This window comes from Phenylobacterium sp. RIFCSPHIGHO2_01_FULL_69_31 (assembly GCF_001824475.1).
GTDB lineage: Bacteria > Pseudomonadota > Alphaproteobacteria > Caulobacterales > Caulobacteraceae > Phenylobacterium.
On sequence record NZ_MHXN01000003.1, the window covers coordinates 294,834 to 380,199 of the forward strand.

At 69.4% G+C, this 85,366-nt stretch carries 64 protein-coding genes, 1 pseudogene and 1 riboswitch; of the genes and pseudogenes, 19 read left to right on the forward strand and 46 right to left on the reverse strand.

Annotation, left to right across the window (positions count from 1 at the left end):
* Window positions 1–278 (forward strand): annotated as a pseudogene (locus A2790_RS01610) (hypothetical protein); the annotation flags it as partial.
* 21 nt (window positions 279–299) lie between these two features.
* On the opposite strand, the gene A2790_RS01615 reads toward A2790_RS01610, so the two are convergent.
* The 6 genes from A2790_RS01615 to A2790_RS01640 all read right to left on the reverse strand — a co-directional run bounded on the left by A2790_RS01615 (window position 300) and on the right by A2790_RS01640 (window position 8,358).
* Window positions 300–2,684, reverse strand: coding sequence for a glycoside hydrolase family 3 N-terminal domain-containing protein (locus tag A2790_RS01615; RefSeq protein ID WP_293386961.1), 2,385 nt, complete (start codon window positions 2,682–2,684; stop codon window positions 300–302).
* A gap of 1 nt (window position 2,685) precedes the next feature.
* Window positions 2,686–4,329, reverse strand: coding sequence for a glycoside hydrolase family 43 protein (locus A2790_RS01620; RefSeq protein WP_293386962.1), 1,644 nt, complete (start codon window positions 4,327–4,329; stop codon window positions 2,686–2,688).
* Between the two features lie 140 nt (window positions 4,330–4,469).
* Entirely contained in the window at window positions 4,470–5,324 is an 855-nt protein-coding gene (locus A2790_RS01625) for an aldose 1-epimerase (protein WP_293386963.1), read from the reverse strand.
* Window positions 5,325–5,336: 12 nt separating this feature from the next.
* Entirely contained in the window at window positions 5,337–6,335 is a 999-nt protein-coding gene (locus tag A2790_RS01630; protein WP_293386964.1) for a glutathione S-transferase, read from the reverse strand.
* Between the two features lie 72 nt (window positions 6,336–6,407).
* A complete protein-coding gene (locus tag A2790_RS01635) occupies window positions 6,408–7,082 on the reverse strand; it encodes a TetR/AcrR family transcriptional regulator (RefSeq protein ID WP_293386965.1) in 675 nt (224 codons plus the stop codon).
* Between the two features lie 91 nt (window positions 7,083–7,173).
* Entirely contained in the window at window positions 7,174–8,358 is a 1,185-nt protein-coding gene (locus A2790_RS01640) for an endonuclease/exonuclease/phosphatase family protein (protein ID WP_293386966.1), read from the reverse strand.
* Between the two features lie 396 nt (window positions 8,359–8,754).
* On the opposite strand from A2790_RS01640, the gene A2790_RS01645 reads away from it, so the two are divergent.
* Entirely contained in the window at window positions 8,755–11,229 is a 2,475-nt protein-coding gene (locus A2790_RS01645) for a TonB-dependent receptor (protein WP_293386967.1), read from the forward strand.
* Between the two features lie 28 nt (window positions 11,230–11,257).
* Window positions 11,258–14,428: an amidohydrolase family protein gene (locus A2790_RS01650; RefSeq protein WP_293386968.1), complete on the forward strand. Its 3,171-nt coding sequence runs from the start codon at window positions 11,258–11,260 to the stop codon at window positions 14,426–14,428.
* Window positions 14,429–14,435: 7 nt separating this feature from the next.
* Here A2790_RS01650 and A2790_RS01655 read toward each other — a convergent pair whose 3' ends face one another.
* The 5 genes from A2790_RS01655 to A2790_RS01675 all read right to left on the reverse strand — a co-directional run bounded on the left by A2790_RS01655 (window position 14,436) and on the right by A2790_RS01675 (window position 21,404).
* On the reverse strand, window positions 14,436–14,927 hold the full coding sequence (locus A2790_RS01655; protein ID WP_293386969.1) for a hypothetical protein: 492 nt from the start codon (window positions 14,925–14,927) through the stop codon (window positions 14,436–14,438).
* A 31-nt stretch (window positions 14,928–14,958) separates the two neighbouring features.
* On the reverse strand, window positions 14,959–17,037 hold the full coding sequence (locus tag A2790_RS01660; protein ID WP_293386970.1) for a penicillin acylase family protein: 2,079 nt from the start codon (window positions 17,035–17,037) through the stop codon (window positions 14,959–14,961).
* Entirely contained in the window at window positions 17,025–19,808 is a 2,784-nt protein-coding gene (locus tag A2790_RS01665) for a TonB-dependent receptor (protein WP_293386971.1), read from the reverse strand. The genes A2790_RS01660 and A2790_RS01665 overlap by 13 nt, the downstream gene beginning before the upstream one ends.
* Window positions 19,809–19,891: 83 nt before the next feature.
* Complete coding sequence (locus A2790_RS01670) at window positions 19,892–20,884, reverse strand: FecR domain-containing protein (RefSeq protein WP_293386972.1); 993 nt, start codon at window positions 20,882–20,884, stop codon at window positions 19,892–19,894.
* Window positions 20,814–21,404 carry a sigma-70 family RNA polymerase sigma factor gene (locus tag A2790_RS01675; RefSeq protein WP_293386973.1) on the reverse strand — a complete coding sequence of 197 codons (591 nt, stop codon included), beginning with the start codon at window positions 21,402–21,404 and terminating at the stop codon, window positions 20,814–20,816. Before A2790_RS01675 ends, A2790_RS01670 begins: the two co-directional genes overlap by 71 nt.
* Before the next feature lie 193 nt (window positions 21,405–21,597).
* Between A2790_RS01675 and A2790_RS01680 the strand changes: the two genes are divergently transcribed.
* On the forward strand, window positions 21,598–22,884 hold the full coding sequence (locus A2790_RS01680) for an MFS transporter (protein ID WP_293386974.1): 1,287 nt from the start codon (window positions 21,598–21,600) through the stop codon (window positions 22,882–22,884).
* Window positions 22,885–23,029: 145 nt separating this feature from the next.
* Window positions 23,030–23,938, forward strand: a complete 909-nt coding sequence (locus tag A2790_RS01685) for a MurR/RpiR family transcriptional regulator (RefSeq protein ID WP_293386975.1) — start codon at window positions 23,030–23,032, stop codon at window positions 23,936–23,938.
* A gap of 7 nt (window positions 23,939–23,945) precedes the next feature.
* On the opposite strand, the gene A2790_RS01690 is transcribed toward A2790_RS01685, so the two are convergent.
* The 19 genes from A2790_RS01690 to A2790_RS01775 all read right to left on the reverse strand — a co-directional run bounded on the left by A2790_RS01690 (window position 23,946) and on the right by A2790_RS01775 (window position 48,024).
* Window positions 23,946–24,734 carry an HAD-IA family hydrolase gene (locus A2790_RS01690; protein WP_293386976.1) on the reverse strand — a complete coding sequence of 263 codons (789 nt, stop codon included), beginning with the start codon at window positions 24,732–24,734 and terminating at the stop codon, window positions 23,946–23,948.
* Window positions 24,735–24,891: 157 nt separating this feature from the next.
* On the reverse strand, window positions 24,892–27,096 hold the full coding sequence (locus A2790_RS01695) for a TonB-dependent receptor plug domain-containing protein (protein ID WP_293386977.1): 2,205 nt from the start codon (window positions 27,094–27,096) through the stop codon (window positions 24,892–24,894).
* Window positions 27,097–27,367: 271 nt separating this feature from the next.
* Window positions 27,368–29,476, reverse strand: coding sequence for a phosphocholine-specific phospholipase C (locus tag A2790_RS01700; protein ID WP_293386978.1), 2,109 nt, complete (start codon window positions 29,474–29,476; stop codon window positions 27,368–27,370).
* A gap of 130 nt (window positions 29,477–29,606) precedes the next feature.
* Window positions 29,607–30,623: a phosphonate ABC transporter, permease protein PhnE gene (gene phnE / locus A2790_RS01705; RefSeq protein WP_293386979.1), complete on the reverse strand. Its 1,017-nt coding sequence runs from the start codon at window positions 30,621–30,623 to the stop codon at window positions 29,607–29,609.
* A complete protein-coding gene (locus A2790_RS01710; RefSeq protein ID WP_293386980.1) occupies window positions 30,620–31,381 on the reverse strand; it encodes a phosphonate ABC transporter ATP-binding protein in 762 nt (253 codons plus the stop codon). The genes phnE and A2790_RS01710 overlap by 4 nt, the downstream gene beginning before the upstream one ends.
* Complete coding sequence (locus A2790_RS01715) at window positions 31,378–32,295, reverse strand: phosphate/phosphite/phosphonate ABC transporter substrate-binding protein (RefSeq protein ID WP_293386981.1); 918 nt, start codon at window positions 32,293–32,295, stop codon at window positions 31,378–31,380. Before A2790_RS01715 ends, A2790_RS01710 begins: the two co-directional genes overlap by 4 nt.
* A 112-nt stretch (window positions 32,296–32,407) precedes the next feature.
* Window positions 32,408–33,112 carry a winged helix-turn-helix domain-containing protein gene (locus tag A2790_RS01720; protein WP_293386982.1) on the reverse strand — a complete coding sequence of 235 codons (705 nt, stop codon included), beginning with the start codon at window positions 33,110–33,112 and terminating at the stop codon, window positions 32,408–32,410.
* Entirely contained in the window at window positions 33,109–35,790 is a 2,682-nt protein-coding gene (locus A2790_RS01725; RefSeq protein WP_293386983.1) for a sensor histidine kinase KdpD, read from the reverse strand. Before A2790_RS01725 ends, A2790_RS01720 begins: the two co-directional genes overlap by 4 nt.
* The gene (gene kdpC / locus A2790_RS01730; RefSeq protein WP_293386984.1) at window positions 35,787–36,377 is read right to left on the reverse strand and encodes a potassium-transporting ATPase subunit KdpC; all 591 of its coding nucleotides are present in this window, start codon (window positions 36,375–36,377) and stop codon (window positions 35,787–35,789) included. Before kdpC ends, A2790_RS01725 begins: the two co-directional genes overlap by 4 nt.
* Window positions 36,378–36,498: 121 nt before the next feature.
* On the reverse strand, window positions 36,499–38,568 hold the full coding sequence (gene kdpB / locus A2790_RS01735) for a potassium-transporting ATPase subunit KdpB (protein ID WP_293386985.1): 2,070 nt from the start codon (window positions 38,566–38,568) through the stop codon (window positions 36,499–36,501).
* Window positions 38,569–38,585: 17 nt separating this feature from the next.
* Entirely contained in the window at window positions 38,586–40,298 is a 1,713-nt protein-coding gene (kdpA, locus tag A2790_RS01740) for a potassium-transporting ATPase subunit KdpA (RefSeq protein WP_293386986.1), read from the reverse strand.
* Window positions 40,299–40,323: 25 nt separating this feature from the next.
* Window positions 40,324–40,413 (reverse strand): potassium-transporting ATPase subunit F, encoded by a 90-nt coding sequence (locus A2790_RS24375; RefSeq protein ID WP_363080212.1) that lies wholly within the window; start codon window positions 40,411–40,413, stop codon window positions 40,324–40,326.
* Window positions 40,414–40,617: 204 nt separating this feature from the next.
* Complete coding sequence (locus tag A2790_RS01745) at window positions 40,618–42,078, reverse strand: cobyric acid synthase (protein WP_293386987.1); 1,461 nt, start codon at window positions 42,076–42,078, stop codon at window positions 40,618–40,620.
* Between the two features lies 1 nt (window position 42,079).
* Window positions 42,080–42,856 (reverse strand): ABC transporter ATP-binding protein, encoded by a 777-nt coding sequence (locus tag A2790_RS01750; RefSeq protein WP_293386988.1) that lies wholly within the window; start codon window positions 42,854–42,856, stop codon window positions 42,080–42,082.
* Window positions 42,853–43,821, reverse strand: a complete 969-nt coding sequence (locus A2790_RS01755) for an iron ABC transporter permease (protein ID WP_293386989.1) — start codon at window positions 43,819–43,821, stop codon at window positions 42,853–42,855. The genes A2790_RS01750 and A2790_RS01755 overlap by 4 nt, the downstream gene beginning before the upstream one ends.
* 17 nt (window positions 43,822–43,838) lie before the next feature.
* Window positions 43,839–44,681, reverse strand: a complete 843-nt coding sequence (locus A2790_RS01760) for an ABC transporter substrate-binding protein (RefSeq protein WP_293386990.1) — start codon at window positions 44,679–44,681, stop codon at window positions 43,839–43,841.
* Between the two features lie 16 nt (window positions 44,682–44,697).
* Window positions 44,698–46,707 (reverse strand): TonB-dependent receptor, encoded by a 2,010-nt coding sequence (locus tag A2790_RS01765; protein WP_293386991.1) that lies wholly within the window; start codon window positions 46,705–46,707, stop codon window positions 44,698–44,700.
* A gap of 188 nt (window positions 46,708–46,895) precedes the next feature.
* Window positions 46,896–47,106: riboswitch (cobalamin riboswitch) on the reverse strand.
* A 103-nt stretch (window positions 47,107–47,209) separates the two neighbouring features.
* Window positions 47,210–47,389, reverse strand: coding sequence for a rubredoxin (locus A2790_RS01770; RefSeq protein WP_293386992.1), 180 nt, complete (start codon window positions 47,387–47,389; stop codon window positions 47,210–47,212).
* Window positions 47,386–48,024, reverse strand: coding sequence for a TetR/AcrR family transcriptional regulator (locus A2790_RS01775; protein ID WP_293386993.1), 639 nt, complete (start codon window positions 48,022–48,024; stop codon window positions 47,386–47,388). Before A2790_RS01775 ends, A2790_RS01770 begins: the two co-directional genes overlap by 4 nt.
* Before the next feature lie 98 nt (window positions 48,025–48,122).
* On the opposite strand from A2790_RS01775, the gene A2790_RS01780 reads away from it, so the two are divergent.
* Window positions 48,123–49,397 (forward strand): cytochrome P450, encoded by a 1,275-nt coding sequence (locus A2790_RS01780; RefSeq protein WP_293386994.1) that lies wholly within the window; start codon window positions 48,123–48,125, stop codon window positions 49,395–49,397.
* An 11-nt stretch (window positions 49,398–49,408) separates the two neighbouring features.
* Here A2790_RS01780 and A2790_RS01785 read toward each other — a convergent pair whose 3' ends face one another.
* From A2790_RS01785 to A2790_RS01795, 3 genes are all read right to left on the reverse strand, one after another.
* Window positions 49,409–50,674, reverse strand: coding sequence for a TolC family outer membrane protein (locus tag A2790_RS01785; RefSeq protein WP_293386995.1), 1,266 nt, complete (start codon window positions 50,672–50,674; stop codon window positions 49,409–49,411).
* Complete coding sequence (locus A2790_RS01790; protein WP_293386996.1) at window positions 50,671–50,874, reverse strand: DUF2892 domain-containing protein; 204 nt, start codon at window positions 50,872–50,874, stop codon at window positions 50,671–50,673. Before A2790_RS01790 ends, A2790_RS01785 begins: the two co-directional genes overlap by 4 nt.
* Window positions 50,875–50,957: 83 nt before the next feature.
* On the reverse strand, window positions 50,958–52,238 hold the full coding sequence (locus A2790_RS01795; RefSeq protein WP_293386997.1) for an FAD-dependent oxidoreductase: 1,281 nt from the start codon (window positions 52,236–52,238) through the stop codon (window positions 50,958–50,960).
* Between the two features lie 157 nt (window positions 52,239–52,395).
* Here A2790_RS01795 and A2790_RS01800 point away from each other — a divergent pair, with 157 nt between their 5' ends.
* The 5 genes from A2790_RS01800 to A2790_RS01820 all read left to right on the forward strand — a co-directional run bounded on the left by A2790_RS01800 (window position 52,396) and on the right by A2790_RS01820 (window position 57,737).
* Window positions 52,396–52,716 carry a metalloregulator ArsR/SmtB family transcription factor gene (locus tag A2790_RS01800; protein ID WP_293386998.1) on the forward strand — a complete coding sequence of 107 codons (321 nt, stop codon included), beginning with the start codon at window positions 52,396–52,398 and terminating at the stop codon, window positions 52,714–52,716.
* A gap of 12 nt (window positions 52,717–52,728) precedes the next feature.
* Window positions 52,729–53,058, forward strand: coding sequence for a rhodanese-like domain-containing protein (locus A2790_RS01805; RefSeq protein ID WP_293386999.1), 330 nt, complete (start codon window positions 52,729–52,731; stop codon window positions 53,056–53,058).
* Between the two features lie 35 nt (window positions 53,059–53,093).
* Entirely contained in the window at window positions 53,094–54,125 is a 1,032-nt protein-coding gene (locus A2790_RS01810; protein WP_293387000.1) for an efflux RND transporter periplasmic adaptor subunit, read from the forward strand.
* Window positions 54,122–57,334 (forward strand): efflux RND transporter permease subunit, encoded by a 3,213-nt coding sequence (locus A2790_RS01815; protein WP_293387001.1) that lies wholly within the window; start codon window positions 54,122–54,124, stop codon window positions 57,332–57,334. The genes A2790_RS01810 and A2790_RS01815 overlap by 4 nt, the downstream gene beginning before the upstream one ends.
* Before the next feature lie 64 nt (window positions 57,335–57,398).
* Entirely contained in the window at window positions 57,399–57,737 is a 339-nt protein-coding gene (locus A2790_RS01820) for a metalloregulator ArsR/SmtB family transcription factor (RefSeq protein WP_293387002.1), read from the forward strand.
* Here the strand turns inward: A2790_RS01820 and A2790_RS01825 are convergent.
* A complete protein-coding gene (locus tag A2790_RS01825; RefSeq protein ID WP_293387003.1) occupies window positions 57,734–58,507 on the reverse strand; it encodes a sulfite exporter TauE/SafE family protein in 774 nt (257 codons plus the stop codon). The two genes, A2790_RS01820 and A2790_RS01825, sit on opposite strands and share 4 nt — an antisense overlap.
* A 117-nt stretch (window positions 58,508–58,624) precedes the next feature.
* Between A2790_RS01825 and A2790_RS01830 the strand changes: the two genes are divergently transcribed.
* Window positions 58,625–59,533 (forward strand): MBL fold metallo-hydrolase, encoded by a 909-nt coding sequence (locus tag A2790_RS01830; protein ID WP_293387052.1) that lies wholly within the window; start codon window positions 58,625–58,627, stop codon window positions 59,531–59,533.
* A 32-nt stretch (window positions 59,534–59,565) separates the two neighbouring features.
* On the opposite strand, the gene A2790_RS01835 is transcribed toward A2790_RS01830, so the two are convergent.
* A complete protein-coding gene (locus A2790_RS01835; protein ID WP_293387004.1) occupies window positions 59,566–62,295 on the reverse strand; it encodes a M14 metallopeptidase family protein in 2,730 nt (909 codons plus the stop codon).
* Window positions 62,296–62,497: 202 nt separating this feature from the next.
* Between A2790_RS01835 and A2790_RS01840 the strand changes: the two genes are divergently transcribed.
* The 4 genes from A2790_RS01840 (at window position 62,498) to A2790_RS01855 (ending at window position 67,501) form a co-directional block, all read left to right on the forward strand.
* Window positions 62,498–64,768, forward strand: a complete 2,271-nt coding sequence (locus A2790_RS01840; protein ID WP_293387006.1) for a TonB-dependent receptor — start codon at window positions 62,498–62,500, stop codon at window positions 64,766–64,768.
* A gap of 2 nt (window positions 64,769–64,770) precedes the next feature.
* Window positions 64,771–66,099, forward strand: a complete 1,329-nt coding sequence (locus tag A2790_RS01845; protein WP_293387008.1) for an MFS transporter — start codon at window positions 64,771–64,773, stop codon at window positions 66,097–66,099.
* A gap of 104 nt (window positions 66,100–66,203) precedes the next feature.
* On the forward strand, window positions 66,204–66,899 hold the full coding sequence (locus tag A2790_RS01850) for a TetR/AcrR family transcriptional regulator (RefSeq protein ID WP_293387010.1): 696 nt from the start codon (window positions 66,204–66,206) through the stop codon (window positions 66,897–66,899).
* 230 nt (window positions 66,900–67,129) lie between these two features.
* Window positions 67,130–67,501 carry a YbaN family protein gene (locus tag A2790_RS01855; protein WP_293387012.1) on the forward strand — a complete coding sequence of 124 codons (372 nt, stop codon included), beginning with the start codon at window positions 67,130–67,132 and terminating at the stop codon, window positions 67,499–67,501.
* 5 nt (window positions 67,502–67,506) lie between these two features.
* Here A2790_RS01855 and A2790_RS01860 read toward each other — a convergent pair whose 3' ends face one another.
* The 9 genes from A2790_RS01860 to A2790_RS01900 form a co-directional block, all read right to left on the reverse strand.
* Window positions 67,507–68,781 carry an acyl-CoA dehydrogenase family protein gene (locus tag A2790_RS01860; protein ID WP_293387014.1) on the reverse strand — a complete coding sequence of 425 codons (1,275 nt, stop codon included), beginning with the start codon at window positions 68,779–68,781 and terminating at the stop codon, window positions 67,507–67,509.
* A gap of 343 nt (window positions 68,782–69,124) precedes the next feature.
* Window positions 69,125–69,637, reverse strand: coding sequence for a 6-carboxytetrahydropterin synthase (locus tag A2790_RS01865; protein ID WP_293387016.1), 513 nt, complete (start codon window positions 69,635–69,637; stop codon window positions 69,125–69,127).
* 72 nt (window positions 69,638–69,709) lie between these two features.
* Window positions 69,710–70,333, reverse strand: coding sequence for a LysE family transporter (locus A2790_RS01870; protein WP_293387018.1), 624 nt, complete (start codon window positions 70,331–70,333; stop codon window positions 69,710–69,712).
* Window positions 70,334–70,353: 20 nt separating this feature from the next.
* Entirely contained in the window at window positions 70,354–71,847 is a 1,494-nt protein-coding gene (locus A2790_RS01875; RefSeq protein WP_293387020.1) for a tryptophan halogenase family protein, read from the reverse strand.
* A gap of 23 nt (window positions 71,848–71,870) precedes the next feature.
* Window positions 71,871–72,896 carry a cupin-like domain-containing protein gene (locus A2790_RS01880; protein WP_293387022.1) on the reverse strand — a complete coding sequence of 342 codons (1,026 nt, stop codon included), beginning with the start codon at window positions 72,894–72,896 and terminating at the stop codon, window positions 71,871–71,873.
* Window positions 72,896–73,624 (reverse strand): SapC family protein, encoded by a 729-nt coding sequence (locus A2790_RS01885; protein WP_293387024.1) that lies wholly within the window; start codon window positions 73,622–73,624, stop codon window positions 72,896–72,898. Before A2790_RS01885 ends, A2790_RS01880 begins: the two co-directional genes overlap by 1 nt.
* 88 nt (window positions 73,625–73,712) lie before the next feature.
* Complete coding sequence (locus A2790_RS01890) at window positions 73,713–76,832, reverse strand: TonB-dependent receptor (protein WP_293387026.1); 3,120 nt, start codon at window positions 76,830–76,832, stop codon at window positions 73,713–73,715.
* Between the two features lie 241 nt (window positions 76,833–77,073).
* Window positions 77,074–79,563 carry a glycoside hydrolase family 3 protein gene (locus A2790_RS01895; protein WP_293387028.1) on the reverse strand — a complete coding sequence of 830 codons (2,490 nt, stop codon included), beginning with the start codon at window positions 79,561–79,563 and terminating at the stop codon, window positions 77,074–77,076.
* 266 nt (window positions 79,564–79,829) lie between these two features.
* Window positions 79,830–80,900 carry a LacI family DNA-binding transcriptional regulator gene (locus A2790_RS01900; protein ID WP_293387030.1) on the reverse strand — a complete coding sequence of 357 codons (1,071 nt, stop codon included), beginning with the start codon at window positions 80,898–80,900 and terminating at the stop codon, window positions 79,830–79,832.
* Window positions 80,901–80,994: 94 nt separating this feature from the next.
* Between A2790_RS01900 and A2790_RS01905 the strand changes: the two genes are divergently transcribed.
* The gene (locus tag A2790_RS01905) at window positions 80,995–82,242 is read left to right on the forward strand and encodes an MFS transporter (RefSeq protein WP_293387032.1); all 1,248 of its coding nucleotides are present in this window, start codon (window positions 80,995–80,997) and stop codon (window positions 82,240–82,242) included.
* Between the two features lie 75 nt (window positions 82,243–82,317).
* A complete protein-coding gene (locus A2790_RS01910) occupies window positions 82,318–82,497 on the forward strand; it encodes a hypothetical protein (RefSeq protein ID WP_293387034.1) in 180 nt (59 codons plus the stop codon).
* A gap of 305 nt (window positions 82,498–82,802) precedes the next feature.
* On the opposite strand, the gene A2790_RS01915 is transcribed toward A2790_RS01910, so the two are convergent.
* Window positions 82,803–83,174: a hypothetical protein gene (locus tag A2790_RS01915; RefSeq protein WP_293387036.1), complete on the reverse strand. Its 372-nt coding sequence runs from the start codon at window positions 83,172–83,174 to the stop codon at window positions 82,803–82,805.
* Window positions 83,175–83,321: 147 nt separating this feature from the next.
* On the reverse strand, window positions 83,322–84,452 hold the full coding sequence (locus A2790_RS01920) for an arylamine N-acetyltransferase (RefSeq protein WP_293387038.1): 1,131 nt from the start codon (window positions 84,450–84,452) through the stop codon (window positions 83,322–83,324).
* A gap of 183 nt (window positions 84,453–84,635) precedes the next feature.
* Here A2790_RS01920 and soxR point away from each other — a divergent pair, with 183 nt between their 5' ends.
* A complete protein-coding gene (gene soxR, locus A2790_RS01925) occupies window positions 84,636–85,136 on the forward strand; it encodes a redox-sensitive transcriptional activator SoxR (protein ID WP_293387040.1) in 501 nt (166 codons plus the stop codon).
* Window positions 85,137–85,366 lie beyond the last annotated feature (230 nt).

Consider the following 85,366-nt stretch of genomic DNA (forward strand, 5'->3'; position numbering starts at 1 on the left):
GGACCCGCGCGGCGCTGCGGGCGAAGCTGGGGTGCCGAACCGCGGACCTTCTCGCCCTGACCAAGTCCGAGCGGGCCGCCTGCGACGAGGCGCTGGCCAAGGGCGCCGAGACCGCGCCGACCTACGCGGTCGTCAGTCCCAAGCTCAAGAAGGTGTTCGACAAGACCTTCGCGTGCCCGAAAGGCGATGTCTGGTGCGAGTACCGCATCGGCAAGGCGCCCTACCCCGGCCTGCTCGCGCCGCGGAAGCCGCGGGACCCGTCCTGGGACCAGGACTGAACCCGACGTCCCGCACTCGGTCTAGGCCACGGTAAACGAGGCAGACTTCAGGTCGCGGCTGTTGCCGCCCGCCATCACCGTGAACTTGCCCGGCTCCACGACCCGCTTCATGTCGATGTTCCAGATGGAAAGGTCGGCCGGCGTGAGCTCGAAGGCCAGGGTGCGCGTCTCGCCGGCGGCCAGGGTCACGCGCCTGAACTTCTTCAGCTCCTTCACCGGCCGGGTCACCGACGCGGCCTCGTCGCGGAGATAGAGCTGCACCACCTCGTCACCGGCCCGCGAGCCGGTGTTCTTCACATCCACCTCGACCCTAACGCTCTCGCCGGCGCCGATGCTGGCGCGCGACGGCCGGGGCGCCCCAATCTCGAAGGTCGTGTAGGAGAGGCCGAAGCCAAAGGGATAGAGCGGGGCGGCGTCGGCGAAGAGGTAGCCGCGGCGGGCGCTGGGCTTGGCGTTGTAGAGCACTGGCAGCTGCCCCGCGTTGCGGGCGACGGTCACCGGCAGCTTGCCGCCCGGATTGACCCGGCCGAACAGCACGTCCGCCACCGCGTGCCCGGTCTCCTGCCCCAGATACCAGCCCTCGATCAGGGCGTCGGCCTTCTCGGCCAGCAGGTTCACCGACAGGGGCCGCCCGTTGAGCAGCAGCACGATGGTGGGCTTGCCCAGGGCGAAGATGGCCTTGGCCAGGTCGTTCTGCTGGCCGATCAGATCCAGGCTGTCGCGGTCGCCCAGATGGTTGTCCGCCCAGGCCTCGCGGCTGGTCTGTTCGTTGTCGCCCAGCACCATCAGGACGACGTCGGCCCTCTTGGCGACCTCCACGGCCTCGGCGATCAGCCGCGCGTTCACCGCGGGATCGACCAGCTTGACCTCGTCGGCGGCCCAGACCCGGCTCTCGGTGATGCGGACCGCCTCGGCGTAGTCGACCTGGAACCGGCCCTTGGCCTCCGCCTGCAGGCCCTCCAGCACGCTCACCACCTTGCGGGGGATATCGCTGTAGCCGCCGATGGGCGTATCGCGGGCATGCGTGCCCAGCACCGCCAGGCGGCCCACCTTGCCGGCGTCGAGTGGCAGCAGGCCCTTGTCGTTCTTGAGCAGCACCATCGCCTTGGCGGCGGCCTGCCGGGCCAGGGCGATGGCGTCGGGCGTGGCGGTCAGCCGGTCGGCGTTCTTCAGGTCGCCGTAGGGGTTCTCGAAGAAGCCGCCCTCGAACTTCAGCGTCAGGACGCGGCGCACGGCGGCGTCGATCTCGGCCTGGCTGATCCGGCCCGCGCGCACCAACTCCGGCAGGCGGTTGAAGGCCTCGCCATCGGGCAGTTCGACGTCGACGCCCGCCTTGATCGCCGCCACCGCCGCATCGTCCGGCGTCTCGTACATCTTATGGCGGGTGACCATCTCGCGGATCGCGAAATAGTCGCTGAGGGTTGCGCCCTGGAACCCCCACTCCTCGCGCAGCACCTCGTGCAGCAGCCAACGATTGGCGTGCGAAGGCACGCCGTCGATCTCGTTGTAGGAGGGCATCACCGCACGGACGTTGGCCTCCTTCACCGCCCGCTCGAAGGGCGGGAAGAAGTTCTCGCGCAGGGTCCGTTCCGAGATCTGGGCCGGCCCGATGTTGGTCCCGCTCTCCGGCTGGCCGTGCCCGGTCATGTGCTTCAGCGTGACGAACACCTTGTCCTTGGCCAGCGGCAGGGTGCGCCCCTGGAAGCCGCGGATGGCGGCCAGGCCGATCTCCGCGCAGAGGTGGGGATCCTCGCCATAGGTCTCCTCGATCCGGCCCCAGCGCGGATCGCGCGCCACGTCCACCACCGGCGCGAGCGCGATGTTGGAGCCGCGCAGCCGCATCTCGCGGGCGGTGACCGCGAAGACCTTCTCGACCGTCTCCGGGTCCCAGGTGGAGGCCAGGGCGATCGCCTGCGGGAAGCTGGTGGACTCGCGGGCCACATAGCCGTGCAGCGCCTCGTCGTGCATCAGCAGCGGGATGCCCAGGCGGGTCTTCTCCATCGCCCATTTCTGCGCCGCGTTGATGTAGCGGGCGGTCTCGGCGGGTGTGCGGTTGATGGTGCCCGGCTCAGCGCCCGCGAAGGCCCCGGCCTTGGCGCCGCGACGGTCGGAGGGCCGGGAGATCTGGCCCAGGCCATGGGGAAACGCCTTCGACGCCGCCTCGGCCGAGAACTCCGCCTCGGAGGTCTGGATCTGCTCCTTGTTCAGCCAGATGCCGACCATCTGGGCTACCTTCTCTTCCAGCGTCATGCGGCCGAGGAGGTCGTCGACGCGGGCCGCGATTGGCGCGGTCGGGTCCTTGTAGAGCGGCGGGGCGGCGGCCGCGGCCCGGGCGGCGGGCGCCGCGAGCGCTCCGGCAAGGACGGCGAGGCTGGCGCCGAAGCGGCGGCGGGTCAGAGGGGTCATGTCAGTCTCCGTCCGGCCTGGCCGGGCTATAGGCATAGAGTCCGAAGGTCACGCCGACGAAGCCGCCGGCCGTCTTGGTCGAGAGGATCGTGCCGTCCTGGTCGGCGGCCAGGGTGATCCAGCGGCCGGGCGAGCGTGCATAGGCGAAGTCGTACTTTCCCCCCCGGGCGGTGATGCGCAGGTCGAGCGGCGCGCCGGCGGGGACCTGAGCTGTCGCGACGGTTGCGCCATGCTCGGGATCGCGCGGGCCGGCCCGGCGCTCCAGGGCCACGACGGCCGCGCCGCCCCTCCGCGTGACGGTGAGCGCATAGAAGAAGTCGCTGCTTTGCAGGGCCGCCAGGCCGGCGCGGTCGCCGTCATGCTCCGGCGTGAACCGCACGCGGGTGACGGCCTCGGCCTCCACGTGCTGCTGGCGGCGCCCGGCGTAGGCGGGCTGCCCCTTGCCGCCCAGTGGCTCGGCGCCGGCCAGGACCAGCGCGCCGCCCTCAAGGCGATGCCAGGACCCTCGCGGCGTGCGGATCGTCATCCACTCAGGCCCCAGGGCCTCGCCGTCGAACTCCTCCCGCGCAGGCGGCGTCCTCGCGGACGCCGGCGGAAGGTCCGGCCGCCGATGCACCCGCGGGATCGCCTGGCCGGCCGGCAGGATCACGGGCCAACCGTCGTCCGTCCACTTGACCGGCAGCAGGAAGGTTTCGCGGCCGGTGTTGTAGAGGTCGCCGGCGTACGGCTGGGTCGCCAGGAAGCTGGCCCACCACTCGCCCTTGGCCGTCTCGACCAGCTGGGCATGGCCGGCGGAGGTGATCGGGTGCGGCCGGTCGAGGGGCAGGCCGCGCTGGGTCAGGATCGGGTTTCCGGACCACGGCTCGTAGGGTCCCAGCACGTTCCGACTGCGCAGGATCACCTGCGAGTGGCCCTCCGCCGTACCGCCCTCGGCGCAGCTCAGATAGTACCAGCCGCCCCGCTTGAAGATGTGCGGCCCCTCGATCCAGATCGGCTTGGTCGAGAGATCGACGCCGCCGTTCACCAGCACCTTGCGCGGGCCGATGGGCTTGCGGGCGGCGAGGTCGAATTCCTGGATCCAGATCGCCCGATGACCCTCGTATAGCGGCGTCCCCTCGGGCGGGCCGTTGTTGAGGATCCAGGTGCGGTCGCCGTCGAAGACGAACGACGGATCGATGCCCTCAATCTCCTTGATCCAGATCGGATCGGACCACGGACCGGCGGGGTTCGTCGCCGTGATCAGGTAGTTGCCGCCGCAGTCGACGCAGGTGTTCAGGATGTAGAACGTCCCGTCCCGGTGGCTGATGGTCGGCGCGAACACGCCCCGCGACAGGCCCCGTCCCGTGAAGTCGAGCTGACCCGGCCGGTCGATGGCGTTGCCGATCTGGGTCCAGGTGACCAGGTCGCGGCTCCGGAACACCGGCAGCCCCGGGAAATAGGCGAAGGTCGAGGTGACCAGGTAGAAGTCGTCACCGACCCGCGTGAGGCTGGGGTCGGGATGGAAGCCGCGCAGGATCGGATTCCGGTATTCCCCGGGCTTCAGCGGCGTGGCGTCAGCGGGATCATGGCCGCGATATTCGAACCAGTCGAAGCGCGCCTCGGACGCGGCCCTCGCGGATTCGACCAGGGCGAGCGCCAGGGCCATGCCTGCGCCTAAGGTGAGGATCTGCCTCCGCGACACCGCCGCCACGCGCCCTCCTTACGTCTCCTCGGGCGGTCTTGCGCCGCCGTCTGTATGACGTTGTGCCGGACGTGGTCAGACCTTTCAAGCGGAAATGTTAGCGCTCACATGAGATCGATACGCATCCAGGCCGACAGCATCTCGCCGGGGGACAGCACCCGCATGCCGTGCGCCGCGGGATCGATCATGTTCAGGGCGTTCGGCGCGTGGCTGACCGGCTCGACGCAGAAGAAGTCCTCCGCCGGCGGCGCGAAGACGTGCAGCCAACCCAACTCCGGCGAGGCGGTCACCTCAAGGCTCGGCCGGCCGGGACCCAGGTCGATCCGCGCAGGACCGGTCCAGCCTGTGTGGCAGTGGTCCACAAGACGATCGCTCCGCACCGGCGCCCCATCCGCCCACGGCGCGGCGGCCACCAGCTCCGTCGGCAGCAGGTCGGCGGATGACTGCCAAAGACCGGTCGTCCGGGCCGTCAGGCGCGCCGTCGCGCTGTGCGGAAAATAGGGATGGAACCCCACGCCGAACGGCCCGGGGGTGTCCACCGCATTCAGAACGCTCACCTCGAAGGTCGAACCATCGGGGGTCAGCCGGAACGTCTGGCGGGCCCGATAGCGCCACGGCCATTCGGTCGCCGCGGGTTCGAAGACCAGGGTGACGAAGTCCGCGCCCTTCGCCTCGACCTGCCAGACCGCACGCCAGCCGTCGCCGTGCAGCGGATGGGCCTGGCCGGCCATGTTCCGGCTGAGCGCGGCGGTCCGGCCCGCGAAGGTGAACCGCCCGTCCGCGATGCGGTTGGCGTAGGGGACCAGCGGAAAGCAGGCCGTCTCCAGCACGTCAGTGGTTCCGTCGGGCGTCGGGCGCAGCAGGTCCTCCCCCTCATGGGTGAGCGACAGGATCGCGCCGCCGAGGTCTGGATCGAAGGCCAGCCGCAGGTCGCCCGCCTGGAGCGTGTCTCGCGCCATGCCCTGCCCCGCCTAGGCCGGCCGCAGGAACGGCAGGGCATTGGCCTCCCGCAGGATCGCCTTCAGCGCATCGTTCCCCTCAAGCGGCGCGTAGCGGGCCCGGAGCGCGGCGAGCGACTTGGCGTGGTATTTCTGCGGCGGCTGGGTGTAGGGCGCGCCGGCCAACTCGATGGTGAACTCCGGGTCGCCCTCCATCAGGGCGGCGGCGTTGGCCGTGGACCAGGGCAGGAAGTAGCGGCCCACATAGGCAAGCAGCGGCGCCATCGTCGGCTTCAGGCTCTCCCAGTCCTCGAACGGCCCGTCGACGCGCGGCTCCAGCATGCGATGGCACCAGTCCAGCACCGCCGGCCCCCGGGCCCGGATCATGCCGCCGCAGGTGGGGTCGACCGAACACTCGTAGAGCTGCGCCGACAGCCCGAAATCCCCGAAGGATGGCCGCGCCCCGAACAGGTACTTCCGCGTGGCCAGGTGCGGTTCCAGGAGGTCCAGAAGCTCCAGGTAGTAGGCGGTGATCAGGGGCGCGTTCGCCTCGCTGGAGCCGACGAAGTGGCCCCGCCCGGTCATCCGCTCGCGGATCATCTTCGTCCGCGCGGCCACCTGCTCGTCCGTGCCGTGCGGCAGGCTCAGACGCCCCAGGGTCTGGGCGGAGGCTGCCTGGTCCACATCTGCGTACCAGCGGTGATGGAACATCAGCTTGTTGCCCCACTCGTCGCCGAACTCCTCGAGAAGGGCGGAGAGGAAGGCGAGCGCCGGATCGTCCGGATGCATCGACGGCTCGGGGAACCGCGCCTCGACGGCCTCGAGGATCGGGGTCGAGTCCTGCAGCCCCTCGTCGTCCGGCGTCGCCACCGTGGGCACGATCGGCAGCTTGGCGTAACGCCTGTAGGCCTCGTCGGAGTCCGCGTTGCGCGGGACCCATTCGTGCGGAACGCCCTTGAACCGGAAGTACGATCGCACCTTCACGGAATAGGGCGACATCTCCGAGCCGAAGATGCGGTAGGGCGCCGTCATGAACTTCCTCCCGAGACCAGAACAGACATTCTGGTTCTTTACCGCCGCCGCCCGGTCACCCGGCCCGGCGCCTCAATCCTTCCGGCCGCCGGCCGCGTCGTCGATGCCGAGGTAGCGCATCAGCATGAGGCTGAGCTCGTCGTGCAGCTCGGGATCGTCGGCGGCCCAGGGGCCGGGGCCGTGCAGCATGGCCGAGATGATCTGGCCGTGCATCATTCGGATGGCGAGCTGCGCCCGCCGCCGCGTTCGCTCGTCGACGGCGACCCCGCGCGCCGTCAGCAGCTGCACCACGAACTCGGCCTCGATCGCCTCGATCCGTCGCATGGGCGGCCAGACGTTCTGGCCGCGGAGGCTGAGTTCGAAGAGAGCCCGATAGTAGCCCTCGATCCCCCGCATGGTGCGGGCCGTGTTGCCCGCCAGCCGCCGTAGCAGCTCCGCGAGCGTCTCCTGCTTGCGGGCCGGGTCCTCGAAGAACCTGGCGATGTTGGCCTCGGCGCGGGTCGCCATGTCCGCCTGGAGCGCCAGGAAGAAGGCCTCCTTGTCCTCGAACCGCCGATAGAAGCTGCCCACCGAGCAGCCGGCGCGCTTGGCGATGTCGGTGATGTGCGTCTGCCAGAAGCCCGCCGCGGCGAACGCGCGCTCGCCCGCCCTCAGCAGCCGGTCCCGCTGTTCGCGGCTCCGGTTCTGATAGGCCGGTCGCGTCCAGGTCGGATCGGACCCGCCGTCGTCCGGCTTCGGTTTCGGCATCTGGACCTTCCGCTGCTCACCCCGCGGTTTAGCCGCCCCTCGCGGCCTTTCCAATCCGCGCCGGATCAGCGCCGGGGCGAGCGGCGGACCGTCAGGGGACGGGCGGCGGGGCGAGCAGGTCCTGAAGGTACTTGTCGGCGAAATCGGTCCGGATCTGGATCCACAGCGGCCTGTGGTCCGACATCTGCCAGGTGCGCCATTTCCGGAACAGCTTCTCGCGCGTGTCGGCGTGGAAGCGAGGGTCCGACTCGGGATCGGACGCCGGCATGAACGCGTCGTAGATCGGCAGGTCCTCCTCGCGGAAGACGTCGGCGAACATGTCGACCATCCCGCCCCCGACGCATTCGAACCGCGGATCCTTCACCCGTGTGGCGATCTGGTCGTAGAAGTGGTCGCCCGTCTTGCGGACCTTGGCCCCGTCGATCTGCTTGGGGACCTGGAAGCCGTTGCTGACCAGGGCCTCCATGGTCTTGTGCTTGGGGCTGACGACGTTGAAGTCGCCCAGCACGATGTAGTTCTCGACCGCGCCGCTCACGTCGCGCTCGGCGTCGTTGTCGTCGTCCTGCCGCTTGGCGAAGAACTCCACCAGCCGCTCGATCTCGGCGATGCGCTGCTTCAGCTTCGCCCCGCTGTCGGCGCCGTAGTAGATGTGGACCGTGCAGAGGCTGAAGCGGAACCAGCCGGACTGGAAGGCCACCAGGAACGGCGTCCGGGCAAACTGCTGCTTCACTTCCTCGTACTGGTCCTTGACCTTGGCCGCAGCCGCTGCGGTGGGCTCGGCCGCAGGCGCAGCGCCCTTCGGGGTCTTCACCTTCTTCTGCGCCACGACCAGCTGGCCTTCGGGCAGGACCACTTCGCCCGCGATCTTCCGAAACCAGACCTTCTCGGTGTTGAAGACGAACGCCATCCGCTCGTCGTTGCCGCCGTGGCCCTCCGTGGCGTCGGTGGCGATGTAGTCCCACTCCCGACCGAGGATCCGCATCAGCTTCTCCAGGCCCGTGAGGTCGCGGTTCACCTCCTGGAGCGCCACGAGGTCGAAGCACGAGATGATTTCCGCCAGGTAGTAGTAGCTCTCCGGCAGCCGCGGGCCGTAGCCGAACTTGTTGGACTCGAAATCCCTGATGTTCCAGGTCGCCAGCAGCAGCGTGTCGTCGCTCTTGCGCTTGCGTAGGTCCTGCAGCGACGCCCGCATCTTCAGCAGGCGCTCGGCGCACCGTCGCCCGCCCGTGGGCTCACGCGCCAGAAGGCGCCGCAGGTCGACATAGTTGTTGCTCATAGCGACCCCCATCTTCGTCCGGGAAGTAGCTCCCAAGAACACAACCATGGCAAGAAAATCCGCTGCGGCTCGCGACGAATGTCCCACGTCGCGCCAAGCCTTCAGTTTTCAGCAGCAGCGCCAAATCGTCATTTGTGTATAAAAGCCCATCAACTGAGTCATCGCGAATCCCAAAGCCTCGCTTCCGGCCACTTTGCTCTAAAGGAGACGCGCTTAGCCTGTATTTGATGCAATATCGGAAACCCGCCTCAATCCACCTCGCCATCTCGTCTTTCCACGTTGCGGTATGCGCAGGCCGCATCTCACGTGCCCCCAAGAACAGCCGGTGGAGAGACTCCGGACTGTCCAGGGGGAAGCGCCGCGAGGGTCAGGATCTTGGCCGAAGGAGCGGGGCGAGTGCGGGTATTCAAGAGGACGTTTCTGCTGGCGGGCATTTCGGGTCTCGCCCTTGCGATGGCGGATACAGCGGGGGCGGCCGAGGCAGCCGCCGAAGCCTCCGTCATCGACGAACTGATCGTCACCGGCACCCGGTCGACGGCGCGGACCGTGACCACCAGCCTGGCGCCGATCGACGTGCTGAGCGCCGAGGTGCTGGAGAAGAGCGGCAAGCAATCGACCCGCGACCTGATCTCCACGCTGGTGCCCTCGGCGAACACCTCCAATTCCGGCGCCGGGGCCAGCTTCGCCATCAAGACGGTGTCCCTGCGCGGCCTGGCCAGCGACCAGACGCTGGTGCTGGTGAACGGCAAGCGGCGGCACAACACCGCCATCCTGTTCGTCAACGGCACGACCCAGGCCGGCCAGTCGCCGCCGGACCTCGACCTGATCCCCTCCTCGGCGATCCAGCGGATCGAGGTGCTGCGCGACGGCGCCTCGGCGCAGTACGGCTCGGACGCCCTCGCCGGTGTGATCAACATCATCCTCAAGGACGATGCCGAGGGGGGCTCGTTCACGGCCCTGGCCGGCACGACGCTGCAGGGCGATGGCGAGACCCTGCAGGGCTCGCTGAATTACGGCATGGGCCTGGGTGAGAGCGCCTTCCTGAACCTGACGCTGGATGCGCGCACCACCAACCTGGTCGATCGCGGCAAGTACACGCCGGCCACCGCCAACCTCTACTTCCCGATCGCGCCGGGCGTTCCGGACCCGCGCGAGCAGACCATCGATCGGCACGTCTCACACCCCGGCGCGCCGGCGTCCCAGGTCTATTCGCTGGGCTACAACACCGCTTGGGACGTGAGCGAGACCGTCAGGCTCTACAGCTTCGGCACTGTGTCGAGCCGGAACTCAGCCGCCTGGCTGACCTTCCGCGCGCCCAGCGCCTTCAACAACAACGCGACGGTCTATCCCGACGGCTACTCGCCGCGCCTGTTCCTCAAGGACCGCGACTACCAGACGGCGGTCGGGGCCAAGGGCTCGGACCTGTTCGGCTTCGACTGGGACCTGTCCACGTCGCTCGCCCGCAACAAGGTGGGCTACTACGAGAACTCCCTGAACGCCTCGTACGGCCCCGCCTCGCCCACCTACTTCTATCTGGGGACGCTGACCTTCAAGGAATGGACCAGCAACTTCGACGTCAGCCGCGAATTCGACTTCGGTCTCGCCAAGCCGATGTTCGTGGCCGCGGGCGCCGAGTATCGCGAGAGCGAGTTCGTCATCACCGCGGGCCAGCCGGAATCCTACGACACCGGCCCTTTCCGCTATCCGGCCGGCCATCCGCTGGCCACGAACCCCGCCGCCGTCGCCGGCGGCGCGAACGGCGTCTCGGGCTTCCCGCCCAACACGGCCGGCACGTTCAAGCGCAACAACAAGAGCCTCTACCTCAACATCGAGCAGGCCCTGACCGACAACTTCGAGATCTCGCTCGCCGGGCGCTACGAAGACTATTCCGACTTCGGCACGGCCGAGACCGGCAAGGCGTCGCTGCGCTGGGAGCCGATCGAGGGCTACGCGATCCGCGCCACCGCCTCCACCGGCTTCCGGGCGCCTTCACTGCAGCAGCAGCACTACGGATCGGCCAGCACGATCAACGTCGCCCTGCCCGGCCGCCCCGCGCAGCTGGGCCCCTCCCAGATCCTGCCGACCAACAACCCGGCCGCGATCGCCCTCGGCGCCAAGCCGCTCGAGCCGGAGAAGTCGACCAACTACTCCGTCGGCCTGGTCATGCAGCCGCTGCCAAGCCTCAACGCCACCGTCGACGTCTACGAGATCGAGATCCGCAACCGCATCCTGCAGAGTGAGCAGCTGGGCCCCAATGCGGCGGTCAGCGCGGCCCTCATCGCCGCCGGCCTGCCGGGCGGACAGGCCGCGTTCTACTACGCCAACGCCGCGGACACGACGACCCGCGGCCTGGATGCGGTCATCGACTACCGCTCCGACTTCGGGGAGTACGGCTCGGTCAAGTGGACCCTCAGCGCCAACTTCAACAAGACCAAGTTCGACCGCATCACCCCGCCCCCGCCCATGCTGGCCGCGGCCGGCCTCGTTCTGGTGGGCCGCGGGCAGATCGGCAACTTCACCGTCGGCACACCGCGGAACAAGCAGATCGCCTCGGCGGAATGGACGATCCAGAAGTTCACCGCCAACCTGCGCATCACGCGCTACGGCAAGGTGACCCAGCGAAACTCGGCGAACCCGAACCTGGACGAGACCGTCTCGCCCACCGGGATCGTGGACCTGGACCTGGCCTACGACCTCACCGAGAACCTGCGGGTCTCGCTGGGCGCCAACAATCTGACCGATGTGCTGCCCGACATCGTGCAGCCTGCGAACCGGGGGGCGGCGACGGGCCCATTCTCCTACTTCAACCAGTTCTCCCCCTTCGGGATCGCCGGTGGGTTCTACTATGCCAAGGTGATCGCGAAGTTCTGAGGCGGCGGTGGGGATCCGGGGGCGTTCGATGCGTAAATCTCCTCGCGGCGGCGTGGATCGCCGGCGGTTGCTGTCGATGGGCGGAACGGCGATCGCCGCGTCGTCCCTGGCCGCGCCGGCGGCCGTCGGCGCGCCCTCCAAGGATCGGCCGGCGGTGCGGCAGGTCACGGTCACGGAGGGGACGAACATCGCCGTCTCCGCCGCGCCGGACGGACGGACCCTGGCGTTCGACCTCTATGGCGTGATCTGGACCATCCCGGTCGCAGGCGGCCCGGCCCGGCGGCTCACCGACGACCTCACCGACGGCGCCCAGCCCGACTGGTCGCCGGACGGCAAGCGGCTGGTGTTCCAGTCCTATCGCGACGGCTCGTTCCAGATCTGGACGGTCGGCGCCGACGGGACCGGGCTCAGGCAGCTCACGGAGGGACCGTTCGACTGCCGCGAGCCGCGCTTCTCGCCAGACGGCAAATCCATCGCTTTCGCGTCGGATCGGACGGGCGCCTACGCCATCCACGTCCTGGACCTCGCCACGGGCGCCATCCGGCTGTGGGCCACCGCCGAGGGCCAGGCCTGCGAGCCCGCCTGGTCGCCCGATGGGCAGCGCATCGCTTTCGCGGTAGAGCGGGCGCGGGTCGAGATCGTCGACGCCGGCGGGAGCCGCTCGGTCGGCCCTGCGGTGAAGGCGTCGGCCGACCGGATGAACCCCGTCGAGCTGCACAGCCCAGCCTTCACTACGGACGGCACAGGGATCGTCTATCCGCTGCTCGCCAACGGCCGGTCCGAGATGATCGGGCCGGAGAGGGCCCTGGTCTCGGGGGAGGACGTCTTTCCGTTCCGCCCAGCCTGGCTGCCCAACGGTGACATGGTCTATTCCGCAGATGGCAAGATCCGGCGCCGGACCCCGGCCGGGCAGGTCAGCGACATCCCCTTCAGCCTCTCGGTTCCGGTCACCCGGCCGAACTACAGGAAGCGCCAGCGGGACTATGACGGCGCGGGGGCGCGGCCGGTCGTGGGCATCGGCAGCCCGGCCCTGTCGCCGGACGGGTCGCAGGTCGTCTTCCGGGCCCTGAACGCCCTGTGGCTGCTGCCGCTCGGCGGCAAGGCCAAGCGGCTGGTCGATGACGGGTTCTGGGTCTGCGACCCGGCGTGGTCGCCCGACGGCAAGACGCTGGCCTATTCAACGGACCGCGGCGGCAAGCTGGACATCTGGCTGCGCGACATGGCGAGCGGCGCCGAACGTCGGCTGACCACGCACAAGGACGCCGCCGTCTCGGCCGCCTGGTCGCGCGACGGCAAGACGATCGCCTTCCTCGACCAGAACGGCTCGCTCCACACGGTCGACGTGGCCGGCGGCCAGATCCGGCAGGTGTTCGGCGCCATCTGGGAGCCCGGCAAACCCACCTGGAGCCCCGACGGCAAGACCCTGGCCCTCGCGGCCTTCAAGCCCTATGCGGCCCGGTTCCGCGAGGGGCTGAGCGAGATCCTCACCATCGACGTGGCCACGGGCGCGGCGACCTACCAGCCGGTGTTCCCACACAAATCTCTGGGCACGCGCGGGGACGACGGCCCGGTCTGGTCGCCCGATGGCAAGAGCCTCGCCTTCGTGTTCGCGAGCCGCCTCTGGACCGCGCCGGTGGACGCCCGGGGCGTCATGACGGGCCCGCCCAAGGCCTTGAACGCCGAGGTCACCGACGCTCCCACCTGGAGCGGCGACAGCCGCAAGCTCCTCTACCTCTGCAACGGCGAGCTCCGGCTGATCGACGCCACGGGCGGGGCGCCAACCACCGTCGCCGACGGGATCACCTGGGCCACAGCCAAGCCGAAGGGCCGCCTCGTCATCCGCGCCGGCCGCCTCTGGGACGGACTGGCCGCGAGCGCCCGCAAGGACGTCGACATCGTCGTCGTGGACAATCGCATCGCCGAGCTCGCGCCGGCCGGCGTGCCCGTGGGGGATGCCCGGACCATCGACGCCCGCGACGCCACCGTGATCCCCGGCCTGGTGGAGATGCACGCCCACCGCCAGATGCAGGGCTACGCTTACGGCGACCGCGAGGGGCGCCTGTGGCTGTCGCTGGGCGTCACCACCGCCCGCTCCCCGGGCTCGCCCGCCTACCACATGGTCGAGGACCGGGAAGCCATCGACGCAGGGCTCCGCCTCGGCCCGCGCTACTTCTCCACTGGCGAGGCGATCGACGGCGGGCGGATCTACTACAACTTCATGCGGCCGGTGACCGAGCCGGGGCAGATGGACCTGGAGCTCTCGCGGGCCAAGGCCCTGGGCTACGACCTGCTGAAATCCTACGTCCGCCAGCCGCTGCAGGCGCAGCGGGACATCACCGCCTGGGCCCACGCCGAGGGCATCCCCGTCACCTCGCACTACCACTACCCGGCCCTGAACTTCGGCCTGGACGGGATGGAGCACATCGGCGCCACCAGCCGCACCGGCTATTCGCGCACGGTGAGCCAGCTGGGCGTCAGCTACGAAGACGTCACGGCTCTGTTCGCGGCCAGCGGCGCGCGCCGCACCCCGACGCTTTTCACCTCCTCGGTCCTCTACGCCCAAGACCGCTCGCTGGTGGACGATCCGCGGACCCGGGCGCTCTACCCGCCGTGGGAATACGCCAAGCTGCAGCAGCGCGCGGCCCAGCTCCGGTCCGCCGACGTCAGCGCGCCCCTGGCCTCGCTCGAGCGCAACGTCGCGCACCTGCGGGCGATCCTGAAGGGCGGCGGCCGCGTGGTGACCGGCACCGACTCGCCGATCGACTTCAACGGGATCAGCCTGCACATGAACCTGCGGGCGATGGTCAGGTTCGGCATGACGCCCGTGGAGGCTCTCACCACCGCCACCCGCTACGCCGGCGAATTCCTGGACCAGCCGCTGGGGGTCATCAAGCCCGGGATGCTGGCCGACCTGGTCGTGACCGAGGGCGATCCCCTGACGCGGATCGAGGACGCCGCCGCCGTCCGCCACGTGATCAAGAACGGCGAGGCGTACGACCTGCCGGCGATCCTCGGGCCGTTCGCCAGCCTGAAGACGGCCCAGGCGACGCCCGTGCGCAGCGCGGCGCGCGCGGCGCCCCCCGGGCTCTGGTGGCACGACGCCGCCTATGTGGAGTCCGGCCGCGCCGCCTGCTGCGTGGATGGCTTCTGCGCCGTCGGCGCCGGCGGCCGCCGGATCTTCCGGGCGACCGAGGTCTGAGCCGCCGCTACTTCTTGTACTTCGGCTCGTCCGTGACCTTCACGAAGTGCTCCTGGTAGGCGCGGGACTTGCCTTCCGGGCTCTTGCCGATGCCGCGGCGCACCGCCGTCTTGCCGTCCTTGCTGAAAGTCCAGAACTCGCCGGCGATCACGTCGCCATCCTTCATCTTGAGGATCTGCAATTCATAGGGCTCGGTCAGCAGAGTCGAAATCTCGTTGAAGCGCGTCTGGTTGGGGAACGGCGCGACCTTGCCGTCCAGCGTCGAGACGTGGTCGCTGATATAGGGCTTGTCTGGCTGGGTCGTGTTCTCCGAGTGATAGTGGAGCGTATCGCCCTCCACCTTCATCCAGATCGTCAGCTTGAAGTTGGCCGGCGTGGTGATGCCGGGGGTGTTGTTGTGCTGCTCCTTCCAGGCGCCGTCGACGGGGTGGGCCAGGGCCGGAGCTGTCAGCAGGGCGGCGCTCACCGCCAGGCCTGCAACGATCGCGCGCATGTTCATCTTGGGCGTCCTCTCGAAGGGTGATGCGAAGCTAGAAGGCGACCCGCTCTTCCACGTGTTTCTCGACCTCGGCCCGGGTCGTCCACAGGGTCCGGAAGGTCTTCTTCGACAGGTGTTCCAGCTGGTCGCTGCGGTGGGGCGAGCCGGGCTGGGTCGAGTTGCCATAGCTCATCAGGCCCACGGCCTTGATGGGCGTCGAGAACTCCACCATCGACATCCAGGTCTCGCCATGGACCGGCGTACGCTTGCCGTCCTTGAGCGGGCTCCAGGTCATCACGTGGAAGACGCCGGTGTTGCCGAACCCGCCGCTGCCGGGCAGGTCCACCTTGCCCAGCGCAAAGCGGGAGACCTCGCCGAACGGCCGGTCGATGGCGCCGTAGCTGGCCTTGGCCTCCTGCGCGGCCGCCTTCAGCATCGCCACCGCCTGGGCCGGGTCCTTGAGGCCGTACGGCGTGTCGATGGGCTTCTCGGGATCCCAGCGGACCCGATAGTTGGCGTCGCTGATGTAGGTGGGACCGGCGAACTTGCGGGCCCAGGCCTCGAACAGCAGCGCCCCCTTGGCCTCGGCCGTGACGGTGCGATCCCAGGCCTTGAGCACCGCCGCGGCTTCCAGCACCTCGGGGTCGCTGCTCTGCGCCGCCGCGGCCAGAAGCTCTTCCAGCACCCGGTCGGTCATCAGCACGTGGTCGCTCAGCTTGCGCGCCACGAAATCGTCGAAGGTGATCTTCGGCGGGTCGGCCATCAGGTGCGACGAGTGCTGCGCCCGCAGCGACATCGGCCCGTTGTTGGCCATGTAGGCGGGATAGTCCTTGGCGTGGATCGCCTGGGGCCAGGTGGACACCCACGGCGGGTCGTTGGAGTTCTGGACGTAGCCGCTGGGCGGATCGATGACCTTGGGCAGGTCCTCGTACGGGTGCGTCTCGGTCCACAGGGTCGCCGAGGTGTCGCCCGGAACCAGCCCCGCCCACTTGGCGACGTTCCCGTCGGGATGCTTGGGCAGAATGCCGTTGTAGAGGTACTGAACGTGTCCTTCCTTGTCGCCGTAGACGATGTTGAAGGAGGGCACCTGCAGGCGCTTCATGATCGCCTGGTACTCGGCGAAGCTCTTGGACTTGCCCATGTCCCAGTACTGGCGAAGGCCGCCGGGGCGATCGAGGCCGGCCACCTTCACCGCCACCGTCTTGCCGTCCGCGCGGGCGAACACAGGACCGTGGATGGATGAGCGCAGTTCCAGGGTCTGGGTCGCGAGCGTGCCGTCCGGCTGCCGGACTTTCAGGCTGGCGGTCCGCGTCTCGAAGGGCCGCACCTTACCGTCGAACAGATAGCCGCCGTCCGCCAGCTTCAGCTCGTAGTTCGTGGCGCCCAGGACCCCGTTGACCGTGTTGGTGAAGCCCATCCGGTCGTTGAAGGCAAAGCGCAGGACCGGCAGGCCCACCTGGGTTGCGCCGTACATCTTGAAGCCGGGTCCGTTCAGGTCGGCCTCGAAATAGGTGAGCTGGCTCGGCGCCCACGGCAGGTGTGGATTGGCCAGCAGCATGGTGTTCCCGCTGGCCGACTTCTTGGGCATCACCGCCCAGGCGTTCGAGCCGGCGTCGGCGTTGGCGCCCATGGTCCGGCCCTGGGGCGCCACATAGACGTAGTTCATCAGCCGGTGGCCGTGCGCCATGACGTCAACGCCGGTGATCGGAAACACCTGCAGCATCGACGGATCGAGCTTGTCCGGGTGGGCCTTCGCGTAGGCGTTCATCCCCTCGGCGAACGCGTCGAGGTTGGCGCGGAAGCTGGCCGGCTCCTGGGCGTACCAGGCCTTGGCGCGCTCGTAGACGCCGTTGGCGATCACCCACCTGTCGGACTCGATCTCGGCCGGGCCCCAGTATTCGGCGGCGCGGCCGCGGGCCTGGCCGTACAGCTTCACCACCACGTCGCCGTGGTTCTTCGCCGTGGCGTAGCCGAAGCCGTAGAAGACCGAGGCCTCGTCCTTGCCGTAGATGTGCGGGACCCCGTAGCTATCGAACAGGATCTCGCCCCTGGGCGCGGCGGCCGACACCGCCGGCGCGACGAGGACGCCGGCCGCCAGGGCCGCGGCGATGAACGGCTTCAGAATTCCCATTGGATCCGACCGTAGTACGAGCCGCCGGTGAAGCCGATGGGCGAGGTGCCCGGATACTGGCCTGCGCCGGTGTTGGCGTTGAAGATGCCGTTGGCGTCCGGATAGTTGTTGAACAGGTTGTTGGCGCCCACCGCCACGGTCACGCGATGCGGCAGCTTGTAGGCGACCTCCAGGTCGACGATCCATTCGGCGCCGTAGGCCCGGTCGTTGGCGACGGCGTTCTGCTGGATGAAGTACTTCCCGAAGCGGGTGGCGCGACCGTTGAGGGTCAGGTCGTTCCAGGTCCAGGTCGCCGACAGCGCGATCTTGTCCTTCGGGAAGGCGCGGGTCAGGTAGCCCTGGCTCAGCCGGTCGAAGAGCACGAACGCCGGGCCCAGCGCGCTGAGCTCCGGCGGGTTCGGGATGATCCCGGTGATATCCGTGTCGTTCCAGTTGTAGCCGGCGGTGGCCCGCAGGCTGCCCCACTCGCCCAGATCGGCGCGGTAGGTGGCCACGACGTCGATGCCATCCGTCCGCGTGTCGATGGCGTTGGTGTAGTACTGGGCGCTCAGCGAGCCCGGCAGGCCGTTGGCGATCAGGATGTTCGAGACCGCGGCCCCGGTCAGGGTGCTGGTGATGGCGATCCGCTTGTCCACCTCGATGCGATAGGCGTCCACGGTGATCGCCAGGTTCGACATCGGCTCCAGCGTCAGGCCGACGCTGTAATTGGTGGACTCCTCAGGCTTGAGCGGCTCGGCGCCCAGGGCGATCGCCTCGGGCGAACCCACCGGCAGGGTCTTGATCTGCAGCAGGTCCAGGACGCCGTTCACCAGGCGGAACTGGCTGGAGCTGGCGGCGTAGTTCTGCTGCGCCAGGCCGGGGGCGCGGAAGCCCGTGGAGACCGCCCCGCGAACGGCCAGCCAGTCGGTCAGCTCGAAGCGGGCGTTCAGTTTGCCGACGAGCGTGTCGCCGGCGCTGTCGGAGTAGTCCTCGTAGCGCGCCGCCGCGCCCAGGAAGAGGCGGTCGCTCGCCTCCCAGCCCAGCTCGACATAGCCGGCGAAGTTGTTGCGATGCGACTTGCTGGCGTCCGACGGCTGGAAGCCCGGGGTGGCCTGGGCGCCGGTCTGCGGACGCTGGCCCGCGAACGGCTGGCCCGCCGGGATCACGTAGGTCCCGGCCGCGTAGCTCAGCGGCTCGCCCGCGCCCACCGAATAGGTCTCGCGGCGGTGCTGGGCGCCGAAGGAAACCTGCAGCTGGCCAGCGCCCTCCAGGTCGAACGGGCGGGTCACGTCCAGCGAGTTCACCCACTCGGTCGACTTGAGCTGGCCCACGTAGAAGACCGTCGGGCTCGTCGGCCCCAGGCTGGCGTTCAGGGTGTTCGAGGTGTTCTCGCGCGCACGGTTGTAGCCGTAGGTGCTGGAGATATCCCACGACCAGCCGCTCAGCTCGCCCCGGGCGCCGAGGGCGACTTCGAAGTCGCGTTCGCGGATCACCAGGTTCGGGCGGAAACCCTCGGGGTAGATCTGGGGAAGGGTGTTAACGTTGTTCGGCGAGCGGAAGGTGAAGGGCAGGTCCGACAGGCGGCGGCTGAACGTGCCGAACGAATAGAGCTGGACGCCGCCCTCCAGGTCGTAGCGGCCGTTGTAGCCGAAGCTGATGCTCTCCTGCGGCAGGACGCCGGAGTTCTTGGTGACCAGCCGGTCGGCGGTCAGCTCCCGCGGGTCGGGTTGGCCGTTGATGCGCGGATAGAGCTGCACGGTCGAGGCCACGGGAATGGCGCGGTTCGAGAGCTCCTGGCTCTTGCTGGCCAGCGACAGGTTCAGGAACCCCTGCTCGCCAATGCGGGAGCCGTAGTTGGCCTGGAACTGCCACAGCTCCCCGTCGCTGCGGTCGAAGTTCTGGCCGAAGCTGCCGCTGACGAAGCCGCCTTCGGTCTCGCGCAGGATGATGTTGATGACGCCGGCGATGGCGTCCGATCCGTACTGGGCCGCGGCGCCGTCGCGCAGCACCTCGATCCGGCCGATGGCGGGCACCGGGATGTGGTCCAGGTCCGCCGGCACCGAGCCGTTGTAGAGCGAGGAGACCGAGTTGATCAGCGAGGTCTTGTGGCGGCGCTTGCCGTTCACCAGCACCAGCGTCTGGTCGGGGTTGAGGCCGCGCAGGCCGCCGGTGGAGATCACCGTGGACGTGCCGCCGCCGGCGCGGGCCGGCAGGTTGAAGGACGGAACCAGCGTCTGCAGGGCCTGGAAGGCGCCGGCGCGGCCGGTCTTCTCGAGATCCGCCGCGCTCAGGACGTCGATGGGCGTGGGGCTGTCGGTCACGGTGCGCGGCGCCCCGCGGGCGCCGGTCACGACCAGCTCGTCCAGCGCCGTCGGCGCGGCGGGAGCCCCTGCGCCCTCGTCCTGCACGGCCATGGCCGTCGCGGCCGCGTAGATGGGGCCGGCCGAGGCCGTCCGGATCAGCGCGGCGGGCGGCGCCGATGCGGAAAGCGCGATCAGATCTTTTTGGGCCATGGCCACCCGGAGCGGCGAGCCGGCGATGATCTGGCCCAGCGCCGAACGGGTCGCCATCCGCCCGCGCACCGCCGGCGAGGTCAGGCCGGAGACCCGGTCGTAGGGGTACAGCAGCCGGACCCCCGACTGCGCCGAGAGCGCGTTCAGCGCCCCCTGCATCGGCTGGGCGGCGATATCGAAGTTCGCCACCGTGTCCTGCGCAGCGGCCGGCGCCGCGGCCAGGGCGACGAAGGCGGCGACGGGCGAGGCCCACAGAAGAAGATCGGATTTCAGCGGCATATGCGAGGCCCCCCGGATGCATCCAGCTACCCATCCGAACGGACGGGGTTCGCGCCACCGCCATCAGGCGGCCGAAAAAATCGTCAGTTCGACTTTTCCACCAGCAGGACGCCCCCGTCCGCGGTGTCGATCACCTCGATCGGGAAGCTGCTGGTCAGGGCGGCCAGGAACTTGTCGGCCTCGTCCACCTCGAAGCGGCCGCCGATGCGCAGGGATTCCAGGCGCGCGTCGCCGATGACGATGGGCTGGCGGCGGTAGCGGTTGAACTCGCCCACGACCTGCGCGAGGGACTCGCCGTCGAACTCGAGCACACCCTCCTGCCAAGCGGTGCGCTGTCGCAGGTGCTGGCCATCCAGCGCGGTTGGCGCAACGGCGCCCGAACGCACGATGGCGCCCCCGCCGGCGGCGATCCGGGCCGCCGCCGGAACATCGACCTCGCCTTCCCGCGCCGCCACGCCAACAACGCCCTCGGTGACCGTCAGCTCGACCACGTCGGGCCGGAGACGCACGTTGAACGCGGTGCCCAGCGCCCGAAACTGCGCCGAGCCCGCATCGACCAGGAACGGCCGCCTGGCGTCACGGGCCACATCGAACAGCGCCTCGCCGCGCACCAGCCGCACACGCCGTTCCGCGTCCGTGTATGCGACCTCGACCGTGGAGGCCGTGTTCAGCGTCACGCTGGAGCCGTCCCGAAGCGCCACCACCCGGCGCTCGCCCACGCCCGTGCGGTACAGGTCCACATTGTCGAGCAGCCGCCAGCCGACGGTGGCCGCCACCGCCGCGCCGGCCGCGGCCAGGCCACCGAACATCAGCCGCCGCCGGTGCGGCCCGCGGGCCGTACGCGCCGCCTCAGACGCAATCTCCAGGGCCGGAGGGGCAGCGCGCAGGCGGGCCGAGGCGTCCCACGCGGCCTCCATGCGCGCGAAGGCTACAGCGTGGCGGGGATCGGCCGCCACCCATGCATAGATCTCCTGGCGCTCCTGGGGACTGACCCCACAGGCGAGCTTAGCGACGTAGGCGGCCGCCCGATCGTCTGTCGCCTGCCGGTCGCAGCTCTCGTGGGGCTGTTCGCCCAAGCTCGTGATCCTCACGTTCCGCCAACGCCTCGGCCACCAGCTTCAGCGCCTTGGCAAGATGCTTCTCGACCGTTGAAACGGACAAGCTCATCTGTCCCGCTATGGTGGCAAGCGAAAGATCGTGCACCCTGCGGAGCAGGAAGACCTTGCGCGCCTGGGCCGGCAGGCGTTCGACCACTGCCTGCAGCCAGCGCAGCTCGTCCCTCGCCTGCAACTGCCGCTCCACGGCCGCCTCGTCGGACCGCAGCACGTCCAGGTCGGCGACGAAGTCCAGCGACACGATCGTCTCGCGCCGCAGGGTGTCGATCAGCAGGTTCCGCGCCACGGTGAACAGATAGGCCCGCCCGGCGGTGACGCGGCCGAACTCCGGCGCCTGGTAGGCGCGGGCCAGGCTTTCGGCCACCAGGTTGTCGACATCGAAACCCGGCGGGCAGATGCGCTTCAGGCGCGCGCGGACCGCCGCCTCGTGCGGCAGCACCACGGCTTTGAACCACTCCAGGCGAACGAGAAGCTCGCTCATAACCGCCCCCCCGTCAGCGCCTTCACGACACCGATGTGACAGTCGGCGCATGCTTGCGAGGCGCCGTCTAGGGTTCCCTTGCGTATCCCTCGTGCACGGCGAAAGCGCGGGCGCCGCGCATGCCGGAATGGCGGAAAGTGAGGCGCCCGCCCGTTCAAGGTCGTCGAGAGCATCTGGTCGAAGTGGGGTGGCGGTGTCGGAATCCTTGGCAGGCGGTCGTCGCCTGAAGTCCATCATCGGCGGTTCAACCGGCAACCTGGTGGAGTGGTACGACTGGTACGTCTACTCAGCCTTCACCCTCTATTTCGCGCCGGCCTTCTTCCCCTCCGACGACCCGACGGCCCAGCTCCTGAGCGCGGCGGCGGTGTTCGCGGTGGGCTTCATCGTTCGCCCGCTGGGCGCCTGGGTCATGGGGGTCTACGCCGATCGCAAGGGTCGCAAGGCCGGGCTCACCCTGTCGGTCACCCTGATGTGCCTCGGCTCCCTCACCATCGCCATCGCTCCGACCTATGAGCAGGCGGGCGCGGCGGCGCCCCTGATCCTTCTCTTCGCCCGCCTGCTGCAGGGCCTCTCGGTGGGCGGGGAGTACGGCGCCTCCGCCACCTACCTGTCCGAGATGGCCGGCCGCGACCGGCGCGGATTCTTCTCCAGCTTCCAGTACGTGACCCTGATCTCCGGCCAGTTGCTGGCGCTGTGCGTCCTGCTGGTCCTCCAGTCCGTTCTGCCCGCGGCGGACCTGGAGGCGTGGGGATGGCGGATCCCGTTCGGGATCGGCGGGGCGCTGGCCATCGCCGTCTTCTACATCCGCCGGGGCCTGGTGGAGACCGAGAGCTTCCAGAACGTGAAGGCGACCGCCAGCCTGGGCTCCAGCGGCTGGATCCTGTTCCGGCATTATCCCCGGCAGGCGTTCCTGGTCATCGCGCTCACCGCCGGCGGCACCTTGGCCTTCTACGCCTACTCCACCTACATGCAGAAATTCCTGGTCAATACGTCCGGCTTCAGCCGCGAGGCCGCCACCGAGATCACGGCCGCGGCGCTGTTCGTCTTCATGCTGATCCAGCCGCTGGCCGGCTGGCTCTCCGACCGGATCGGCCGAAAGCCGCTGCTGATCGCGTTCGGGACGCTGGGCGCCCTCGGCACCTATCCGATCTTCCGCCTGCTGGAGCAGGCCGACAACTCGTTCACGGCCTTCCTGCTGGTGCTGGCCGCCCTGCTGATCGTCACCGGCTATACGGCCATCAACGCCGTGGTGAAGGCCGAGCTGTTCCCCGCCCACATCCGCGCCCTCGGCGTCGCCCTGCCCTATGCCCTGGCCAATGCCGTCTTCGGCGGCACCGCCGAGTATGTCGCCCTGTGGTTCAAGAGTGTGGGGCTCGAACGCGGCTTCTACTGGTACGTCACCGGCATGATCGCCCTGTCGCTCTTCGCCTACCTGCGGATGCCGGAAACCCGGCGCACCAGCGAGATCGCCGAGGACTGACCGGAGCGGTGTTCCGAATCTGTCGCATGCCGCCGCTAGTTCTCGGCGGGATCGACGTGCGCCGAGCGGCCGCGGCGGACGGCGGCCATGCCCTGGACCCCCACAGGTGCCGATGGCATCACAAGCGTTGGAGCCAGCGAGGGACATGATGCCGGAACGAGCCGCCCCGACCAAGCCGACCGTGCGGGCGCGCGCCTCCGACCTTGCGCCGGTGGACAACGCCCTGGCCCGCATAAGGGCCGTGCTGGAAACCCTTGCCCCCGGCGCGAGGCGCATTGCCGACTACGTGCTCGAGCGCCCCCACGACGTCCTCAAGATGTCGGTCACCGAGCTGTCGGAGGAGACCCAGGCGTCCGAAGGCAGCGTGATCAACTTCTGCCAGCGCCTCGGGCTGTCGGGATTCCAGCAGCTCAAGCTCAGCCTGGCGCAGGAGATCGTCCGGCCGGTCCAGTTCATCCACGAGGACCTGGAGATCGGGGACGATGCGGCCGTCGTGTGCCGCAAGATCTTCCACTCCGGTATCCAGGCGCTGCAGGACACGCTTTCGGTCCTGGACCACACCGCCCTCGCGAAGGCGGTCGAGACCCTGCGCACCGCGCGCCGGATCGAGGTCTACGGCATCGGGTCCTCGGCCCCGATCGCGGACGACGCGCACTACCGCATGCTGCGAATCGGGCTGGACGCCAAGGCGGTCACCGACAGCCACATCCAGGCGATCAGCGCCTCGCGCACCGATCCCGGGGTGGCCGTGCTGACGATCTCGCACTCCGGCGCCACCCACGAGACGGTCATGTCGACCAAGCTCGCCAAGGCCGCGGGCGCGCGGACCGTGGTGATCACCAACTATGCGCGCTCGCCGATCCAGGCCCACGCGGACGTCGTACTCTTCACCATGGCTCGCGAAACCCGCTTCCGCACCGAAGCGATGATGAGCCGGATCGCCCAGCTCTGCGTTCTGGACGCCTTGATCGCCGCCCTGGCGCTCGCCGATCACGACCGGGCGACGGAGACCCTGCGCAGCACCTTCGACACCCTCTCCAGCAAGCGCTTCTGACGCCCCCTCACCGGGCCAGGTCTTCCAGGGTCAGGCCCCCGGGCCCGTCGACCAGGATGCAGCGAAGGCCAAGCGGGGCCGCGCCCGCCACGTCGGTCTCAGGATTGTCGCCGATCATGACGGCGTCCTCCGGCTGGACGCCGAGCGCCTCGCAGGCGCGCAGGAACAGGGTCGGGTGAGGCTTGCCCACGACTTCGAAAGGTTCGGCCCCGGGGCCAACGCCCGCGAGGATGGCGGCCAGGAGCGAGCCCGTCTCGGGCATCACGCGGCCCTCCGCGGAAGGATGGCGGCGGTCCGGGTTGCCCACCAGCAGGCCCGCCCCCCGCCGCACGGCGTTCACCGCCTGGGTCAGCTTGGCGTAGGAGAAGCGCGTGTCGCGGAGCAGGACCACCAACTCCGGCTCGTCGGTGACGAGATCCAGGCCCATCCGGCGGGCCGCCTCCTCCATCCGCGGCGCGGCTAGCAGCAATGTCCGTTCCGGCGCGAGCTGGCGGGCGCGGAGAAGGGTCTCGATCCCGGCGAGGATCACGCGCTCCGGCGGGGCGTGGATCCCGTTGGCCCGCAGCCGGTCGGAGAAGAAGCCCCGGCCGTGACTGGTGTTGTTGGAGACGATGGCGAAGCGCTCCGGCCGGGCCGCCATGAGCGCGACGGCGGCCGCCTGGGGCCGGTCGGCGATGGCGGCGCATCCGTCCCAGTCGAAGAGCAGCGCCTTGGCGTCGGCGATGACCTGGCGCGCCTCCACGGCGTCCTCGATGGCGGCCGCCCACGGCGTCGCCCGAATGTCGTGACGATTCAAGAGAATGGACTCCGCGCGCTGGGACCTGCCGGCGCTGATGGGTTCGACGCGCGCCCGCTGCGGCGTGGGCGGCGAGATTGAAACGAACCGCCGCACGCGGTCCGGACCTGCGGAGGGGACGCAGATCCGAGGGGCGCGCGCGGCGGCGACAGCCGGCCTAGAAGCGGGCCGTGAAGGTGCCGTAGAAGGCGCGAGGCTTGCCTTCGAACGGGTAGCCGAAGAAGTACCTGGGATCGCGGTTCGTGTACTCGCCCCGGTTGAAGGCCGAGCCGTAGAGCTGGTTGCCGAACCCGTAGCGTTCCGCGTATTTCTCGTTGAAGACGTTCACGACGCGGAACTGCAGCTGGTACTGCATGTCGTCGCCCAGGAAGTAGTTCACGGTGGCGTTGGTGACCGTGTACTTGCCGAAGTTCTTCCGGATCTGCGGACGGCCGTTGATGGTGAGGCCGCCGCTGGCGAACTCGGAGCCCTGGAGGCGGGGCATGATCGCCACGTTCAGGCGCCGGTCGGGTGAGGTCCACTCCAGCATGCCGCTGATGAACCAGGCCGGCGTCTCGTTGATCTGCTCGCCCTTGGACACGCCGGTCTTGGCCGCCGCATCCTGCGCGGTGTAGCCGAGGTTCAGCCGCCAGCTTTCCCCGATGTTCAAGTTGATATCGGCTGTGACGCCGACGATGCGGGTGATGGCGGGGTCGTTGTAGTAGGTATTGCGGGCCGGGAAGCCGTCGCTAGCCGGGACCGGGAAATCCGTGGTCGTTCTGATGCGATTGGTGATCTCGGTCTTGAACCCGCCCACCTCCGCGGAGACCGCGAAGCCGTCGAAGCGGCGCTCGTAGCCGATGGCGCCGTTGTAGGTCTCGGTCTCTTCCGTCTGCAGGTTCGGATTGCCGACGACCGTCGAGGTTTCGGTCCGCAGCTCAGTGATCCGGGGCAGGCTGTACGAGGTCCCACCGTTGGCTCGCGCGTAAAAGCCGTAGGGCAACGGCTGGCGCACACCGAACTTCCAGACCGTCCGCTTCTCGGATCCGGGGAGGAAATCGGTTCGGACGGCAAGGGAGATCGCCGTGTCTGGGCTGAAGGGCAGCCTGGGCCGCGCGTCGATGAACACGCCCGTCGTGGTCGCCGGATCGTTGTCGACAGGGTACTCAGCCGCGGAGTCGTCCTGGTAGCGGACCACCTGCCCGCCGACGACGAACTCCAGGAGCTCGTGGAGATTGACCGTGTTGCGCACCGTCAGGCCATATTCCTTGAAGCCGGCGCGGCGCTGGTTGGTCGAGCCGAAGCCCCGGTTCGCGCCGTTGGCGAACACCTTGCCCGACCAGGCCCCGAAGGGGACGCGGGCGTTGGTGGACGGGTTGATGCAGCCGGCCTGATCCTTGCAGATGTCGGGGTAGAGCTCGGTGTTCCAGAGCTTGGGGTTGCTGTAGTAGCCGTTCACCTCGGTCATCAGCATCGGCGACCAGCGCTTCTGGAACGAACCGTCGATGATCGGATAGCGGACCGTGTTGGGAGAGTGGACTTCCCGGTCGGGGAAGGCGTCCTGGAATTGGGATTCCGTGTACTCGGCGTTCAGCCGCAGCTCCGCGGAGTCGTCGATCTTCCAGAGGTACTTCACGCCGACTTCGTTGCGGTTGAGCGGGTACTCCTGCACGCCGCCGGCGGCGCGAATGTTGTCCACGAAGTCGTCGGGATTGAAGATCCGCGGCCCGTCGGTCGCCTGAACCGAGCCGTAGAACATGACGCTGTGACGGCCGTCGTCGTCGAGCGGGAACGAATAGTTGCCCCACAGCTCGCGGGACTCGAACGAGCCGTAGCTGACGCCCAGCTCGCCCTTGCGCGTGCCGTCCGGCTTCTTGGTGACCAGGCTGACGACGCCGATGCCGCCGTTGCTGCCGAAGAACAGGCTGTTGCCGCCGCGAAAGACCTCCACCCGCTCGATCATGTGCGGATCGATGGTGGTGGTGCCCCAGATGTCCTCCAGCGCCGGGCCGCGGTCGTATAGGGGCACCCCGTCGCGGACGACCAGGGTGTCGCGGTCGCCGCCGCCGTCCAGGCGGATCGTGTATTCGCCTTCGTCGGGAGAATAGCCGACGTTCACGCCCTTGATCAGGAACTGGGCCAGTTCGGCGAAGTTCACCGCGCCGCTCTTGGCGACGTCCGCGGCGGTCACGATCTGGACGGAGTTGCCGTACTCCACCGCCTCGACCGCCTTCACCGAGCCCATATCGGCGCGCTTGCCCTTCACCAGCAGTTCGCTGACGCTCGTGCCCTCGGCGTCTCCAGCCGCCTCAGCGGCCCAGGCCAGCGCCGGCATCGCGCATCCGGCCAGAAGCGCAGCGGCGAAGGCCGCAGCTGTCGGCATGTGTCTCTTCTTCATGACAACCCATCCCCCGGTCATGCGAGCCAGGCTCGCGTTCGGCGCAGGCGGCCCGTTCGGCCCCCCGTCGGGCTGGGATCAGTAGGGGCGTCTCGTGACGGTGTAGTGAATATTTCTCATTCGTTTTCGATCATCAAAATGAACTTTGCGCACTACTGGTGATGCGGGATTCCGGACGTGCGCCAGCAGGCGCGGCCGCCGGTCACGGCCGCGCCTGAGCGTTCCTCATTGGGGCGGAGCCCCCGGGCGCGGGATCCTAGGCGCCCATGGCGGGATCGCTGATCCCGTGCGCGCCGGTCTCCATCCGGCCGGCCGCCCTACGGGTGACGCCCTGCGCCGCGACGCTGACGTCGTACCAGTCGCCCGCGTCGGCCACCGACCATCGGCGCGTCGAACGGCCTCTGGCGGGGACTCGCACCTCGCCGCCCGCCTCGCCATAGGCATTGTGACGGATCACGGCCGCCTGAGCCTCGGTCGAACCGTTGCGGATCTCCAGCTCCACCTCGCGCGCCTGCGGGCGGTAGCGGACCTCGATCTCCAGCGCGCCGCCCGCCTCGCCCTGCACGTCGCGCCGGAAGCCGTTGTGACTGAAGACGGCCAAGTCATACCGCCCGCCGTCGCCCGCCGTCGTCCAGACGTCGGAGATCGCCTTGCCGGCCTCGACGGTGTAGCGCCGGGGGATGCGATCCAGGTGCAGCCGGTCGTAGACGTGGAACACCGCGCCCGCCTTGCCGCCGTTGCGGAACTCGAGCCGCACCTCGCCCGCCACCACCTCCGCCTTCACGTTCAGCACGTAGGGCAAGGCGCGCGATGGCCGCACGCCGGTCTCCGCATGTACCGGCTGGGGCTGCTCAGGCGGCATGATCCGCGGCCGCTGGATGTGTTGCAGCACCACCGCCGAGGCGCCGCTGACGTCCGGCAGGTCCGGGAAGGCCGGATCGTTCGGCCTGGCGAAGTCGAACGCCGAGGTGAGATCGCCGCAGACCGCGCGATGCCACGGGCTGATCCCCGGCACCGTGACCCCGAACCGCGTCTCCAGGAACTGGCCCACGGACGTGTGGTCGAAGGTCTCTGAACTGACCCAGCCGCCCTTGCTCCAGGGCGAGACCACGTACATGGGCACCCGCGGGCCGAGGCCGAACGGCCGGACGAGGCCGCTCTGGGTGTCGCGCGCGTCGATGTGCTTGCGCTGGGGGTCCGAGAAGTAGTGCCCGCGCAGATCGAGGGTCGACTTGCCCGCGAGCCGCCCTTCGGCGTCGTAGGACGGCGGCGCCGGCGGCGGCAGGTGGTCGAACTGGCCGTCGTTCTCGTCGAAGGTGAGGAAGAACACGGTCTTGCCCCAGACCTCCGGATTGGCGGTCAGGGCCTCCAGGACCTGGGCGGTGAACTCCGCGCCCTGCAGCGGGGTCGAGGCCCCAGGGTGCTCGGAGAAGGGCGCCGAGGGAAGCACCCAGCTCACAGCCGGCAGCGTCCCCTCCTGGACGTCGCGCGCGAGTTGCTCCAGCGACCAGTGGCGCATGCCCTTCTCGTAGAGGGCCGAGCCCGGCTTGCAGGTTCGGAAGCTCTCGAACGCCAGGCCGCCGTGCATGGCGCCGGTCCAGTTGTTGTTGGGGTCCTGGTAGATGCGCCAGGACACACCCGCCTTCTCCAGGACGTCCGGGATGGTGTCCCACTTCAGGCTGTTGCCCGCATAGGTGTAGCCGGGTTCGGGCAGCGCGCCCTTGACCCAGCAGCGCCAGTTGTCGGGCTCGGCATGGTCGTCGGTGCAGTCGACGCCTTTGGCGCGCAGCTCCGGGTCCGAACTCGAGCCCGACCAGAAGACGATGCGGTTGGGGTCCGTCCCGGCCGTCACCGAGCAGTGGTAGGCGTCGCAGATCGTGAACGCCTCGGCCAGGGCGAACTGGAACGGGATGTCCTCGCGGCGGTAGTAGCCCATGGAATACGCCGTCTTGAACCGCGGCCACTCCTCGATCTTGCCTTGCCCCCAGGCGGCCTGAGCGTCGGCGTAGGAGTGGGGCGTGCCCGGCACGCGCAGGGCGTCGGTCTTGCTGGTGTCCAGGTGGAAGGGCGGCAGCTCGCGCTTGCCGTCGGACTGCCGCCAGACGTCGCGCCCGCCCGGAAGCGGAATGGGATGCCGGTCGCCGAAGCCGCGCACCCCGCGCAGGGTCCCGAAGTAGTGGTCGAAGGAGCGGTTCTCCTGCATCAGGATCACCACGTGCTTCACGTCCTGGATCGTGCCGGACACTTGCTGCGCCGGCTGGGCCAGCGCCCGCTGGATCGCCACCGGCATGGCCGCGATCGCCGCCCCGCCTGCCGCCGCGCCCGTCGCCAACCTGAGGAATGTCCGCCGGTTCGTCTCGCCCATCACTGGCCCCTATCGCTTGATCTGGAGGGCAAGGTGACGTCTGGGCGTGACGCCCGCGTGTGGCGTCCGTGACGAGCTAGTGAATATTCTTCATTCCACCAGCAACATCATGGTGAGGTTGTCGCGACCGTTAGAAATAGGCCCTGCGCAGCCGGGCCGAGACCTGATCGATCAGGAAGACCGCCGCGAACATGGCCACCAGGATCGTGCCGACATGATGGTAGTTATACATGTCGAACCGGCCCTTCAGCTCCTGGCCGATGCCCCCTGCCCCCACGAGGCCGACGACCGTGGCCATCCGGAAGTTCCGGTCTAGGACATACAGGGTGTAGCCGATGTATTGCGGCAGCACCTGCGGCAGGATCGCGAAGCGCAGCACCTTCAAACGGTTCGCGCCCGTGGCCGCTAGGGCTTCCTGCGGTTTGGGGTCCGCGGCCTCGACGTCCTCGGCGTAGAACTTGCCGAGGAAACCTGCGCCGTGGAGCGCCAGGGCGAGCACGCCCGCCACCGGACCAAAGCCATAGGCGACCACCAGGAACAGCGCGCTGACCAGCTCGGGCACCGCGCGAAGCAGGCTCACAACGGCCCGCGCCGCGCCATAGACCCAGACGTGCGGGGTCAGGTTTCGGGCTGACAGGAAGGCCAGGGGCGCGCTCATCAGGACCGCCAGCAGCGTGCCCCAGAACGCGATCATCAGGGTCTCCCAAAGCTTGACGCCGACCCGGACGAGGTAGCCCACCGGCTCGACCAGGTACTCCGTGCGCTCCACCACCGTGCGCATCTGAAACGTCTCGGGATCCAGGCGCTCGGTGCGCGCATCGACGACCTCGATGCGAGAGAAGAGCGGCAGGCGACCCCGGTCGAAGCCCTCGATCCGCGACACCTCGCGGCGCTCGGAGATCTGCAGGGGTATCATCTGGCGGCCGATGGCGCCGAGGCCGTCCACGACCTGGGACTTGCCGCCGGTGGCCAACGCGGCGATCGCCTCGCCCGTCATCCGCAGCATCCGGCCCGCCTCGACGCTTGGGGCGGACGCCAGGAGCGCCACGACCAGCAGCCCCCAGCCGATGAGGACGCGGGGACGCAGGGCGCGTGGAAAGCGCCAGGCCGACACCGGCGCGGCCGCGGGGTCGCGTGCAAGGCTCATCGCACCGCCTCCGTCGCGGAGCCATAGATCGCCAGCGCCGCAGCGTCGTCGAACGCGGCGGCCGGACCATCGAACATCAGGCGGCCGGCGCGTAGGGCCACGATCCGGTCGGCGAAACGTCTCGCGAGATCCACCTGGTGCAGGCTGCACAGGACGCTCGCGCCCCGCGCCTGCGCCTCGCGGCGCATCAGGTCCAGCACCTCCACGCTCACCCGCGGATCCAGACTGGCGACTGGCTCGTCGGCGAGCAGGACCTCGGGATCCAGCATCAGGGCGCGGGCGATGCCGACCCGCTGGCGCTGCCCGCCGGACAGTTCCGACACCCGCCGAGTCGGGTGTTCGGGTGAAAGGCCCACCTCCGCCAGCAGCGTGCAGGCCTTGGCCCGATAGGCTGCCGGATAGAGGCCCAGCAGCGCGCGCCAGGTCGCGATCTCGGCGATCGCGCCGGCGATCATGTTCTCCGCGACGCTCGCGCGGTCCACGAGGCCGTAGTGTTGGTGGACCATGCCCACCTTGCGGCGGATCTGCGGGAGATGGGCCGCGTCCACAGGCGTTCCATCGACACGCACGGTCCCGCCGGTCAACTCGGTCAGGCCATTCACGGCGCGCAGCAAGGTCGACTTCCCGCTGCCCGATGGACCCACAAGCGCGCAGACCTGGCCGCGCGGGATGTGGAAGGTGACCTCGTCCAGGGCCAGGGTCCCGTCGGCGAACCGCTTGGAGACGCCTTCGAAGGCGATGTGCGGCTCGGCGCTCATCGGGCGGCCGCCTTCTTCAGGATCGCGGCCTTCAGCGGGTCGTCGACGCGCGCCAGCATGGCGGCGGCGGCGGCGTAGTTCCGCTCCGAGAACGCGGTGTCATAGCCGTCGACGCGCTTGCCGCCATAGCCGCGGATCATGTCGGGGGTGACGCCAGGCGCCTTGGCGACCGTCGCGAAGGCCCGCTTCAGCCGCGCCTTCATCGTGGGCGGCAGACGGGTGCTCATGCCCAGCGGTGGATTGGGGATCGGCGCGCTGCGGGCCACGACGCTCACCTCGCGCCCGGACACCACGCCCTGGTTCACCGCCTTTTCGAACGAGTCGAACGACAGCGCCGCAGCGTCCGCCTGTCCCTGCATCAGGGCCGCCAGGCTGTTGGCGTGACTGCCCGTCAGGCGCACGGCGCCAAGGTCGCGGACAGGGTCGATGCGGGCGTCCAGCAGCATCGCCATCGGCGCGATGAACGAGGAGGCGGAGTTGAGGTCGCCAAAGGCCACCCGCCGCCCCTTGAGGTCGGAGAGCCGGCGCACCGGGCCCTTCGTCCTGGCGAACAGGCCCGCGTAGTAGGTCGAGCGGCCGTTCTCCACCGAGACCGCGAGCAGCTCGGCGCACCCCCGCCGGCGCGCCTGGACGTAGGCGACCGGCCCGAAGAAGGCGACATCCGCGCCGCCGTTGCACATCGTCTCGACCACGGCGTTGTAGGACTGTCCCACCCGCAGCGTGAAGTGCAGCCCGGACGTGCGGGTGATGGCGTTGAACACCGGCTGGAAGTCGGCGCGCGTGCCGTCCTCGGTGCCGCCGTCCGCCGGAATGAGCACCACCCGCAGCGGATTTTGCGGCGAACCGAGCGGCGCGGCGCTCCAGGCCGCTGTCGGGATCAGGAGCGCGAGGCAGAGCATCAGCAGGCGCAGCACGAGGGGTCCTCCGGTACGCCGAAGGCATTGCCCCATCCTGATGACAGGCCAAAGACAGTCTCACCCGCAAAATGACGACGACTGAGAATTTCTCAGTTCGACGCCGACGGCCCTACCCGTCCGGCTCGTCGGCGATGAAGCGATACCCCACGCCCGGCTCGGTCAGGATCAGCTTGGGCGCTGACGGATCGGGTTCGATCTTCTGCCGAAGCTGGCCGATGAACACCCGCAGGTATTGGGTGTCCTCCACGTGGGCGGGGCCCCAGACAGAGAGAAGCAACTCGCGGTGCTGCATCACCTTGCCGGCGTTCTGGGCGAGCCTTGCCAGCAGGTCGTACTCCTTCGGCGAGAGATGTAGCGCCTCGCCGCCCCGGGTGACGAGCCGCCTGGGGAAGTCGATCGTCAGGCCGGATGCCCGGATGATCGGTGGCGGCGGCTTGGCCGAATGCGAGCGCTGGCGAAGCGCCGCGCGCAGCCGCGCCAGGAGTTCGCCCACCCCGAACGGCTTCTCCACATAGTCGTTGGCGCCCAGGTCCAGCGCCTCGATCTTCTCCGTCTCACGGTCGCGCGCCGAGAGGATGATGATCGGCTCGGCGTAGAACTCGCGCGCCCGGGTGAGCACCGACTTGCCGTCCATGTCCGGCAGGCCCAGGTCGAGCACCACGGCGGCCGGCGCAGCGCGGGCGATCTCGCGCAGGCCCTCGGCGCCCGTCTCGGCCCGCAGGGGCTCGAATCCCGCGGCCTGCAGGGCCGCCCTCAGGAACCGGTGGATCTGCGGCTCGTCGTCGATGACCAGGATCTCGGGATAGAGGCTCATGCGGGGGTTCCAGGCGCGGGAGGCGCCTTGGGCAGGCTGATAAGCACCCGGGTCCCGCGGTCGCCATGAATTGGGCTGGCCGCAGCGATCCGCCCCCCCATCGCCTCGATGAACCCCTTGGAGATGGAGAGCCCTAAGCCCACCCCCTTGCCCCGCTCCGCCCGGTCGCTGGGCTCCTGCATCCGATGGAACGTCTCGAACACCCGCGCCAACTCGGCGGTGGGGATGCCCTTACCCTCGTCCTCGATGCTGATCACCACGTTGTTGCGGTCCTCGTAGGCGGCGAGTTCGACCACCGTTCCGTCGGGGCTGTAGGCGATCGCGTTCTCCAGGATGTTGACCACCGCCTGCTCGAGGAGCGCGGGATCCAGCCGGACAAGCGCCAGCTCCGATGGAAAGTCGCGGTCGATCCGGCGCTTCCCGAGCCGCCGCGAGACCCGTTCCGCGGCGGCCACCAGAACGTCGCGGACATCCACCCAGTCGTTGCGGACATTCAGGCCGCCGCCTTCCAGGCGGGTCATGTCCAGCAGGTTGCCGACGTAGCGGTTGAGCCGCTCGGCTTCCTCGCGGATCGACACCAGGAGATCGTCGCGGACCTCCTTCGTGATCGACGGGCCGTAGTCGATCAGCGTCGTCGCCGAGCCCAGCACCGTCGACAGCGGCGTGCGCAGGTCGTGGCTGACCGAGTTCAGCAGGGCCGAGCGGAGCTGATCGGTGCGGCGCAGCGCCTCGGCGCCCGCAGCCACGGCGGCGAACTCCGCCCGCTCGAGCGCGACCGCACCCTGGTCCAGCAAGGCGCCGACGAACCGTTCGCCGTCCTCGGTGGCGATGGCCGACGGATCGACACCGACGACGCCGGACCGCGCCTTCACGCCCTGCAGCGGGCGGAAGGTCCACGCCGCCATCGGCATGGTTCCTGTGCCGGCGCCCGTCGCCTCGCCCTTCTCCCAGCACCAGCGGGCGGCGGCCATGTCGCCCGGCGGCAGAGCGCTCAGCGCAGGCTCCGACGCCATGATCTTGATATCCCCGTCCGAAGGTCCGAGCACCACCGCCTTGACACCCGTGGCGGCTGCCAGTTGCTCAGCCAGCGCCTTGGCGGCGTCCTCCGCATCGGCTGCGCCGGAGAGCCGGCGCGTTGCAGCGAGAACCGCCGCGATAGCGGACGCCCGGCGCGAGGTCGCCCGCGCCTGATCCCGGACCCGGCCGGTCAGCCAGCCGGTCGTGAGCGCCACGGCAAAGAACACGGCGAAGGTCAGCACGTCGGCCGGGTTGCCGATGAGCATCGTGAGCCGAGGCTCGAGGAAGAAGAAGTTGTAGAAGACGGCCGAGGCGGCCGCGGCGGCGACGGCGGGCCACAGCCCGAACGCGATCCCCGAGACCAGCACGCTCAGCATGAAGACCATGGCGAGGTTGGCGCTCTCCACGTAGCGGTCCAGCAGCCAGGCGACGGCGGCCGCCAGGGCCACGCTGGCGAGCGCGCCGGCGTGGCCGCGCCAGGCGAGCGTCCGCAGCGACGGCCGAGGCCGCGCCTCGGGCGCCGGCGTTTCCGACGACTCGGTGATCACGTGCAGGGCGGCGCCGCCCGCCTCCTCCAGCAACGCCCCGATGAGGTCGCGCCGCAGGCGGAACCCGCGGCGCTGGCGCCGTCCGACCACGATCTGGGTCACGTTGTTGCGGCCGGCGAACTCGAGGACGGCGGCCACCAGGTCATCGCCCGTCAACGTCACGGTGGCGCCGCCGAGCTGCGTCGCCAGCTTCATGGCGTCGCGCAGGCGCTGGGCCGCGGCCGGGCTGGGCGGGGATGCATTGGGCCGTTCCACGTGCGCCACGGTCCACGGCGCGTCCATCATCATGTCCGACAGGCGGCGGCCCGCGCGGACCAGGGCGCCCGCCATCGCATCGGGCCCGACGAGCACCAGGATCCGCTCGCCCGCGGCCCAGGGTCCCTCGACGCCCGCCCGCTTCATGGCGCCGATGAGCTGGTCGTCCACCGCCTGGGCGGCGCGGCGCAGGGCCAGTTCCCGAAGGGCGGTCAGGTTCTCGACCTTGAAGAACCGGTCGGCCGCCACCCGCGCGGTCTCACCCATGTAGACCTTGCCCTCGGCCATGCGCTCGCGCAGCTCGGACGGGGTGATGTCGATGAGCTCGATCTCGTCCGCGCGGCTGAGGGCGGAGTCGGGGACCGTCTCCCGCTGGCGCACGCCGGTGATCTTCCAGACCACCTCGAGCAGGCTTTCCAGGTGCTGGACGTTCAGTGTCGTCCAGACGTCGATCCCGGCCGCCAGCAGCTCCTCGACGTCCTGCCAACGCTTGGGATGGCGCGAGCCGGGCGCATTCGAATGGGCGTACTCATCGACCAGCAGCAGCTCCGGCTTGCGGGCCAGGGCCGCGTCGATGTCGAACTCCATCAGCGTCCGGCCGCGGTACTCGATCGGCCGGCGCGGCAGCACGTCCAGCCCCCGCAGCAGGGATTGCGTCTCCTTGCGGCCGTGGGTTTCGACGACACCGACCACGACGTCGCCGCCCTCCGCCTTGCGGCGTCGGGCGGCGCGCAGCATCTCGTAGGTCTTGCCGACCCCGGGCGACATGCCGAGGAAGACCTTCAGGCGGCCTTGTCCGGGTCGGGCGGCCGCCAGCAGGGCGTCCGGATCGGGCCTGCGGGGCTCTTCCAGGTTCATTGGGGCGGAGGTTGCCTCGCGGGGTAGGCGGCGTCGAGCGCCAGGTTGGTCTCGAGGACATTCACCCGCGGCTGGCCCAGCACCCCGAAGGTGCGAGCCTCGACGTGGCGGCCGATCAGCGCCCGAACCTGCCCTACGGGCGCGCCGCGGGCTGCCGCAATCCGGGCGGCCTGCATCTCGGCATTGGCCGGCGAAATGTGCGGGTCCAGCCCGGAGGCGGAGGCCGTGACGGCGTCCGCGGGTATCGCGCCGGCGCCGGCCTCGGTCCTCAGCGCCGTCGCGCTGTCCTTGATCCGCTTCGCCAGGTCTTCGTTGAGCGGACCGAGGTTCGACCCCGACGAAGCCGAGGCGTCATAGCCATCGCTGCCGGCCGCCGAGGGCCGTCCGTGGAGGTATTGCGGCCCCGCGAAGGTCTGGCCGATGAGCTCGGAACCCACGACCCGGCCGTCGAGACGGATGAGGCTGCCGTTGGCCTGGTGGGGGAAGATCCCCTGGGCCAGGCCGGTGATCGCCAGCGGATAGGCGAGACCCAACAGGACCGTGAACAGTCCGAGGGACGCCAGCGCCGGCCGAACGAGTGCGAACATGGATGGCTCCTAGCGGATCAGTTTGGCGCCGCCGACGCTGCGGAACTGGCGACGGCGATCAGGATGAGGAGGAGGATCAGGCCGCCGCTGACGACGGCCGCCCGGATCAGTTGCGTGTCCATCAGGCCAATCCCACGGCCGAGATCATCAGATCGATGACCTTGATCCCCACGAAGGGGGCGATGAGCCCGCCGAGGCCGTAGATCAAAAGGTTGCGCGACAGGAGCCGCGAGGCGCCGATGGCCTGGTAGCGCACGCCCCGCAAGGCGAGCGGGATCAGGAGCACGATGATCAGGGCGTTGAAGATCACCGCCGAGAGGATCGCGCTTTGCGGGCTCGCCAGGCCCATGATGTTGAGCGCACCCAGCGCCGGCAGAGAGGCGGCGAACATCGCCGGGATGATGGCGAAGTACTTGGCCACGTCGTTGGCGATCGAGAAGGTGGTCAGCGCCCCGCGGGTGATCAGCATCTGTTTGCCGACCTCCACGATCTCGATGACCTTGGTGGGATCGCTGTCCAGGTCGACCATGTTGCCGGCTTCGCGGGCCGCCTGGGCCCCGGTCTGCATGGCGACGCCCACGTCCGACTGGGCCAGCGCCGGCGCGTCGTTGGCGCCGTCGCCGCACATGGCGACCAGCCGGCCCTTGGCCTGTTCGGCGCGGATGAGCCGCAGCTTGTCCTCGGGCGTCGCCTCGGCAAGGAAGTCGTCGACGCCGGATTCCGAGGCGATGGCAGCCGCGGTCACCGGATTATCGCCGGTGATCATAACCGTGCGCAGGCCCATGCGGCGCAAGTCCGCGAACCGCTCCTTCACGCCCGGCTTGACCACGTCCTTGAGGTGGATGACGCCCACCAGCACGTTGTCCTCACTCACGGCCAGCGGCGTGCCGCCCGACCGCGCGATCCTGTCCACGGCCGCGGACACGTCGGTCGGCACGTCGGACGGGAGGAGACCGATCGATTTCAGCACGGCGTCGACCGCGCCCTTGCGCCAGGCCTTGCCGCCCGCGTTGAGGCCGGACTGGCGCGTCGTGGCCGAGAGGGGGATGATCTCGGCGCCCGCCGGCGCCTCGGCCACCAGGCCCTGGTTTCGCGCCAGCTCGACGATCGAGCGGCCTTCCGGCGTCTCATCCCCCAGCGAGGCCATCAACGCGGCCTGCAAGGCCCGTTCGGGCCGCACGTCCGGCGCCGGGACTACCTCGGTGGCCATGCGGTTGCCGAAGGTGATGGTGCCGGTCTTGTCGAGCAGCAGGGTGTCGACGTCGCCGGCCGCCTCCACCGCGCGGCCCGAAGTGGCCAGGACGTTGACCTTCAGCAGCCGGTCCATGCCGGCGATGCCCACGGCTGACAGCAGTCCGCCGATCGTGGTCGGGATCAGGGTGATGAACAGCGCGCCCAGCACGAGCGGGGACAGCGCGATCCCCGAATACTTGCCGAGGCCCAGCAGGGTCACGACGGCGATCAGGAACACCAGGGTCAGGCCCGCGAGGAGCACGGCGAGCGCGACCTCGTTGGGCGTCTTGCGCCGGTCGGCGCCTTCGACCATGGCGATCATCCGGTCGAGGAAGGTGTTCCCCGGTTCAGAGGTGATCCGCACCTTGATCCAGTCGGAGACGACGGTCGTGCCGCCGGTCACGGCCGAGCGGTCGCCGCCGCTCTCGCGGATCACCGGCGCGGACTCGCCGGTGATGGCGGCCTCGTTGACCGACGCCACGCCTTCGACGATCTCGCCGTCGGCCGGGATCACGTCGCCGGCCTCGACCAGAACGACTTGGCCGGCGCCGAGTTCGTGGGCGGGCGTGGGCGCCACCGTGCCGGTGCGCTCGTCCACGATCAGCTTCGCCTTCGTGGTGACCCGCATGGCGCGCAGGCTGTCCGCAGCGGCCTTGCCGCGGCCCTCGGCGATACTCTCCGCGAAGTTCGCGAACAGCACCGTGGCCCAGAGCCAGAGCGCCAGTTGCAGGGCGAAGCTCCAATCGCTGCCGCGGGCGATCTCCATCGCCGCCGAGGCTGTGGCCAGCACGGCCACCAGCCAGGTCGCGAAGATCACCGGATTGCCGGTCAGCTCGCGCGGATCGAGCTTCGCGAAGGAATCGCGCGTGGCGCGGGCGAGGATCGCCGGATTGAGGCTCGTGGCCAGGGTCGAGGCCTTGCGGCGGTTCTCGCCGAGCGGAAGATGGGCGGAGGTCATGACAGGAGTCCTGAGGCTCAGCGCGCCGCGGCCAGGGCGGCGGGAAGCTGGAAGTGTTCGACGATCGGACCCAGCGCGAGCGCGGGGAAGAACTGCAGGCCGCCGAGGATGAGGATCACGCCGATCAGGAGGCCGACGAACTGCGCGCTGTCGGTCGGCAGGGTCCCGGCGGTCGGCTGGAGCTTGGGCTTGGCGGCGAGCGAACCGGCGATGGCGAGCACGGCGACGATGCCCGGGAAGCGTCCCAGCAGCATGGCCAGGCCCAGGGTGGTGTTCCACCAGGGCGCGTTGGCGGTCAGGCCCGCGAAGGCCGAGCCGTTGTTCGCCGTGCCGGAGGTGTAGGCGTAGAGGATCTCGGAGAGCCCGTGCGGGCCCTTGTTGAGCAGACCCTTCAGCGCCTCGGGCGACACCGCCGCAATCGCTGCGAAGCCCAGCATCGAGAGCGGCAGCACGAGGACCAGAAGCATGGCGAACTTGATCTCGCGCGCCTCGACCTTCTTGCCCAGGTACTCCGGCGTCCGACCGACCATGAGGCCGGCGACGAACACCGCCAGAAGGGCCATGACCACCATCGAGGCCAGGCCGGTGCCGATGCCGCCGGGCAGGATCTCACCCAGCTGCATGAAGAACATCTGCACCGCCCCGCCCAGGGGCATGTAGCTGGCGTGCATGGAGTTGACCGAGCCGTTGGAGGCGCCGGTGGTCATGGCGGCCCAGGCGGCGGACGCGGGCGCGCCGAAGCGAACCTCCTTGCCCTCCATGTTGACGCTGGCGTCGACGCCGGCGGCGACCAGGGCCGGGGCCGGTTGGGTCTCGGTCCAGTAGAGCGCCGCGGCGCCGGCCGACAGGATGATGGCGGCGGCGGCGACCAGAGCGCGAATTTCCTTCTTCGCCAGCGCCGAGTGGCCGAAGGCGAAGAAGGCGGCCCATCCCAGCACATTGATCGACACCGCCGCGATGAAGTTCGCCAGCGGGTTCGGTCCCTCGAACGGGTGCGAAGAGTTCACGTTGAAGATGCCGCCGCCGTTGATGCCCAGTTGCTTGATCGCGAGCTGGCTAGCCGTGGCGTAGAGCGAGATCTTCTGCTCCCCGCCTTCCAACGTCCTGGCCATGACGGAGGCGTCCAGGGTCTGGGGCACGCCCAGCGCCAGGAACACGATGGCCACAACCACGGACAGCGGCAGCAGCACCCAGAGCGTCGTGCGCGTCAGGTCGGCCCAGAAATTGCCGAGGCCCTCGGCGCGGTTGGCGATGAAGGCGCGCGCCAGGGCCGCGGCGACGGCCGCGCCGGTGGCGGCGGACAGGAAGTTCTGCACCGTCAGCACCAGCATCTGGCTCAGCGTCGACATGGTGGTCTCGCCGCCATAGGACTGCCAGTTGGTGTTGGTCACGAAGCTGACGGCCGTGTTGAAGGCCAGGTGTTCGGACAGCGGCCCGAAGCCCTGCGGATTCAGGGGGAGCACGCCCTGCAGGCGCAGGACGGCGTACACCAGGAGGAAGCCCGCGACGTTGAACGCCAGCAGGGCCGCGGCATAGCCGAACAAGCCCTGGCTCTTGTTCGGGTCGACCCCACAGACGCCGTAGAACGCCTTCTCCAGGGGACGCAGGATCGGGTCGAGCCAGGTCCGCTCGCCGTTCCAGACGCGCGACATGTAGACGCCGATCGGCCAGCCGAGGCCGAGGGCCAGTCCGAGCGTAAGGGCGATTTCCGCCCAGCCTTGCCAATTCATGGAATGGGTCCGTCAGAGCGGGCGGTCAGAAGCGATCTGGCCGCAGGAGGGCGGCCACCATGTAGCCGCCGATGACGAGCGCGCCCGCGCCCCAGATGAGCATCTCGAGCATCACAGCCGCCTCAGCGCCGCTGCGAACGCCCCGAACAGCGCAAAGACCCCGAGGCCCAGCGCGATGTAGACGATGTCGAGCAATGGCTCGCTCCCGCTTCAGGTCGAATTTGAGCCTGGGGAGGTAGCAAGCCGGGGCGTAAAGGCTCCATTCGGAAGGCCCCACCCGCGCATAAGGAAGCCGTAAAGATCGCGGGCCTGGGGACCTTCAGGCGGGAAGGCCGGCCAATCGCGCGAGCGCCGCGACATCGAACGCGCGCTCGAGCTCGGCGGCGATCTCGTCCAGCGCCGTATCCACGGCGACGGCGTGGTCGCCGGTCCGGGCCGCGGCGCCCAGGCCGGCGAGGACCACCGCGCGAGCGCTTGGGTCGGCGAACAGGCCATGGACGTAGCATCCGGAAATCCGGCCGTCGGGCGAGACCGCGCCGTCGGGTGCGCCGTCGGCCAAGGCCAGCATGGGCCTCGCCAGTCCCTCGCCGCGCGTGCGGCCGATGTGCATCTCGTAGCCGCGGAACGCGCCGCCGCCCTGGAGCTGGCCGGAGACGGGGCGCAGTACCTTGTCGCCAGCCAGCACGGTCTCGATGTCCAGGAGGCCCAGGCCCGCCGCCGATCCCGGCGGCCCCTCGACGCCCTCAGGGTCCGCGATGCGGGCGCCCAGCATCTGGTAGCCGCCGCAGATCCCCATGACGCGCCCGCCCCGGCGCACATGGCCGGCCAGGTCGACGTCCCAGCCCTGGCCGCGCAGGAAGGCCAGGTCGGCAAGCGTCGCCTTGGTCCCCGGCAGGATCACGAGGTCGGCGTCGCCCGGCAGAGGCTGTCCGGGCGGGATGAAGCACAGGTCCACGTCGGGCTCTGCGCGAAGCGGGTCGAAGTCGTCGAAGTTGGCGATCCGGGACAGCATCGGGACGACGATCTTCACCCGCCGTGTGCCCCCGTCCCCCGGACGCTGCAGCACCACGGCGTCTTCCGCCGGCAGGCGCGCGGCGGCGGCCAGCCAGGGCGCCATGCCCAGGTCCCGCCAGCCGGTTCTGGCGGCGATCTCGGCGCGACCTTCGTCGAACAGGGCGGGATCACCCCGGAACTTGTTGATCAGGAAGCCGTGGATGCGGTCGCGGTCGGGGCCATCCAGCACCGCGTGGGCGCCGACCAGGCTCGCGATCACGTGCCCGCGGTCGATGTCGCCCACCAGCACCACCGGAACGTCGGCTGCGTGGGCGAAGCCCATGTTGGCGATGTCGCCCGCCCGCAGGTTGGTCTCGGCCGGGCTGCCAGCGCCCTCGACCAGGACGAGGTCGGCCTCTGTCTGGAGCCGCCGGAAGCTCTCCACGACCGTCGGCAGCAGGCTGGCCTTGCGATCCTGGTAGGCCCGCGCCTGCCAGGTCCCTTGGACCTTTCCGCGGACCACGAGTTGGGCGCCGACGTCGGACTGCGGCTTCAGCAGCACCGGGTTCATGTGGACGCTGGGGGGCACGCGGCACGCCAGCGCCTGAAGCGCCTGGGCCCGGCCGATCTCGCCGCCTTCCGCCGTCACGGCGGCGTTGTTCGACATGTTCTGGGGCTTGAACGGGCGCACGCGATGGCCGCGGTTGGCGAACAGCCGGCAGAGGCCGGCCACCAGGACCGACTTGCCCACGTCCGAGCCGCAGCCCTGCAGCATCAGGGCGGCCATCTCAGGCGGGTCCGACGTAGTCGACGATCACCTCGCGCCCGGAGCCCAGGATCGTGGCCTCGACCTCGAACACCTCGCGCAGCAGGCCGGAGCTCAAGACCTCGGCCGTTGGGCCGAAGGCCGTCATGCGCCCCTGGCGCAACGCCATGATGTGCGTGGCGTGCCGCGCGGCCAGGGTCAGGTCATGGATGGTCGCCACCACCAGCCGCCCCTCATCCACCGCAAGGCGCCGCAGGCGGGCCACCGTGTCGAGGCGGTGGCGCGGATCGAGGCCCGAGACCGGCTCGTCGGCGAGCAGCACGTCTGGGTTTCCGATGAGCGCCCGGGCCAGCATCGCGCGGGCCAGTTCTCCGCCCGACAGGGTCGTGGCGGCCTGCAAGCGGTGCGCCTGAAGATCGCACGCCTCGATGGCCTGGGTGAGCCTGGGCTCCAGCCCGCCCGGCAGGCCGCCCAGCGCGGGAAGCTGCGGCGTCAGCCCCAGCGCCACCAGATGTTCCACGGAGATCGGCCACTCGGCCCGCAGGCGCTGGGGCAGATAGGCCCGCCGCTGCGCCAGGTCGCGGCCGGCGAAATCCAGGACCGCGCGGCCATCGAGCGCGACCTCGCCGACCTCGGGCTTCAACAAGCCCGCCAGGCAATTCAGCAGCGTCGATTTCCCGGCCCCGTTCGCGCCGATCAACGCCACGAACATGCCCGAGCGCAGGGTGACCGACACGCCGTCGACGATCGCGCGTCCGCCGCGCCGGACACTGATGTCCCGGGCCGCGAGCTCCGTCATGGCGCCATCCTGCGCAGCCGGACCACCAGCCAGAAGAAGAACGGCGTCCCCAGCAGACTGGTGATCACGCCAAGGCGCAGCTCCGAACTGGTGTGCAGCACCCGCGTCCCAATATCGGCCAGCAGCAGGAGCGCCGCGCCGAACAGCGCCGAGGGCAGCATCGTGAGACGCGGCAGGTAGCCTACGAACGGACGCACCAGGTGCGGCGCGATCAGGCCGATGAAGCCGATGGAGCCCGTGACCGAGGTCGCCGCGCCCGCCGCGAGGCCGACGCCGAGCAGGGCGAGCACGCGTGTCCGGTCGAGGTCGACGCCGAGGCTGGCCGCCTGCTCCTCGCCTAGCGCCAGGGCGTCGATGGACCGGCCCAGCGTCGACAGGACCAGGATGCCCGCCAGGATGAACGGGCCCGCCAGCAGGATGTGCTCCCAGCTCTTCTGCGACAGCGAGCCCAGCATCCAGATGCTCATCTCGAAGGCTGCGTAGGGATTGGGGGCGAAGTTGAGCGCCATGGCCAGAAAGGCGGCCATGAGACCCGAGACAGCGGCTCCGGCCAGGATCAGGCTGAGCGTCCCGCCACGCCCCAGCGCGAAGGTCAGCGCCCCGGCCCCCAGCGCCCCCGCCAGCCCCAGGAGCGGGGTCGCCAGGCTGAAGACGGCGGCCAGACCGAAATAGATCGAGATGACCGCCCCCACGGCCGCGCCGCTGGAGACGCCCAGCAGGCCCGGCTCGGCCAGCGGATTGCGCAGCAGCCCTTGCAGCACCGCCCCCGAGAGGCCGAGCGCTCCTCCGACCAGCACCGCCAGGATCGTGCGCGGCAAGCGAAGCTCGGTGATCACCAGGTGCGCGAGGTTGGTGTCGCTGGAGAAGAACCCCTCCACGAGCGCCTGGGGACTGATGTTGACGCGGCCGAGAAACAGCGACGCGAGCGAAGCAGCCGCGAGAAGCCCCAGCGCGATCGCGTTCATCGGGAGACGCCGGTCCGTCATCGCGGACTTCCCGCGCGCGGCGGCAGGGCGTCGAGACGACGGCGCAACTCCACGGCCGCCGTCGCGGACTGCGGAAGGCCGCAGTTGAAGGCCGTTTCCGGATAGGGGATGCGCCGGCCGGCGAATGCCCGGCGAACCACACGATGCCGCGCCTCGTCGTTCTGGAGCAGCGGACGGCCATCGCCCCCGAACAGCAGGGCCTCCGGGTTCGCCGCCAACAGGCGCTCGACATCGAAGCTGGTGTAGGCGCTACCGGGCCGGGCGGCGATGTTGACCGCGCCCGCCGCCGCGAAGATGCGGTTGGCGAAGGTGTCCATGCCTGGAACCGTGGCGCCGCCGTCCCAGGCCACGACCCTTACCGGGCGCGGCGGCGGTCGCGCCGCTAGGGCCGCGAGCTGCGCGTCCATCCCGCCTATGAGGGCTTCGGCCCGCGCGGGCTCGCCGACGGCCGCGCCCACCTGGCGCAGCGACCGGCGGACGTCGGCGAAGTCGCGAACGCTCTTCACCTCCACGATCGGCGCGCCCACCTCGCGGGCGAGGCGTCGCGTGACGGCCAATGAGAAGTCGCCCGTCAGGATCAGGTCAGGACGGAATCTGATGATGTCCTCGGGCGTCCCGTAGTTGACCGCGATCCCGTCGGCCGCGCCGGGAAACAGCGAGCGGGCGCCGTCCCGGGCCAGGTAGGTGACGCCGGCGATCCGCGCCTTCGGAACCAGCTGCAGCACCAGCAGGTCGGTGCACTGGTTCATCGAGAGGATGCGCTGCGGTTTCGCCGCGACCGTCCCCGAGGAGAGGGCCGCGGCGATGGCGATCGCAGCGATGCGCAGGGCGCGTCTCATCGATGCCGGCTCGTCCTCAGAACTTGATCCGCGCGCCGAGTGTGGCGGTGCGGCCCTGCGACGGGAAGCCGAAGACCTCGTAATAGTCCTCGTCGGCCAGGTTCTCGACCCGCCCGAACACCTCGACGCTCTCCGACAGGTCGTAAGCGGCCGCCAGGTTGACGAGGGTGAAGGACGGCAGCACCACCCTGCCGGCGTTTGCGCCCGTGGCCGGCCTGACGTCGGGCAGTGAGGCGGGGAACGGCGCCGCGATCCCCGAGAAGTTCGAGTCCAGCTGCTTGCCGTTGTAGCGCACGGTGAGGTTCACGGTCGCGCGGCCGTCCAGAGGCTTCCAGGTCAAGTTGGCGCTGGCGATGTCCGGGGCCCGCCGGATCTCCTCCAGACCGTTCTCCTCGGCGTCGAGGTGGGTGTAGCTGGCCGTCAGCGATAGCTCACGCGTCATCTCGAGCGTTCCGAACAGCTCCACGCCCGTCTGCTTGGACTTGGAGGTGCGGTTGCACGTGGTGCTGGTCCCCGCCGGCGGGGCGGGGCACGCGGCCGGAAGGCCCGGGCCGCCGAAGTACGAGAAGATCTCGTTCTTCAGGCGGGCGTCGAAATAGGTCGCGCCCAAAGTCGCTCGCCCGTCCCAGAGGGACAGGTCGGCGCCGACCTCCCAGCCTCGCGATGTCTCCGGCTTCAGGTTCGGATTGCCCACGAAGGGGAACGGGCCGGTGGCGTTGAACCCGAACAGCTCGGTCTGGCTGGGGTTCTTGATCCCCGTACCGCCCGCCGCGCGCACCCGAAGCGTCTCGTTGAAGCGGTAGAAGCCCTGTGCCTTCCAGGTCGTCGCGTCCTCGAAGAGGTCGTTGTCGTCGTGGCGCACCGCCCCGCCCACGCCGGCCTTGTCGCCGATCTCCAGGTCGTACTGGGCGACCAGGCCCTTGTTCTCGATCGACCGCCGCGTGGTGTCGGCGCCGGCGCTGGGCGGCGAGGTGTTCTGGTAGGTCTCCTTCTCCCAGTCGAAGGCGCCGGTGATCCGATGCGTCAGCGCCCCCGTCTGCAGGCGGTAGGCGGTGACGTACGACGCCTTCGTGCGCACGCCATCGTCGCCGCTGGCCCGGGCGTTGCCAGCATAGCCCTTCCGCTTCGCGTCCACCCCTTGCACCGAAAGGCTGTGGGTCCACGCGCCATCCAGCAGCGCCAGGTCCCCGCCCACGAGGTAGTAGAGGCTGACGGCGTCGAAGTAGCTTCCGGGACTGTCGACCTGGCCGCGCCCGAAGGCGGAGCTGTTGGTTTCCGCGTGGGTGTCGGTGTAGCGCAGCACGCCGCGCAGCCTGAGCGCCTCGGTGACCTGATAGCCGGCCTTCGCCGAGAACGACTGCAGCTCCGATCCCAGCTTCCGCGTTCCGCCCGGCAGGGTCTGGCCGACATAGCCGTCGGTGCGTTGGACCCCGGCGTTCAGGACCACGTCCAGCGGACCTACCACGGCCGCGTAGCGGGCCGAGCCGCCCAGGGTGTCCTGCGAGCCGAACTCCACCCGCATCCGCCCGCCGGGCGCCTCGGCCGCAGTCGGGGTGATGTAGTTGATAACGCCGGCGACGGCGTCCGAGCCATAGAGCGCGCTCTGGGCGCCGCGCAGGATCTCGATGCGGGCCACGTCGTCGCCCAGCAGGGTGGCGAAGTCGAACTCGCCCAGGAACGGATCGGAGGCCTCCACGCCGTCGATAAGCGTGAGGACGTGATTGCCCTCGGTCCCGCGCACCCGCACCTGGGTCTGGCCGCCGATCGCGCCGGTGCGGCTCACCGCAAAACCGGGCACGTCCCGCAGCACGTCGGAGACGATGCGGACCTGGCGATCCTGCATCTGGATCGGCGTGATGACTGTGACGGACGCGCCCATCCTGTCGGCTTCGACGCCGTCGGCCCCGCGCGTAGCGGTGACGATGACCCCTTCGACATCGGCTCCGGCCTCGTCAGCCCAGGCCGCCGCCGGCTGGCCCAGCAACAGCGCCGCAAGCCCGGCGCTCGTGAAATATCTCCTGGCCATGAAGCGGCCCCCTCTGTCCGGCGTCCAACGACATGCGGAGGACCTCCCGCCTCGCCACCGCGCCGCGGGTCGACAGGCCGGCGGGCATGGACGCCTGGCAGGCGCCGCCGGTCGGTCGAAACGGCCTCCGCCGCTTCTTCGTCGTCGCTCAGACGGAGTTCCGCGCCTTGGAGGTCCACTGCCCCAGAGCTCGAGCGACGCGCACCGGCCGGTTTCCTGGCTCGCGGGTCACAGCGTCAGACGGACACCTTCCCAGGCCCGAAGGCCCAGTGGCTGGCGGCAAAACCGCCAAGTCGTCTGCGCTCACCGCTCACAGTTGCAGGGACAGCTGCAGATCGGGGCTAAGCCCCTACTGCATTCCCGATTAAGCCCGAAGGCTCCGGCGCGCTAAGTGGACGACCCACCAAGGCGGGGGGTCGTCACAGGGCCTCATTGTGGCGTTTTCGACGCCGTGTCCACTCGTTTGGCGGCGCGCGCCGGTCGAAGGTGACGCTGCGGCAACTCACAGCTCGACCATGTCGAAGTCGGCCTTGGCCGTGCCGCACATGGGGCATTCCCAGTTATCCGGGATATCCGCCCAGCGCGTTCCGGGGGCAAGGCCCTCGGCCGGGTCGCCCGCCTCCTCGTCATAGAGGTAACCGCAGGTGCGGCATTGCCAGGTCTTGTAGGGGGCGTCGGTCATGGCCGTCCTTCCGTCCCGAAGCTGAGGCGCAGCGTCGCCAAGCTGGTCTCTCGGATGGGATCGAGATTGAGTTGCGGGTCCACAAGCAGCTGCATCGACAGGCCGAACAGCAGGCTGCCGATCATGAGGGCCGCGGCGTCCGCATCGATCTCGCGTCGGATCGCGCCCTCGGCCTGCCCCTTCCGGACCAGCGCCTCCAGACGCTGCTCGATGCGGCTGTGCTCGTCGGCGAACGCCACGCGAAGTTCGGTAACGTCCGCGACCGCCGCGGACAGCAGCATGAAGTAGGCCCGCCCACCCCGTTCGCCCGACAGGCCACGCAGGTAGACGTCGACGAACGTCAGCACCGCCTCAAGCCCCGGGAGGCCGTCGATGTCGTGCGCGAGCAAGGCGGCCTCCTGCTGTTCGTGGAGGTGGCGGATGACCGCCTCGATCAGGCCCTGCTTGGAGCCGAACCGCTGGGTGGCGAGGCCCCGGCTGTACCCGGCCTCGCGCCCGATGGCGTCGAAGGTGGCGGCGCTCACGCCCTCCCGCGCCACGACGGCGATCGCCGCTTCCACGAGGCTGCGGCCCGATTCGTCGCGCCGTTCGGCCTGGGTCCGGCGGGCCGGCCGCGCGGGCGAGAGCTGGTCCATGCCACCTGCAGTCAGTTATTTGTTGGACGTATATTAACTAGGTGATATCCGTTTCCGCAAGCGCCTCGCAGCGGCGCGCATGTCGAGGAAGCGAAGCGATGATGATCCCCCAGGACCTGGCCGAAACGATCGTCGACCCGCGGGCCTATCAGGATCGCCGTCGCAGCGACGAGGCGTTCCGCCGCCTGCGCGCCGAGGCGCCGCTGGCGGTCGCCCAGCCGCAGGGGTTCGATCCGTTCTGGGCGGTCACGCGCTTCGACGACATCCAGGCCGTCGAGAAGCAGAACGAGCTGTTCCACAATGGCGACCGCTCGACCGTCGTCACCACCATCGAAGCGGACAAAAAGGTGCGCGCCATGATGGGGGGCTCGCCGCACCTGGTGCGCTCGCTGGTCCAGATGGACAACCCCGACCACTTCGCCTACCGGCGCCTGACCCAGGCCTGGTTCCTGCCGCAGAACCTGCGGGGTCTCGAAGCCCGCATCCGCGAGATCGCGAAGGGCTTCGTCGATCGGATGGCCGCCCAGGGCGGGCGCTGTGACTTCGCCCGCGACGTGGCCTTCCTCTATCCGCTGCACGTGATCATGGAGGTCCTGGGCGTTCCGGAGGTCGACGAGCCCCGGATGCTGAAGCTGACCCAGGAGCTGTTCGGCAGCGCCGACCCGGACGTGAACCGGTCGGGCCAGTCGCTGACCGACACCGACCAGGCGCTGGCCTCGCTGCAGGCCACGGTCATGGACTTCATGACCTACTTCAACGCCGTCACCGAGGATCGCCGGCGTAACCCGCGCAACGACCTGGCCAGCGTCATCGCCAACGGCGCCATCGAGGGCCAGCCGCTCGGCCACCTGGAGGCGATGAGCTACTACATCATCGCCGCCACCGCCGGCCACGACACCACCTCAAACACCACTGCGGGCGCCCTCTGGGCCCTCTGCCAGCACCCCGAGCAGTTCCGCAAGCTGAAGGCGGACCTGTCGCTGATCCCGGGCCATGTGGAGGAGTCGATCCGCTGGGAGACGCCGGTGAAGCACTTCATGCGGACCGCCACCGACGACACCGAACTCGCCGGCCAGAAGATCGCCAAGGGCGACTGGCTGATGCTCTGCTACCCGTCCGGCAACCGCGACGAGGCGCACTTCACCGACCCCTTCCGGTACGACATCGAGCGGAGCCCGAACAAGCACGTCGCGTTCGGCTACGGCGCCCACGTCTGCCTGGGCCAGCACCTGGCGCGGATGGAGATGCGGATCCTCTGGGAGGAGCTGTTGCCGCGGCTTGAAAGCGTGGAGCTCGACGGTGAGCCGACGCGGACGGCGGCCAGCTTCGTCTGCGGCCCCAAGTCGGTGCCCATCCGCTTCAAAATGCACTGACCCGCGGGGCGTCAGTCGCCCTGCAACAGCCCGTTGAGGCGATAGGCGGCCGCCACGGCCCCACCCCTGGCTGCGACCAGTGCGCTCTGCGCCGCCAGCGCTTCGCGTTCGGCGTCGAGCAGGTCGAGCGCCGGCTTCTGGCCCACGCGGACCTCGTTGCGGACGCTGTCCAGCGCGCTGGCTGCCGCCGTCGCCTGATCCGCCGCGGCGCCCATCACCGCACGCGATGTCTCGACCTCTTCCCAGGCGCCGATCACGGCCTCCCGCACCTGGGCGCGGGTCGCGTCCAGCGCGGCGCGCGCCCCGCGCGCCCCCGCGCGGGCCTCGTCCACCCGTCCATTGATCGCCCCACCGGCGAAGAGCGTCCACCGACCCTGGATTCCGATCGTGAGGTCGTCGGCGCGATAGCCGGGAAAGAACCTGTCCCGGGTCGTGCTGGCCGTCGCCGCCAGGGCCACGCTCGGCAGCCGCTCGGCCTGCGCGTAGCGAACGCCGGCGTCGGCCGCGCGCGACGCCGCTGCGGCCGCCAGCAGCATCGGGCTGGTCCGCTCGGCCCTGGCCAGGGCCTCATCCAGCGACGTGGGCGTGGCGGGTGGAGACGGCAGCGGCTCGAGACCTTCCGGCGGCGCGCCGACCACCGACACGAACCTCGCCCGCGCCCGCGCGACATCGCCGCTCGCACGCGCCAGATCCGCCCGCGCCCCGGCTTGGCGCGCCAGAGCCTGGGCCACATCGGTCCTCGGGACTTCGCCGCCCCCGAACCGCAGCTCCGTCTGCCGCGCGATCTCGCCGGTCTGACGGACGTGGGCCTCGTTCAGCCGCAGGATCTCGCCTGCGCTCAGCACCGCGACATAGGCCTCCGCAGCCTGGGCGGCCAGCAGCGCCCGGTCGCCGGCGACCTGGGCCAGAGCCGCTTCACGCGCTTCGCGGGCCCGGGCCACGGCGGCGGTGGCGCCGCCGCCGGTGAAGAGAGGCTGCCGAACCTCCAGCGCCGCCCCGCGGGGAGACACGTCCGCGCCGCGGAAGCCGAAGAAGCCGCCGAGGTCGGTCGTCCCCTCTCCGGCGTCGGCCGAGAGGGTCAGGCTGGGTAGCCGGGCGGCACGCGCCTGCGCCAGACGCGCATCGGCGCCTTCGGCCTGCGCCCGCGACTGGGCGAGCGCCGGATTGTTCCGCTTGGCGAGCGCGATCGCTTCCGGAAGCGACAACGCCAAGGCGCTCTGCGGCGCGGCGAGCCATGCCGCCAGCCCGAGCGCGAGGAGCGCGCGGGCCGGGGTCAACGGAAGGCGACCCCGGGCCTGATCCCGAGCTTCTTGAACACGATCGCCGCCGGACAGAAGCCGGTGAAGGCCGCCTGCAACATGTTCAGGCCCGCGAACACGGAGAGGGCGATCCACCAGGGATGGACGTAGTGGGCGAGCGCCACGCCGAGAAGAACGACGCAGCCGGCAAAGGCCAGGACCGCACGGTCGATCGTCATGCCGAAGTTCCTCGCGACGCCCGGTCGTTGGCCCGGACGAAAGCCTGGCGCGCCCAGGCGACGATCTGCGGACGCATCGCGCGTCAGCCCTTGATCTTCCGCAGGCCCATCACATCCAGGGCCAGCCTCTCGTAGAAGGGCTCGCTCTCGCCGCGCTTGATCTTGCCCAGGAAGTATTTTTCGAACGCCACCTTGGCGAGGTGGATCCACTTGCCGCTCGCCGACCAGTTGACGTTGCGCGGCGGGATCTGCGGCTGGGCGACGAAGGCCACGCCGCCGTCGCCGAAGTCGGCCAGGCAAAAGGCGTTCCAGGTCGCCTCGTGCGTCGGCGGCTGGCCGTCGACGATCTGGGCCAGGTTGCGGGCGATGGCGGTGACCATGCTCTCGATCATGAAGCCGGTTTTGGGCACGCCCACCGGCACCGGCGTCTTGCCTGTTGGCGGGATCGCGACGCAGACGCCCAGGGCGAGAACGTTCGGGAAAGCCGGATTGCGCTGGTGCTTGTCGATCACGATGAAGCCGCGGGGATTGGTGAGCCCCTCGACACCCCGTACGGCGGCGACGCCTCGGAAGGCCGGAAGCATCATCGAAAAGGCGAACGGCAGCGCGTGCGTGGCCTTTACCGAGCCGTCGTCGGCGATCTCTTCGACGTGCATGACGCCGGCGTCCACCGAAGCGACCTTGGCGTTGGTTACCCACTTGATGTGGCGCTCGCGCATCTCGCTTTCGAGCAGCCCCTTGGTGTCGCCGACCCCGTCCAGGCCGAGGTGCCCGATGTAGGGCTCGGAGGTGACGAAGGTCATCGGAACCTTGTCGCGGATCTTCCGCCGCTTCAGCTCGGTGTCCAAGATCATCGCGAACTCGTAGGCCGGGCCGAAGCAGGACGCCCCTTGCACCGCGCCCACCACGATCGGCCCCGGCGCCTCGACGAAGCGGTCGAACGCAGCGGCGGCGGCCTCGGCGTGATCGACATGGCAGACCGATTGGGTGAAACCGCCGTGCGGCCCTAGGCCCGCGATCTCGTCGAAGGCCAGCTCTGGCCCGGTGGCGATGATGAGGTAGTCGTAGTCGACCGCGCTTCCGTCGTTCAGCTCAAGATGGTTCTCCGCCGGGACGACCTGTCTGGCGCCGACGCCGGTGAACGCGATGCCGCGCGCCTTGAAAACCGGCGGCAGCTTGACTTCGATCGCGCCGCGCTTGCGCCAGTGGACGGCCACCCAGGGGTTCGACGGGACGAAGTGGAAGGTGTCGCCCTGAGACACCACGCTGACCTCGGCCTTGTCGCCGAGCGCATCCTTGACCTCGAAGGCGGCGATCGCGCCACCGAGGCCGGCGCCCAGGACGACGATACGTGGCTTGGCCATAGTCGGTCTCCTCGATGGCCTGCGGCAGCCGGCGGTGAATGTCCGCCTGTGTCGGCCCCGTGGCTTTGATCAGGATCACGTCGCAGACCGCCTTGCGGCCGTAGGGTGTCCTTCACGATGCTTGACTGAATATTTGAATGAACGCATATACGCAACTATGAAATTGGACGCTCACGCCATGAAGGCCTCGGCCGACGATGCGTGCGCCCTGCTCAAGGCGCTGGCGAACCCGCATCGTCTGATGATCGTCTGCACCCTGATCGAGGGTGAGCAGTCGGTGGGTGCGCTCGCCCAGCTGCTGGGCGTGCGCGAGACCCTGGCGTCGCAACACCTCGGCCTGCTCCGCCGCGACGGCCTGGTCGCCGCGCGACGCGATGGGCAGACCATCTACTACGCCCTGCAGAGCGGCCGGGCCCGCGCGCTCGTCGAGACCCTTTCCAATCAGTTCTGTGCGGTCGCCGACCGCGCGCCCTCCTGAAGGAGCCTCTCCATGTTCGGAGCCCCCAAGACCAAGGACCTGACGCCGCAGCAGGTGAAGGCCGGGCTGGACGCCCACCAGATCCTGCTGGTCGACGTGCGCGAGCCGGCCGAATTCGCCGCCGAGAAGATCGCCGGCGCCGTGAACATTCCGCTCTCGACCTTCGATCCGGCCGCCCTTCCCGATCCCGCCGGCAAGACGATCGTGCTGCAGTGCGCCGGCGGCAAGCGGTCGGCCATGGCGGTGGATCAGTGCCGCAAGGCCGATCAGGCGATCGAGACACACCTGGCCGGGGGCCTCGCGGCTTGGAAGGCCGCTGGCCTCCCCACGGTCGGCGGCTAGCCGTCGATCACAAGAGGGGCGCGGGAGGGCAGGCCATGGCATCGAGCCGTCGTTTGATCATCGGGTTGGGCGCCGCCTTGCTGCTCAGCGCTTGCGGCGAGGCCAAGCCGCCGGCCCCCGCCGCGCAGACTGCGCCCACGGCCGGTCGTCTCACCGTGCGCCCACAGGTCGTCGCCGACGAGAAGCCCGTGCCAGGCGTCCTGACCACCCGCGACATGGCCGAGGCGCGCGCACGCATCTCCGGCGTTCTCGTCGCCCTCGCGGTGAAGGAAGGCGACGTGGTCCGCCAGGGGCAGTTGATCGCCCGGGTCAAGGACGACCGGCTGGCGTTGCAGACCGGCGCCTTCGACGCCCAGGTGTCGGCGGCCGCGGCCGAGGCGGCCCGGGCGCAGGCCGACTTGGCCCGCACGCGCGACCTGTTCTCTCACGGCGTCTATGCCCAGGCCCGCCTCGACCAGGTCGAGGCCCAGGCCAAGGCGGCGAACGCCCACCTGGCGGCGGCCCGCGCCCAGCGCGGCGCCAGCGCCGAACTGGGCGCCCAGGGCGCGATCCTGGCGCCGGCCGCCGGCCGCGTGCTGATCGCCGATGTGCCCGTGGGATCGGTAGTCATGGCGGGCCAATCGGTCGCCCGGATCACGGCCGGGCCGATGGTCGTGCGGATCGAGCTGCCGGAAGGCCAGGCCCGGGCGCTAAGGGTTGGCGACGCCGTGCAGCTGGCTGCCGAGGACCTGCGCGGCGTCGCCACGCGAGGGACGATTACCCAGGTCTATCCATCCGTCGCCGGCGGACAGGTCACGGCCGACGTCAGCGCGCCCGGCCTGCCGCAGGATCTGGTTGGTCAGCGCGTGCGCGCCAGGATCAAGATCGGCGAGCGCCAGGCCCTGGTGGCGCCGCGGGCCTACGTCGTCACCCGCTTCGGGATCGACTACGTCCGCCTGGTCCGCCCCGACGGCACGGTCTCGGAGACCCCGGTCCAGACCACCGCCGGTCCCGCCGCAGACAAGGTCGAGATCCTGGCCGGGCTGCGGCCTGGTGACGTCCTGACGCCGGCCGGGCCGGTCAGATGAACCTGGGCATCTCCGGACGGCTGACCAAGGCGACCATCCGCTCGCCCCTGACCCCGCTCTTACTGCTGGCGGCCATCGCGGTCGGCTTGCTGGCCCTGGTGTCGATCCCCCGCGAGGAGGAGCCGCAGATCAGCGTCCCCATGGTCGACATCATGGTGGCCGCCCCGGGCCTGCGCGCGCCCGACGCCGTGGAGCTGGTGGGCAAGCCGCTTGAGACGATCGTCAAGAGCGTGGCCGACGTGGAGCACGTCTACACCTTCGCCGACGACAACCAGGTAATGGTCACGGCGCGCTTCAAGGTTGGCGTCGACCCGGACGCCGCCGCGGTCCGCATCCACGAGAAGGTCCGCGCCAACTACGACCGCATCCCCTCCGGCATCCCCGAGCCGCTGATCCAGACCCGGGGCATCAACGATGTGCCGAGCCTGGTGCTGACGCTGTCGCCGAGGCCCGGCGCGGCGGGCGAGTGGACCGACCAGGCGCTCTACGAGCTCGCGGGCAAGCTGCGAACCGAGGTCTCCAAGGTCGAGGACGTCGGCCTGACCTTCATCGTCGGCGGCCGGCCGCAGGAGATCCGGGTCGAGCCCGATCCCGCGCGGCTCGCCCAGCATGGCGTCTCGCTCGGCGCGCTCATGGACACCATACGGCAAGCGAACCGGGCGTTCCCCGCGAGCCAGGTGCGCAACGGCGGACAGGCCGTCGACGTCACGGCCGGACGAACCCTGACCAGCGCCACCGAGATCGGCCTGCTCGCCCTCCCCTCCGCCAAGGGCGAGGCGGTCTATGTGCGCGATGTCGCCCGCGTGATCGAAGCGCCGCGCGAGGATCAGGCCCGCGCCTGGCGCTACGCCAGGGCCGGCCAAGGGTGGAGCGAGGCTCCGGCCGTCAGCCTGGCCATCGCCAAGCGCAAGGGCGCCAACGCCGTCGTCGTCTCGGAGGCGGTGCTCGCCCGGGTGGAGGCGCTTCAGGGCTCGCTTCTCCCCGACAGCCTCAGCGTCGCGGTGACCCGAGACTACGGGGCGACGGCCAACGAGAAGGCCAACGAGCTCCTCTTCCACCTCGGGCTCGCCACCGTGTCGATCGTGATCCTGATCGGCTTTGCGATCGGCTGGCGCGAGGCGGGGGTGACCGCAGTGGTCATCCCGACGACCATTCTGCTGACGCTCTTCGCGTCGAACCTGATGGGCTACACCATCAACCGGGTCAGCCTGTTCGCGCTGATCTTCTCCATCGGCATCCTCGTCGACGACGCCATCGTCATGATCGAGAACATCGCCCGCCACTGGGCGATGGGCGACGGACGAGCCCGCGTCGACGCCGCCGTCGATGCGGTGGCCGAGGTCGGAAACCCCACCGTGGTCGCGACCCTGACGGTGGTGTCGGCGCTCCTGCCGATGCTGTTCGTCTCCGGCCTGATGGGGCCCTACATGGCGCCGATCCCGGTCAACGCCTCGGCCGCGATGGTCTTCTCGTTCTTCGTGGCCGTGGTGATCGCGCCCTGGCTGATGGTTCGCTTCGCGCGCAAGACGCTGGCGGCGGGGCACGGGGGCCACGGCGAAGGCAAGCTCGAGGCGATCTATCGCCGGGTCGCAGGCCGCGTGATCGCCACGCGCCGGAGCGCCTGGACCTTCCTGATCGCGGTGGGCGTCGCGACGCTGCTGGCCTGCGCCATGTTCGCCACCAAGACCGTCACCGTGAAGCTCCTGCCGTTCGACAACAAGTCGGAGCTGCAGGTCGTGCTCGACATGCCCGAAGGCACGTCGCTGGAGGCGACGCAGCGCGCGCTCGCTGACGCGGCCATCGTCACCCGAAGCCTGCCGGAGGTGGTCGCCATCGACGCCTACGCCGGCACGGCCTCGGCTTTCAATTTCAACGGCCTCGTCCGCCACTACTACATGCGCAACCGTCCGGAGATGGGAGATCTCTCGGTGGCCCTCGCGGCCAAGGACGAACGCGACCGCAACAGCCACGCCATCGCCCTCGACCTCCGCCGCAAGCTGGCCGACGTCCGGCTGCCGGCCGGCGCGGCGATCAAGGTGGTCGAAGCGCCGCCGGGGCCGCCGGTCATGGCGACCCTTCTGGCCGAGATCTATGGGCCGGACGCAGCGACCCGGCGCGCGGTGGCCGAGCGGGTGAAAGCCGCCTTCCACGCGGTTCCGTACATCGTCGACGTCGACGACAGCTACGGCCAGCCGCGGCCGGGACTGCGGCTCGTCCCCGACCGAGACCGCCTCGAGGCGCGCAAGGTGGCCGACCGGGACGTCTACGACTCCGTCGCCGCCGCGCTCGGCGGACAGGTGGTCGGCTACGCCCACCGGGGCGAGGGCCGCGATCCCCTGGAAATCTCCGTGCGGCTGCCGCAGTCGGCGCGCACCTGGGGCGAGGGCCTGGCGTCGATGCCGGTGGCCCAGTCGCAAGGCGCGGGCGGCCGGCTGGTGTCGCTGGGCGAGGTCGCCACCGCCTCGGCCGAGCCGGGTTCGACCCACATCTTCCGCCGCGACGGCCGCGACGTGGACATGGTGATGGGCGAACTGGCCGGAGCCTACGAGGCGCCGATCTACGGGATGATGGCTGTCGACAAGGCGCTCCGCGAGGCTGACTGGAAATCCGTGCCCGAACCCGCCATCCGCCTGCACGGGCAACCGGCGGACGAGAGCAAACCCACGGTCCTGTGGGACGGCGAATGGGAGATCACCTGGGTGACCTTCCGCGACATGGGCGCGGCGTTCGGCGTGGCGATCCTGGGCATCTACGTCCTGGTGGTGGCCCAGTTCAAAAGCTTCCGCCTGCCGCTGGTCATCCTGACGCCGATCCCGCTGACGCTGGTGGGCATCGTCGTCGGCCACATCCTGTTCCGGGCGCCGTTCACCGCCACCTCGATGATCGGCTTCATCGCCCTGGCCGGCATCATCGTGCGGAACTCGATCCTGCTCGTGGACTTCATCCGCCACAGCCAGACCGAAGGCCGGCCGCTGCGCGAGGTGCTGCTGGAGGCCGGGGCGATCCGCTTCAAGCCCATCGCGCTCACCGCTGCGGCGGCCATGATCGGCGCGGCGGTCATCCTCACCGATCCCATCTTCCAGGGGCTCGCGATCTCCCTGCTGTTCGGCCTGGCGTCATCCACCCTGCTGACGGTGCTGGTGATCCCGGCCATCTATGTGGTTCTGCGCGACGACGGCGTTCCGCTCCCGGCGGCAGCGGCGCGATGACGTGCGCCGGCGGCTCCGCGCCGCGGCGTCTTGATCTTGCCTGCGTATCTTCTACCTAAAGCAGATGACCGCCGCCCTCTCCCCCCGGCCCTCCCCAAAGGAAGTCTCGCAGCTGGAAGACAGCGCCCAATCGGCGGCGCGCCTCCTGAAGCTGCTGGCCAGTGAACAGCGACTGCTGCTGCTGTGCCGCCTGGTCGAGGGAGAGGTATCGGTGGGCGTATTGGCCGAACATGCCAGGCTGGCCCCGTCCGCCGCCTCGCAGCACCTCGCCAAAATGCGGGCCGAGGGTCTGGTGGCGACCCGTCGCGAAGCTCAGACCATCTACTACCGGCTGGACGATCCGGCGGCAGTCCGGGTCCTGGACACCCTGTGCGACATCTACGGCGCTCCGGCGGCCCGCTAGAAACCGAGCGCCCGCCAGGCGACGTAGGCGGCGACCGACAGGACCAGGCCGGCGAAGAGGCGTCGGGCGAGCACGACCCGGCCCGCGAGTAGGGCGGCGCCGCGCACGCCCAGGGCCCCACCGCCCAGGCCACCGAGGATGAAGATCCCCGCGACGGGCCAGTTCACCTGGTCCGACAGGGCATAGTTCAGCGACGTGGCCGCGCCGAATACCGACACCGACAGGAGCGAGGACGCCGCCGCATTGGCGAGGGTCATGCCCGTCGCGGCCATCAGCCCGGGCACGATCAGGAAGCCACCGCCGATTACGAAGAAGCCTGCCGCCAGGCCCGTAAGCACGCCAAGCGGGGCCAGCTTCATCATCAGCGGCAGGGTGATCCGAACGTTCGGATCCCCCTCGGACCTAGGGCTCCGCAGCATGGAGAGCGCGATGGCCGCCATCGCCGCGGCGAAGAACAGCAGCAGCCTTTGCCCATCGACCGCCTTCGCGAGGCTCGATCCCAGGAACGAGCCTAGCAGGCCCGCGCCCGCGAACACGGTCGCGCAGGGCCATTTGACCCGGCCCCCGCGACCGTGGCCGAGAAGGTTGATCGCCGCATTGACTGCGACGGCTGCAGCCGAGGTCCCGATCGCCACGTGAGGGTCGCGGACGCCCACGACATACAGCAGCAGCGGCGTCGCCAGGACCGATCCTCCGCCGCCGAACAGGCCCAGCAGCGCGCCGACCAGGGCGCCGCTCATCAAGGCCGAGACGAGCATGAAGACGGACATGGTGGGGATCACCGATCAGGCTTGTATATGCATATATTCGCATATATGTTATCTCCCGCCGATGCAACCCGGGAGTTTCCGATGCGCGACCTGACCGCCCCACCCGACCCCGCCGCTATGCGCGCCGTCGCGATCGTCGAGGCTGCGCGCGCCGATTCAAGCCGGCGTCCCCAGGTGAAGGCTTTCTTCGACGAGGACACCTTCACGGTCAGCTATGTGGTCCGGGACCCGGGCTCGACCGCCTGCGCCATCATCGACAGCGTGCTGGACTACGACCCCGCGTCGGGCCGCACCTCGCATGCCTCCGCGGACGGGGTGGCGGCCTACGTCCGGGCGGAAGGCCTCGACGTGGTCTGGCAGTTGGAGACCCACGCCCACGCCGATCACCTGTCGGCCGCACCCTATCTGCAGTCGGCCCTGGGCGGCCGGCTGGCGATCGGCGCGCAGATCGTGCGGGTCCAAGACACGTTCGGAAAGCTGTTCAACGCCGGCCCCGCCTTCGCGCGGGACGGGCGGCAGTTCGACCACCTGTTCCAGGACGGCGAGAGCTTCGGCCTCGGCGGGCTTGAGGCCATTGCCCTGCACGTCCCCGGCCATACGCCCGCCTGCCTGGCCTATGTCATCGGCGATGCCGTCTTCGTCGGCGACACGCTGTTCATGCCGGACTATGGCACCGCGCGCTGCGACTTCCCGGGAGGCGACGCGGCGACCCTGTACCGCTCGATCCAGCGCCTGCTGGCGCTGCCCGACGCGACCCGCGTCTTCCTGTGCCACGACTACAAGGCGCCGGGGCGCACCGAGTTCGTCTGGGAAACCACCATCGGCGATCAGCGGCGCGACAACATCCACGTGCACGCTGGCGTCAGCGAAGCCGAATTCGTGGCGCTGCGTGAGGCCCGGGACCGGTCGCTCGACATGCCGCGCCTGATCCTGCCCTCGGTGCAGGTGAACATGCGCGGAGGGCGCATGCCGGAGCCAGAAGACAACGGCGTCCGCTACCTGAAGATCCCGCTCGACGCGGTGTGAGCCACAGGAGGCAAGCCGCCAGCCCGCCCCGGTCAGTCCGCCACGGCGGGACCGTACTGCAGGCCGTTGAAGAGGAACTTGAAGGCGGCGTGGGACTGGGCGCGCTGGGCGACTTCCGGGCCCATCAGGAAGAGCTTGCCCTTGCCCACATCCATATCCACCACCGCACCGGCTCCGGCCAACTTCTCCTGACCGACCGCCCAGCCGCTGCGCAAGACGTCGCCTTTCGGATACCAGGCGGCGCGGGTCCCTACCCCGGGCGCGAAGGCCGGACTGCGGTCGAAGAAGACGGCCATGGTCGCGGGCGCGCCGTAGGCGAGCGGCTGGCTGTTGTCGACCGAGACCTCCAACAGGGAGCCGGGAATGTAGAAGTCGTTGCGGGGCAAGGGCTTGCCGTCGGCGCCGTTCAGCGCGCTGGGCGCGGCGACGCCGACCATCTCGGCCAGGCGGGTGGAGTTGCCGATAGCCACCACCGCCCCGCCCGATCGCAGGAAGGCGGCAAGCTGAGGCGCGGTCTTGTCCTTGCTGATCTCTCCCAGCCAGGCGCGGAACTCGGCCGGGATATCCTCGGGCTTCGGCTGCCGGCCGTAACCGCCCCCTTCGTCGCTGCCCAAGACGTTGTTGGCGAAGACCAAGACGTCGAAGTCCTTGCCGAGGTCGCCGGCGTCGAGGCGCTGGGGATAGACGACGGTGTAGTCGAACTCGTACTGCTCCATCAGCCAGCGGGTCCAGCCGGCCGGCATGTTGCCGCCGTAGCGGTCCACCACGCCGACGCGGACCGGCTTCAGCTTGAGCTTCTCGCCCGCAGGCGCCGCCGACATCGCATGGACGGTGAGGCCCAGGTCGTGGGCCGCGGTCTGCACGATGACCCGGTTGGCGGGGGTCGCCGGAATCCACAGTGCGCCCGGCGCCAGGGTCCTGCCGCCCACCTTGGCGGGCGCCTTCAGCCAATAGACGCCCTGCCCCGCCTTCAGCAGCCGGTTGGACAGGATGAAGCTGTCGTTGGTCTCGTGGCTGACCAGGTACCCCGCGCGGCCCGAGCCGACGATCCGGCCCGGCGGCGGCGCCATGACGTCAGCGACCGGCTCGAACGGGCCGTCGAAGCCGTCGAGCACGCGGTCGAACTTCACGCCCATCTGCAGGGCCAAGGTGTAGCCGGTGGAATCGTAGGGCGGGATCGGCGGGCCGCCGGGATAGGCGAAGTCGTGCGGGTGGTCCTGGGGCTCGAACATGTCGAGCACGTGGGGCCGGTAGGCCTGGTCGGCCTTCACCACGTACGAGCCCGCGGGATAGGCGCGGCCGGCGACGGCGAATGGCTTGGTCGCCCGGTGGACGTCAACGCCCGTCTTGATCAGGGCGTTCAGGAACTTCACCGCCGTCGGCAGGTCGGCCTGGTCCGCCGGGATGATGTAGCCGCGGGGATCGCGCCGGGCGGGATCCTGCAGCACGGTCTTGTAGAGTTCGGGATCCAGGCCGGCGGTGCGGCCGGAGCCGACCAACGGCTTGCCCTTGGCGGCGGCCTCGAGGGCCTCGATCCGCTTCGGCGTGATCGTCCAGCTGTCCTGGCGCCCGCGCCGGATCGAGTTGTCGCCCATCCGCCAGATGTTCAGCAGCAGGCGCTCGCGATTGCGGGAGGCGTAGTCCAGCACTGCGCGGTTCAGGCTCAGCGAATAGTCGATCGACTGGCGGAAGCGCCACGGCTGCGGCGCGATGGGCGCCGGCAGGTCGTTGCGGGCGATCTGGTTCCGCGCCACCAGCGGGATGGCCATGGGCGTGGGGTGGCCGGTGATCTCGGTCAGCAGGCCCACGGCGTTGTGGAAGTAGGTGACCGAGCGCTCCATCCCGTTGTTCCAGGTGGAATAGGTGGCGCCGCTGCGCATCGTCGACCCCGCCTTGCCCTCGCTGATCAGCCGGCTGTGCATCGCCGCGCCGACCTCGCTCAGGGTCGACATCACCAGGGGGTCGTAATTGTAGTTGAAGGGGTCGCGGAACGGCGGCACGAACACCACCGTCCCGCCCGGCGCGGTCTGGTGGTGGTTGTAGATGATCTGGGGGAACCACTCTCGGAAGAAGATCCGATTGACGTTGGTCGTCTCCTTCATCGCAGACATGTAGTAGTCGCGATTGTTGTCGTGGCCGATGTACTTCTGGTAGAGCCGCGGCAGGCTGGAAAACTCGCGCTTCTTCTCGTCCGCGTGGCGCATGTACCAGTTCGACACCAGTTCCATGCCGTCCGGGTTCACCTGGCCGAACAGGATGATGACGTCGTCCAGGGTCCGCTTCGTCTCGGGGTCGTCCCGGGTCAGCATCTCATGCAACGCGGCGATCAGCGCCTGCGGCGGCACGGTCTCGGTGGCGTGCAGGCCGCCGTCGATCCAGATGACAGCCTTGCCTTCGGCGGCCAGCGCCTTCGCCTCGGTCTCGCTGACGCCCTCGGCCTTGGCCAGCTTTCGGGCGATCTCGCGGTAGCGGTCCAGGCGGGCCAGGTTGGCCGGCGAGGAGACGATGGCCATGTACTCGCGCCGACCCTCCTCAGTGGGGCCGATGTCGACCAGCTTCATGCGGTCGGACTGGCCGGCGACGGTTTTGAAATAGGCTTCGAGCTGCGTGTAGTTGGCCAGGAAGTAGTCGTCGCCGATGTCGTGGCCGAACGCCTCCTTCGGCGAGGTCACGGGACCGGCCGCCTGGGCGAGCGGCGCCAGCGACATCGACAGCAGCGCGAGCGCTGCGGCGGCGCCTTTGAGCACGCGGTTCAAGCTCATGAGCCTTCTCCATTCCTCTCGCGCGGACGCCCGGGGTCGGGAAGGCCAGCCCCGATTCCATGCCGCGAAGACGTACGCGGGTCCAGCCCGGGAAGACATTCACGCGCAAGAGAGTGAACGTTGACAGCGTCAGGCCCGGATCGCATGCTCCCCTCACAGCACCGGCGCCAATGACCGGAGCTACGAGAGAGGGATGGAAACGATGAAGGCGCTTCTACTCGGGTCGGCCTGCGCGGCGACCCTCGGCGCGGCCGTGCCTGCGTTGGCTCAGACCCCGCCCGTAAACCCCAGGGCGACCGACGTTGGGGAAGTGATCGTCACCGCGACGCGGCGCAGCGAGCGGCTGCAGGATGTTCCGCTGAGCGTGACCGCCTATTCGCAGGAGGCGCTCACCGCCAAGGGCATCGTCGGCTACGAAGGCCTGGCGGTGGAGACGCCGGGCGTGGTGCTGAACCGGCCCAGCGCCAACTTCAACAACTTCACGGCGCGCGGCATCGCGACCAACGGCTACGGCGCCAACCTGCAGAGCACCGTAGCGGTCTACATCGACGAGCTCCCGATCTCCACGATCGGCAACACGACCGTCATGGACCCGAACCTCTACGACGTGGAGCGGGTGGAATTCCTGCGCGGGCCGCAGGGCACGCTGTTCGGCTCTGGCTCGCTGTCGGGCGCGCTGCGCATCCTGACCCGGAAGCCCGACCTGACCCAGTTCGACGCCTCGGTCCTGGTCGACTACGGGCTGACGGGCTCGGACTCGCTGCGCCAGCGCTACAACGCGATGGTCAACGTGCCGCTCGTGAACGACAAGCTGGCGCTTCGCGCGGTGGGCTTCTACCGCGACGAGGAGGGCTATATCGATAACGTCGGCCTGACCGCGCGGAAGAATTCCAACGACCTCGACGCCTGGGGTGGCCGGGTGGCGCTACTGTGGAAGCCGACCGACCGGACCTCGGTGAAGCTGCTGGCATCGCGCGAGGTCAGCAAGCCGCGCGACTCCTCGACGATCAGCCCGGCCCTGGGCCATGACAAACGCGTGTCGGACAGGCCCGATCTCTTCCAGGGCTGGCTGACCAGCTACAACGCCACCGTCGAGCACCAGTTCGACGGCGCGCAGTTCACCAGTTCGACCACCTGGTCCGAGTTCAACCAGAAGTTCTACGTCGATCTCGGCGGCACGTTCGGCAACGCGACCGGAAGTCCGCTCGGCATCGCATTCGGCCTGGACGCCGACGCGTACATGGACACCTTCGTGGAGGAAGCTCGCTTGGCGTCCGATCCGGGAGGCAAGTGGGACTGGGTGATCGGCGGCTTCTACCTCGATCGCCGGATCGACGTTGACTACAATTACCGTTCGCGCCCGGACTATCTGGCGCTTCGGGGCTTCACGGGCCTGCCGGACGAATACTACCAGCGCTTCGGAAACCACACGAATTCGCAGGAACTCGCCGGCTTCGGCGAGGTGACCTACCGGTTCAGCGATCAGCTGTGGGTGACCGGCGGTCTTCGGTACGGCGGGTTCGAGGCCCAAACCATTACGGAGGGCGGCTACAACAGCAACTACCTCACCGCCGCCCTGACGCCCGGCTTCCGCGGACCACTGACCATCACCCAGGTGGCGCCGGCCGTGGGCGTGAAGGCGAAGGAGACCGGTCCCTCATACAAGATCAGCCTCTCGTACAAGCCGAGTTCGGCCATCACCACCTACGCCACCGTCTCCACGGGCTTCCGCACCCCCGTCGTGAACGCCTTCGCCGGGCGGGTCAGCGTGGTGAACCCCAACGACATCGTCATCCCCGCGGGCGCCGATTCCGACGACCTCACGAACTACGAGATCGGCCTCAAGGGCCGCTGGCTGAACGGGCGGCTGACGACCAACCTCGCCGCCTACTGGATCGACTGGGAGAATATCCAGGTCCAGGCGAACCGCGTGTCCGACTCGGTGCAGTTCGCCACCAACATCGGCAAGGCGGTCAGCCGCGGCCTCGAGTTCGAGGTCATCGCCCTGCCGGCCGAGGGCCTGACGGTGGGCGTCAACGGCGCCTTCAACGAAGCCGAGGTCACCAAGCTCACGCCCACCGAAGCCGCCATTTCCGGCGCCGGAGAAGGCGTGCGCCTGGCCTCACCCCGCTTCCAGGGCGCGGCCTACTTCAACTACGGCTTCGACCTGACGCCGGAGGCCCGCGCAAACGTGTCGGCCGTGGTCCAGCGGGTGGGCAAGTATCCGGGGCTGTTCCCGTACATCCCGGGCCGGCCGGGCGTGCTCCAGTCGACCTACGCCTACACGGAGGCCTACACGAACCTGAACGCGACGTTCGCCGTGGCCCTCGATAAGCTGACCGTCGCGACCTACGTCGAGAACCTCTTCGACAGCCGCAAGATCACCTACGTGCACCCCGAGGCGTTCCTCGCCAGCCGGTTCGCGGAGCAGCGCCCGCGCACGGTGGGCGTGCGCGTGGGCTACGACTTCTAGGCATGGCGCACAGTCCTCATGCGCCTGCCGCGGCGGGGTTGGACGAGAGCCCCGCCGCGGCCGTGAAGCCGGCGGCGGGGGCCTGGCCTGTCCTGGCGATCCTCTGCTTCGTGTATGTGCTGAACTTCCTGGACCGGCAGCTGCTGTCGATCCTGGCGAAGCCCATCCAGGACGAGCTCGGCGTCACCGACGGCCAGCTCGGCCTGATCAGCGGTCTCTATTTCGCGCTGTTCTACTGCCTGATCTCGATCCCGGTCGGCTGGCTTGCCGACCGGACGAACCGGGTGCGCGTGCTGGCGGCCGCCTGCGGCCTCTGGAGCGCCGCCACCATGGCTTGTGGGCTGTCGGCTAACTATCCGCAGCTCGTGCTCGCCCGGATGACCGTGGGCGTCGGCGAGGCGGGCGGGGGGCCGCCGTCGTACGCGATCATCACCGACTACTTCCCGCCCGGGCGCCGCGGCACGGCGCTCGGCCTCTTCAACCTCGGCCCGCCCATCGGCCAGGCGATGGGCGTCGCGTTCGGCGCGGCGATCGCAGCGGCCTACAGCTGGCGGATGGCGTTCATCATCCTGGGCGCCGTCGGGCTCGTGGCCGCCCTGGTGGTCCTGCTCGGCGTCCGCGAACCGGAACGCGGCGGCCTCGACCGCGCAGCGGGCGTCCCGCCGAAGTCCACGGGCGGTCAGGCCGGCTTCTGGCCGACGGTGCGCAACTTCTTCTCGACGCCCGCCCTGCTGCTGGTCGCCCTGGCCAGTGCGGCGACACAGATCGTCACCTATGGCGCCGGCAACTTCACGACGCTTTTCCTGATGCGGGAAAAGGGCATGACCCTTCAGGACGTATCGCTGTGGTACGCCCTGGTGGTGGCCGTCGGCATGGGAGGCGGCATCTTCGTCTCCGGCCGGGTGATCGACCGGTTCACGCGGAAGGCCAAGACGGCCTATGCCTTGGCGCCGGCGATCTCGCTGTCCCTCGCCATCCTGCCCTACCTGGCGTTCGTGTGGGCGCCGAGCTGGCCCTTGGCCCTGGCGTTCCTGCTGGGACCCACCTTCCTGAACTATTTCTACCTGTCGTCCGCCGTCGCCCTTGTGCAGGAGGAGGTGGCGCCCGAGCAGCGGGTGCTGTCCGGCGCGCTGCTGCTGCTGGTCATGAATCTGGTCGGGATGGGCGTCGGCCCCACCTTCGTCGGCGCGGTCAGCGACCTGCTCAGGCCCGACCACCCGGACAACTCACTCCAGCTCGCCTTCTATGCGCTCGCCCCGGTCTACCTGGTGGCGGTGGCCCTCTTCCTGGCCCTGGCCCGCGTGCTGAAGCGCGAAGAGGCGCGCGCATGATCGATGGCGAAGATCGAGGCGAGAGGCGGCGGCGCGCCGCGGGTCGGCCGCGCGCCGGGAGCGTCGACTTGACGGGCTCCACGGTGCGGCGGAAAGAACGCGACGTGCCCGAGACCTCCCGCCCCCGCCGCGTATCGAAGAAGGCCGAGCAGCGGGCGGAATCGATCGAGCAGATCCTCGACGCGGCGGAGTATCTGTTCTCAAGGCATGGCCTGTACGGCGTCACCCTGAAGGACGTCGCCCAGCGGGTGGGCGTGCACCACACGCTGATGAACTACTATTTCGAGGACAAGAAGACGCTGTTCGACGCCGTGTTCGCCCGGCGCGCGGCCGTCACCAGCGAGCGGCGCATGAACGCCCTGGACGCGTACGATGCCGCGACGGGGGGCAAGCCGACCGTGGAGGGCGCCCTTCACGCCTTCCTCGACACCGACCTCGACCTCTACATCCAGGGCGGCGAAGGGTGGAAGAACTACGGCGCACTGGGGGCGCTGGTTGCCAATACGCCGGAGTGGGGGGCCGAGCTGATGGACCAGCATTTCGATCCGGTCGTGCTGCGGCTGATCGAGCTCCTCAAGAAGGCCCTCCCCGACAGCGCCGAAGAAGACATCTTCTGGGGCTACCACTTCGTGACCGGCGCCCTGATGGTGACCCTCGCCCGCACCGGACGCATCGACAAGCTGTCCGGCGGAGTCTGCAAGTCCGAAGACTTCCCCGCCATCCAGCAGCGGATGGCGCGCTTCATGGCCGCGGGCTTCCTCGAAATCTGCAACGCCCGCGGCGCGGCTCGCGCCGGCTGACCGCCTCGTTCCAGACATCCACAGCTCAGCCGCGGCTGAATGGACCTTTCAGGGTCAAACCACGCGCGCTAGTTGCCATAGTGCGCATGGCCCGCTCCCCTGTAACTGGACAGAGGCGTCCCACCGGCGCGGCCGACAATGAAGAAGGTGCCGAAGTGCGTCATGTCACCGGGTTCGACGGTCGCGAGGATGTCGCCGGCGGATTCAGCCCCGGTCCGCGAGGCTGACCGGTGCCGCGCGGCCGGGTCGCCGTCATCGCCTATCGTTGCCTCGGCATCGCGGCCGTCGCTCTGGCCGCTGCCGGCGTCGTCCTGCCGATCCTGCCGACGACACCATTCCTGCTGGTGGCTCTCTGGGCGTTCGCGCGCGGCGCACCGGGCTGGGCCGAGCGCATCCGCCGCCATCGGCGCTTCGGCCCCATGGTCCGCGACTGGGAAGAGAGGGGCGCCATCCCGCGAAAGGCGAAGGCCACGGCCATCGTGTTCATGGCGGGAAGCTGGGCGCTGCTGGCCTTCGCCGCCGCCGGCCCGATCGTGCTGGGCGCGACCGGCGCCGTGCTGGCGACCGTGGCCGTCTTCATCCTGACGCGGCCGTCGGGTTGAGCGCCCTACTCCGCGGCGAGCGGCGCATCGCCCTTGCGCCATGCCCGGACGCGCTCACCGTGCCGGCCGATCTCGAGTCGCGCGATCGAACGGAGATGCACCTCGTCCGGACCGTCGGCGAGACGAAGCGCGCGCATGCCCGCATAGGCGCGGGCCAGGCCGAAGTCCTCGGACACGCCGGCGCCGCCGTGCGCCTGGATCGCTGCATCGATCACGCGGAGCGCCGCGCGCGGGGCGGCGACCTTGATCATGGCGATCTCGAGCTGGGCCGCCTTGTTGCCCGCCCGATCCATCATGTCGGCCGCCTTCAGGCAGAGGAGCCGGCTCATCTCGATGTCGAGCCGCGCTTCGCCGATGCGCTGTTCCCAGACCGACTGGTCGGCGAGCCGCTTGCCGAAGGCCACCCGGGACAGGAGCCGGTCGACCATCTTCTCCAGCGCCACCTCGGCGGCGCCAATAGTGCGCATGCAGTGGTGGATGCGTCCGGGGCCCAGGCGACCCTGAGCGATCTCAAAGCCGCGGCCCTCGCCGAGGATCAGGTTCTCCGCCGGCACGCGGACGTCGCGCAACACCACCTCGGCGTGGCCGTGCGGCGCGTCGTCGTAGCCGAAGACCGGTAGCATCCGCACGACCTCGATCCCCGGCGTGTCCATGGGGACCAGGATCTGCGACTGCTGGGTATGACGCGCCGCGCCTTCGTCGGTCTTGCCCATCACGATGGCGACCTTGCAGCGCGGATCGCCGACCCCGGACGACCACCACTTGCGGCCGTTGATCACATAGTCGTCGCCATCGCGGCGGATCACCGTCTGGATGTTGGTCGCGTCCGACGAGGCGACGTCCGGCTCGGTCATCAGGAACGCGGAGCGGATCTCGCCGTCCAGCAGGGGCTTCAGCCAGCGGGCCTTCTGCGCGGCCGTTCCGTAGCGATGCAGCACCTCCATGTTGCCCGTGTCGGGCGCGGAGCAGTTGAAGACCTCGGACGCAAACCCCACGCGTCCCATCTCCTCGGCGCACAGGGCATATTCGAGATTGTTGAGGCCCGCTCCGTGGTACTCGCCTTCGTCGTGCTCGGACGGCGGCAGGAACAGGTTCCAGAGCCCCTCGGCGTAGGCGCGCGCCTTGAGCTCCTCGACGACGGGGATGACCGCCCAGCGGGCGGCCCCTTCGCGCTGCGTTTGCTGATGGTAGGTGGCCGCGGCCGGGTAGACGTGGGCGAGCATGAAATCGCGGACGCGATCACGCCAGGCGGTCTGCCGTTCGGAAAGCCTGAAATCCACGGTCGCGTCTCCACCCTATTGTTTCGTCCGGCAGGCGCCCGCCACGGCCTGGACTTGAGGGACAAGTGAGCTGGGTAGACCGCAGCGGGCCATGCAGGATGCGCTCTCACGCAGGCCGAAGCATATGATCGGGCCGGTCGCGGACCTTGATCTTCCTCAAGCTGGCGCCGAACAAGAAAACGGCCCCACGCGCTTGCGCAGGGCCGTAGAGGGGGATCGTCATGTCGATAGTCTGCTTGCGCCGCGATCACCTCCGTTGCTTGCCTGTCTTCACGTTAGCGGAGCGCCCGGGCCGGGGGTTTGATGGGGGTCAAGCCAGACCGCCAACTGGCTCAAGCGAGGGTCAGGTCGCCTCGTCCGCCAGCGCCTGCAGCACCTCCGCCGACACCTGGCGACGCACGGACTCCGGGTTGCGGTAGACCGCGCTGTTGGCGCCATGCTCGAAGCATTCGACGGCGTCGATCCAGCAGCGGCCTTTCGTCTGGGCCGCGATCATGGGCTGGGCGGTCTCGAACACGTACTGGGCGATCCGCTCGCAACTGGTGGCCGGCAGCAGCCGCACATTGGCGAGGCCCAGTTCGGCCAGCCGCAGGAGTTCGGCCCGATCGGGATCGTCCCGCGCGACGAGGAGCGCGTGGTCGAAAGTCTCATGGAGCCAGCTGCGGATCGGGCCGAAACCGCCTGCCCCGAAATCCACCACCCAACCCCGATGATCGAGCTGCTCGGCGGCGAAGGTGAATCGGAACCCCAGGGAATATCCGTGCAGCAGCTGGCACTGGCTGTCGGCCGCCCACTGCCGCAGGGCGCAGGAAAGCCCGCGGTCCGCCCCGTAGGTCTTGGTCGAGAAGAACGCCATTTGCCGGACACTCCGCTCCGACACGGTAGGTCATTGGGACCCGCCACCCATTGATCGCGGTCAAGGTCGGGATCAGCGCCCCTGCGTCACCCGGACCGGACTGGCGGCGGAGGCGACGGGGGCAGCGGCCGAGGCAAGCAGAAGGGCGCTGAAGAACGCCACCACCACCGAACTGGTCCGGCGGATCGTCAGCCCTCCGCCGCCGCGCGCGCCCGCCCGGACGGCGGCGCCAAGCGCGACCCAGACGCTCCCCGCCAGGGCCATCAAGGCGAACAGAACCATGAGGTAGGGTTCGACCAGGTCGACCACTCCGATCGACCGGGGCGGCAAGATGACAAAGACGAAGATGAGCGCTTTCGGATTGCTGAGCGTCGCAAGGAAGACCCGCCCCCAGGTGATCGCCCCCTGGCTGTCCGCCTGAGGCGCCGTCCAGATGCGCCAGGCGGTGTAGGCCAGGTACACGGCGCAGGCGATCCGCAGGAGCGGCCGCAACCAGGCCATAGACTCCACCACGGGCGCCACGAACGCCTCCAGGACGAGGATCGCCGCGCCATAGCCCAGCAGCTCGGCGGCGATGAGCGGGGCCGCCCGCCGCGCGCCAAGCATCGCACCGGCGGCGGCCAGCAGAGTGTTGGTTGGCCCGGGGGTCAGCAGCAGCAACGCTGCGGCGAGCACGAAGGCGTCCAGTTCGATCACGGCCCGCTCCCCTTCCCGCCTCAGTCGGCCAACTCGAGGCCGGCGTAACGGTCCACGAAGTCCTGGTGGCTGGGCATGCGGGCCACGGCGCGGTCAATGTTGCCTTTCAGGTCGTCGAGGGCCCGGCGCAACTGCTCGGGCGGCATGAGCGCACCCATCAGATGGTGGCTGGCCGGCCGGATCCTTTGGCCCAGCATCACTTGCAGCCAGGAGTCCACCAGGAACAGCTCGCCGGGCACGTGATAGACCTGGGCCGTCTCGCGGAAGAGCTGGATCCGCTCGGCCAGGGAGGCCGGAATCTCCATGGTGCGGCAGCGGTTCCAGTACGGCGTGTCGGTCCGCTCAGTGGCGTTGTAGTGGAGGATGATGAAGTCCCGGATCCGCTCGATCTCCTGGTTCGCCAGGAAATTGAACCGGGTCGTCAGGGCGTCGTTGACGCCGGTGAACGGGAAGAGCTGCAACAGCCGCGTCACCGCGATCATGATCATGTGCAGCGACGTGGCCTCCAGCGGCTCGATGAAGCCCGCGGCCAGGCCGATGGCCACGCAGTTCTTGTCCCAGGCCTTGCGACGGCGGCCCGGGCGGAAGCGCAGCTGCCACGGGTCGGTGAGCCGCTCGCCCTTGAGCTGGCCCAGCAGGCTGCTGGAGGCCTCGTCGTCCGACATGAAGTCGCTGCAGTAGACCCAGCCGTTCCCTTCGCGATGCTGCAGCGGGATCCCCCATTGCCAGCCGGCGGTGTGGGCGATGGCGCGGGTGAGCGGCATGGCTGGATCGCGCGTGCGAGTCTGCACGGCCACGGCGCGATCGTTCGGCAGCCATTGGCCCCAGTCTTCGAAGCCGGCCTTCAATGTCTGCTCGATCAGCAAGCCGCGGAACCCGGTGCAGTCGATGAACAGGTCGCCCTCGACCCTCTCGCCTGACTCCAGGACCAGGGCGGTGATGTGGCCGGTCTGCGGGTGCTGCTGGACCTCTTGGATCTTGCCCTCGACGCGCCGGACGCCCTTGTTCTCGCAGCGCTTGCGGAGGTAGCGGCCGAAGCGGGTGGCGTCGATATGATAGGCGTAGTTCACCGGCGCATCGTCGGCCGTGTAGAACTTGCCCTCCTCGGACGCCCGCAGCTCGAGGCAGTAGTCGCCCAAGTCGCCGCCGAACCCCTGCGCCTTGGCGTGCAGCCACAGGTGATGGAAGTGCGCCATCAGGGTGGATTTCCCCACCTGGCCGAAGGAGTGGATGTAGCGGTCGCCGACCTGGCCCCAGTTTTCGAACAGGATGCCCAGCTTGAAGGTCGCCCCCGTCTCCCGCATGAACTCGCGCTCGTCGAGGCCGAGCAGATGGACGAAGGTGCGCGCGGTCGGGATGGTCGATTCCCCGACGCCCACCGTGCCGATGGCGTCGGACTCCACCAGGGTGATGTCGAGCAGGGCGCCGAGCTGGGTGGACAGCCCGGCGGCGGCCATCCAGCCCGCCGAACCGCCGCCCGCCACGACGACCTTCTTCACGACCTGTCCTTGCATCGTCTCCCCCTTGGGTCCGGGCTTCATCTGTTGAGCCGGTTCAGCAGTTGGGCGCGCAGACGCCGGGCCTTCATCTCATCCAGCGGGCCCAAAGGGCCCTGCGCCGGTCCAGGCAGATGCTCTCGGGCGCGATCCGGCGGACCGAAGACGTAGAAGTCGAAGAGCGTCTTCCAGGCCTGCTTCTCGTGCTCGGGCCGCTCTCGGAGGCTGAGCAGGCCGTGCAGCAAGGTGGTCTGCGGCGTGTCGATGAACCGCGGCGAGGGGTTCCACCAGTAGTTCACCAGGACGTTGAACGCCTCCAGCGCCTCGACCTGATGCCACCAGAGCGCGGGATAGACGAGGACGTCCCCAGGCTCCAACTCGGCGGTCTGCGCCGCGGCGAGGGCCTCCCGGAACCGGGGGAACCGCTCGAAGTCGGGCGCGCGGATATCCACCAGGCTCACCACCTGGCCGCCCGGCGTCGGCTCCAGCGGGCCCGGATAGAGGTTGGCCACCTGATCCGGCGGGAAGAGCGTGAAGCGCCGGCGGCCGGCGACGCAGCAGGCGATGTTGTTCGACATGTCGTAGTGGGCGGCGGCAACCGTGCGGTTGCCGATCCAGATGCTCACCGTCGGCGCGGCGCCGCCGAACGCCGCCGCGTCGAGCCCGAGGTCGTTCTCCGCCCGCAAGCCCGGCAGGTAGGTGTCGATGTCGGTCGAGCCGATGTAGAGCGAAGGCCCCGTCGGATCGTCCAGGCCCTCGGCGATCCGGTCCAGGAAGGCGTCCAGGCGGACCGGCTCGGCCCGGAAGTTCAGGCTGGTCAGGCCCTCGTCGTAGAAGAACCGGCCCTGGATCTCGGGCGCCCCCGTGAAACCCACCACCGGGCGCCCGCTGTCCCGGGCCTTCAGATCCGCAATCAGCGCGCGTGGCGACTCCAGGCCCTTCCGCACCAGGGGCCAGTCGCGCGCCATGCCCCGGAAGATCGTCGGGCGCTGGGCATCGAGCAGCTCATCGAGCGGCACATCGCCGGGCCGCACCCCCTCCAGCTCCTGCGTCGACCGCACCTCCATCAGCGTCCCGCCGACTTGCGCAGCTTGGCGTCGATGAGAGACGAGACGTTGCCGAGCGACGAGAGAACCGCATAAGCGGCCCGCAGCGTTCCCGAGCGGTGCAGACGCTCCAGGTCCTGCCCCGCCACCGCCGCAAGCCGGGCCTCCGAGACGGTGAAGAGTCCGGGGATCACGTAGGCCGTGCCATCCGTGAGCGTCGCTTCCACCTCGACGGGCTCGATGAGCCCGAGCTGGTCCAGCGTCTCGAAGAAGGGGCCGCCGGCCTCCAGTCCGTCGAAGAGGGTCCCCAGCAGCCGGGAGACGTGCTGCAGGTACGGCGCATTTCCCCCGGCCGGCAGGAACAGCGGTTCGCCCTCCGTCCAGCTGACGCGCGGATGGTCGAGGTCGATGTGGATCATGGCCTCGGGCTCGCCGGCGGTCCCGGGACGCGGGGCCTGCAGGACGATGGAGAACGGCCCGCGCTGCTGGGCCGCGGGCACGTAGCGGGCGTTCCAGCCGTCCGCGCCGAGGAACAGGTTCTCGTCCTTGTCGAGCCCCAGAAGGGCGACGGCCTGATAGTCCCCGTTGGCGTCCTGGCGGAAGAAGATCGGGTACTCGCGCTGCAGGTCTTCGAACTCCCTCGGAAAGACCAGCACCTGGTTGACGCTGTCGCCGAACTCCGGCCCGTGCCGGGTGATCACCCGCAGGTCGGCGTGGTCGACGTTGTTGAGCAGCACCTTGTTCGTCATCTCGGCCCCGACGGCCCTCGCCTGCCGCAGGTTAGGGCGAAGAAGGCCGCTGAGAACAGCGGCCTTTCCGACCACCCGGCTGCCCGGGTCAGAACTTGTACCGCGCGCCGAGCAGGTAGCGCGTGTCGAGTTCCTGGGCGAAATAGGGTTGGTCCTTGTCGCGGGCATAGGTCCGCAGGTTCTCCTCGAAGATGTTGATCCCTTCGAAGGTCACGGCGAGGCGTTCATTGACGTCGTAGCTGATGGCGAAGTCCACTTGGGAGAAGGGCTCCACGAAGACGGGATTGCGCGATCCCTGGCGGTTCAGCCGGGCCAGATACTTATCGCGCCAGTTCCAGGACACCCGGGCCGAGATGCCGTACTTCTCGTAGATCAGCGTCACGTTGGCCGTGTCGCTGAGCCCCACAAGGGCGAACTGGTCCTGCCCGGGATCCGCACCGATATCGAAGCCGATGTCGCCGTCCACGAAGGTGTAGGCGCCGGCGATGCCGAGGCCCGTTTCCCCGAAGAAGTGCGCGCCCGCCACCTCGAAGCCCCAGATCTTCGCCGACCGGTTGTTGATCGGCTGGGACACCTGGAAGCTCAGGAGCGGATCGCTGGCGTTGGCGCTGATGTCCACGGCCGCCAGGATCTGGTCGACGAAGGCCTGGTTCAGGTCGCCCAGCGTTCCGCCCGGACCGGCGATCCGGTTGGCCTGGAACTGCGCCCTCGCCGCGTCCACCGAGCCGGTCGTGGTGATCAGCGCCGTCGCGGTGAACAGGTTCACGTCGGTCTGGTTGGCCCCGACCGAATTGAGCAGCTCCCGCGCCTGGCCCGACCGGGTCCCGGCGGCGCCGGAGCTGGGATCGCGCAGGTCGAAGAGCGGCCGGTCGAACGTGCCGACGCCCACGAAGTTGTTCACCCGCTTCTCGAAGACACCCGCCGAAACGAAGCTGCCCGGCTTGTAGTACCACTCGATCGAGACGTCGAAGTTGTCCGAGATCAGAGGCAGAAGGTCGGGGTTGCCGGAACGGCCCAGCGGGATCGCGCCGTTGGCGATGGGCCGGTTCGGCGCCTCGGCCGCAAGGGCGGCGAACAGGTCTGCATAGTCCGGCCGCGCGATCGTGCGGCTGAACGAGGCGCGGGCGACCAGGTCGTCCCGCAGGTCGATCTGGAAGTCGAGCGCCGGCAGCAGGTTGTTATATTTCCCCTTTCCGTCGATCGGCTGATACTGGCTGGAGGTGTCGATCCGGAAGTCGTTGTCGGCCGTCCACACGATGCCCGTGGGAACGCGGACCAGCGAAATCGACTCGACCTTGGTCCGCTCGTAGCGCACGCCGGCCACCATCGAGGCCGGCCGGCCGGCGACCTCGCCCTTCCAGGTGAGCTGGCCGTAGACCGAGAAGATGTCCTCATCAACGCGGTTGTCGCCCTGTTCGGTGATGCCGACGGCGTTGCCGCGCTGAGCGTAGAACGACGACAGGGCGTCGTAGAGGTCGATGGCGTTGGCGCGGAACGCCACGAGGCCTGGGCCGGTCTGCTGGGGATCGAACTCGTCGAACTTGCACGCCAGGCAGAACTCGCTGACCAGGCTGCCCGCGACCCGGGACACGTCGCCCGGGTTGGAGATGCCCCAGCTGCCAAGGTCCTGTTGGGTGTTGACGTTCGACTGCCGCATGCGGGACGCGCGGAAGTTGGCGCCGAAGTCCAGCCGGCTGCCGGCGTCGTCCAGGTCCCAGGTCACGTCGGCCCGGATCTCCTTGATGTCCTGGCTCTGCCGGTGGGCGAAGGTCCGCGCCACCTGGCTGCCCAGGTCACCCACGTCGAGCGCGCCGTTGCCGTTGCCGCGGGGGGCGGCGTCGTTGATCGTCGTGCTCTGAACCGGGATCCGGCCGCTGTAATCCACCGAGTGGGCGGCGATCACCGGCGCGCCGATGGCCACGAGGGTCGCGCTTGCCCCGTTCGAGCCGCCGGGCTTGCTCTGGGCGCGCGAGAGATGGCCGTCCACGGAGATCGAGAGGCGGTCGGTCGCCTGCCATTCGCCGTTCAGGCCGAACGACTGCAGGCTGTCGGTGTTGGCCCGGTACTGCTGCTCGAAGCCGACGTCCTTTACCCCGCTCAGCGTCTCCTGCAGGAAGACTGCCGTCGCCACGGTGGGATTGTCGTCGAAGGTCACCTGGTTGAACGGCCGGTTGAACCAGTTGGTCTGATCGTTCCGTTCCTCATGCGCCTTGTTGCGCGCGTACAGGGCGTCGGCCGTGAGGGTGAAGTTCTCGGTCGGGCGGAATTGCAGGGTGACCTGACCGTTGAAGCGCTCCCGCTCCCCCTCCGAGAAGTGATAGCGGCTGTCGTTCGGGATCGAGACCAGGGTGCTGTGGCTGGACGGCGCGTTGGTGATCTGCGTCGTGCCATCGTTTCTCACGAAGCCGTTGGACGGATTGAGGAAGTCCGCATAGGTGCGGACGTTCCAGTCGTTCGAGGTGGCGCTCCGGCTCGTGAAGTTGCGCTTCTGGTAGCTGCCGAAGATCGAAACGCCGAACCGCTCCTCCTGGTCGGCCCAGTTCAGCAGGCCCGAGACCTCCGGCGTGATCTTGTCGGCGTCCTTGAGGCTCTTCTCGACGCCCGTGTCGTACAGCCCCTTCAGGCTCACGCTGCCCGTGAGGCCCGCCTCCCCATCTAGCGGGCGGCGGGTGCGCACGTTGATGGCGGCCCCGATGCCGCCGGACGGGATGGCCGCCCGGCCGGTCTTGTAGACCTCCAGCGCGCTCACGCCTTCGGAGGCGAGGTTCGAGAAGTCGAACGAGCGACTGGTGCCGCGGGAGTTGTCGGAGTCCTGGTCGCCGCCCACCGTCTGGACATCGGCGGTCGGCATCGTGCGTCCGTTCAGGGTCACCAGGTTGAACCCGCTGCCGAAGCCCCGGACGGTCACCCGCGACCCTTCGCCGTTGGTTCGGTCGATGGACACCCCGGTGATCCGCTGCAGCGACTCCGCCAGGTTCGTATCCGGGAACTTGCCGATGTCCTCGGCCACGATCGCATCCACCACCCCGCTGCTGTTCCGCTTGATCCCCATCGCTTGCTCGATGGAGGCGCGGAACCCGGTGACGACGATCTCTTCGACCTCGCTTTGCGCTGGATCCTTAGTCTGAGCGACGGCCGCCCCCGCAAGCAAAGATGCCGCGATGGAAAGGGCAGATGAAGATGTACGCAGGAAACTACGCCGTTTCATGGATATTCCCCCGTCTGTATCGGATCGGTAAGATCCTGGTTATTATTGCCGCGCAGCATTCTCACACCTCCGCGTCTCGCACGGAGCTTCGAACACTTTCCGTTAGATTATGGTAGCGTTATCATTACTATTTCGATGCCGTCAATCCGGAGATCATGATTTTTCACGCCACCGTCACAATTAACCGACGACAGGCCTGCGAATTCGGCGCGGGCGTCAAATTCCGTGTCGCCCGCCCGCGTCATGGGCAGACCGCGTCGTTCTGGTTGGGCGCGAGCCGCAGTTCGGCCAGGGCGAGCTCCAGCCCGCCCGAAGCCTCGATCCAGGCCGGCGAGGTCACTGCAGCCAGGTCCTCGCCGCCCGCCCGGAAGCAGGACAACCTGACCTTGATCGTCCGCCACGCGCCGGGCGGGGCCGCGCCCAGGACGTCCTGAAGGGGCACGCTGGCCGCGCCGAGGCCCAGGCGGACGGGGCCCGTCGGCCGCCGATCCACACGGTAGGTCGCCAGCAGGGTCATGTCGCCATTGGCCTGCCGCCGGAGATCGACGGCGGGGCCGGCGAAGACCGCCCGGCCCGCGCCGCTCCAGGCAAAGGCGCGCCCGGAGCCCTGCAAACCCGCCGCGTCCACCACCCGCACGGCCAAGGCGCCTGCCGGCGAGACGGCCGCCTCGGTCCCTGGCGCGACGGCCTCGCCGCCCGAGTCCCGCAGCAACAATCGCCAGGGCTCGGCCACCCGCCCGCCCGCCAGGTAGCGGTCGACGTTCTCGGCGACGGCCGCGACGCCGGAGGCTTCCGAAAGGCGCGGGACCTCGCGGCTGGTGCGATAGGTCAGGCCATAGCCGTAGGCGAACAGCGGGTCGTAGCCGGGGTCGCCCCGATTGAGGCTGAACTGGTCGGCCCGCTTGGGCCAGGAGAAGGAGAGCTTGCCGCGGAAGTCCGCTCGCGGACGGCCGCGCGCGTCGCCGACCAGGACGTCAGCCACGCCGGCGCCTTCGCTGCCCGGCAGCCAGGCGGCGACGAAGGCGTCCGCGGCGTTAATCTCCGGATTCACCCACAGCGGACGGCCGGACAGGAAGACGGCCACTACTGGCACGCCCTGCGCCTTCAGCTTCCGCAGCAGAGCCAGGTCGCTCTTCGCGCCCGGCTGATACTCCAGCGTGGCGCGGTCGCCCTGGAACTCGGCGTAGGGGTTCTCCCCGAACACCACGATCGCCACATCGGGACGAACGTCGAACCGGCCGTCGGGGCTGAGTTCCGCCTGGCCGCCGCCCGCGGCCACCGCGTCGCGGATGCCGCTCCAAATGGACTGGGCATTCGGGAAGTCCGCAGGCCCGTTGCCGGTCCCCTGCCAGCTCAAGGTCCAGCCGCCGGTCTGTTTGCCGATGTCGTCGGCCCCGTCGCCGGCCACCAGGACGCGCGCCCGGGCCGAGATCGGCAGGACCCCGCCGTTGTTCTTCAGGAGCACCAGGGACTGGGCCACGGCGCGGCGCGCCAGCGCGCGGTGCTCCGCCGCCCCGACCAGCTCGACCCGGCCTTCCAGGGGCCGCGGCCCGAACAGCCCCGCCTTGACCTTGACCCGCAGGATGCGCCGAACGGCGTCGTCCAGCCGGACCATCGGGATCTCCCCCGACCGGACCTGCGCCAGCGTGTTGCGGTAGAGGCCCCTCCAGCTGTCGGGGGCCATGAGCATGTCGACGCCGGCGTTGACGGCCTGGGGACAGCTCTCGTTGGTGCAGCCGGTCACCTGTCCATGAGCGTTCCAGTCGCCGACGACGAAGCCGTCGAAGCCCATCCGGCCCTTGAGCACATCGGTCAGCAGGCCCCGGTGGCCGTGCAGCTTCTCGCCCTGCCAGCTGGAGAAGGACGCCATGACCGTCATGACCCCGGCGTCGATGGCGGAGGCGTAGCCCGGGGCGTTGAGGCGGGCGAGGTCGGCCTCGCTCGCGCGGTTGTCACCCTGGTCCCGGCCGTCCGCCGCACCGCCATCGCCCAGGAAATGCTTGGCCGAACCGGCGACGTGACCGCCCTGCAGCGCGGGCCATGCGGCGGGCGCCCCCTGCAGGCCCGTCACCAGGGCCCGGGCGTAGCCGGCCACGATCTCCGGATCCTCGGAATACCCCTCGTAGGTCCGCCCCCAACGGTCGTCGCGGACGACGGCCACGGTCGGGCCGAACGCCCAGTCGATACCTACGGCGGCGGTCTCGCGAGCGGTCGCCTCGCCGATCCGCCGGATCAACTCCGGATCGCGGGCCGCGCCCAGGCCGATGTTGTGCGGGAAGATGGTGGCGCCCACCACGTTGTTGTTCCCGTGCACGGCGTCGATGCCGAAGATGAGGGGGATCGACGGGCGGCCGGGGCGCGCCTCGGTCGCGGCCGCGCGGAAGGCGCGGGCCGTGGCGAGCCAGGCGTCCGCCCCAGAGCGATCCGGCGCGCCCAGCGGCGGGCTGTCGCCGCCGGCCAGGATGGAGCCCAGCGGGAACTCGCGCAGGTCTTCGGGCCGGATCGAACCGATGTCGGCCTGGATCAGCTGGCCGACCTTCTCCTCCAGGCTCATGCGCCCCATCAGGTCGTCGACGAACGCCTCGGTGCGCGGATCCCTGAGGCCCCGGCTATGGGACGCTGGCCAGACCTCGGGATGCACCGCCGCCGGGGCCTCGGCGGCGCGCGCGGCAGCGAGCCCCAGCGTCGCCGCCGTGGCCACGCAAGCGCCGCGAAGGAATCTCTGCCCCATCCGACGCCCGTTCAGGCGCAGGAAAAGGACGGCGCGGCGATCCGGTCGCCGCGCCAGGTGGGGACGAAATAGGCCGCGGCATACGCCCGCGCGCCCAGGCGGATGCCAGGCGGGACCATGGGGTGTTTCCTCCCGGCCGTCTCAAGTCGCGGCCGTTGCGATAATGAAACCGTTACGTGCAATGACAGCGCTGTCAACAGATTCCGATAACGCTAACATTGCGGAACGGTCGCGCCGCTCGCCGGGCACCCCGGATCAAGCGATCTTCAGGGGCGGTCGTGGCGCGCGGGCGGTGGCGGCGGGGCGGTCGATTCTCGCCCGATCACCACATAGGCCACCTCGCGGACCCGCGGCGCTTCGTGGGTCGAATCCTGCGCATGGGCGATGATCATGCGCGCCGCCGCCTCCGCCATCTCGGCGACCGGCTGGCGTACGGTGGTCAGCTGTGGCGCCGAGAACTGAGCGCCGGGCGCATCGTCGAACCCCGCGACCGACACCTCGCCGGGTATGGACAGGCCCAGCCGTCGGGCGGCCTGGATCACGCCGAAGGCCATGTCGTCGTTGCTGGCGAAGATGGCTGTGGGCCGCGGATCAGCCGATAGGATCCGAAGGCCGCAGTCCAGGCCCGACGGGAAGGTGAAGTCGCCGTCGGCGACCCACTCTGGCCGAACCTGCAAGCCATGCTGCGCCATCGCGGCTTCGAAGCCCTCGCGTCGCGCGCGGCTCGCGGCATAGCGCGGGCTACCCACGACGAAGCCGATGTCCCGGTGCCCCATGCGGGCGAGATATGCCGTCATGTCGTAGGCGGCCCGGTGGTCGTCCATGTACACGCGCCGCCCGCGCGACGGCTCGGTCTCCGCGCCGAGCCGCACGTAAGCGACTCCGCGGCTGTCCAGAGCGCTCAGCACGACGGCGCAGTCCGAAACCGGCGGCGTGAGGATCAGCCCGTCCGGACGCAGCGAGGACACCATCGCCAGGATGTCCCGCTTGAGGGTGTCGGAGGCCACGTCCACCAGCTCGATGAGCAGATGGCAGCCGGCCTGGCGGCACTCCATCAGCGCGCCGAGCTCCATCCGGCTCAGGTAGTCGTTGCCGCGTCCGGAGCGCCAGTGCTCGATGGTCAGTTCCGCGTCGACCAGCGCGGCGATGATGTAGGACCGGGCTCCCGCCAGCCCGCGCGCCGAGAGGCTCGGGCGATAGCCGAGAGACTCGGCGGCCTCCTCCACCTTCCGGCGCAGCGCCTCGGTGACGTTAGGCTTGCCGTTCAGGACCCGGGAAACCGACTTGATGGAGACGCCGGCGCGCTCCGCAACGTCGTAGATCGTGACCGCGCTCATCGGGTCTCCCGCGCCGGGATGGGAATGGAGGCCCTCGCCGGCGCCCGCGTCGCGCCGATTGCGCAGCGCCGCAGACCGCACCAGGATGCCGTTCGTGTCCAGCGCTTTCCTTGCAGATGTCCCGCCGCGACCGCAAGCCGCCAGCGGCGCTTTCCTGGCCGCGCTGGCGATCGCGCAAATGGGCGCCTTCCTGGCGTTCATGCCGCTGCTCACGATCCTTGCGCCGCTGAAGGCCGCCGCCATCGACCCGGGCGGCAAGGCGTGGATCCTGGCGCAGGTCGGCTTCTGGGGGGCGTTGGTGGCGGGCGGAGCCAATATCCTGGCCGGCGCGCTCAGCGACGGCACGCACTCGCGCTTCGGCCGGCGACGGCCCTGGTTGATCGTCGGCGCCGTCGGCACGGCCGCATCCTGCTTGGTCATCATGCGGGCCCATACAGCGTTCGGGCTGGTGGGCGGCGTGCTGCTCTTTCAGCTTTGCCTGAACCTGATGTTCGGGCCGCTGGTCGCCTTGCTGGCCGACCAGGTCCCCCCGGCCCAGCGGGGCCGGGCCGCCGGGTTCATCGGCCTCGCCCCGCCCGCCGGCGCCATGACCGGCGCGCTGCTCGTGGGTGTGGCGCTGCCGCAGGAAGGCGTCCGCTACGCCGTCGTCGCAGGCCTGCTGCTGGCCGCCATGGTCCCGGTGCTGTTCCTGGCGCGCGAGACGCCCACCGGCCCCAGGATCTTTCGCCTGGCGCGGCCGCACCGCCTCGGAACACGGCGGCCGTTCCGCCTGACCCGCGACTTCGCCGTCGCCTGGCTCTCGCGGCTGCTGATCCAGGCCGGGATCACCATCGTCTCGCTGTTCACGCTCTTCAACATCCAGGATCGAGGGGCGCCGCCCGGCGGCCTTGCGCCCGAGGCGTTGCTGGGCCTGCTCGTGATCGGGTCCAGCCTGGTCCAGATCGCCGCCAGCCTCGCCGGCGGGTTCCTCTCCGACCACCTTCGGCGGCGCAAGGCGTTCGTGCTGGCGGCCGGCCTGCTCGTGGCCGCGGCCGCGACCCTCCTCGCCTTCAGCGCCGACTGGCGCCTGATGGCCGGCGCCTTCGCCATCTTCGGCGCCGGCTACGGCATCTTCACCGCTGTCGATGCGGCGCTGATCACCGAGGTGCTGCCCTCGGACCGCGACGCCGGGCGCGACCTGGGCGTGAGCAACCTCGCCAACACACTGCCCCAGATGTTCGCCCCGGTTCTCGGCGCCGCGCTGCTGCAGACCGCCGCCGGCTATGCCTGGCTCTACCTCGCAGCCGGCTTGGCGGCGGCGTCCGGCGGCCTGCTGATCCTCGCCATCCGCCGCGCGCGCTGAGGCCCCGTCGGCTCAGCGACACCGCGGATTGACACAAGTCATGGCGAGGCGGGTTCGGGCAAGCAAGCTGCAGCCATGCTGACGACCTACGAGTTCTATGTGGCCCAGAAGGACTCTGCGCCCCGCTTCGTGCCCGTCCTCTGCGGATCCGAGCTCGAGCTCATGCGACGCGCCCGCGAAATGCTGGCGCAGGAGGCCGCCGAGTTCGTCGAAGTCCGCCGCGGCGGCGAAGTCCTCTTGCGGCTCGTCGGCTGAGCCTCGCCATCACCTGAATGCCGCTGCCGTTCGCCTGGGACCGGCGTTCCGAGGCCGGTTCAATCAGCTGCTCGTGTGAGCGCCTCACCTCAGAGGCTCTCGCAGAACGCACCACGCGACTGCGCCAAACAAGGAACGTCGCGGTGCAGTCCTGGAGATGGAGCCACGTCGAAATGACGACGGGGGACCGTCGAGCTCTGACATCGACCCCAGATAGAAATCCTGACCTTGGATCGTCCTGAATCAGCTCCTGCCCTCGCGCCGCGCTCGTTCGCCCTCATTGGCTACGAGGGCCCAGATCGGGGCTATCGCAGCGCACCTTGGGCCGGCCGATAGCCCAGCCAGGAGAGCAGGCCGCCGAGCACGAACATCGCGAGAAAGATGGCCGCCGTGAACAGTCCCTCCTGCGCCGTGACTCCGTCCGGCTGGATCATGCGGGCGAGACCGAGTGCGGTGACACCCCAGCCGGTCAGCGTCACGAGCAGGGGCGAGCCCCAGCGCCAGCTATTGTGGGCCTGAACGATGGCCACGCCAGCCACAAACAGGAGGGTTCCGTTGAGGTACACGACAGGCGCCGTCTGGGCCGCGAAGATGTGCATGTTGGCAGCCTCGGTAGCGGCGAGAGCAATCGCAGTTGGGCCCGCGATGCGTGCGATCCGACGAGTTGCCGAGGTCATGCCAAGCACTCCAATTCAGGGTCGGAGCCATGCGACGCCCGCCCTGACGAAAGCGGTATGACCCAAATCAAGAGCTGATGACGCTCCGGAGCGGCAGCTTCATCGTCCACCGACCGAGCATCACCTCGTCACGCTGCGTTTGCGCCGTCAGGGGTCGTGAGCGCTTTCAGCGGCGGCCTCCAGTATTGGCTGCCACGCCGGCTCGGGCCGAAGTCCGAACACGTCCTCCAAGGCATGCGCGATCTCGCCTGGTGAAAGGTGACTGCGCTCCACCTCGCCGCGCGATCGCCGCACCGTCAGGCGGCCCTCAAGGAGCGCGTATCGCGCCTCCGGTGTGGCTCTGGTGACGATCAGCTGTCGGCGGAAGTGAGACGAGGGGTGGGTGGAGGTGAACCAGTTGAAGAGCTCATAGTGTTCGTCAAGCATCGGCTCGGATGAAAAGTCGTACAGGGGCAGCCAACGGTCTCCCGCCTCGGCCTGGACCAAGAAGCCAGCACCTAGAGGTATGATCCGATAGCGGCCATCGCCCGTGCCCTGAACATCGCGCGTGTCGATACGCAGCGGGGCCGAAGGGACAGCAGAGCCGAAGCCAACATCCACAAGCCAAGGCGCGCCTTCGATCCACACCCGCAGCACCATGTGCGTCCTTGGCGGCGGCGGCTCGCCGGGCGTGGCCATCCACCTGACGCTCGCGACGAGGGGGTCGACCTCGAACCCGATCGCGCCCAGGACCCGCCGGAACAGGCCATTCTGCTCATAGCAGTAGCCGCCTCGGCGAGCGCCGATGAGCTTGGCCTCGACGGCCTGATGGGAGATGTCGACGCCGCGCCCCAACAGCACATCGATGGCCTCGAACGGGATGGATGCCAGGTGGCGAGCCTGGAGCGCACGCAGCGTCTCCAGCGTTGGCGCCAACGGATCGCTATGGCCGATCCGCTGGCAGTAGGCCGCAAGATCGACTGCAGCAGGCTGACGGGCCGCGGCCAGGGCCCCGGCGATCTGGGAAGCGGCGTAAGGCGCATAGGTGCGCACAAATCGGACCGCCGGATTGGCCATCCGGAATCTGGCCTCCAGCGCCTTACGCTTGCTCCACGGGACGCCGGCGCCGAACGCCACTAGGTCCAAGCCGGCTTCAGGCTCCCCATCCAGCTGCGCCAGGGTGCTCCCCTGCGCGCGGACGCCAGCCGCGCCGAGCTCGTGCAGCACGAAGGATTGCACATCCGGGTCCTGGCCGATGACCAACAGGCGACTCCCGGGCGTTGCAGGCTCGCCGCTCATGCGGCGTCTCCATAGGGTCGGGCGTCGCGCGCCGACGTCCGGTCGGCTGTCGTATCGCAGAAGCGGTTGGCCCGGACGCTGCCGCGGATCATCGCCAAGCGGGTCGATTTCGTCATGTCTGCTCCTCCTTGCAAGGGACGGAGCCCGGGCATACTTCCTCAACCTTAGTTGAGGTCAAGACGGATGAGAGGGCTTGTTTCGGGAGCTCGACCGGCGACGGAGCTCACAGTCGGAGAAGTGGCGGCGCGTAGCGGCGTGCGCGTTTCGACCATCCACTTCTACGAGGCGAAGGGGCTAATCCGGGGCCGACGTAGCGAGGGCAATCAGCGCCGCTTCTCTCGCGAGGTGCTCCGCCGCCTCGCGGTGATCCGCGTGGCGCAGCGCGCCGGCATTCCGCTCGCAACGGTGCGTGAAGCGCTCGCAGAGTTGCCACTGGACCGGGCTCCGACGCGCGAGGACTGGCGGCGGCTGTCCGCACGCTGGCGCGACGAGTTGGACCAGCGGATCCGCGGGCTTGTCGGCCTACGCGACCAACTCGACGGCTGCATCGGCTGTGGATGTCTTTCCACGAGCAACTGTCCTCTGCGGAACCCTAACGACACCTTGGGTCGCGAGGGGCCCGGTCCCCGATTGATCGAGCCCGTTCCCGCGGCGCGGCGCTCAGCCTCAGCGGCGGACCTCTAATCGCTCCAGGCGACGCAGCCAGCGACCTGAACCCGTAACCTGCCCATCGGGGTGGCGATACTTGAGGCGTATCGGCGCTCCTCCAGATCGGCGCTCGTCTTCCGCCGACGAGACGGCGATGACCAATCGCACTGCTCGCCGCGCCGCTGAGGGCCGCGGGGGCCGCTAGCGTGGCGCTGTCGATCGGTCTGATCGCCGGCCAACAAAAAAGCCCCGCGTTTCCGCGGGGC

What these genes read in the sequence shown, in the direction of transcription:
- A2790_RS01615 (WP_293386961.1), bottom strand. Translation starts at nt 2,684, where the DNA reads ATGACCCCTCTGACCCGCCGCCGCTTCGGCGCCAGCCTCGCCGTCCTT.
- A2790_RS01620 (WP_293386962.1), bottom strand. Translation starts at nt 4,329, where the DNA reads ATGGCCCTGGCGCTCGCCCTGGTCGAATCCGCGAGGGCCGCGTCCGAG.
- A2790_RS01625 (WP_293386963.1), bottom strand. Translation starts at nt 5,324, where the DNA reads ATGGCGCGAGACACGCTCCAGGCGGGCGACCTGCGGCTGGCCTTCGAT.
- A2790_RS01630 (WP_293386964.1), bottom strand. Translation starts at nt 6,335, where the DNA reads ATGACGGCGCCCTACCGCATCTTCGGCTCGGAGATGTCGCCCTATTCC.
- A2790_RS01635 (WP_293386965.1), bottom strand. Translation starts at nt 7,082, where the DNA reads ATGCCGAAACCGAAGCCGGACGACGGCGGGTCCGATCCGACCTGGACG.
- A2790_RS01640 (WP_293386966.1), bottom strand. Translation starts at nt 8,358, where the DNA reads ATGAGCAACAACTATGTCGACCTGCGGCGCCTTCTGGCGCGTGAGCCC.
- A2790_RS01650 (WP_293386968.1), top strand. Translation starts at nt 11,258, where the DNA reads ATGCGTAAATCTCCTCGCGGCGGCGTGGATCGCCGGCGGTTGCTGTCG.
- A2790_RS01655 (WP_293386969.1), bottom strand. Translation starts at nt 14,927, where the DNA reads ATGAACATGCGCGCGATCGTTGCAGGCCTGGCGGTGAGCGCCGCCCTG.
- A2790_RS01660 (WP_293386970.1), bottom strand. Translation starts at nt 17,037, where the DNA reads ATGGGAATTCTGAAGCCGTTCATCGCCGCGGCCCTGGCGGCCGGCGTC.
- A2790_RS01665 (WP_293386971.1), bottom strand. Translation starts at nt 19,808, where the DNA reads ATGCCGCTGAAATCCGATCTTCTTCTGTGGGCCTCGCCCGTCGCCGCC.
- A2790_RS01675 (WP_293386973.1), bottom strand. Translation starts at nt 21,404, where the DNA reads ATGAGCGAGCTTCTCGTTCGCCTGGAGTGGTTCAAAGCCGTGGTGCTG.
- A2790_RS01685 (WP_293386975.1), top strand. Translation starts at nt 23,030, where the DNA reads ATGATGCCGGAACGAGCCGCCCCGACCAAGCCGACCGTGCGGGCGCGC.
- A2790_RS01695 (WP_293386977.1), bottom strand. Translation starts at nt 27,096, where the DNA reads ATGCCGACAGCTGCGGCCTTCGCCGCTGCGCTTCTGGCCGGATGCGCG.
- A2790_RS01700 (WP_293386978.1), bottom strand. Translation starts at nt 29,476, where the DNA reads ATGGGCGAGACGAACCGGCGGACATTCCTCAGGTTGGCGACGGGCGCG.
- phnE (WP_293386979.1), bottom strand. Translation starts at nt 30,623, where the DNA reads ATGAGCCTTGCACGCGACCCCGCGGCCGCGCCGGTGTCGGCCTGGCGC.
- A2790_RS01710 (WP_293386980.1), bottom strand. Translation starts at nt 31,381, where the DNA reads ATGAGCGCCGAGCCGCACATCGCCTTCGAAGGCGTCTCCAAGCGGTTC.
- A2790_RS01720 (WP_293386982.1), bottom strand. Translation starts at nt 33,112, where the DNA reads ATGAGCCTCTATCCCGAGATCCTGGTCATCGACGACGAGCCGCAGATC.
- A2790_RS01725 (WP_293386983.1), bottom strand. Translation starts at nt 35,790, where the DNA reads ATGAACCTGGAAGAGCCCCGCAGGCCCGATCCGGACGCCCTGCTGGCG.
- kdpC (WP_293386984.1), bottom strand. Translation starts at nt 36,377, where the DNA reads ATGTTCGCACTCGTTCGGCCGGCGCTGGCGTCCCTCGGACTGTTCACG.
- kdpB (WP_293386985.1), bottom strand. Translation starts at nt 38,568, where the DNA reads ATGACCTCCGCCCATCTTCCGCTCGGCGAGAACCGCCGCAAGGCCTCG.
- kdpA (WP_293386986.1), bottom strand. Translation starts at nt 40,298, where the DNA reads ATGAATTGGCAAGGCTGGGCGGAAATCGCCCTTACGCTCGGACTGGCC.
- A2790_RS01745 (WP_293386987.1), bottom strand. Translation starts at nt 42,078, where the DNA reads ATGGCCGCCCTGATGCTGCAGGGCTGCGGCTCGGACGTGGGCAAGTCG.
- A2790_RS01750 (WP_293386988.1), bottom strand. Translation starts at nt 42,856, where the DNA reads ATGACGGAGCTCGCGGCCCGGGACATCAGTGTCCGGCGCGGCGGACGC.
- A2790_RS01755 (WP_293386989.1), bottom strand. Translation starts at nt 43,821, where the DNA reads ATGAACGCGATCGCGCTGGGGCTTCTCGCGGCTGCTTCGCTCGCGTCG.
- A2790_RS01760 (WP_293386990.1), bottom strand. Translation starts at nt 44,681, where the DNA reads ATGAGACGCGCCCTGCGCATCGCTGCGATCGCCATCGCCGCGGCCCTC.
- A2790_RS01765 (WP_293386991.1), bottom strand. Translation starts at nt 46,707, where the DNA reads ATGGCCAGGAGATATTTCACGAGCGCCGGGCTTGCGGCGCTGTTGCTG.
- A2790_RS01770 (WP_293386992.1), bottom strand. Translation starts at nt 47,389, where the DNA reads ATGACCGACGCCCCCTACAAGACCTGGCAATGCCGCACCTGCGGTTAC.
- A2790_RS01775 (WP_293386993.1), bottom strand. Translation starts at nt 48,024, where the DNA reads ATGGACCAGCTCTCGCCCGCGCGGCCGGCCCGCCGGACCCAGGCCGAA.
- A2790_RS01780 (WP_293386994.1), top strand. Translation starts at nt 48,123, where the DNA reads ATGATGATCCCCCAGGACCTGGCCGAAACGATCGTCGACCCGCGGGCC.
- A2790_RS01790 (WP_293386996.1), bottom strand. Translation starts at nt 50,874, where the DNA reads ATGACGATCGACCGTGCGGTCCTGGCCTTTGCCGGCTGCGTCGTTCTT.
- A2790_RS01795 (WP_293386997.1), bottom strand. Translation starts at nt 52,238, where the DNA reads ATGGCCAAGCCACGTATCGTCGTCCTGGGCGCCGGCCTCGGTGGCGCG.
- A2790_RS01800 (WP_293386998.1), top strand. Translation starts at nt 52,396, where the DNA reads ATGAAATTGGACGCTCACGCCATGAAGGCCTCGGCCGACGATGCGTGC.
- A2790_RS01805 (WP_293386999.1), top strand. Translation starts at nt 52,729, where the DNA reads ATGTTCGGAGCCCCCAAGACCAAGGACCTGACGCCGCAGCAGGTGAAG.
- A2790_RS01810 (WP_293387000.1), top strand. Translation starts at nt 53,094, where the DNA reads ATGGCATCGAGCCGTCGTTTGATCATCGGGTTGGGCGCCGCCTTGCTG.
- A2790_RS01815 (WP_293387001.1), top strand. Translation starts at nt 54,122, where the DNA reads ATGAACCTGGGCATCTCCGGACGGCTGACCAAGGCGACCATCCGCTCG.
- A2790_RS01820 (WP_293387002.1), top strand. Translation starts at nt 57,399, where the DNA reads ATGACCGCCGCCCTCTCCCCCCGGCCCTCCCCAAAGGAAGTCTCGCAG.
- A2790_RS01825 (WP_293387003.1), bottom strand. Translation starts at nt 58,507, where the DNA reads ATGTCCGTCTTCATGCTCGTCTCGGCCTTGATGAGCGGCGCCCTGGTC.
- A2790_RS01830 (WP_293387052.1), top strand. Translation starts at nt 58,625, where the DNA reads ATGCGCGCCGTCGCGATCGTCGAGGCTGCGCGCGCCGATTCAAGCCGG.
- A2790_RS01835 (WP_293387004.1), bottom strand. Translation starts at nt 62,295, where the DNA reads ATGAGCTTGAACCGCGTGCTCAAAGGCGCCGCCGCAGCGCTCGCGCTG.
- A2790_RS01840 (WP_293387006.1), top strand. Translation starts at nt 62,498, where the DNA reads ATGAAGGCGCTTCTACTCGGGTCGGCCTGCGCGGCGACCCTCGGCGCG.
- A2790_RS01845 (WP_293387008.1), top strand. Translation starts at nt 64,771, where the DNA reads ATGGCGCACAGTCCTCATGCGCCTGCCGCGGCGGGGTTGGACGAGAGC.
- A2790_RS01865 (WP_293387016.1), bottom strand. Translation starts at nt 69,637, where the DNA reads ATGGCGTTCTTCTCGACCAAGACCTACGGGGCGGACCGCGGGCTTTCC.
- A2790_RS01875 (WP_293387020.1), bottom strand. Translation starts at nt 71,847, where the DNA reads ATGCAAGGACAGGTCGTGAAGAAGGTCGTCGTGGCGGGCGGCGGTTCG.
- A2790_RS01880 (WP_293387022.1), bottom strand. Translation starts at nt 72,896, where the DNA reads ATGGAGGTGCGGTCGACGCAGGAGCTGGAGGGGGTGCGGCCCGGCGAT.
- A2790_RS01885 (WP_293387024.1), bottom strand. Translation starts at nt 73,624, where the DNA reads ATGACGAACAAGGTGCTGCTCAACAACGTCGACCACGCCGACCTGCGG.
- A2790_RS01890 (WP_293387026.1), bottom strand. Translation starts at nt 76,832, where the DNA reads ATGAAACGGCGTAGTTTCCTGCGTACATCTTCATCTGCCCTTTCCATC.
- A2790_RS01895 (WP_293387028.1), bottom strand. Translation starts at nt 79,563, where the DNA reads ATGGGGCAGAGATTCCTTCGCGGCGCTTGCGTGGCCACGGCGGCGACG.
- A2790_RS01900 (WP_293387030.1), bottom strand. Translation starts at nt 80,900, where the DNA reads ATGAGCGCGGTCACGATCTACGACGTTGCGGAGCGCGCCGGCGTCTCC.
- A2790_RS01910 (WP_293387034.1), top strand. Translation starts at nt 82,318, where the DNA reads ATGCTGACGACCTACGAGTTCTATGTGGCCCAGAAGGACTCTGCGCCC.
- A2790_RS01915 (WP_293387036.1), bottom strand. Translation starts at nt 83,174, where the DNA reads ATGACCTCGGCAACTCGTCGGATCGCACGCATCGCGGGCCCAACTGCG.
- A2790_RS01920 (WP_293387038.1), bottom strand. Translation starts at nt 84,452, where the DNA reads ATGAGCGGCGAGCCTGCAACGCCCGGGAGTCGCCTGTTGGTCATCGGC.
- soxR (WP_293387040.1), top strand. Translation starts at nt 84,636, where the DNA reads ATGAGAGGGCTTGTTTCGGGAGCTCGACCGGCGACGGAGCTCACAGTC.